General features: G+C 67.7%; 97 protein-coding genes and 1 tRNA gene (2 of these 98 only partly in view). 49 read left to right on the top strand and 49 right to left on the bottom strand.

The genetic code is table 11. From position 1 onward, the window contains the following. The 3 genes in view from PUN51_RS07945 to PUN51_RS07935 are tightly spaced (at most 8 nt apart) and all read left to right on the top strand, a layout consistent with a single transcriptional unit that may run on beyond the window. Positions 1 to 287, top strand: partial view of an AI-2E family transporter gene (locus PUN51_RS07945; RefSeq protein WP_275180420.1) — the end only. Its footprint begins 1,060 nt before the window's first position; only the last 287 of its 1,347 coding nucleotides appear in the window; the start codon falls outside the window, past its left edge; it ends in the stop codon at positions 285 to 287. A gap of 3 nt (positions 288 to 290) precedes the next feature. Further along, on the top strand, positions 291 to 1,529 hold the full coding sequence (gene ilvA, locus PUN51_RS07940) for a threonine ammonia-lyase (RefSeq protein ID WP_275180419.1): 1,239 nt from the start codon (positions 291 to 293) through the stop codon (positions 1,527 to 1,529). 8 nt (positions 1,530 to 1,537) lie between these two features. Then, entirely contained in the window at positions 1,538 to 2,167 is a 630-nt protein-coding gene (locus tag PUN51_RS07935; protein WP_159632539.1) for a rhomboid family intramembrane serine protease, read from the top strand. A 120-nt stretch (positions 2,168 to 2,287) separates the two neighbouring features. Here PUN51_RS07935 and greA read toward each other — a convergent pair whose 3' ends face one another. After that, positions 2,288 to 2,782: a transcription elongation factor GreA gene (gene greA / locus PUN51_RS07930; RefSeq protein WP_159632538.1), complete on the bottom strand. Its 495-nt coding sequence runs from the start codon at positions 2,780 to 2,782 to the stop codon at positions 2,288 to 2,290. A 151-nt stretch (positions 2,783 to 2,933) separates the two neighbouring features. Next, the gene (locus PUN51_RS07925) at positions 2,934 to 3,392 is read right to left on the bottom strand and encodes a DUF4307 domain-containing protein (protein WP_159632537.1); all 459 of its coding nucleotides are present in this window, start codon (positions 3,390 to 3,392) and stop codon (positions 2,934 to 2,936) included. Between the two features lie 132 nt (positions 3,393 to 3,524). Here PUN51_RS07925 and mca point away from each other — a divergent pair, with 132 nt between their 5' ends. Together mca and PUN51_RS07915 are read left to right on the top strand one after the other, a co-directional pair. Then, complete coding sequence (mca, locus tag PUN51_RS07920; RefSeq protein ID WP_275180418.1) at positions 3,525 to 4,430, top strand: mycothiol conjugate amidase Mca; 906 nt, start codon at positions 3,525 to 3,527, stop codon at positions 4,428 to 4,430. A gap of 97 nt (positions 4,431 to 4,527) precedes the next feature. After that, positions 4,528 to 4,869: a hypothetical protein gene (locus PUN51_RS07915; RefSeq protein WP_275180417.1), complete on the top strand. Its 342-nt coding sequence runs from the start codon at positions 4,528 to 4,530 to the stop codon at positions 4,867 to 4,869. 24 nt (positions 4,870 to 4,893) lie between these two features. Here PUN51_RS07915 and trhA read toward each other — a convergent pair whose 3' ends face one another. Further along, positions 4,894 to 5,637: a PAQR family membrane homeostasis protein TrhA gene (gene trhA / locus PUN51_RS07910; RefSeq protein ID WP_374114922.1), complete on the bottom strand. Its 744-nt coding sequence runs from the start codon at positions 5,635 to 5,637 to the stop codon at positions 4,894 to 4,896. 148 nt (positions 5,638 to 5,785) lie between these two features. Between trhA and PUN51_RS07905 the strand changes: the two genes are divergently transcribed. Both PUN51_RS07905 and PUN51_RS07900 read left to right on the top strand, forming a co-directional pair. Next, positions 5,786 to 6,547, top strand: a complete 762-nt coding sequence (locus PUN51_RS07905) for an isoprenyl transferase (protein ID WP_159635666.1) — start codon at positions 5,786 to 5,788, stop codon at positions 6,545 to 6,547. A 239-nt stretch (positions 6,548 to 6,786) separates the two neighbouring features. Next, positions 6,787 to 8,205 (top strand): PhoH family protein, encoded by a 1,419-nt coding sequence (locus PUN51_RS07900; RefSeq protein WP_159632534.1) that lies wholly within the window; start codon positions 6,787 to 6,789, stop codon positions 8,203 to 8,205. Positions 8,206 to 8,434: 229 nt separating this feature from the next. Here PUN51_RS07900 and PUN51_RS07895 read toward each other — a convergent pair whose 3' ends face one another. Next, positions 8,435 to 9,082 carry a GNAT family N-acetyltransferase gene (locus tag PUN51_RS07895; protein ID WP_275180416.1) on the bottom strand — a complete coding sequence of 216 codons (648 nt, stop codon included), beginning with the start codon at positions 9,080 to 9,082 and terminating at the stop codon, positions 8,435 to 8,437. 42 nt (positions 9,083 to 9,124) lie between these two features. Next, a complete protein-coding gene (locus PUN51_RS07890; RefSeq protein ID WP_275180415.1) occupies positions 9,125 to 9,919 on the bottom strand; it encodes a hypothetical protein in 795 nt (264 codons plus the stop codon). Positions 9,920 to 9,979: 60 nt separating this feature from the next. Between PUN51_RS07890 and PUN51_RS07885 the strand changes: the two genes are divergently transcribed. Both PUN51_RS07885 and PUN51_RS07880 read left to right on the top strand, forming a co-directional pair. Beyond that, complete coding sequence (locus tag PUN51_RS07885; RefSeq protein WP_275180414.1) at positions 9,980 to 10,525, top strand: prepilin peptidase; 546 nt, start codon at positions 9,980 to 9,982, stop codon at positions 10,523 to 10,525. 40 nt (positions 10,526 to 10,565) lie between these two features. Next, positions 10,566 to 11,036 carry an NUDIX hydrolase gene (locus tag PUN51_RS07880; RefSeq protein WP_159632530.1) on the top strand — a complete coding sequence of 157 codons (471 nt, stop codon included), beginning with the start codon at positions 10,566 to 10,568 and terminating at the stop codon, positions 11,034 to 11,036. A gap of 18 nt (positions 11,037 to 11,054) precedes the next feature. Here the strand turns inward: PUN51_RS07880 and PUN51_RS07875 are convergent, their stop codons facing one another. The 5 genes from PUN51_RS07875 to PUN51_RS07855 form a co-directional block, all read right to left on the bottom strand. After that, complete coding sequence (locus tag PUN51_RS07875) at positions 11,055 to 12,740, bottom strand: MDR family MFS transporter (RefSeq protein WP_275180413.1); 1,686 nt, start codon at positions 12,738 to 12,740, stop codon at positions 11,055 to 11,057. Further along, the gene (locus tag PUN51_RS07870; RefSeq protein ID WP_275180412.1) at positions 12,737 to 13,405 is read right to left on the bottom strand and encodes a TetR/AcrR family transcriptional regulator; all 669 of its coding nucleotides are present in this window, start codon (positions 13,403 to 13,405) and stop codon (positions 12,737 to 12,739) included. The genes PUN51_RS07875 and PUN51_RS07870 overlap by 4 nt, the downstream gene beginning before the upstream one ends. A 149-nt stretch (positions 13,406 to 13,554) precedes the next feature. Then, on the bottom strand, positions 13,555 to 14,982 hold the full coding sequence (locus PUN51_RS07865) for a class II fumarate hydratase (RefSeq protein WP_159632527.1): 1,428 nt from the start codon (positions 14,980 to 14,982) through the stop codon (positions 13,555 to 13,557). A gap of 87 nt (positions 14,983 to 15,069) precedes the next feature. Further along, on the bottom strand, positions 15,070 to 15,684 hold the full coding sequence (locus PUN51_RS07860) for a carbonic anhydrase (RefSeq protein WP_159632526.1): 615 nt from the start codon (positions 15,682 to 15,684) through the stop codon (positions 15,070 to 15,072). 10 nt (positions 15,685 to 15,694) lie between these two features. Next, entirely contained in the window at positions 15,695 to 16,375 is a 681-nt protein-coding gene (locus PUN51_RS07855) for a DUF4245 domain-containing protein (RefSeq protein ID WP_224027291.1), read from the bottom strand. 224 nt (positions 16,376 to 16,599) lie between these two features. Here PUN51_RS07855 and glpX point away from each other — a divergent pair, with 224 nt between their 5' ends. After that, the gene (gene glpX / locus PUN51_RS07850) at positions 16,600 to 17,622 is read left to right on the top strand and encodes a class II fructose-bisphosphatase (protein WP_200830737.1); all 1,023 of its coding nucleotides are present in this window, start codon (positions 16,600 to 16,602) and stop codon (positions 17,620 to 17,622) included. An 89-nt stretch (positions 17,623 to 17,711) separates the two neighbouring features. Next, positions 17,712 to 18,767 (top strand): lipid II:glycine glycyltransferase FemX, encoded by a 1,056-nt coding sequence (locus PUN51_RS07845; RefSeq protein ID WP_275180411.1) that lies wholly within the window; start codon positions 17,712 to 17,714, stop codon positions 18,765 to 18,767. 95 nt (positions 18,768 to 18,862) lie between these two features. Here the strand turns inward: PUN51_RS07845 and manA are convergent, their stop codons facing one another. The 4 genes from manA to PUN51_RS07825 are packed head-to-tail and all read right to left on the bottom strand — an operon-like array spanning position 18,863 to position 23,587. After that, a complete protein-coding gene (gene manA, locus PUN51_RS07840; RefSeq protein ID WP_275180410.1) occupies positions 18,863 to 20,107 on the bottom strand; it encodes a mannose-6-phosphate isomerase, class I in 1,245 nt (414 codons plus the stop codon). A gap of 42 nt (positions 20,108 to 20,149) precedes the next feature. Further along, positions 20,150 to 21,799, bottom strand: coding sequence for an LCP family protein (locus PUN51_RS07835; protein ID WP_275180409.1), 1,650 nt, complete (start codon positions 21,797 to 21,799; stop codon positions 20,150 to 20,152). Positions 21,800 to 21,809: 10 nt separating this feature from the next. Beyond that, positions 21,810 to 22,394, bottom strand: coding sequence for a 5-(carboxyamino)imidazole ribonucleotide mutase (purE, locus tag PUN51_RS07830; protein ID WP_159632521.1), 585 nt, complete (start codon positions 22,392 to 22,394; stop codon positions 21,810 to 21,812). Then, positions 22,391 to 23,587, bottom strand: coding sequence for a 5-(carboxyamino)imidazole ribonucleotide synthase (locus PUN51_RS07825; RefSeq protein WP_224025459.1), 1,197 nt, complete (start codon positions 23,585 to 23,587; stop codon positions 22,391 to 22,393). Before PUN51_RS07825 ends, purE begins: the two co-directional genes overlap by 4 nt. 174 nt (positions 23,588 to 23,761) lie before the next feature. Here PUN51_RS07825 and PUN51_RS07820 point away from each other — a divergent pair, with 174 nt between their 5' ends. After that, positions 23,762 to 24,322, top strand: a complete 561-nt coding sequence (locus PUN51_RS07820; RefSeq protein WP_159632519.1) for a GtrA family protein — start codon at positions 23,762 to 23,764, stop codon at positions 24,320 to 24,322. A 12-nt stretch (positions 24,323 to 24,334) separates the two neighbouring features. Here PUN51_RS07820 and PUN51_RS07815 read toward each other — a convergent pair whose 3' ends face one another. Beyond that, a complete protein-coding gene (locus PUN51_RS07815; RefSeq protein ID WP_159632518.1) occupies positions 24,335 to 25,036 on the bottom strand; it encodes a TIGR03089 family protein in 702 nt (233 codons plus the stop codon). Positions 25,037 to 25,425: 389 nt separating this feature from the next. Here PUN51_RS07815 and PUN51_RS07810 point away from each other — a divergent pair, with 389 nt between their 5' ends. The 3 genes from PUN51_RS07810 to PUN51_RS07800 are packed head-to-tail and all read left to right on the top strand — an operon-like array spanning position 25,426 to position 31,110. Further along, positions 25,426 to 25,959, top strand: coding sequence for a WhiB family transcriptional regulator (locus PUN51_RS07810; protein ID WP_275180408.1), 534 nt, complete (start codon positions 25,426 to 25,428; stop codon positions 25,957 to 25,959). A gap of 29 nt (positions 25,960 to 25,988) precedes the next feature. Continuing rightward, positions 25,989 to 29,354, top strand: a complete 3,366-nt coding sequence (locus PUN51_RS07805) for a glycosyltransferase family 2 protein (protein WP_374114921.1) — start codon at positions 25,989 to 25,991, stop codon at positions 29,352 to 29,354. Beyond that, on the top strand, positions 29,347 to 31,110 hold the full coding sequence (locus PUN51_RS07800; RefSeq protein WP_275180407.1) for a DUF5719 family protein: 1,764 nt from the start codon (positions 29,347 to 29,349) through the stop codon (positions 31,108 to 31,110). Before PUN51_RS07805 ends, PUN51_RS07800 begins: the two co-directional genes overlap by 8 nt. A gap of 55 nt (positions 31,111 to 31,165) precedes the next feature. Here PUN51_RS07800 and PUN51_RS07795 read toward each other — a convergent pair whose 3' ends face one another. Next, on the bottom strand, positions 31,166 to 31,678 hold the full coding sequence (locus PUN51_RS07795) for a metallopeptidase family protein (RefSeq protein ID WP_159632514.1): 513 nt from the start codon (positions 31,676 to 31,678) through the stop codon (positions 31,166 to 31,168). Between the two features lie 118 nt (positions 31,679 to 31,796). Here PUN51_RS07795 and PUN51_RS07790 point away from each other — a divergent pair, with 118 nt between their 5' ends. The 4 genes from PUN51_RS07790 to PUN51_RS07775 all read left to right on the top strand — a co-directional run bounded on the left by PUN51_RS07790 (position 31,797) and on the right by PUN51_RS07775 (position 35,335). Next, positions 31,797 to 32,183, top strand: a complete 387-nt coding sequence (locus PUN51_RS07790) for a DUF3499 domain-containing protein (RefSeq protein ID WP_159632513.1) — start codon at positions 31,797 to 31,799, stop codon at positions 32,181 to 32,183. A gap of 79 nt (positions 32,184 to 32,262) precedes the next feature. After that, complete coding sequence (locus PUN51_RS07785) at positions 32,263 to 32,490, top strand: Trm112 family protein (protein WP_159632512.1); 228 nt, start codon at positions 32,263 to 32,265, stop codon at positions 32,488 to 32,490. A 75-nt stretch (positions 32,491 to 32,565) separates the two neighbouring features. Further along, positions 32,566 to 34,032, top strand: a complete 1,467-nt coding sequence (gene ahcY / locus PUN51_RS07780; protein WP_159632511.1) for an adenosylhomocysteinase — start codon at positions 32,566 to 32,568, stop codon at positions 34,030 to 34,032. A 64-nt stretch (positions 34,033 to 34,096) separates the two neighbouring features. Further along, positions 34,097 to 35,335, top strand: a complete 1,239-nt coding sequence (locus PUN51_RS07775; RefSeq protein ID WP_159632510.1) for a L,D-transpeptidase — start codon at positions 34,097 to 34,099, stop codon at positions 35,333 to 35,335. A gap of 1 nt (position 35,336) precedes the next feature. Here the strand turns inward: PUN51_RS07775 and PUN51_RS07770 are convergent, their stop codons facing one another. Further along, positions 35,337 to 36,137, bottom strand: a complete 801-nt coding sequence (locus PUN51_RS07770) for an RDD family protein (protein ID WP_159632509.1) — start codon at positions 36,135 to 36,137, stop codon at positions 35,337 to 35,339. Positions 36,138 to 36,225: 88 nt separating this feature from the next. On the opposite strand from PUN51_RS07770, the gene PUN51_RS07765 reads away from it, so the two are divergent. Next, on the top strand, positions 36,226 to 37,218 hold the full coding sequence (locus tag PUN51_RS07765) for a stage II sporulation protein M (protein ID WP_275180406.1): 993 nt from the start codon (positions 36,226 to 36,228) through the stop codon (positions 37,216 to 37,218). A 124-nt stretch (positions 37,219 to 37,342) separates the two neighbouring features. Beyond that, positions 37,343 to 38,575 carry a TIGR01906 family membrane protein gene (locus PUN51_RS07760; protein WP_275180405.1) on the top strand — a complete coding sequence of 411 codons (1,233 nt, stop codon included), beginning with the start codon at positions 37,343 to 37,345 and terminating at the stop codon, positions 38,573 to 38,575. On the opposite strand, the gene PUN51_RS07755 is transcribed toward PUN51_RS07760, so the two are convergent. Together PUN51_RS07755 and PUN51_RS07750 are read right to left on the bottom strand one after the other, a co-directional pair. Continuing rightward, on the bottom strand, positions 38,566 to 40,395 hold the full coding sequence (locus PUN51_RS07755) for an AMP-dependent synthetase/ligase (protein ID WP_275180404.1): 1,830 nt from the start codon (positions 40,393 to 40,395) through the stop codon (positions 38,566 to 38,568). The two genes, PUN51_RS07760 and PUN51_RS07755, sit on opposite strands and share 10 nt — an antisense overlap. A 67-nt stretch (positions 40,396 to 40,462) precedes the next feature. Next, positions 40,463 to 42,190 (bottom strand): dolichyl-phosphate-mannose--protein mannosyltransferase, encoded by a 1,728-nt coding sequence (locus PUN51_RS07750; RefSeq protein WP_275180403.1) that lies wholly within the window; start codon positions 42,188 to 42,190, stop codon positions 40,463 to 40,465. A gap of 45 nt (positions 42,191 to 42,235) precedes the next feature. Between PUN51_RS07750 and rsmI the strand changes: the two genes are divergently transcribed. Together rsmI and PUN51_RS07740 are read left to right on the top strand one after the other, a co-directional pair. Continuing rightward, on the top strand, positions 42,236 to 43,111 hold the full coding sequence (rsmI, locus tag PUN51_RS07745) for a 16S rRNA (cytidine(1402)-2'-O)-methyltransferase (protein WP_159632505.1): 876 nt from the start codon (positions 42,236 to 42,238) through the stop codon (positions 43,109 to 43,111). Between the two features lie 193 nt (positions 43,112 to 43,304). Next, a complete protein-coding gene (locus tag PUN51_RS07740; protein WP_224025469.1) occupies positions 43,305 to 44,804 on the top strand; it encodes an NAD-dependent succinate-semialdehyde dehydrogenase in 1,500 nt (499 codons plus the stop codon). A gap of 61 nt (positions 44,805 to 44,865) precedes the next feature. Here the strand turns inward: PUN51_RS07740 and PUN51_RS07735 are convergent, their stop codons facing one another. From PUN51_RS07735 to PUN51_RS07725, 3 genes are read right to left on the bottom strand one after another with little or no spacing between them, the layout of a single operon-like run. Beyond that, positions 44,866 to 47,343, bottom strand: a complete 2,478-nt coding sequence (locus PUN51_RS07735; RefSeq protein WP_224025470.1) for a transglutaminase TgpA family protein — start codon at positions 47,341 to 47,343, stop codon at positions 44,866 to 44,868. Beyond that, positions 47,340 to 48,806 (bottom strand): DUF58 domain-containing protein, encoded by a 1,467-nt coding sequence (locus tag PUN51_RS07730; RefSeq protein ID WP_224025471.1) that lies wholly within the window; start codon positions 48,804 to 48,806, stop codon positions 47,340 to 47,342. The genes PUN51_RS07735 and PUN51_RS07730 overlap by 4 nt, the downstream gene beginning before the upstream one ends. A gap of 9 nt (positions 48,807 to 48,815) precedes the next feature. Beyond that, a complete protein-coding gene (locus tag PUN51_RS07725; protein ID WP_159632501.1) occupies positions 48,816 to 49,916 on the bottom strand; it encodes an AAA family ATPase in 1,101 nt (366 codons plus the stop codon). A 163-nt stretch (positions 49,917 to 50,079) separates the two neighbouring features. On the opposite strand from PUN51_RS07725, the gene PUN51_RS07720 reads away from it, so the two are divergent. From PUN51_RS07720 to PUN51_RS07700, 5 genes are all read left to right on the top strand, one after another. Further along, positions 50,080 to 50,985 (top strand): TatD family hydrolase, encoded by a 906-nt coding sequence (locus tag PUN51_RS07720; protein WP_224025472.1) that lies wholly within the window; start codon positions 50,080 to 50,082, stop codon positions 50,983 to 50,985. A 256-nt stretch (positions 50,986 to 51,241) separates the two neighbouring features. Continuing rightward, the gene (locus PUN51_RS07715; protein WP_224025473.1) at positions 51,242 to 52,432 is read left to right on the top strand and encodes a resuscitation-promoting factor; all 1,191 of its coding nucleotides are present in this window, start codon (positions 51,242 to 51,244) and stop codon (positions 52,430 to 52,432) included. Between the two features lie 111 nt (positions 52,433 to 52,543). After that, positions 52,544 to 53,416: a 16S rRNA (adenine(1518)-N(6)/adenine(1519)-N(6))-dimethyltransferase RsmA gene (gene rsmA, locus PUN51_RS07710; RefSeq protein WP_224025474.1), complete on the top strand. Its 873-nt coding sequence runs from the start codon at positions 52,544 to 52,546 to the stop codon at positions 53,414 to 53,416. Next, entirely contained in the window at positions 53,413 to 54,390 is a 978-nt protein-coding gene (locus PUN51_RS07705; protein WP_224025475.1) for a 4-(cytidine 5'-diphospho)-2-C-methyl-D-erythritol kinase, read from the top strand. Before rsmA ends, PUN51_RS07705 begins: the two co-directional genes overlap by 4 nt. Positions 54,391 to 54,423: 33 nt before the next feature. After that, on the top strand, positions 54,424 to 56,256 hold the full coding sequence (locus PUN51_RS07700) for an ABC-F family ATP-binding cassette domain-containing protein (protein ID WP_224025476.1): 1,833 nt from the start codon (positions 54,424 to 54,426) through the stop codon (positions 56,254 to 56,256). Between the two features lie 33 nt (positions 56,257 to 56,289). On the opposite strand, the gene PUN51_RS07695 is transcribed toward PUN51_RS07700, so the two are convergent. Beyond that, on the bottom strand, positions 56,290 to 56,916 hold the full coding sequence (locus PUN51_RS07695) for a TetR/AcrR family transcriptional regulator (RefSeq protein WP_159632496.1): 627 nt from the start codon (positions 56,914 to 56,916) through the stop codon (positions 56,290 to 56,292). Positions 56,917 to 57,050: 134 nt separating this feature from the next. Between PUN51_RS07695 and PUN51_RS07690 the strand changes: the two genes are divergently transcribed. The 9 genes from PUN51_RS07690 (at position 57,051) to sufU (ending at position 69,094) form a co-directional block, all read left to right on the top strand. After that, positions 57,051 to 57,122: transfer RNA gene (locus tag PUN51_RS07690), tRNA-Gln, on the top strand. Positions 57,123 to 57,225: 103 nt separating this feature from the next. Continuing rightward, entirely contained in the window at positions 57,226 to 58,704 is a 1,479-nt protein-coding gene (gene glmU / locus PUN51_RS07685; RefSeq protein ID WP_275180402.1) for a bifunctional UDP-N-acetylglucosamine diphosphorylase/glucosamine-1-phosphate N-acetyltransferase GlmU, read from the top strand. A 2-nt stretch (positions 58,705 to 58,706) separates the two neighbouring features. Then, entirely contained in the window at positions 58,707 to 59,687 is a 981-nt protein-coding gene (locus PUN51_RS07680; RefSeq protein ID WP_159632494.1) for a ribose-phosphate diphosphokinase, read from the top strand. A gap of 291 nt (positions 59,688 to 59,978) precedes the next feature. Next, entirely contained in the window at positions 59,979 to 60,602 is a 624-nt protein-coding gene (locus tag PUN51_RS07675; RefSeq protein WP_159632493.1) for a 50S ribosomal protein L25/general stress protein Ctc, read from the top strand. A gap of 119 nt (positions 60,603 to 60,721) precedes the next feature. Next, on the top strand, positions 60,722 to 61,327 hold the full coding sequence (gene pth, locus PUN51_RS07670; protein WP_275180401.1) for an aminoacyl-tRNA hydrolase: 606 nt from the start codon (positions 60,722 to 60,724) through the stop codon (positions 61,325 to 61,327). Between the two features lie 208 nt (positions 61,328 to 61,535). Continuing rightward, entirely contained in the window at positions 61,536 to 64,172 is a 2,637-nt protein-coding gene (locus PUN51_RS07665) for a helix-turn-helix transcriptional regulator (RefSeq protein ID WP_275180400.1), read from the top strand. 70 nt (positions 64,173 to 64,242) lie between these two features. Next, a complete protein-coding gene (locus PUN51_RS07660) occupies positions 64,243 to 66,813 on the top strand; it encodes a LuxR family transcriptional regulator (protein ID WP_275180399.1) in 2,571 nt (856 codons plus the stop codon). Positions 66,814 to 67,295: 482 nt separating this feature from the next. Beyond that, the gene (locus PUN51_RS07655) at positions 67,296 to 68,621 is read left to right on the top strand and encodes a SufS family cysteine desulfurase (protein ID WP_275180398.1); all 1,326 of its coding nucleotides are present in this window, start codon (positions 67,296 to 67,298) and stop codon (positions 68,619 to 68,621) included. A 23-nt stretch (positions 68,622 to 68,644) separates the two neighbouring features. Next, positions 68,645 to 69,094, top strand: a complete 450-nt coding sequence (gene sufU / locus PUN51_RS07650) for a Fe-S cluster assembly sulfur transfer protein SufU (RefSeq protein WP_159632488.1) — start codon at positions 68,645 to 68,647, stop codon at positions 69,092 to 69,094. A gap of 87 nt (positions 69,095 to 69,181) precedes the next feature. On the opposite strand, the gene PUN51_RS07645 is transcribed toward sufU, so the two are convergent. Genes PUN51_RS07645 through PUN51_RS07635 form a run of 3 tightly spaced genes read right to left on the bottom strand, consistent with a single transcriptional unit; the run spans position 69,182 to position 71,455 of the window. Next, positions 69,182 to 69,403, bottom strand: a complete 222-nt coding sequence (locus PUN51_RS07645) for an SCO4848 family membrane protein (protein WP_159632487.1) — start codon at positions 69,401 to 69,403, stop codon at positions 69,182 to 69,184. Between the two features lie 4 nt (positions 69,404 to 69,407). Further along, positions 69,408 to 69,905 (bottom strand): DUF2505 domain-containing protein, encoded by a 498-nt coding sequence (locus PUN51_RS07640; RefSeq protein ID WP_159632486.1) that lies wholly within the window; start codon positions 69,903 to 69,905, stop codon positions 69,408 to 69,410. A 44-nt stretch (positions 69,906 to 69,949) separates the two neighbouring features. Further along, entirely contained in the window at positions 69,950 to 71,455 is a 1,506-nt protein-coding gene (locus PUN51_RS07635) for an SDR family oxidoreductase (protein ID WP_275180397.1), read from the bottom strand. Positions 71,456 to 71,690: 235 nt separating this feature from the next. On the opposite strand from PUN51_RS07635, the gene mfd reads away from it, so the two are divergent. Beyond that, positions 71,691 to 75,377: a transcription-repair coupling factor gene (gene mfd / locus PUN51_RS07630; protein WP_275180396.1), complete on the top strand. Its 3,687-nt coding sequence runs from the start codon at positions 71,691 to 71,693 to the stop codon at positions 75,375 to 75,377. 6 nt (positions 75,378 to 75,383) lie between these two features. Further along, entirely contained in the window at positions 75,384 to 76,196 is an 813-nt protein-coding gene (locus PUN51_RS07625; RefSeq protein WP_275180395.1) for a metal-dependent hydrolase, read from the top strand. Positions 76,197 to 76,276: 80 nt separating this feature from the next. Here PUN51_RS07625 and PUN51_RS07620 read toward each other — a convergent pair whose 3' ends face one another. From PUN51_RS07620 to nirB, 6 genes are all read right to left on the bottom strand, one after another. Next, positions 76,277 to 76,540, bottom strand: coding sequence for a hypothetical protein (locus tag PUN51_RS07620; RefSeq protein ID WP_159632483.1), 264 nt, complete (start codon positions 76,538 to 76,540; stop codon positions 76,277 to 76,279). A gap of 52 nt (positions 76,541 to 76,592) precedes the next feature. Then, complete coding sequence (gene deoC / locus PUN51_RS07615; protein ID WP_275180394.1) at positions 76,593 to 77,312, bottom strand: deoxyribose-phosphate aldolase; 720 nt, start codon at positions 77,310 to 77,312, stop codon at positions 76,593 to 76,595. A gap of 148 nt (positions 77,313 to 77,460) precedes the next feature. Beyond that, a complete protein-coding gene (locus tag PUN51_RS07610) occupies positions 77,461 to 78,330 on the bottom strand; it encodes an FAD-dependent oxidoreductase (protein WP_275180393.1) in 870 nt (289 codons plus the stop codon). Between the two features lie 224 nt (positions 78,331 to 78,554). Next, positions 78,555 to 79,703: a uroporphyrinogen-III synthase gene (locus PUN51_RS07605; RefSeq protein ID WP_159632480.1), complete on the bottom strand. Its 1,149-nt coding sequence runs from the start codon at positions 79,701 to 79,703 to the stop codon at positions 78,555 to 78,557. A gap of 14 nt (positions 79,704 to 79,717) precedes the next feature. Continuing rightward, positions 79,718 to 80,749 carry a uroporphyrinogen-III C-methyltransferase gene (cobA, locus tag PUN51_RS07600; RefSeq protein WP_275180392.1) on the bottom strand — a complete coding sequence of 344 codons (1,032 nt, stop codon included), beginning with the start codon at positions 80,747 to 80,749 and terminating at the stop codon, positions 79,718 to 79,720. Between the two features lie 2 nt (positions 80,750 to 80,751). Continuing rightward, complete coding sequence (nirB, locus tag PUN51_RS07595) at positions 80,752 to 83,391, bottom strand: nitrite reductase large subunit NirB (protein ID WP_275180391.1); 2,640 nt, start codon at positions 83,389 to 83,391, stop codon at positions 80,752 to 80,754. Between the two features lie 259 nt (positions 83,392 to 83,650). Between nirB and nirD the strand changes: the two genes are divergently transcribed. After that, positions 83,651 to 84,031, top strand: a complete 381-nt coding sequence (nirD, locus tag PUN51_RS07590) for a nitrite reductase small subunit NirD (RefSeq protein ID WP_275180390.1) — start codon at positions 83,651 to 83,653, stop codon at positions 84,029 to 84,031. A gap of 49 nt (positions 84,032 to 84,080) precedes the next feature. Here the strand turns inward: nirD and PUN51_RS07585 are convergent, their stop codons facing one another. Both PUN51_RS07585 and PUN51_RS07580 read right to left on the bottom strand, forming a co-directional pair. Then, positions 84,081 to 85,829 (bottom strand): phospho-sugar mutase, encoded by a 1,749-nt coding sequence (locus PUN51_RS07585; protein WP_275180389.1) that lies wholly within the window; start codon positions 85,827 to 85,829, stop codon positions 84,081 to 84,083. Between the two features lie 57 nt (positions 85,830 to 85,886). Continuing rightward, entirely contained in the window at positions 85,887 to 86,705 is an 819-nt protein-coding gene (locus PUN51_RS07580) for a purine-nucleoside phosphorylase (RefSeq protein WP_224025490.1), read from the bottom strand. 104 nt (positions 86,706 to 86,809) lie between these two features. On the opposite strand from PUN51_RS07580, the gene PUN51_RS07575 reads away from it, so the two are divergent. Both PUN51_RS07575 and PUN51_RS07570 read left to right on the top strand, forming a co-directional pair. After that, a complete protein-coding gene (locus tag PUN51_RS07575; protein WP_224025491.1) occupies positions 86,810 to 88,225 on the top strand; it encodes an NAD(P)H-quinone dehydrogenase in 1,416 nt (471 codons plus the stop codon). A gap of 128 nt (positions 88,226 to 88,353) precedes the next feature. After that, the gene (locus PUN51_RS07570) at positions 88,354 to 88,602 is read left to right on the top strand and encodes a hypothetical protein (protein ID WP_224025492.1); all 249 of its coding nucleotides are present in this window, start codon (positions 88,354 to 88,356) and stop codon (positions 88,600 to 88,602) included. Positions 88,603 to 88,695: 93 nt separating this feature from the next. Here the strand turns inward: PUN51_RS07570 and PUN51_RS07565 are convergent, their stop codons facing one another. The 5 genes from PUN51_RS07565 to PUN51_RS07545 form a co-directional block, all read right to left on the bottom strand. Then, positions 88,696 to 90,153 (bottom strand): benzaldehyde dehydrogenase, encoded by a 1,458-nt coding sequence (locus PUN51_RS07565; protein ID WP_224025493.1) that lies wholly within the window; start codon positions 90,151 to 90,153, stop codon positions 88,696 to 88,698. 141 nt (positions 90,154 to 90,294) lie between these two features. Further along, positions 90,295 to 90,930 (bottom strand): hypothetical protein, encoded by a 636-nt coding sequence (locus tag PUN51_RS07560; protein WP_275180388.1) that lies wholly within the window; start codon positions 90,928 to 90,930, stop codon positions 90,295 to 90,297. An 84-nt stretch (positions 90,931 to 91,014) separates the two neighbouring features. After that, entirely contained in the window at positions 91,015 to 92,574 is a 1,560-nt protein-coding gene (locus tag PUN51_RS07555) for an FAD-dependent oxidoreductase (RefSeq protein WP_224025495.1), read from the bottom strand. Next, on the bottom strand, positions 92,571 to 94,790 hold the full coding sequence (locus PUN51_RS07550; protein ID WP_224025496.1) for a molybdopterin oxidoreductase family protein: 2,220 nt from the start codon (positions 94,788 to 94,790) through the stop codon (positions 92,571 to 92,573). Before PUN51_RS07550 ends, PUN51_RS07555 begins: the two co-directional genes overlap by 4 nt. Before the next feature lies 1 nt (position 94,791). Next, positions 94,792 to 96,213: an MFS transporter gene (locus PUN51_RS07545; protein ID WP_224025497.1), complete on the bottom strand. Its 1,422-nt coding sequence runs from the start codon at positions 96,211 to 96,213 to the stop codon at positions 94,792 to 94,794. Positions 96,214 to 96,490: 277 nt separating this feature from the next. Between PUN51_RS07545 and PUN51_RS07540 the strand changes: the two genes are divergently transcribed. Then, a complete protein-coding gene (locus PUN51_RS07540; RefSeq protein WP_159632465.1) occupies positions 96,491 to 97,900 on the top strand; it encodes an MFS transporter in 1,410 nt (469 codons plus the stop codon). 57 nt (positions 97,901 to 97,957) lie between these two features. Here PUN51_RS07540 and PUN51_RS07535 read toward each other — a convergent pair whose 3' ends face one another. The 6 genes from PUN51_RS07535 to PUN51_RS07510 all read right to left on the bottom strand — a co-directional run bounded on the left by PUN51_RS07535 (position 97,958) and on the right by PUN51_RS07510 (position 105,078). Continuing rightward, positions 97,958 to 98,689, bottom strand: coding sequence for a glutamine amidotransferase (locus PUN51_RS07535; RefSeq protein WP_224025498.1), 732 nt, complete (start codon positions 98,687 to 98,689; stop codon positions 97,958 to 97,960). Between the two features lie 106 nt (positions 98,690 to 98,795). Next, on the bottom strand, positions 98,796 to 99,233 hold the full coding sequence (locus PUN51_RS07530; protein ID WP_224025499.1) for a YybH family protein: 438 nt from the start codon (positions 99,231 to 99,233) through the stop codon (positions 98,796 to 98,798). 18 nt (positions 99,234 to 99,251) lie between these two features. Beyond that, positions 99,252 to 101,063: an acetyl/propionyl/methylcrotonyl-CoA carboxylase subunit alpha gene (locus PUN51_RS07525; RefSeq protein ID WP_374114920.1), complete on the bottom strand. Its 1,812-nt coding sequence runs from the start codon at positions 101,061 to 101,063 to the stop codon at positions 99,252 to 99,254. A gap of 130 nt (positions 101,064 to 101,193) precedes the next feature. Continuing rightward, the gene (locus PUN51_RS07520) at positions 101,194 to 101,838 is read right to left on the bottom strand and encodes a Maf family protein (protein WP_224025500.1); all 645 of its coding nucleotides are present in this window, start codon (positions 101,836 to 101,838) and stop codon (positions 101,194 to 101,196) included. A gap of 9 nt (positions 101,839 to 101,847) precedes the next feature. Further along, positions 101,848 to 104,370: an MMPL family transporter gene (locus tag PUN51_RS07515; protein WP_224025501.1), complete on the bottom strand. Its 2,523-nt coding sequence runs from the start codon at positions 104,368 to 104,370 to the stop codon at positions 101,848 to 101,850. 18 nt (positions 104,371 to 104,388) lie between these two features. Next, entirely contained in the window at positions 104,389 to 105,078 is a 690-nt protein-coding gene (locus PUN51_RS07510; RefSeq protein WP_224025502.1) for a TetR/AcrR family transcriptional regulator, read from the bottom strand. Positions 105,079 to 105,276: 198 nt separating this feature from the next. On the opposite strand from PUN51_RS07510, the gene PUN51_RS07505 reads away from it, so the two are divergent. Further along, complete coding sequence (locus PUN51_RS07505) at positions 105,277 to 105,840, top strand: hypothetical protein (protein ID WP_275180387.1); 564 nt, start codon at positions 105,277 to 105,279, stop codon at positions 105,838 to 105,840. A 96-nt stretch (positions 105,841 to 105,936) separates the two neighbouring features. On the opposite strand, the gene PUN51_RS07500 is transcribed toward PUN51_RS07505, so the two are convergent. The 4 genes from PUN51_RS07500 to PUN51_RS07485 form a co-directional block, all read right to left on the bottom strand. Further along, entirely contained in the window at positions 105,937 to 107,388 is a 1,452-nt protein-coding gene (locus PUN51_RS07500; protein WP_275180386.1) for a dicarboxylate/amino acid:cation symporter, read from the bottom strand. 272 nt (positions 107,389 to 107,660) lie between these two features. Next, positions 107,661 to 109,346, bottom strand: coding sequence for a DUF885 domain-containing protein (locus PUN51_RS07495; protein ID WP_275180385.1), 1,686 nt, complete (start codon positions 109,344 to 109,346; stop codon positions 107,661 to 107,663). 82 nt (positions 109,347 to 109,428) lie between these two features. After that, the gene (locus tag PUN51_RS07490) at positions 109,429 to 109,665 is read right to left on the bottom strand and encodes an acyl-CoA carboxylase subunit epsilon (RefSeq protein WP_275180384.1); all 237 of its coding nucleotides are present in this window, start codon (positions 109,663 to 109,665) and stop codon (positions 109,429 to 109,431) included. Next, positions 109,662 to 111,245 (bottom strand): acyl-CoA carboxylase subunit beta, encoded by a 1,584-nt coding sequence (locus PUN51_RS07485; protein WP_275180383.1) that lies wholly within the window; start codon positions 111,243 to 111,245, stop codon positions 109,662 to 109,664. Before PUN51_RS07485 ends, PUN51_RS07490 begins: the two co-directional genes overlap by 4 nt. A 215-nt stretch (positions 111,246 to 111,460) precedes the next feature. On the opposite strand from PUN51_RS07485, the gene PUN51_RS07480 reads away from it, so the two are divergent. The 5 genes from PUN51_RS07480 to PUN51_RS07460 all read left to right on the top strand — a co-directional run. Beyond that, positions 111,461 to 112,348, top strand: a complete 888-nt coding sequence (locus tag PUN51_RS07480; RefSeq protein WP_275180382.1) for an SDR family oxidoreductase — start codon at positions 111,461 to 111,463, stop codon at positions 112,346 to 112,348. An 84-nt stretch (positions 112,349 to 112,432) separates the two neighbouring features. Further along, the gene (locus tag PUN51_RS07475) at positions 112,433 to 113,341 is read left to right on the top strand and encodes a biotin--[acetyl-CoA-carboxylase] ligase (protein ID WP_224025508.1); all 909 of its coding nucleotides are present in this window, start codon (positions 112,433 to 112,435) and stop codon (positions 113,339 to 113,341) included. Then, positions 113,334 to 113,933: a PH domain-containing protein gene (locus PUN51_RS07470; RefSeq protein WP_275180381.1), complete on the top strand. Its 600-nt coding sequence runs from the start codon at positions 113,334 to 113,336 to the stop codon at positions 113,931 to 113,933. Before PUN51_RS07475 ends, PUN51_RS07470 begins: the two co-directional genes overlap by 8 nt. Continuing rightward, positions 113,923 to 115,137 carry an adenylate/guanylate cyclase domain-containing protein gene (locus PUN51_RS07465; RefSeq protein WP_275180380.1) on the top strand — a complete coding sequence of 405 codons (1,215 nt, stop codon included), beginning with the start codon at positions 113,923 to 113,925 and terminating at the stop codon, positions 115,135 to 115,137. Before PUN51_RS07470 ends, PUN51_RS07465 begins: the two co-directional genes overlap by 11 nt. Positions 115,138 to 115,268: 131 nt before the next feature. Beyond that, on the top strand, positions 115,269 to 115,343 hold the 5' portion of the coding sequence (locus PUN51_RS07460) for an Ig-like domain-containing protein (protein ID WP_275180379.1). 6,099 nt of this gene lie beyond the right edge of the window; the window shows 75 of its 6,174 coding nt (coding positions 1-75); its start codon is at positions 115,269 to 115,271; its stop codon lies off the right edge, out of view.

The raw sequence follows: 115,343 nt of genomic DNA, 5'->3' as shown, positions 1-115,343 counted from the left end.
CCTACCTCGCCGGCATCCCCGGGGCGCTGTTCTCGGTACCCATCCTGGCCGTAGCAAACTCGGCCGTTCGCTACATTGCGGCCAGAACGTGGGAACATGAACAGGTGCCGGTTATTGCCGGAAGGCCCATCACAGCCGGAGCGGGCGGGGACAACACCATCGAGGACGTTGAGCCGCCGTCTGCATCCGACGCCGGGAACGGCCGGGCGGCAGGCACTTCATCCGAACACCGTGATGCCCGCACCGCCTCTCCGGAGGGCGGCGGGGCAGAACCCAAAGGAGAGTAGTCCGTGAAGATCCTTGAAACCCTTCCCGTCACACTGGACGATGTCCTTGAGGCGCAGAAGCTGCTTGACGGGATCATTGCGCGCACGCCCGTGGAATCGTCCCGGGCGCTGGGGGGCATGGTGGGCGGCGACGTCCATTTCAAATGCGAAAACCTGCAGCGCGCCGGCTCGTTCAAGGTCCGCGGTGCCTACGTACGGATGGCCCGGCTCTCGCCGGAAGAGAAAAAGCGGGGCGTGGTGGCGGCGTCGGCCGGCAACCACGCACAGGGCGTTGCCGTTGCCGCCAAAAGCCTTGGCATCAAGGCCCGGATCTACATGCCGCTGGGCGTAGCACTGCCCAAGCTTGCCGCCACCCGCAGCCATGGTGCCGAAGTCATCCTGCACGGGCACAACGTGGACGAGGCGCTCGCTGAAGCCCAGCGCTACAGCGATGAAACCGGCATGGTCTTCGTCCATCCGTTCGACAATGTGGACGTTGTGGCGGGCCAGGGGACCGTAGGCCTGGAAATCCTTGAACAGGTCCCCAACGTCGACACCGTCCTCATGGGCGTGGGCGGCGGCGGGCTCCTGGCGGGAGTCGCCGTCGCCATCACGGCCCGCGCACGGGAACTCGGCCGGGAGATCCGCATCATCGGTGTCCAGGCGGAGAACGCCGCCGCGTACCCGCCCTCGCTTGCCGCTGACGCCCTGGTACCGCTGAAGCGGGTCTCCACCATGGCGGACGGCATTGCCGTGGGACGCCCCGGACAGCTGCCTTTCAGCATCATCCGCGAGCTGGTGGATGACGTGGTCACCGTCAGCGAGGACTCGCTGGCCCGCGCGCTGATCTTCCTGCTCGAGCGGGCCAAGATGGTGGTGGAACCCGCCGGCGCAGTGGGCGTGGCCGCCCTCATGGACGGCAAGATCGAGAACCCGGGCTCCACGGTGGTGGTCCTCTCCGGCGGAAACATCGACCCCATGCTGATGCTCAAGGTCATCCAGCGCGGCCTCTCCGCCGCAGGGCGCTACATGACCGTTCGGATGATGCTTGATGACCGCCCCGGCTCCCTGGCAACCATTGCCCGCATCATCGCCGAAAATGATGCCAACGTCACCGGCCTGGACCACACCCGGGTGGGTGGATCCATCAGCATGGGCGATGTCTCGATCACCGTGAACCTGGAGACCAAGGGCCACCAGCACGGTGAACAGGTCCTCAGCGCCCTCCGTGCCGAGGGCTTCCAGCCCATCGTTGTGCACTAGGAGCGGCCATGGCCGGACTGGGCAGCGGACTGACGGGTAACGGAGGCGGCCCGGCGCGGCAAACCATCGCCGCGCGCGCCAAGGGCGGCCTGGTGGTTCTGGGCGGCTTCGTGGCCCTGCTGTTCGCCATCGAGGTGGTCAACACGCTGATGATGGGCGCCCTCACGCGGACCTTCGGCCTGCGGCCCAGGAGCGCTGACGGGCTGCTGGACATCTTCACCTTCCCGCTCCTGCATGCCAACCTGAACCATCTGCTGTCCAACAGCCTGCCCCTGGTCATCTTCGGCTTCCTCGTGTTCCTCTCGGGGCTCCGCGTGTTCCTCACTGCGCTGGCCTTCAGTTGGCTCGGCAGCGGGGTCACCGTCTGGCTTATCGGCAACGGCGTCACGGTGGGCGCGTCCGGCCTGGTCTTCGGGCTCTTCGCGTTCCTTCTGGTGCGTGGCTTCTTCAACCGCAGCTGGCGGCAGATCCTGCTCGCGGTGGTCCTCTTCATGGGGTACGGGAGCATCCTGCTCGGTGCCTTGCCCTTCGTGGCAGGCTACGTCAGCTGGCAGGCGCACCTGGGCGGTGCCGCGGGCGGGGTAGTGGCGGCCCTGCTGCTTCGTCCGCGCCTCCCTGCGCTCCCGCGCCAGTCCTGACCGCCGGTCCTCCCCGGCGGCGCGCCCGGGCAGTCCTTGCGGCGCAGACAGAAAAGCGGCGGCCGTCCCCGTGGGGACGGCCGCCGCTTTGGCCGGACCGGCCTGCTGCTTGTCCTGGCGTTACCCGGCGTAGGGCTTGGCGGAGAGGATCTCCACCTTGATGTCCTTGCCGTTCGGCGCAACGTAGCTGAGGGTCTCGCCCTCCTTGTGCCCCAGGATGGCCGCACCAAGGGGCGACTTCTCGCTGAAGACATCCAGGTCCGAGTCGCCGGCGATTTCGCGCGATCCCAGCAGGAAGGTCTCCTCATCCCCGGCGATCCTGGCAACCACGAGCATGCCGGGCTCAACGATGCCGTCATCGGCAGGCGCTTCACCCACATGGGCGTCCCGGAGCAGGACGGTCAGCTGGCGGATGCGGGCTTCAATCTTGCCCTGCTCCTCCTTGGCCGCGTGGTAGCCCCCGTTTTCCTTGAGGTCCCCCTCTTGCCGCGCTGCTTCAATCTTCTGGACGATCTCCGCCCGGCCTGCGCCGGAAAGGTGGTCCAGCTCTGCCTTCAGGCGGTCAAAAGCTTCCTGGGTAAGCCAGGCTGCAGATGCGCTGTTGGTGGTAGACACGGACTTCTCCTCTAGTGGTCTTACATGCAAAAGACCCCGCCACGGTGGCCACTTGTGGAACAGTAACCAGCTCAGCGGGGTAAAGGTATCTCTCCATTGTAGTCAATCCCTTGGAGATAACCCAACAATCAAGCGTCGCGCATCACATCCCTTAGGACTCCCCGCCGGGAATCCAGCAGCTGTCCACCACTCCGGACACGGACGCCGACTCCGTGCGCAACGTGACGCGCTGGGCAACTGTCCTGCCGCCGTCGGGCGTTGAGTCCGCCGCCGACGGCGGGATGTCCACCACCTTCCAGCCCACCACGGCAAACTTGGCGTCCAGCGCCTTCACGGCGCACTTGACGGGCTTGGCCGGTTCCCGGGTCACCTGGAAATCGACCTCGGCGAGGGTGGCATCGGTGGTGCTGTACCCCACGTCCTTGAACGTCACCCCGGAGAGCGAATTGGACGTGGTCACCCAGGCCAGGAACCCGATCCCCACGGCCAGCGCGACGCCGATGGCCAGCCGGGCGGCCCTGGGGGAGAGCCGGCGCTTTTTAGCACCATACCGATTGGCTAGGCTAGTGTCTGCGGGCGCGGATTGGGCCGGCTGGTCCGGGGAAGTCACCAGACCAGTTTAGTGCCCTTTCCGCCGGCGCTTTCGCGGTGGCACCAGCTGCCGGCAAGGCGCTGCGCCCGCCGCACCACCCGTATGCTGCCCCAGAGCCGCGATAGACAAAATTAAGGAGCCGTCCCCTCCATGACAGCGCCCAGCAAATCCCAGGTGCCGCTCCGGCTGCTCGCGGTCCACGCCCACCCGGATGACGAATCCAGCAAGGGTGCTGCGACCATGGCCATGTATGCATCCACCGGCGTGGACGTCCTGGTGGCAACCTGCACGGACGGCTCCCGCGGCGACATCCAGAACCCGGCAGTTGAAGGTGAGCCGCATCCCAAGCGGGACATGGCCGGCGCGCGAAGGCTGGAGATGCAGCGGGCCGCCGCCATCCTGGGCATCCGCCAGCGCTGGCTGGGCTTTGTGGACTCCGGCCTCCCCGAGGGTGACCCGCTCCCGCCCCTTCCGGCCGGCTCCTTCGCCACCCTGCCCCTGCAGCAGGCGGCCGCGCCCCTGGTCCGGCTGGTCCGGTCCTTCAAGCCGCACGTCATCCTCAGTTATGACGAGAACGGCGGCTACCCCCACCCGGACCACATCATGGCCCACCGGGTAGCCGTGGAAGCGTTCGAGGCAGCGGGGGATCCGGAACGTTACCCGGACGCGGGGGAGGCCTGGGAGCCCAGCAAGCTCTATTACGACCGTGCCTTCAGCCCGGAGAGGTTCCGGGCACTGCACTTCGCGCTCGAAGAGGCGGGTCTGCAGTCCCCGTATGCCGAGCGCCTGGCTGCGTGGCTGGAGTCCGATGCGGAGGGGCACACGCCACCTCCTGCCGCGCACCCCACCACCACCCAGGTGGACTGCGGCGACTTCTTCGAAATGCGCGACGACGCACTGCGCGCCCACCGCACGCAGGTGGACCCGCTGGGGTTCTTCTTCGCGGTTTCCCCGGACATGCAGCGCCGGGTCTGGCCCTGGGAAGATTACTCCCTGATCCACTCCCGGGTGCCGTCCGAGCTCCCCGAGAAGGACCTGTTCGCCGGGCTAAGATAGACAGGCAGGCCATTTCTATCTTGCGTAGAAGACAGGTGCGGCGACGGGCCGTTCCGTCCGCATCCTGCTGCATCCGTTCCACCAGAAGGTATTAACCGTGCATTCTCTGCTCCTCAGCCTCACCACCACGCCGAGCCCGCTGCCCACTCCGACGCTCCGGGACGGAATATCCGAGGACCAGGTAACGCCGGGCCTTCTGGGGTTTATCATGACGGCCTTCTTCGTTGTGGCCACCGCCCTGCTCATTGTGGACATGGTGCGGCGGATCCGCAGGGTCCGCTACCGCGCCCAGGTGGAGGAGGAACGCCTGGCCGCCGCTGCCGCGGCAGACGTGGACGCCGCAGACGCCCAGGACGGGCTCGACGACGGCACCCGCCAGGCAGCGCCGGACGACAACGGAAACGGCCCGGCAGACGGGCTTCCGCGGCCCCGCGAATAAGAGGGTCCCGCCGCCGGGGCGGCTTTAGGCAAGGACCGCCAGCGCGATCGCCACGAAGTGGGCCGCGAAGGCAAACACGGTGAACGCGTGGAACAGTTCGTGGAAACCGAAGTGGTGGTAGCTGAAGTTGGGCTTCTTGAGGGCGTAGAAGACAGCGCCCGTGATGTAGAGGACGCCACCCACGCAGATCAGCACAGCTGCCGGAATGCTGGCCTGGAAGAACTGCGGCAGGTAGAACAGCGCGCCGCAGCCCAGCGCGATGTAGATCGGCACGTAGAGCCAGCGCGGCGCATCAGTCCAGAGCAGCCGGAACAGCACTCCGAGGATGGCCCCGGCCCAGATGACCCACAGGAGCACCACTGCCTGCTGTCGTTCCAACAGGGTCCATGCCAGCGGTGTGTACGTGCCGGCGATCACCAGCATGATGTTCGTATGGTCCAGCCGCTTCAGGACGAGCTTGACCCGCGGGGACCAGTTGCCGCGATGGTAGACGGCGCTGACACCGAACAGCAGAACGCCGGTGGCAGCGTAGATGGCAGAGGTGACCCGGCGGTCAAGCGTGGGTGCGAGGACAACCAGGATGATCCCTGCGGCAAGGGCCAGCGGGGCCGTGACGGTGTGGATCCAGCCGCGCCACTTGGGCTTGATCATCAGTAGTTCCGCCAGGCGGACCGCGGCATCATCCACCGCGCTGGACTCCGGATCCGGGCCGGGGTTTCGGTCCTCGGGCCGGGGTGCCGGGGAGGCCTGCGGGGAGTCGCTGTTCATGGCACCAGAATAACTTACGGGCCGGTAAGTTACCGCTCAGTAACATCCCTTTGGGTCCGGTCCTGAGGTCCTGCCCGTCCCGGGGCGTCCCGGGCGGTAGCCTAGGATGTGGATGTACGTACGGCAGGAAAGTCAGGTGAGTGGACGCGTGGAGTTGCCCGGGTTCCTCTATGGCTATTACGAGCGCCGGCTGCTCAAGGACCTCCCGCGCGACCGCATTCCCCGGCACATAGGTGTCATGGTGGACGGAAACCGGCGCTGGGCCAAGCAGTTCAATGCCCCCACTGCCCAGGGCCACCAGGCGGGAGCGGACAAGATCCACGAATTCCTGGGCTGGTGCCAGGAGCTCGGGGTCAAGGTGGTGACGCTGTACATGCTCTCCACGGACAACATGAACCGCTCCAGCGAGGAACTGGACCTCCTGATGGGGATCATCGCCAACACCCTGGACCGGCTGGATGAAGACGCGAACATCTCCGTGCATGCCATGGGTGCCCCTGAACTGCTTCCGGACTACCTGGCTGAGCGGCTGAACAAACTCACGGCCAGGACTCCTGTGCGGGAAAAGATCCACGTCAATGTGGCGGTGGGGTACGGGGGCCGCAGGGAGATTGTCGACGCCGTCCGTGAACTCCTGCATGACGCCGTCGCCAAGGGCATGGATATTTCCAAGCTTGCCGATGACCTGTGCGTCGACGACATCTCCCGGTACCTGTACACGCGGGGCCAGCCGGATCCGGACCTGGTAATCAGGACGTCGGGGGAGCAGCGCCTCTCCGGCTTCCTGATGTGGCAGAGCGCCTACAGCGAGTTCTACTTTTGCGAGGCCCTGTGGCCCGCCTTCCGGAAGGTCGACTTCCTCCGCGCCCTGCGGGACTACGCCGGGCGGCAGCGGCGCTTCGGCACCTGAAACCCGCGGTTCATCACGAGTTCATACGTCCGCCGGAGAAATCGCCGCCAAATAGTTGCGGAAATCACCCGGAGTGGATTTACGTTATATCCATCAGCAGGCAAAACCGCCGGCTGATCGGGGAGGCCAGTACATGGAGCGAAACATCGCACCGGGTGTATGGGAGGCCGGATCCGGCCTCGTGGCCGAGCCGCCTCACCACTAACAATTCCGGGCTGGCGCCCGGGGCTGGAGTCGATGTGGCTACTTCTGAACAACTGCCCGAGGTCCTGGTTGGACAGGGCGGAAAAGCTACCTCTCGCGCCGAGCGAGCCACCTCTGTGACCGGCGCAGCAACTGATGCTGCGGCCGGTTTTGCTGTCTCCGGAAGGGAAGCCGACATCCACACCTTCGTCATTGACACCTCCGTCCTGCTCTCCGACCCGCGGGCACTCCTGCGGTTCGCCGAACATGAGGTGGTGGTCCCCGTCGTGGTCATCACCGAACTCGAAGCCAAACGGCACGATCCGGAACTGGGTTATTTCGCCCGGAACGCCCTGCGGCTCCTGGACGACCTCCGGGTCAAGCATGGCGGCCTGAACCAGCCCCTTCCCATCGGGGATGAGGGCGGCACCCTCATGGTGGAACTGAACCACATCTCCGCAGAGGTGCTCCCGCTGGGCTTCCGCAGCGGGGACAATGACAGCCGCATCCTCGCCGTCGCCAAGAACCTGGCCAACGAGGGGCGCAACGTCACGGTGGTCTCCAAGGACCTGCCCATGCGCGTCAAAGCCTCCGCCATGGGGCTAACCGCCGACGAGTACCGCAACGAACTGGTCAAGGACTCCGGCTGGACCGGCGTTGCCGAAGTCGAGGCGGACGAACAGGACATCGCCACCCTCTACGGCCACGAACCCGTCTTCATCCCCGCCGCCGCGGAACTGCCCGTCAACACCGGGCTGGTGCTGCTCTCCAACCGTGGTTCCGCACTGGGCCGGGTGGGCGCCGACAAGCAGGTCCGCCTGGTCAAGGGCGACCGTGACGTGTTCGGCCTCCACGGCCGTTCCGCCGAACAGCGGCTGGCCATCGACATGCTGATGGACCCGGGCGTGGGCATCGTATCCATCGGCGGACGCGCCGGCACCGGCAAGTCGGCACTGGCCCTCTGCGCGGGCCTCGAGGCTGTGCTGGAACGCCGCGAACACCGCAAAGTGATCGTCTTCCGGCCCCTCTTCGCGGTGGGCGGCCAGGAACTCGGCTACCTGCCGGGGTCGGAGTCCGAGAAGATGAACCCCTGGGCGCAGGCAGTCTTTGACACCCTGGGCGCCCTGGTCAGCCAGGAAGTAGTGGAAGAGGTCATGGACCGGGGCATGCTCGAGGTCATGCCCCTCACCCACATCCGCGGACGTTCCCTCCACGATGCCTTCGTGATCGTCGACGAGGCCCAGTCCCTCGAAAAGAACGTCCTCCTCACCGTTATGAGCCGCATGGGCCAGAACTCCAAGATCGTGCTCACCCACGACGTCGCCCAGCGTGACAACCTCCGCGTGGGGCGCCACGACGGAATCGCCGCCGTCGTCGAAACCCTGAAAGGACACCCGCTCTTCGGCCACATCACGCTGACCCGCTCGGAACGTTCACCGATCGCGGCCCTGGTGACGGAACTCCTGGAGGGCTAACGGGGGTGCGTGGGGCACCCTTCCTCTGCGTGCTGGCTCGTTCCTCGCCTTTGACGCACGCTGCCGGAAGGCTGCCCTACGCACAAGCGGGGTTACGGGCCTTCTCGTAGGAGCGCATCGCGGCGCATCGGCAACCGTAGGTCGCCCAGCGACCGAAGGTAGCCCTATGCGCTGTGTCTAAGCGACGGAGAAGGACCGTGGCCCCGCGTACCCAGCCAAGGACAGGCACTCATCGCACATCGAGGAACTTTGCCACCGCCTCCTGGCCCTCGACCTGGAGGGACCACTCGGGGCGTTTGAACGTGTCCGGGGTGAGGCGGACGTGCTGGAGTGTTTCGACCTTGGTGCCCCAGGCTTTGCGGCTGGTGCCGTTCAGTTCGTAGCCCAGGGAACGGGAGACGCCCAGGGAGGCGCTGTTCCACGCGGCGGCCTCCGACTCCGCGACCTCCGCGCCGAGCCAGTCAAAGGCCCACAGGACGACGGCGGCACGCATCTCCGTGCCCAGTCCCCGGCCCTGGACTGACTTTTTGAGCCAGGAGCCGGTGGTGACAGTCTTCAGCACCGCGAAGTCCTTGGCACCAACGTCCTGGCACCCGATGAACTGGCCTTCGTGCCAGATGCCCAGGAGCAGCGTCCAGTGCTCCGGCGTGAACTCCCCGCGGCAGCGCCAGTACCAGCGGGCCATGTTGGGGCCCAGCTCGTCGCCGGGCAGCTCGGTCCACGGCGTGCTGAACGGGTTCCTGGCGGGCTCGTGGATTCCGCTGCGGGCGGCGTCGACAGCCGCCGGGATGTCCTGGTCGGTGATGGGCCGGAGCTCCAGCCGGGGCGTGCTCAGCCTGAGGTCGAACAGGGGCCAGATGGAGCTCATCGTCGTCATCCGCGAAGCCTAGCCGACCGGGACCGGGAGGACCTGTCACGTTCAGGCGGGAATGTCCCAGCTGATGTGCCGGCGGACGTCGGTGAGGTTCATGGACTGGGCCAGGAACAGGTCATCCAGCATGTACTCGTCCACGGCGATGATCCGGATCCAGTGGCCATACCCTTCCGTTTCCGGTTCCAGCGACTGGCTGGACACACAGACACCGGTCCCCACGTCTACGCGCAGCAGGGACCGGCCGGGCAGGCACAGGGGAGTGGCAGGATCGGCGGGGCGGTAGGCGGCGTTGGGGACTACCACCGCTTCAATGACGGGCCGGCCCTCGTGCCCGGAATACCGCGCCTCCCGGATGTCCAGCGCGTTGCTGCCGGGAAACTCGATGGGCACCGGGGCGTTGCCTGCGAGCTCCACGGGGTCCAGCGCAGCCGAGAAGCGGCCGTTGCCGAATCCGGGCTCGCCGTAGGCGGCCTCGGGGCGGCGGCGTACCAGCCCGGCGTCGTCATAGACTGGGGTGACCAGGTGCGGGGGGAGGAGCCAGGACTTGCGCGTGGCGCTGACATAGAAGACGTCGCGGGAATCATTGATGCCCGTGGTGCTGTGCAGGACAAGGCGCTCGGGGCTTTCCAGGCGGAGCGCGCCCGGACGGCGCAGCCAGGCGCGGACGAACGGGGCGCCCGGGGCGGGGGCCGACGCAAAGGCCTGGTCCCAGTACTCAAACCGCATTGACTGCCACTTCCAAGGGGAGGAGCGGCAGAGGTTCCGGAACATGGCGGCCAGGTCCGCCGGGGAGGCAGGTGATTCCGGAACCGGGCTGCGCCGGGAGTCCCAGGTCGACATATCCACATTTTACGCGGGGGCGCTACGGCGGGAATGGGTGGATCCAGTAGCATCCGAGGGGTGATCGGACGACTCGGTGAACTCTGGCAGCACACCCCGCTTGCCTTCTGGCTGGTGCTGGCGGCCTGCCTCTACTTTGCGGTGATGGCGGTGCGGCTGACCATCATCGACGTCCGGTACCACCTTTTGCCCAACCGGATCGTCTTTCCGTCCTATGCGGTGGCCGGCGTGCTTTTGCTGGCGGCAGCCGCCGTTGCCTGGGCCAGCCCACTTTCGGCGGCCGGTGACACCACTGGGATCCTGTCGGCCCCTGCCCTCCGCGTGGTGGCCGGAGCCGGGATCCTGTGGCTGTTCTACTTCGTCCTCCGCTTTGTGTACCCGCCGGGCATGGGGTTCGGCGACGTCAAACTCGCAGGAGTGCTGGGCATGTACCTCGGCTATCTCAGCTGGGGACACCTGTTCGCGGGGACCTTCCTGGCCTTCCTGCTGGGCGGCCTGTGGTCCGTAGCCCTTCTTGCAGCCCGGCGGGGGACTTTGAAATCGTCCATCCCGTTCGGGCCGTTCATGCTCGCCGGGGCCGCAGCCGCCATGCTGCTTCCCGCCTGAGCGGCGGGGCGTCCGCTTGGTGATTGGATAGGCTGGCGCTGTGCCTGCACCCGAATACGTCCTGAAGCTCCGCAAGAAGATCGGTAACGATCCCATCTGGGTTCCCGGTGTGCGGGGCGTGGTGGTGGATGACGCCGGCCGGATCCTGCTGGCCCAGCGGGCGGACAACGGCCAGTGGGCGCTGGTCAGCGGCATGCTGGACCCCGGCGAGCAGCCGGCCCGCGGGCTGATCCGTGAGATCTTCGAGGAAACGGCTGTGGTGGCCGAGGCAGAGCGCGTGGTGTCGGTTGGCGCTGTGGGGCCGGTCACGTATCCCAACGGTGACGTCTGCGAATTCCTGGACGTCGTGTTCCTGTGCCGCTACGTCTCCGGCGAAGCCAGGGTCAATGATGACGAATCCCTGGCTGTCGGCTGGTTTACCCTTGATGACCTTCCCGACCTGATGCCCGGGCACCTCACCAGCATCCGCCAGGCGCTGGCACCTTCCGCAGCCGTCCACTTCGAGCCCTAAAGGCTGCCGCGACGGCGGTCAGCGGCCCTGGGAAACCAGCTCGCCGTCGTCGTCCTTCACAACGTCCCCGTTACGTCCGGCTTCCGCGTCCTCGGCGGCGGCGGCGGGAAGCCCGGCGGCGAGCCGCTCTGCCTCCTCGCCGCCCACGGCCTCACCGCGGGCCACCATACCGGCGGTGTCGGACAACGGGATCTGCTTCAGCGTGAGGGCCAGCAGCAGGGCGACGGCTATGAAGGGGAGCAGGTACCAGAACACGGGCGCCAGGGAATCGGCATAGGCGTTCACGATGGCGTCGCGCAGCTGTTCCGGGAGTTGGCTGAGTGCCTGCGGATCCAGGGTCCGCGTGGACTGCCCGGCCTGCTCGGCGGAGGCGCCAGCGCCGGTAAAGGCGCTGGTGAGGGCCTCGGACAACCGGGTGGTAAAGATCGAGCCGAACACGGCCACGCCCATGGCGGCCCCCACTTCGCGGAAGTAGTTGTTGGTGCTGGTGGCGGTGCCGATCTGGTCGGCCGGTACGGAGTTCTGGACCACCAGGACCACCACCTGCATGATCAGGCCCAGGCCGGCGCCGAAGACGAACAGCTGCAGGCAGATGACCCAGATGGGGGTGCTGGCGGCAAGGGTGGTCATCCAGAGCATGGCGGCCATGGTGAAGACGGCGCCCAGGATGGGGAACATCTTGTACTTTCCGGTCTTGGAGATCCGGATGCCCGAGTAGATGGAGGTGCCCATGAGCCCGGCCATCATGGGGAGCATGAGGAGCCCGGACTCTGCGGCGGACGTGCCGGAGGACATCTGCAGGAACGTGGGGACGAACGCGATGGCGGAGAACATGCCCAGGCCAAGGGTGAAGCCGATGGCCGTGGCGTTGATGAAGATCCGGTTCCGGAACAGGCTCAGCGGGATGATGGGGTCCTCGGCGCGCCGCTCCACCATGATGAAGGCTGCCGCGGACACGAGCAGCCCCGCACCAAACGCCCAGGTGAGGGGCGAATCCCAGCCCTCGTCCTTCTTGCCGCCAAAGTCGGTGAAGAAGATCAGGCACGTGGTGGCGGCGGACAGCAGGACGACGCCCAGGACGTCGATCCGCTTTTCCGCCTTCTTGTTGGGCAGGGTCAGGGCGAACCAGGCGATGGCGAAGGCGGCCAGGCCAACCGGGATGTTGATGTAGAAGGCCCATTCCCAGGTGAGGTGGTCCACGAAAAAGCCGCCCAGCAGCGGGCCGGCCACGGCCGAGAGGCCGAAGATGGCACCGAGCGGGCCCATGTACTTGCCGCGCTCCTTGGCGGGAACGATGTCGGCGATGATCGCCTGGGAGAGGATCATGAGCCCGCCGCCGCCCAGGCCCTGAACGGCGCGGAAGATGACGAATCCCCAGAAATCGGTGGCCAGGGCGCAACCCACCGACGCGAGCGTGAAGAGCGCGATGGCCATCAGGAACAGGTTGCGGCGGCCCAGGATGTCACCGAACTTACCGTAGATCGGCATCACGATGGTGGTGGCCAGCAGGTAGGCGGTGGTGATCCAGGCCTGGTGCTCCACCCCGCCAAGCTTGCCCACGATGGTGGGCATGGCCGTGGAGACAATGGTCTGGTCCAGGCTTGACAGCAGCATTCCGGCGATCAGCGCGGAGAAGATGATCCAGATGCGTTTTTGCGTCAACAGCAGGGGCCCTGCCGGCGCCTTGGTGGTGGCGGTACTCATGATTGTCCTTCTGCTGCGGTGGTGTCAGTGGTGTTGAACGGTTGTGAAAACAGGATGCTGGCGGCGGAAATGTTCTCCAGCAGCAGGTCCGGGTAGCTGCGGGTGTTGCCGTCGGAGAAGTAGGCCATGCTGCTTTTGCGCGCGATGGTGCTGAGCAGGACCACGGCCATCTGCACCACCGGGTGGTCGGCGGCTACTCCTTCACGCCGGGCAACGTCCCGGGCGAACTGGGCCTCGCGCTGCTCCGTGACGCCGATGATCCTGAGGATGAGCTGCGGTTCCTTGCGGACCACCCCGATGAGCTGCCGGGTGTCTTCCTCCGAGGCCGACATGTCTTCGGCCAGGCGCAGGGAGAGTGTCACCAGGTCCCGGAAGAGGGTGGGGGAGATCTGTCCTGCCGGTGATCCGGCTCCGCCGGCAACGAACTCCTCGATGACGTCGGACGGGATGTCGTCGTCCGCGTGGCCGATGATGGCGTCTTCCTTGGTGGGGAAGTAGTTGAAGAAGGTCCGGCGGGAGATGCCCGCGGCCTCGCACACTTCCTCCACGGTATATCCGTTGAGTCCGCGTTCAGCCGTCAGGGTCCGGGCAGCCGAGGTGATGGAGCTGCGGGTGGCCGCGCGCTTGCGCTCACGCAGGCTGTCAGAAGTTGCACTATCAGTCACAAAGTAAATTTTTGCACTAAAACATCTGGAGTGCAAACTTCAGTTGCCGACCTGCAGTTGCCTTAAAGTACGACGGCGGCCGGCGCCTTTCGTGCGAAAGGTGCCGGCCGCCGTCGGACGTTTTGGCCTGTTGGGCCTTGTTTGGCTTGTCAGGCCTTGTGGGCCGGGGCCGTCATGGTGGTGACGTCCAAGGCTTTGTCGAGATCAGCTTCGGAGACCTTGCCGTCGCCCTCTCCGACGAAGCCGAGCTTCTCGGTGGCCTGGCGGATGGTCAGGCCCTCCTTGACGGCGGTCTTGGCGATCTTGGCGGCGTTCTCGTAGCCGATGTACTTGTTCAGCGGGGTGACGATGGACGGGGAAGCCTCGGCCAGGAAGCGGGCGCGCTCCACGTTGGCGGTGATGCCGTCAATCATCTTGTCCGCCATGACGCGGCTGGTGTTGGCCAGCAGGCGGATGGACTCCAGCAGGTTGGCGGCCATGACCGGGATGCCGACGTTAAGTTCGAAGGCGCCGTTGGTGCCGGACCAGGCGATGGCGGTGTCGTTGCCGATGACCTGGGCGGCCACCATGATGGAGGCCTCACAGATGACCGGGTTCACCTTGCCGGGCATGATCGAGGAGCCGGGCTGCAGGTCGGGGATGGCGATTTCGCCCAGGCCGGTGTTGGGGCCCGAACCCATCCAGCGAAGGTCGTTGTTGATCTTCATGAACGAGATGGCGATGTTGCGCAGCTGGCTGGACGCTTCGATCAGGCCGTCGCGGTTGGCCTGGGCCTCAAAGTGGTCGCGTGCTTCGGTCAGCGGCAGGCCGGTGTCCGTGGCGAGCAGCTCGATGACGCGCTCGGGGAAGCCGGCGGGGGTGTTGATGCCGGTGCCCACGGCGGTGCCGCCCAGGGGCACCTCAGCCACGCGGGGGAGCGAGGCGTTGATGCGCTCGATGCCGTAGCGGACCTGCGCCGCGTAGCCGCCGAACTCCTGGCCCAGGGTGACCGGGGTGGCGTCCATGAGGTGGGTGCGCCCGGACTTGACGACGTCCTTGAATTCAACGGCCTTGCGCTCCAGCGACTCTGCCAGGTAGCCCAGGGCGGGAATGAGGTCGTTGATCAGCGCGGACGTGGCGGCAACGTGCACGGACGTGGGGAACACGTCGTTGGAGGACTGCGAGGCGTTGACGTGGTCGTTGGGGTGGACCACCTTGTCGCTGCCTGCGGCCTTCAGCGCACGCGTGGCCAGCTCTGCCAGGACCTCGTTGGTGTTCATGTTCGAGGACGTGCCGGAGCCGGTCTGGAAAACGTCGATCGGGAAGTCGCCGTCGTACTTGCCGGCAGCCACCTCATCGGCAGCGTCTGCAATCGCCTTGGCCAGCTCGCCGTCGAGCACGCCCAGTTCAGCGTTGGCCTGGGCGGCAGCCTTCTTGACCCGTGCCAGCGCCTCGATGTGGGTGCGCTCCAGGGTCTTGCCGGAGATGGGGAAATTCTCTACTGCCCGCTGCGTCTGCGCGCGGTACAGTGCGTTCACGGGGACGCGGACTTCGCCCATCGTGTCATGTTCAATGCGGAACTCTTCAGTGGAAGTCATGGGGCTAGCTTATGGCTCCCGGGCGCCCCATCGAAAACCGTTAAGGGAGCATCGCCGGCGGCCCGCTGGGCCGCCGGCGCAGGGTTCCTAGAGCTCGCCGATTCCGGAAACAAGGTCGGCGCGGCCCTCTGCCAGACGGTACGACAGGCCGATGACCGCGGTCCGGCCCTCCTCGATTGCGGTGGAAATCACACGCGAGCTGTCCGCAAGGCGATGGGACATCTGCTTGACGTTCTCCACCACCATGTCGTTGACCTCGGGCTGGTTGTTCCGCAGGGACGTCAGGACGGAAGGCGTAATGCGTTCCACGAGGTCGCGGATGAAGCCTGCGGGCATTTCACCGGTCTCCACGGCGTCCCGGGTGGCGGTTACGGCGCCGCAGCTGTCGTGCCCAAGGACCACAATCAGCGGCACCCCCAGCACCGCGACGCTGTATTCCAGGGAGCCCAGGACAGCGTCGTCAATCACCTGTCCGGCGGTGCGGACCACGAAGACGTCGCCGAGGCCGACGTCGAAGATAATTTCGGCAGCGAGCCGGGAGTCGGAGCAGCCGAAGATAACGGCGAAGGGATTTTGCGTCTCGACCAGTTCCGAGCGCCGTGAAGCGTTCTGGTTGGGATGGGAGGATTCGCCGTTTACGAAACGTTCGTTGCCTTCGCGCAGGCGGCGCCAGGCCAGTGCAGGGGTCAGGTTAGTAGCCATGCTTACTACGTTAAGGCGCGGCAGTGGCGGAAGGGGAAACTGTGACGGCGGGGTTGGCGTCAAGAGAAGTGACGACGGCGGCCGCGAGGGTTGAGAATTCCTCCAGCTGCGCTGCGCCGGAGAGGACAACGGTGCTGCCGCGGTAGTTCAGGACCATAGACTTTTCGCCCTTGCCGGTGTCCCGCAGTTCCCAATCCCGGCCACCGGCATTCCGCGAGCCGGTAACGGGAGCGTTCTTGGTCTGCTGGAGCAGCCAGGTGGGGTTGGCCTGCGTGGTCTGCACCAAAGCGATGAAGGACGTCTTGGGAGTCACGTAGCCGACCTCCCAGGTAGGCACCCCGCTGCCCGTCCCCGCTTCCCACCGGGCGTAATTTGCCCGGAACGCGTTGCCGGTGTCCGGTGCCACGGGTGTGAATCCCGCCACATCTGCCGCGTTCCGGGCCACCGACGCCACATCGATGTCCGGGCGGTACCCCTCGCTCTTGGGCTGCGGATTCATGAGGACAACGGGCAGGAACGCCGCGATGCTGAGCACCAGGGCAATGATCATGCCGATCACCGAAGCATTGGCGCGCTTGGCCGCGGCCGCCGGAATGACGGGCTTCACCGGGGTGCCGGCACTGTTGCCCGCGGCGCCGGGACGGCCATCGGGCTGTGCCGGGCCGGAGCTGGGACTGGTGGCTTCCTGCATGTCATTCACCCCTCTATAGTCGCCCATCCCGGAGCCGGAGTTCCATTCGGGCTGGTCCGCGTGCCCCGGCCGGCGGCCAGGCACATTTCGGGGTTGCGTCACGGGCCACCCCCAGCGCGGCGCCACGACTATGATCGATAACAGAGGAATCACCGTTCTGCTGCACCGGCGGGCGGGTTCAATGATCGCCACTCGAAGAAGAGGTTCACGTGTCACCAGCGTCCATGACCCAGAAGTACTCCACAATTTCGCCGTCCCTTGCGGTGGGCCACGACGAGCCGGACCGCAACCTTGCCCTTGAACTTGTCCGCGTCACCGAAGCCGCGGCCATCGCCGGCGGCCACTGGGTTGGCTTCGGTGACAAGAACACCGCCGACGGCGCCGCCGTCGACGCCATGCGTTCCTTCCTGCAGACCGTCCACTTCAACGGCGTCGTGGTCATCGGCGAGGGCGAGAAGGACGAAGCACCCATGCTGTTCAACGGTGAGCGCGTTGGCGACGGCACCGGCCCCGAGGTGGACGTCGCCGTCGACCCGATCGACGGAACCCGCCTGACCGCCCTGGGCATCAACAACGCGCTGGCCGTCCTGGCTGTTGCCGAGCGTGGCTCCATGTTCGATCCCTCCGCCGTGTTCTACATGGAAAAGCTCGTCACCGGCCCCGAGGCCGCAGACATGGTGGACCTGCGCCTGCCGGTCAAGCAGAACCTGCACCTGATCGCCAAGGCCAAGGGCGTGAAAGTCAACCAGCTCAACGTCATGATCCTCGACCGCGACCGCCACCGCCCGCTGGTGGAGGAGATCCGCGAAGCCGGTGCCCGCACCAAATTCATCATGGACGGCGACGTCGCCGGCGCCATTGCCGCGGCCCGCTCCGGCACCGGCGTGGACGCGCTCATGGGCATCGGCGGCACCCCTGAGGGCATCGTGGCAGCCTGTGCCATCAAGTCCCTGGGCGGCGTCATCCAGGGCCGCCTGTGGCCCACCAGCGACGAAGAGAAGCAGAAGGCCATCGACGCCGGGCACGATCTCGAACGGGTGCTGTCCACCAACGACCTCGTTTCCAGCGACAACTGCTACTTCGCCGCCACCGGCATCACGGACGGCGACCTGCTCAAGGGCGTGCGCTACTCCAAGGACAAGGTCCTCACCCAGTCCATCGTGATGCGTTCCAAGTCCGGAACCATCCGCTTCGTGGAGGGCGAGCACCAGGCCAGCAAGTGGGAAGGCTACGCCCGCAAGAATTGACCGCCAGGTCCTGCTGACTGCAAAGCCCCCGGTGCGCCACACACGCGCCGGGGGCTTTGGCGTTAAGGCCTTGGTATAGGGTTTAAGCCATGATTCCTGCTGTTGTGCCCTGTACTGACCGCGCCCTCTGGGACGAGCACGTTGACCGGTTCCAGGGGCATCCGCAACAGCTGTGGGGCTGGGGCGAGACCAAGGCCGCCCACGGCTGGGCCGTTGACCGGGTCCTGGTCAAGGCCGGGGACGAAACCATCGGCTGTGCCCAGCTCCTGGTCCGCCGGCTGCCCGTCCCCTTCCGTGCCCTGGTCTACATTCCCCGGGGACCCATGTGCTCAGTGGAGAACGCGCAGGTGGTCCTGAACCGGCTGGCCGAGCACGCCGCCCTCCGTCACCGGGGCGTGGCCCTCAGCATCGAACCGGACTGGGACCGGGATTCCGCATTCACCGGTGCCGTGGCCGCCGCGGGCTTCCGCGAATCGACCAACACCGTCCTCATTCCGCGCACGCTCATCCTGGACCTCAGCCGCTCCGACGACGAGCTGATGGCCGAGATGTCCAAGTCCACGCGGGCCAACATCCGCAAGGCCATGCGCAGCGACGTTGAATTCCGCAAGGTCAAAAACGATTCCGAGCTGGACCAGGTGCTGGCCATCTACCACCAGACTGCCGAGCGGGCAGGCTTCGGCATCCACGAGGACCAGTACTACCGGGACATCTTCCGGAACCTCGGCGACTCCTCACCGATCATCGCCGCGTTCGATGGCGAGCAGATGCTTGCCTTCACCTGGCTTTCGCGCAGCGGCGCCACCGCCTTCGAGCTCTACGGCGGCGTCTCCGCCGAAGGCCAGAAACAGCGGGTGAACTACGGCGTGAAGTGGGCCGCGCTGCAGGCCATGCGGGAAGACGGTTGCAGCCGCTACGACTTCAACGGCCTCCTGAACGACGGCATTTCCGATTTCAAGAAGCAGTTCGCCAAGCACGAGAACATGCTCATGGGAACGTGGGAAAGGCCGCTGTCGCCGTTCTATCCCGCCTACTCGAAGGCCATGCCGCTCGCCCGCAAGGGCCTCCAGCAGGCGCGCCGGCTGCTGAAAGGCGCCGCCGGGCAGGTCGGCCCGTTGGTCCGGAAACTGCGTCCGGGCAGCTAGCCGCAGGGCTAACCCGGGCAACGCAAAAAAGGGCGGCTGCGGCACTTACGAAAGTGCCGCAGCCGCCCTTTTGCTGTTGCGGGCTGCCGGAAGTGCTAGAGGCCGGTGGTCACGGCGAAGGCCAGCGCAGGCCCGGTGCTGCCGGCTACCCGGTGGACGTTGACCGGTGCCTCGGCCGCGGCGATGAACGCGCTGCCGCCCTGTGCGAGTTCCAGGTCGCCCTTGGGGGAGTCGAGGTAGACGGCGCCGGCCACCACAATGACAACTGCCGCGCCTGCCTGCGCCAGCGGGACCGGAGCGGCGTCCTGCCCCAGTTCGATGCGCTGCAGCTGGAACTCCCCGAACGGCGGACGGAACAGTTCCTGGTCCATCACCGTCTTTTCCGCGCCGAGCATCGGAACAGCCACAGGATGGAAATCGATGGTGTTCAGGAGTTCCCGGACGTCCACGAATTTGGGCGTCAGGCCGCCGCGCAGGACGTTGTCGGAGGACGCCATGACCTCCACACCCAGCCCGTGCAGGTAGGCGTGCACGTTTCCGGCGGGAAGGTAGACCGCCTCACCGGGCTTCAGGGAGATCCGGTTCAGCAGCAGTGAGATCAGCACGCCGGGATCGCCGGGATACTTTTCGTTGAGGCTGATGACAGTGCCCAGCTCGGCCTGGTAGGGCTCAAGCGGTGCCCCGGACAGGAGGGCTGCCACCACCAGGGCGGTGTCCTCTGCCACGCCCTGGCCGCCGGCGATCAGCCGTTCAAAGGCCCGGCGCAGTCCTGCGCTTTCATCCGGGGCGGCAAGATCCTCGATCAGGGCCTGGACCAGCTCCGGGGACTGGCCGCCCGCGGGGAAGGCAGCCGCAACGTGCTGCAGGATCTTTCGGGTCTCGGCCGCCGGCCGGAATCCGCACAATGCCTCGAACGGCGTGAGCGCGAAGATCATCTCGGGCTTGTGGTTGTCATCCTTGTAGTTCCGGTTGGGGGCATGGGCATCCAGCCCGGCTGCGTTTTCCCGGGCGAATCCTTCCCGGGCCTGGTCCAGGCTCGGGTGGACCTGGAGGGAGAGCGGCTGCGCGGCCGCAAGGATCTTGGCCAGGAACGGCAGCCGGGGGCCGAAGGCCGCCACGGATTCCGCGCCCAGGAAATGTTCGGGGTCGGAGGAGATCAGGGAATCCAGCGGGCTCCGGGTCCCGTCCTCCGGCAGGTGCGCCACGGACGGCGAGTCAGGGTGCGCGCCGATCCACAGTTCGGCCTCCGGGCGCCCCGACTCGGGACGGCCCAGCAGCGACGCGATCGCCGTCGTCGAACCCCAGGCGTAGTCCCGCAGGACGTTGTCAATCTCGTACAAAACCGTTCCGTTCCTTGATGGGTGGGAGCTGATGGGTGGGCCCTAGAGCGGGGCGCACTGACCGTTGGTGGCTACGAGTTGGCGGATGGCCTCCTCGTTGCCCTCCAGCTTGAGCTGGGTCAGCATCTCTTCGGTGATCGGCTCGCCGTCGGGTGTGGTGGTCACCGGCGTGAAGTCCGACGGCGAGGGCTGCCGGGCAGCACTGCCCGCGGCGGGCAGGGTGGCGGGGACAGCCCCGGCCGCCTGGACGTGTCCGGCGCCTGCCTGCGGAACTGCCGTGCCGTCGTCGGGAATTCCTGCCGACTGTGCACCCTTGGCGGATGCGGATGCCAGCAGTTGGTCCACCCGTTCGTGGATCTGGTCGAAGTCGGGGTTCGTGGAGAACGACGCATCGAAGTCCGGAGGGCCGATGGTCAGCCGTTTGACGTCCTTGCCCCGCGCCTTGATCGCGAGGTCCAGGAAACTGCCCAGCTGGGCGGAAGAGATGTTTGACTCCACCACCTGGGTTCCCGCGCCGGCGATGTCCTCGAACTTGGACAGCAGGGTGGCTGGGTCAAGCTGTTTCAGCATTGCCTCCTGCACGCACTGCTGGCGCTGGATGCGGGAGTAGTCGTCCACGTACTCGCGCGAGCGTCCGTACCAGAGGGCCTGGGCGCCGTTGAGCGTCTGGTCTCCGGCCGGAATCCACCCGAGGGGCATCCCGTGGGTCTTGGTGGCCTCGTCGAAGTAGCCGCTCATGGGAACCCAGCCGCCGGCCTTGATCCGGATGCCGCCCATGGCGTCGATCAGGGTGGAGAACCCCTCCATGTCAACAAGCACGTAAGCCTGGATTTTCATGCCCAGCGTTCCGGAAACGGCTTCCATGGTTGCCTGCGCTCCGGGGTCCGCCACACCGGGATAGAGGTCCGCGTGCTCGTTGGTGACCTCGGTGTTGATGGCGTTGATCAGGCACTCGTCGCCGCAGTCGTAGCCGTCGGGATAGATGGCCCGCATGGGGGAGTCTTCGCTGAACTGCGCGTTCTGGAAGTTCCTGGGGACGGAAATAATGGCGGTCTGGCCCGTTTGGGCGTCCACGCTCAGGATGGACAGGCTGTCCGGCCGGCGGCCCGTGCGGTCATCGCCGGCGTCGCCGCCCATCATGAGGAAGTTGTAGCGCCCGTCCACCGGCTCGATGGCGGGACCGGACGAAAAGATGTTGCCGATGGCGTTGCGGCCTACGTTCAGCAGGTAGGCGGCATACCCCATGGAGCCACTGCCCAGGACCAGGGCCACCACCAGGGCTATGCCGACGGCGGGTCGGGCCCGCGGTGCCAGCAGGACAGGGCGGATGAGGCGCAGGGTATTCAGGAACAGGAGGGCCCAGCCGAGGGCCAGCGCGGACATCACCACCACCAGCAGCAGCGAGGTGACCGGGTTGGTGGCGATGCTGATGACCAGGCTCCGGTTGACCAGCAAGAGAACCACTGCCAGCAGCAGGAGTGCCCACACGCAGAGCGTTACGCGCAGGGCCGTCCGTCCCAGCTTCCTGTCGCCTGCCACGAGTTGGGCGCTGCCCGGTACCAGGAGGGTCAGCAGGACCAGGACGAAGGCACGCTTGGTCCTGACCGCGGGAGAAGCGCTGACCGGATAGCGGACCGGGTCCGTCAGTGACGGACCGGAGCCGGTATTGAGAACGCTGCTGCTGCTGGCCATGCCCGGCGCCCTAACGGCTGCCCCGAAGGGCGCTGGAGCCGCCGGGGAAGACTTCGCTGACTTTCTGCCGCAGGTTCGCGCCCTTGCGGGTGGCGACGGCGTTCAGGTCCGCGGCGAAGTCGAGGAGATCGGAGCGCAGGGACGCGGCAAGTTCATCAGTGCCGGACGCCAGCATCCGCACGGCCAGGAGCCCTGCGTTGCGGGCACCGGCGATGGAGACCGTGGCCACGGGCACGCCTGCCGGCATCTGGACGATGGAGAGCAGGGAGTCCATCCCGTCGAGGGTCTTCAGGGGAACGGGAACCCCGATCACCGGCAGGGGCGTGACACTGGCAAGCATGCCCGGCAGGTGGGCCGCGCCGCCGGCACCGGCGATGATGACGCGCAGCCCGCGCTCGTGCGCGGTTTGGCCGTACCGGATCATCTCGGTGGGCATCCGGTGGGCGGAGACGACGTCCGCTTCAAAGGGGATGCCGAATTCGGCCAGGGCGTCCGCCGCAGCCTCCATGACCGGCCAGTCAGAGTCGGAGCCCATGACCAGGCCCACCAGGGGGCCCGCGGCGGAACCGGCGGCGGGGGTGGCTTCGGCGCTCATGCGTTCTCCTCGAAAATTGCGGAAGGTTCTTCGGTGGTAACCCGCCCGTCGCGGATGATGCCCGCCACGGCCGTGGCCCGGCGGCGGACGGAGTCCACTTCCGTCGTCGAACTGCCCATCAGGTTGACGTGGCCGATCTTGCGCCCGGGCCGCACCGACTTGCCGTAGCAGTGCACCTTGGCAGCGGGTTCGGTGGCCAGCGCCATGGGGTAGGCGGAGTACAGGTCCTGGTTGTCTCCGCCCAGGAAGTTCTTCATCACGGTTACGGGTGCCAGCGCGTCGGTGGCACCCAACGGCAGGTTCAGGACTGCGCGGAGGTGCTGTTCGAACTGGCTGGTGATGGAACCGTCCTGGGTCCAGTGGCCGGTGTTGTGTGGGCGCATGGCCAGTTCGTTGATCAGGAAGCCGGCCCCCGTGCCCGGGGTTTCGAACAGTTCCACGGCAAGGACGCCGGTGACGTCAAGCTCGGCGGCGATGCGCAATGCTGCGTCCTCAGCTGCGGCAGCAACCTCCAGCGGGATGTCCAGCGCGGGTGCGATCACCTCGTCGCAGACGCCGTCCACCTGGATGGTGTGGACCACGGGCCAGGCGCGGGCCTCGCCATCGGGGGTGCGGGCCACGAGGGCGGAGAGTTCGCGGGTGAACTCGACCTTCGCCTCGGCCAGCAGGGGACTCATGGCGGCAAACCAGTCGGCGGCTTCCGCGGCCTCTTCCGCTGAGGCGACGATCCGCACACCCTTGCCGTCGTAGCCGCCGCGGGGGGTTTTCAGCACTACGGGCCAGCCTGTTTCGTCGCCGAAGCGGACCAGCGCGTCAACGTCCGCCACGGACGCCCACGCGGGATTGGGCAGTTCCAGCCGGTCGATGGCGGCCCGCATGACCAGCTTGTCCTGGGCATGGACCAGGGCATCCGGTCCGGGCTGGACGTTGACTCCGGCATCCTGCAGGGCGCGGAGGTGGTCCGTCGGCACGTGCTCGTGGTCGAACGTCATGACATCCAGGCCTTCTGCGAAGTCCAGGAGTGTCTGCAGGTCCTTGTAATCGCCCACCGGTGTGGCGGGGACGGCCGACACTGCCGAAACGTCCTCGCCTTCGGCGAGGACACGCAGTTCAAAGCCGAGTGCTGTAGCGGCAGGGGCCATCATTCGCGCGAGCTGGCCGCCGCCAACCACGCCTATCACTGGAAAAGTCACATCTGCCAGCCTACCGAAGACGGGCCCGATCCCGCTTTTACGTCCCGGCGGGTGAACGGTATTTTCCACGGGCAGGACATAGGTCACCTGCTTCTGCGGGGCGGCTCAAAGCTTTGGGGGCTAAAATGGACCTTTGGCCGAGTGGCCCACAGTTCGTCGCGGCCATGGAGGGTCATGTTTAGTGCACTTGCAGATCGTATCCGGGGGCTCGCCTCACTCTTCTGGCGCGAGGTGGCCAAGTTCGGTGCGGTGGGCGGTGTGGCGTTCGTCATTGACAACGGCCTGACCTATTACCTGATGCACGGCCCCATGTCGGACAGCGAGGCGAAGGCGCGATTCGTGGGCGCGACCGTTGCCACGGTCTTCTCGTGGGTGGCAAACCGCTTCTGGACCTTCCGGCACCGCCGGCAGGCCAACGTGCTCCGCGAGTTCATCATGTTCGTCATCATCAACGGCATTGGCATCGGCATCTCCACCGGATTTACGGCACTGGCCAAGTACTGGATGGGAATCGACGACAAGAACCTGCTGTTCCTGGCGGGCGTGGCCGGCATCCTGGTGGCCACGGTTGTCCGCTTCTTCGCGTACCGGTTCCTGGTCTTCAACCAGGAACTGGACCAGGAGCCGGAATTCTCCCACGACCACGAAATCATCGAAGCCCACCCGCACCGCGAGCCCGCACGCGCGGCGGAGCGTCCGGCGCCCACTTCCGCCGACGGCGGCCCGCAGGCCTAGCGTTCAGCACTGCTAGCTGCCGTGGATGCGTTCGTCCGCGCGCAGTTTGTCAGTGAGGGCCACCTCGGGATGGGTCAGCACCACCGACCCGTCCCGCAGCCAGGCACCCAGCGCACTGGACAACGCTGATTCGAGTCCCCGGTCTGCGGGGATATGAACCCTGGCGCCCTCCTCATGCTGCAGGGCAAAACCGGTCAACAAGTCCCGGTGGGGGATGGCATTCCCGTCGGCGGTCCGGAGGGCGCAGCCTGCCGGATCCGGATCGGTGTGCGGCATGAACACGTCCCCGTGGGAACGCACTTCGGCCGCGTAGTCGATCCAACCCGCGGGAAGACCGCCGGCCCACCGCATGGCGAGGGCGGGGAGCGCCACGGCGATGACAGCGTCATGCTGCCCGGTGGCCGCAGCGGGATCGTCTGTGGCGAGGAAGTCGGCCGGGCCGCCGTCGAATACTGTTTCCAGGCCAAGCTGCCAGCCGGCCAGCGCCCACACCATGGCTTTCCAGTGCGCCGGAAGGGCAAGCCGCAGCCGCATGCCCGGCTCCGCATCCAGTTCGTCCTGCAGCAGGTTGCTGGTCTTTGCCACCCAGTTGTCCAGGACCCGTCCGGACAATTCCACCCGCTCCGAGTCTGGGCCGTACCACGTGAGGCGTGGGGCCGTGGAGTTGCCCGAGCGAAGGGTGCCCATCAGGTCGATTGCGGGGGTTGTCGTCATGGGTTCATCCTGCCACTCCGGTTTGCCCCGGTCATCCGGCGGCAGCTGCCTTTTCTTCGCACGCAGCCTTAAGTGATGTTAATCACCATGGTTGCTAAGCGTGCTTGCTATTTCCGCGAAGACCGGGTATTTTCCCCGCCAGCCTTGTGTTTTTGAGGGGTTTTGGGCCCTGGAGGCCGGGCTGCCGTCCACGCCACGCCGGGGCCGGGAAAAATCCCGGGCGTGGCGTGCGCAAGCTTCTGAAGCGGGACTGTCTATTATCCCGGCAACGGCTTGACTAGCCCTAGTTACACACGTGTAATTAGGTAACTAAAGCAATTGCGTAAATACCGGCACACAACCGAGTGTCCACGTATCCAGGCAGTGGCTGAAACATCAGGAGGGTCGCCGTGGGGCAAGCAGAGCGTATCCAGGAAGATGCCGTCGTGGCCGGTCAGGCAACGGCAAAGTACCGTGCGCGGGGGGTGCCCAGCGATTGGTACGTGGATCCCGCCGATCCTGATGCTGCGGAGCGGTACAACAGGAATTCCACCAGCGTCCTCGAAGAGCAGGCTACGGCGTTCCTTGCAGCGCATGAAGCCCTCCTGGACGGCGGCGCGGAGCCGGAAGACGACCTCGATCCGCCCATGGAAATTGCTGCCGCCGGGACGGCCCAGCCGGTCTGGATCGGGCTGCCGCTCCAACAGGACTTCGACGACGAAGGCGAACTGGGCTGGCAGACGGACGCTCTGTGCGCACAGACGGATCCGGAAGCCTTCTTCCCCGAAAAGGGCGGCTCCACCCGCGATGCCAAGAAGGTTTGCGGCGCCTGCAACGTGAGGTCCCAGTGCCTTGAGTACGCGTTGGCCAATGACGAACGGTTCGGTATCTGGGGAGGCCTTTCCGAGCGTGAGCGCCGGCGGCTAAGGAAGCGAGCAATCTAATTCTTCAGGATGTCCATGTCACTGCCGTTGTGGTTGCCCACAACGGCAGTGCCTATCTGCCCAGAACCCTTTCAGCCCTGGCGGCCCAAACCCGCCCGGCTGACCGTGCCGTTGGCGTCGACGCCGGCTCCGGCGACGATTCCTGCAGCCTCCTCAGGGAGGCCCTGGGCGACGCCGCCGTTGTCAGCCAACCCCGGGGCAAAGGCGGCATGGGTGCCGCCGTCTCCGCCGCGCTTTCAGCGCTGGTGCCCTTCGACGGAAACGCTGACGGTGGCCGCACGGAGTGGATCTGGCTGCTGCACGACGACGCCGCGCCCGCGCCCGAAGCCCTCGCGGAACTTCTGGGCGCCGTGGAGCGCGCACCCTCGGTGACTGTTGCCGGCTGCAAGCAACTGGACTGGCATTCCCCGCGGAAACTCATGGACGTGGGCCTTTCCACCAGCAGGTGGGCCGAGCGGCTTACCCTCATCGACGCCGATGAGATGGACCAGGGCCAGTACGACGGACGCACCGACACCTTCGCCGTGAATTCCGCCGGCATGCTGGTCCGCCGCGACGTCTGGGAACACCTGGGCGGTTTCGATCCCGCCCTCCCGGGCAGCGGCGACGACGTCGACTTCTGCTGGCGGAACCGCCTGGCAGGACACCGCGTGGTGGTGGTGCCCGCCGCCAGAATGTTCCATGTGGCGCACCGGCCGCACGCCCTGGGCAACCCGTCCGCAGCCCGCAAGGCGCAGGTCCACCTGCGCCTGAAGCACAGTCCGCTGTGGATGGTTCCCATCCATGGCCTCGGCGCATTGCTCGGCAGCCTCTTCAAGCTGGTCCTGAGCATCGTGGTCAAAGACCCCGGCCACGGCATGTCCCAGCTTCTTGCCACGTCCGCCGCCCTGGGCCGGCCCAGGGCCGTGGCCAAGGCCCGGCGGGCAGCCAAACGTACGCGGCGCATCCGCCGCTCCGTCATCCGCAAACTCCAGACTCCGCGCCGTGAGGTGTGGAGCCACCGCCGGTCCTTGATGGAGGCGCTGGGATCCGACGGGTCGGGCGCCGACCACCTCGTGCAGGATCCGCTCGCGCACCAGCCCACCGGCGACGCCGCGGACGACTTCGCCGCCCTCGCCACCAGCAAGCGCGGCTGGGTGGGCAACGGTGCCCTGGCCGCCGTCATCATCGCATCAGTGGCCTCGCTGCTGGCGCTGGCAGGACTGTTCCGGGCCCGGGCTGTCACCGGCGGCGCCCTGATCCCCGTGTCTGCGGGGCTGGGGGACATCTGGCACAACGCCAACAGCTGGTGGATCAGCCTGGGTGCGGGCCTTCCCGGCCGCGGCGATCCCTTCGACTATGTCCTGTGGGTCATCGGCCTCGCCGGCGGAGGCGATGCCAACGCCGCCATGGCCTGGCTGCTTCTGCTCGGTGCCCCGCTGTCCGGACTCACCGCGTGGTTCGCCGCGGGCGGGGTGACCGAACGCCGCCGGCTCCGTTTCGCGGCCGCGATCTTCTGGGCCGCCGCACCGGCGCTCCAGGCCGCGCTGAACCAGGGCCGGGCAGGGGCGTTGATCGCGCACATCATGCTGCCGCTGGTGGTCCTGGGCCTGCTGCGCGCTACGGGATCGGCCATTGGACACGGACGGTTCAGCGCCACCGCGGCGTCCATCTATCCGGCTGGCGAGCAACTCCCGGCCAAGGCGGGCATCAACGGAGTGCCGTCGTGGACAGCGGCCGCAGCTGCCGGCCTGGCGCTGGCGGTCACCACCGCGTCGGCCCCCTCCCTGCTCATCCCCGCTACCGTGGTCATTGTGCTGTGCGGCCTCCTGCTGGGACGGCGCGGACGGACAGTGTGGTGGGCGCTGCTGCCCAGCGCAGCCCTGGTTGTCCCCTTTGCCCTGTCCACACTCGACAGGCCGCGTGCACTCCTGGCCGACCCGGGACTCCCACTGGGATTCGACGCCGCTCCGCTGTGGCAGCAGATCCTGGGCCAGCCCCTGTCATTCGACCCCGCCGGCGGCCTCCAGGGACTGGCGGTCTTCACGGGCGGGACCGTGCCCTGGGCCCTGCTGCTGGCCGTGCTCATTGCAGGGCCGGTGGTGCTCCTTGCCATTGTGGGACTCTTCAGCGCCGGACGCCGCGCCCGGACAGCCAGATGGTTCTGGACCGGCTCCATCGTCGCCCTGGCCGGTGGATGGCTGGCAGGCCACGTTGCCACAGGGCTGAGCGCTGATGTCATGGTGACGCCATTCCCCGGACCCTCAGTGTCCGCCGCATCCTTTGCCCTCCTGGCTGCCGCCCTCCTCGGTGCCGAACAACTGCTGTCCGCGGCCGACCGGGCCTCCGGCGATGGCGCGAAGACCGCGACGGCGGCCCGCACCGTCCTGGCGCTCGGCCTGGTGGTACTGCTGGCCGGGCCGCTGGCAGGCATGGCCGCCTGGTCCGCGCAGAACCTGCTGCGTCCGGCCACCACTGCCGCACCCGCAGCCCAGGCAGGCCCACCCGCTCCATCCGCGGCGGTGTCCGGGAACGGGGGAGCGCTGGGTGCTGCGCGACTGGTGGAGGCCGCGACCGGACGCTCCCTTCCCGCCACCGCCATCGACCGCGGAACCGGTCCGGAACAGACGCGCACCCTCCTGCTCAGCACCGGAGACGACGGCACCTTCAGCGCATCGCTGATGCGCGGGTCCGGCACCACGCTGGACAGCCTCTCCGCCATCGCCTCAGCCCGAAACATCGTCGGTGCCCCCGGTGCTGAAAAAGTGCGCGACGACGACGATGTCACCGCAGCCGTCCGACGCGTTGTCGCCACCATGGTTGCGGGGCAGGGCGTGGATCCCCGTTCCGACCTCGAACAGCTCGGTGTTGGCTTCGTGGTGCTCCGCTCCGCGGATACCGCAGCCCAGTTGACCGCAAGCCGGATGGACGCAGTCCCCGGCCTGGTGGCCGTGGGGCAGACCGACGTCGGCTGGCTGTGGCGGATCAGCCCGCTGAACCAGCGGAACCTCCAGGCTGCCGACGTGGCCCACCGTGTCCGTATTGTTGACGCCGGCGGTTCGGCCACAGCGCTGGTCGCTTCCGGCACCGACGACGTCGATGCAGCTGTCCCCGCGGGGCCCGAAGGCCGCCTGGCAGTGCTTGCCGAGCGGGCGGATCCCGGGTGGAGCGCCTGGCTCGACGGGCGCAAGCTGACCTCCACCACCTCCGGCTGGGCGCAGGCCTTCACCCTTCCCGCAACCGCCGGCCAGTTGACGGTCCGCTACGAGAACCCGTGGTCGTTCTGGGCTGCTGCCGGCCAAATCGTGGTGATAGGGCTCACCGTCATCCTCGCAATCCCCATGCCCGCCCGGCGGCCGCGGACCGGCCTCTCACGGGACGAGGGCTCCCTGCGTAAGGAACACCAACATGCATGAGCACACCCCACCGGCTGCCAAGGCGGGGGCAGGCGCCGGCGCACCGGATGCTGCCGAACCGTCGCTGCCCGCTGAACAGCCGGCACCGGCAGGGAAACCCGCTTCCGCCGTTGAGCCTGCCGTAGCGGAAACCGGAGCCGGGCAGGGCCGGAAACCGTCCGGCCGCGGCTCCACGCGCATGCCGGGCGGGAAGGGCCGTGCCGCTTCCGTCGCCGGAGTGGCGGCAGGCGTCCTGATTCTTGCCGGCGGCGGAGCTGTAGTGGCCGCCGGATCGCTGATGCCGGAGCCCGCCTCCAGCCGGACGGTACCGGCGGCCGAAGCCGCTGTTCCCGCGGGGGCCAGCCTCGGCGTGTGCCCGGGCCCTGCACGGCTGCTGGAGGGCACCGAGGCCGGCACCGATGCCCAGTTCCGGCCCGAGTCGGCCACTGCGGCAACCCGGGTCAGTGCGGCAGTGCTCAGCGCCGGAGGTGTGTTGCCGGGGAGCCGGCTGGCGCACCTGGATGGGACAGCCGCCGTCGACATCGCCAAGGACCCGGGTCCGGCGCCCACCCCCGGAGCCCCCCAGGAGCTCCGTGCCGCAGTGGTGGCGGACCGCACCGTGGACCAGGTGAACGTCCTGAGCGCCAACGCCGTGGCAAACCAGAATGCGTCCGCCGCGGGCGCCATGAAATACACGGCCACCGACGGCGACCTGCAGGGCAGTGCTGCGGCTACCTGCGTGCAACCCTCGAACGACCAATGGCTGGCGGGTGCCAGCACAACGGTTGGCCGCACCTCCATCCTCGCGCTGACCAACGCCTCCAGCACACCAGCCACGGTGAGCCTTGAACTGTTCGGTTCGGGCGGCCAAATCCAGGCGCCCGGCAGCCGGGGGCTGCTGGTGGCACCCGGCACCACACGCAGCGTAGTCCTCGCCGGCCTCGCCCCCAACGAGTCCCAGCTCAGCGTGCACGTCCGCAGCGCCGGTGGACCGGTTGCAGCCTCCATCCAGCAAAGCTTCCTGCGCGGCCTTACCCCGGGCGGGGTGGACTACATCAGCCCCGGGACTGCCCCCGCGGTCCGCCAGGTGATGACAGGAGTGGACATCCAGGACCCCGCCGGACTCGCTGCCCTGACGGCACAGCCCGGCTACCGTGACGCCGGGCCGGCCCTCGAACTGACCGTTCCCGGCGCCTCCGATGCTGTGGTGGAAATCAAGCTGTACGGACGGGACGGCCAGCACGCGCTTCCCTCCGGCGGGGTCATCACCGCAAAAGCCGGTTCAACCACCGAGGTGTCGCTGGCCGGGGTTCCCGCCGGGCAGTACACGGTTGCCGCCTCATCCGACGTCTCCTTCCTCGCCGCCGCACGGATGAGCCGCGGGCTCCAGGCGGGACAAGCCTCGGATGTGGCGTGGGCGGCATCGGCAGTGCGGCTCGGCAGCCAGCACGTGGTTCCCGTCCCCAAGGGCGGCCAGCGCCAGCTGGTGTTCGGGGTCCTGGATACCAGGGCCACCATTACCTATGCCCCCATCACGGCTGACGGAAAGGTGCGTGCCGCGGCCTCCGCCGACATAGCGGGCGGCACCACGGCCTCCATCAGCATTCCTGCCCAGGCCGAGGGCGCGGACGTCGTTGGCTATGTGGTCTCCGCCTCCGGTGACGCCGCCTATGGAGCGGTGCTCGTGGGGCAGGATGGCCGCAACGATGTTTCCTCCCTGGCCTTCCTGGCTGCTGCTGCCGGCCAGGAAACGGTGCCGGTCACACTGGGCTACTAAGGCGGCCCCGGCTGCTAAGGCCGGGGCAGAGGTCCGGGTTCTGCGTGGGGCCGGTTCAGTAGCGGCGGCGGTACACGGGATCCAGGGTCTCCGGTGCCACGCCAAGCATTTCCGCCGTGTGTTCGACCACCACGTCGTGGACCAGGTCCTGCAGCTCTTCGACGCTGGAGCACGCCTGTTCCACCACGCGCCGGTACACCGTAATCATGGGTCCGTCCTCGCCTGCGGCGGGGGTGTAGGAGCCCATAGGTGGCGTGGACGCATTCGCCGCCAGCTGCTCGAGGTCCGGCGGGATTTCATCCACGCCAAACCGTACGCCGTCCAGGGTCTTGCCCCAGATGTCGTGCAGCCGCTGGGCTGAGTCCAGCACCATGTCGTCGAAGCGGTCGGCGCGCGTGCGGTATCCGGGATGGGTGGGCAGCATCACCTCGCCGCGGAGGCCGCGGCCATGCCGGTTCCGGCGCCGCCTGGAGAAGCTCCTGCCGGCGGTTTCCACGCCCGATGCCGCGGGGGCATCCGGGTCAGCCAACCGGACCGAAAAACCTGATTCATGGTTCGATGACTGCATACATCGACTGTAAACCCGGGGGAGCATTTACGCGATACATCCCCTCTGCTCCGGGGGCGCGTCGGGCCCTGCCCGCAATGCACGGGTTTTGGGTGCCGAAGGGGTAGTCTGTGATGTCGTGGGAGCTATCCGTCAATGTTCAAGGTCTGCCTGCCGCCAGTCGGCGGTAGCCACCCTGACGTACGTGTACGCGGACTCCACCGCCGTCCTGGGTCCGCTCGCCACCTATGCCGAACCGCACTGCTACGACCTCTGCGAGCAGCACGCTGATTCTTTGACGGTGCCCCGCGGCTGGGAGGTGCTGCGCCTTGCCATGCCGTCCACCCCGCAGCAGCCTGGACCCGATGACCTGCTGGCGCTGGCCAACGCTGTTCGCGACGCCGCAGCCCTCCCTCCGGAGCCCCAGGCGCCTGCCCAGCGGGCACACCATTCCGCCCTGGAAGCTCCGGCCGGCACCGAAGGCGCACGTCGGGGGCACCTGCGGGTCCTCCGGGAACCTTCCTGAGCCCCATCTGGCGGTAGGCTGGAAGCTGCACATCTTTTCCGCTACCGGCGCGAGCGCGCCCGCCAGGGAGCATGAACAAATGCCAAAGATCAGTCCCGAGCTGTTGTCCGTCCTGCGTTGCCCCGTGACCGGCTCGCCCCTGGTCCAGGAGGGGGAGGAGCTGGTGGCCACCGCCGCCGGGGATACGGGCGTCAGGAACCGGTACGCCATCGAGGACGGGATCCCTTTGCTGCTGCCTCCGGAGCTGCTGGCTGCAGCAGCCTCGGCAGGTTCCGACCAGCACGATCCCGCTGCAGCAGGGCACTAGTTCACCTGCCTCCGCACGCACAGAAACAGCAGCACGGGGACTGGACCAGGACCCGGACCAAGCAAAGGACCACCCATGACTTTTGACTACAAAGTTGCCGACATCTCCCTGGCGGAAGCCGGCCGGCACCAGATCCGCCTGGCCGAGCACGAAATGCCCGGCCTGATGTCCCTCCGCGAGGAGTTCGGCCCCACCCAGCCGCTCAAGGGCGCCCGCATTGCCGGTTCCCTGCACATGACGGTGCAGACCGCCGTGCTGATCGAAACCCTCACGGCACTGGGCGCCGAGGTCCGCTGGGCCTCCTGCAACATCTTCTCCACCCAGGACGAAGCCGCCGCGGCTGTGGTGGTGGGCAAGGGCACCGTTGAGGATCCGCAGGGCGTGCCGGTGTTCGCCTGGAAGGGCGAAACCCTTGAGGAATACTGGTGGACCGCCGAGCAGATCCTCACCTGGCCCGGAGCTGAGACCAACCCCGAGCTCGGTCCCAACATGATCCTGGACGACGGCGGCGACGCCACCATGCTGGTGCACAAGGGTGTTGAGTTCGAAGCCGTTGGCAACGTTCCCTCCGCGGATCCCGAGGATTCGGAGGAATACGGCATCTTCCTCGACGTGCTGCGCCGTTCCCTGGCCGCGGACGCGAAGAAGTGGACCCGGACCGCTGCCACGATCAGGGGCGTCAGCGAGGAAACCACCACCGGCGTCCACCGCCTGTACCAGCTGGCCGACCAGGGCAAGCTGCTCTTCCCCGCCATCAACGTCAACGACTCCGTGACCAAGAGCAAGTTCGACAACAAGTACGGCATCCGCCACTCCCTGCCCGACGGCATCAACCGGGCCACGGATGTGCTCATGGGCGGCAAGGTAGCCGTCGTATGCGGCTATGGCGACGTGGGCAAGGGCGCCGCCGAGGCCCTCCGCGGCCAGGGTTCGCGCGTGATCGTCACCGAGATCGACCCCATCTGCGCGCTGCAGGCAGCCATGGACGGCTACCAGGTGGCCAAGCTGGAATCCGTCCTGGCGCAGGGCGACATCTTCATCACCACCACGGGCAACAAGGACGTCATCCTGGCCGAGCACATGGCCGGCATGAAGAACAAGGCCATCGTGGGCAACATCGGCCACTTCGACAACGAAATCGACATTGCCGGGCTGGGACGCATCCCGGGCGTCAAAAAGGTCGAAATCAAGCCGCAGGTCCACGAGTGGGTCTTCGACGAAGGCACTGCCACCGAACGGTCCATCATTGTCCTGTCCGAAGGCCGCCTGCTCAACCTCGGCAACGCCACGGGCCACCCGTCCTTCGTCATGAGCAACTCCTTCGCCAACCAGACCATTGCCCAGATCGAGCTGTGGACCAAACGGGACCAGCACGAGTATGAGAACAAGGTCTACGTCCTGCCCAAGGTCCTGGATGAAAAGGTGGCGCGGCTGCACCTGGACGCCCTGGGCGTGGAGCTCACCGAGCTGAGCAAGGACCAGGCGGAGTACCTGGACATCGATGTGGCCGGCCCTTACAAGCCGGAGCACTATCGTTACTGAGACGTAAGGGCCCGGGCGCGTTCAAGCGCCCGGGCCGTTATTTTCTGCACGTAGGATCGAAAACATGGAGCCTGATGTAAAGCCCCGCCGCAGGGGGAGCGCCAAGAAAGTCCTTGCCGTGGCCGCCGTGTGTGTCCTGGCTGCCGTTGGCGGGGTTTTCGCAGCCGTCGCTCCAGGCCTTGCGGGCGGACCCCTGGAATCCGAGGCAGGCTCCGCACTGCGGACATCGCCGGGCATTGCATCGCCCGTTGTGCCGCCGGTCAAGCTTGACGCGGCCCCGGCCAACGGTGCCAAGCAGGTCAATCCCGCCGCCCCAGTGTCGCTGAAGGTAGGCAACGGGATCATCCAGCGCGTCACCCTCGCCAGCACCGCCGGGAAGACCATTGACGGCAGCATTGACGCCAGTGGGACGTCGTGGTCCGCCACGGCTCCCTTGGAGTTCAACACCGAGTACAGCTACACGTACGTGGTCAAGGACTCTGCAGGGCGCGAAACCAGCACCACCCAGTCCTTCAATACCGTCTCCAGCTCGCATGAGGCGGACGCCGCCATCTATCCGCTGAACGGCATGAAGGTTGGCGTCGGCCAGCCCCTGCAGATCATCTTCAGTGAGCCCGTGACCAACCGTGCCGCCGTCGAAAAGGCCATCAAGGTCACCACCACGGCAGGACAGGCCGGGGCATTCCACTGGTACAGCGACACCATGGTTCGGTACCGGCCCGAAAACTTCTGGGCGGCGAACTCCACCATCACCATGGACATGCAGCTCTTCGGCGTCGACCTTGGAAACGGGCAGATCGCGAACTTCAATAAGAAGGTGAACGTCAACATTGGGGACAAGAAGGTGGCCATCGCGGACGCCACCGCCCACACGTTCACGCTGAGCGTCAACGACCAGCCCGTCAAGACGCTCCCCGTCAGCATGGGGGACAAGCGCTTCCCGTCCGCCAAGGGATACGCGGTGCTGATGGAGAAGAACCGGTTCGATCACTTCAGGGCTGCCAGCATCGGCCTGAAACCGGATGACCCCGCCTACTATGGTGAGGCCGACGTCGAATACACCATCCGCCTCACGCTGAGCGGCGCCTACATCCACCAGGCACTCGAGTCTGCCTATCCGTATATCGGGAACACCAATGTGTCCCACGGCTGCATCGGGTTCCTTCCGGACGGGGCAGCCTGGGTGTTCGACAACATGGGAACCGGCGACGTCGTCCAGATCATCAACACAGAGGGTGACTACGCGGCGAACACCGACGGGTATGGCGACTGGAACATTCCCTGGAGCGAGTACGACAACTAAGTCACTCGGCGAAGGGCAGGCGCTGCAGCCGCTGGCCGGTCTCCGTGTTCCGCCGGCGTGACTGCGTCAACCTGGTGTACTCCCTGTTCCGGCGTTCAGCGACGACGGCGGCCAGGTAGTCATCGGGACCGGTCCCGGGCGGCGGGGCGGGTGCCACATGGGCCGAGAGTTCCTCGGCGATCGCCTGGGCCATTCCTGCCCTGGAAAACGGAGCCATCCGCCCGGCCTGGCGGATAAACTGGGCGGCCCTGCGCGCCGTGGCGTCGGGGATGCGCCCAATGTCCGCCGCGGCAGCCCAGGACTGCAGGTACGGCGGCACGAAAACCCGGACGGCCGCGTCCGCTGGAACCCGGCTGCGCACAGCGTACGTGCCGGCGAGCAGGTCGCCGAGCCGCCGGGATTTGTCGTTGAAGAGCGCCACGGCGAGGGCAAGGCCGCCAAACGTCAGGTAAATCTCAAGGAATCCGGTCAGCCCGCGGATCACGGCGTGCCGGAACCGGATGGCGCCCCCGTCCTCCCGCACCACCCGCAGGCCGGTGGCCAGTTTGCCGAGCGACCGGCCCCGGCTGAGTGTTTCCACCCCCACCGGCACCACCACCAGGCAAAAAACGACGGCGGCCAGGCCCAGGGCGCGCGCGGCAGCATCGTCCAGGTCAGCGCCGGCGGCGGACAGGCCAATCATGATCAGCACGAGCAGGACCACATGGACGACGACGTCGATGACCAGGCCAAGGGCCCGGGCCGCGAAGCTCGCTGGCCGCAGCTCGAGTACTACTGCCTCGCCGGTGATTATCTGGCTCACACTGCGTCCCCGCCCTTCGCAGCTGCTGGTATGGACCGTCCGATGGTGCGGACGGTCAAAGTCTAATGCCGGGCGCTAGGCTGTAGCCGTGGACATGGATGCCTTCGCCGCCGTTAACGCTGACAAATGGGCGCGGCTGCAGGAGCTCGCGGGAAAAGGCAGGCTCACCGGCGCCGAGTCTGACGAGCTGCTGGCGCTGTACCAGTCGACGTCCGGCCACCTGTCGCTGGTCCGTTCCGTGGCCCCGGAAAGCGGGCTGTCGGCATCCCTCTCAGCCACGCTGGCCCAGGCGAGGACCCGTTTTACCGGTGCACGGTCCAATGCCATGGCTGACCTTGCCAGGTTCTTCGTGGTGGCACTGCCGGCTGCGCTGTACCGACTGACCTGGCTGACGCTGGCGTGTGGAGCAGCCTTCGTCCTCATCGCCGCGGCGTATGCGGCATGGATCGGGACGTCACCGGAGGCACTCCGGGCCGTAGCCTCCGAGACCGATGCCGCCCAGTATGTGGAGCAGGACTTCATCAACTACTACTCGGAGAACCCTGCAGCGTCCTTCGCCGGAGCCGTATGGACCAACAACGCGTGGATCAGTGCTCAGGCCGTGGCCCTGGGGATCACCGGGGTCTGGGTGCCGATGATCCTGTTCGGCAATGCCCAGGGAGTGGGCATTGCCGCCGGAATCTTCGCGTCCGCCGGCAAATCGGATGTTTTCTTCAGCTACATCCTGCCGCATGGGCTGATGGAGCTGACCGCCGTCTTTGTGGCCTCGGCCGCGGGACTGCGGATCTTCTGGGCCATGGTCTCGCCCGGGCCGCGGACCAGGGGGCGGGCGGTCGCGGAAGAAGGCCGGTCGTTGGTCACGGTGGCCCTGGGGCTGGTCCTCGTACTGTTCGTCTCGGGGCTGGTGGAAGGCTTTGTCACGCCCAGCCCGCTGCCTGCCTGGGCCAGGATCGGCATCGGCGCGGCAGTCCTCGCCGCGTACTGGATCTACGTCCTGGTGTGGGGCAGGCGCGCATTCCTCGCCGGGGAACGCGGGGACCTCCGCCGGGAAGACGCGGGCTACACGGAAATCGCTGCCTGAATCGTTGTAATCCTGCCGGGGTGGTTCCTCGCCCAGCGGAAGTCCCTGACGGTAGGCTCGACAGCAGAATCAATCGCACCGGCGGCATGGGGCCGGTGCGGAACCCAACGGAAGTGACGCTGCTGTGAATGACGAAACACCGGTCCGCGCCAAAAGCGCTGCGCCGCAGCCGGAACCTTTGCTGGATACGTCCAGGGATTCCGACGAGCCCGCGTTCTCCTGGCTGACGCCCACTGATGGCGGCACGTCCGACGGCGACAACACCGACGGCGACACGTCCGGCGGAGAGAAGCCCGGCGGCGACAAGACCGACGGGGCAGAACCGCTCGGGGACAGGCCTGCGCGGCAGGAGTCCGCGGCAGAAGGCAACGCCGCCCAGCCCGAAAGCCGTGCCCACCGCAGGGCTGCGGAAGCCGCCGTCGAATCCTCCGCCACGGGGAATCCCGCCGCCGGTCCGTCCGCTGCCGGCCGGCCCGGCTCCGGCCCGTCGACCGCCACCGCCTCCACGGACGGGCATGCCGGCAGCAGTGCCTCGCCGGTTTTCAAGGAGCCCCTTCCCACCTCCGCCCTGCACGTCCGACCCCCTGAGGAGGAAGTGGAGCGCCGCAACGCCCAGCGTGAAAGCGCCGCGAACGCCAAGCCTGTGGCACCCCGCGTCATGCAGGTCCTGCTGGCCATCATCTACCCGTTCATCCTCCTGATCCTTGCCGTCCGGGCGGTGACCACCCCGCTCTTCCTCTGGGTGGAGTACAACCGTCCCGGTTTCCCGGGCGATGGCTACGGCTTCAGCACCGACGACAGGATGACCTACGGCTCCTACGCCGTGGACTACCTCCTCAACTGGTCCGGCCCCAGGTACCTGGGCGATCTGGTGCAGCGCGGCGGCGATAAACTCTTCAAGGACGGCGAAGTCAGCCACATGGCCGACGTCAAGACGGTCATCCTGTCCACCTTCGGCGCCGGTGCGCTGCTGCTCCTCCTGGCGCTGATCGCAATCCTGTACCTGCGCAGGCGCAGCACCGGCGGAGTCCGGCGGGGCCTCTTCGCCGGCTCCATCATCACACTGGTCCTCATCCTGGGCCTGGGAGCACTGGCGGCACTGGGCTGGCAGCAGTTCTTCACCGAGTTCCACCGGATCTTCTTCGCTGACGGGTCCTGGACGTTCAGCCTGGACGACACCCTGATCAGGCTGTTCCCCAGCCAGTTCTGGATCGACGCGGGCATCGGCATCGGTGCCCTGGTGCTCCTGGCATCCATCGTGACGCTGGTGCTCACGTGGCCCACCCGCCGCCGCCGCGGTGTTGCGCCGCAGGAAAAGCGCGTGGACGGGGAGCAGGAAAAGGTGGATCAGCCGTAGATCTTGGCGATCTCCGCCTGGAACTCCTTGACGACGGCGGCCCGCTTCAGTTTCAGTGACGGCGTCAGGTGCCCGGACTCCACGCTGAATTCGGCGTCCAGGAGCCTGAACGTCCGTACCGACTCGGCTTTGGACACCATCTGGTTGGCAAGGTCCACTGCCTCCTGAAGGGCGGCCAGGACCTGGGGGTCGCCGGCAGCTTCACTGAGGGGGAGCGGAGGCAGGCCACGCTCGGACCGCCAGTCGGCAACGCCTTCCGGGTCCAGCGTCAGCAGGGCCGAGACGAACGGCTTGCCGTCGCCCACCACCACCGCATGGCCCACCAGCTGGTGGGCGCGGATCTTTTCCTCCAGCGGCCCCGGCGCCACGTTCTTGCCGCCCGCAGTGACCAGCAGGTCCTTCTTCCGGCCCGTGACGGTGAGGAAGCCGTCCTTGTCCAGGACGCCAAGGTCACCGGTGCGGAAGAAGCCATCCACGAATGCCTCGGCGTTCGCCGCCGGGTTGCCGTGGTAACCCCTGAAGACGCCGATTCCCTTCACCAGGATTTCGCCGTCTTCAGCAACGCGAATGGTGGTGCCCGGAATGGGGATCCCCACAGTTCCCACCTTGGTGCGGGACGGGGTGTTGGCGGTGCAGGGCGCCGTGGTCTCGGTCAGCCCGTAACCCTCCAGGACGGGAATGCCCACGCCACGGAAAAAGTGTGCATCCTCGGACGCCAGCGGGCTGGCCCCCGAAACGGTATATCCCACCTCTCCGCCCAGCGCCTGGCGCAGCCGCGGATAGACCAGGCGGTCATACACCGCATGCCGGGCCCGGACCAGCAGCCCGGGGCCCGGACCGTCGCCCCGGCTCTGCCGGTCCAGTTCCCGGGAGTACGCGATCGCGGCTGCTGCCGCGGCATCGAACAGCCTCCCCTTGCCTGCCGCGGCGGCCTTGTGCGCTGCCGTTGCCCGGACCTTTTCGAAGATGCGCGGCACCACCAGCAGGAAGGTGGGCCGGAACGTGCCGAGGTCTTCCAGGAGCTGCGCCGCGCCCGGAGTGTGTCCCAGGGTTGCCCCTGCAGCCAGGCAGACCACTTGGACGGCCCGGGCCAGCACGTGGGCCAGCGGCAGGAACATCAAGGTGCGGGCCTGGTCCTTTTGCAGGATTTCGGGCAGGAACGCAACGATGTTCCTGGCCACCAGGGCGAAGTTCCCATGCGTGATCTCGCAGCCCTTGGGCTTTCCCGTGGTGCCCGAGGTGTACACCAGCGAGGCGAGGTCGGCCAGCCCCGCGCGGCTGCGCTGCCGCTCCAGCTCGGCATCGCTGACTCCGGTGCCTGCAGCGGCGAGGCTGGCAAGGTCCGGGGCCTCGCCGTCGTAATCCATCCGCACCACGTTGACCAGGCGGTCGCTGAGCTCGGCGGAACCTGCCACCACGCCGGTGACCAGCTGCACCGTGGCGCGGTCGCCGGCGAAGACGCGGCGGACTCCTGCGTCCTGGATGATCCACTGCACCTGGCTTGCGGAGGACGTCTCGTAGATGGGTACCGTGACGCCGCCGGCGAACCAGATGGCAAAGTCCACCAGCGTCCACTCATAGGAGGTGCGGGACATGACGGCCACGGTGTCGCCGGGCTCCAGGCCGCCGGCGATGAGGCCTTTGGCCAGGGCGCTGACGTCCTGCAGGAACTTCTGCGCGGTGACATCCACCCAGCCGTTGGGGCCCTTCCGCCGGTACAGGGCGTGGGCCGGGTTGGCGGCGTGCTGCTCCAGCAGCAGGTCCGTTACGTTGCTGTCGGCGTCAAGCTCAACCAGCAGTTCGGTACTCGCTTCTCTCACAGCAGGTCTCCGTTTCCGCTGCCACGCCGCGGCAGCGGCTCCATCAGGTCTCTGTTGCCATCCTGCCCTAGATCCAGGATGGCATCCACATCCGGACTTTCCAGTCGACGTACGGGATCACTTCGGCTGTCCAGATCGGGTAGAAGAATGCCGACAGCAGCACTACCGCGGCAAGGAACAGGACCACCAGGTACAGTCCGGAGCGACGGCGCCACGGCGGATCCGAGGACCTTCCCAGCACCAGCCCCAGGCAGTACACCAGGGCCAGGACAAGGAACGGTTCAAAGGAGACCGCGTAGAAGTAGAACATGGTCCGCTCCGGATACATGAACCACGGCAGGTAGCCCGCAGCCACGCCGGCCAGCACGGCCCCGGCGCGCCAGTCCCGGCGTCCCGCCCACCAGAACAGCAGGACCACCAGCGCGATGGCCGCCGGCCACCAGATCAGCGGGTTCCCGACCGACAGGATGGCGGAGGTGCACTTCTCCACGTCACAGCCCGGGGTGCCCTGGGGCGGGGACTCATAGAAGAACGACGTGGGCCGCCCCATCACCAGCCAGCTCCAGGCGCTGGCCTGGTAGGGGTGCTCCGAACTCAGGCCCTGATGGAAGTTGTACGCCTCCAGGTGGTAGTGGACCAGGGACCTGACGGAGTCGGGGAGCCACCCCCATTCCGCCGAGGGGTTGCTTTCCGCCCAATGGCGGAAGTAGGCGTTGTCCGACAGGAACCAGCCTGTCCAGGTCGCCGAGTAGACGATCCCTGCCACGGGGACCATGCCGAGGAACGCCGGGATGCCGTCCCGGATGGCTCCGCCGCTGATCCAGCCCCGAATGCCCGCCACCCGCCGGGCATTGAGGTCCCAGAGCACGGTGAGGAGGCCAAAACCGGCAAGGAAGAACAGACCCGACCATTTGGTGCCCACCGCCAGGCCCATGCAGACCCCGGCGGCAACCCGCCACCAGCGCACCCCCAGCCACGGGCCGGTCAGCAGCGTGCTGGCCGGTGGCTGTCCGCCGTTCGCGGCAGCGGCGCGTGCCAGCCGTGCGGCCAGGCGGCGGCGCCCGTCGTCGCGGTCCATCAGCAGGGCGCCGAAGGCGGCAAGGATCCAGAACGTGAGGAAGATGTCCAGCAGCGACGTCCGGGACATCACCAGGTGGTGGCCGTCGACGGCGAGGAGCAGCCCCGCCGCGCCCGCCAGGGGAAGCGAGCGGAACAGTTTCAGGGCGATCAGGGAGACCAGCAGCACGGTGAGCGTGCCCGTAAGTGCTGCCGCGAAGCGCCAGCCAAAGGGGTTCTCCGGCCCGAACAGCCACATGCCCGCCGCAATCATCCATTTGCCGACCGGCGGATGGACCACATATTCCGGAGTGTTCAGCAGGACGTCGGGATTCCCGGCGTCGAAGGAATCATTGGCTTTGTCCGGCCAGCTGCGTTCGTAGCCGCTGATCAGGTAGGAGTAGGCATCCTTGACGTAGTACGTCTCGTCGAACACCAGCTTGTGCGGCACTTCGAGGCGGATGAACCGGAGGAGGCCGCCGGCCACCGCCGTGAGCACCGGGACCAGGATGTACCAGAGCCGGAGCGACGGCGGGTAGTCGCGCCAGGATAGTCCGGTACCGATCAGCTGGGTCGTCAGCGCCTCGGCGGTGAACGCTTCGTCCGGCCGGCTGATCCAGGGCCGGACTGCTTTCCCCCCGGGTTCCCCTGCAGTGGCGCCGGTGCCGGCTGGGGATGCCGCCGGGCTGGGTTTCCCGGCCCCGGCGGGCCGCGTCGAGGTCTGCGTCACGAGCCCCATGCTACCTTTTGCGGCTGGAAGACCCGGCAGCAGTAGGCTTGGTGGGTGGACCCGAACCCCAGCCCCCTTCCCGAGCCCGCCCCTTCGACGGCGGGGCGGATTGTCCTTGCCGCCACTCCGATCGGGAACACCGGCGATGCCTCCGCCCGGCTGGTGGAACTGCTGGGCACCGCGGACATCGTGGCGGCAGAGGACACCCGGCGGCTGCACCGCCTGGTCCAAAGCCTAGGTGTCGCCGTTGCGGGCCGCGTCATCAGCTACCACGAACACAATGAGGCCACCCGGACGGCCGAGCTCCTGGACCAGGTCCGTGCAGGCAGCACCCTTCTCATGGTTACGGACGCCGGGATGCCCGCGGTGTCCGACCCCGGTTTCCGCCTGGTGGAGGGGGCCATCGCCGCGGGACTTCCCGTGACCGCTGTCCCCGGGCCGTCCGCGGTCCTCACGGCGCTGGCATTGTCCGGCCTGCCCACTGACCGGTTCTGCTTTGAAGGATTCCTGCCCCGCAAGGCCGGTGAGAGGGCCTCGCGCCTCGCGGACCTTGCAGGGGAGCGGCGCACCATGGTGTTCTTCGAGGCACCGCACCGGCTTGAAGCCATGCTGCGGGCCCTGCGGGAGAGGTTCGGCCCGGACCGGCCCATCGCAGTGTGCCGGGAACTGACCAAGACGTATGAGGAAGTCATCCGCGGCACCGTGGGCGAGCTCCTGCAGTGGGCTGAGGACAACGAGGTCCGCGGCGAGATTGCCGTGGTGCTTGGCGGCGCCCCCGAACAGGCAGCCGGCACCCCGGAGGACCACGTTGCGGCCGTCAATGAACTGGTGGCCCAGGGCATCCGGCTGAAGGAGGCCGTAGCCGCCGTCGCCGAAGATGCCCGGGTCAGCAAGCGGGAGCTCTACTCGGCGGTCCTGGCCGCACGGTAGCGGGCAGCGAAGCCGTTCGTGACGCGCTGCGCCCGTGCTGTGCAGCTGCACAGCACGGCGGCGATTCCGCAGTGCGCAACGGCGTAGACCATGGGGGTGGCCCGCAGTAGTCTGGCAGTTAATCAGCCCCATGATCCCGGTCACTCCGGCCGCGGCGACGGGCTGCCACAACCCTACCGACGAGGGAGTCATCGTGACTGTCACTGCACAGCCGGCCGTTACCGCCGAGCGCGAAACCCGGCTTTTGGCCTCCGTTCCCACTGGGCTGCTCATCAACGGTGAGTGGCGCGACGCCGCGTCCGGCAAGACGTTCGACGTCGAGGATCCCGCCACCGGGAAGGTGCTGCTGAGCATTGCCGACGCCGGCCCCGAAGATGGTGCGGCGGCCCTGGACGCTGCCGCGGCAGCCCAGGAGTCCTGGGCGAAGGTACCGCCCCGCGAACGGGGGGAAATCCTCCGCCGGGCCTTCGACCTGGTGACGGAACGGGCTGAAGACTTCGCCCTCCTGATGACCCTGGAAATGGGAAAGCCGCTGGCCGAAGCCCGCGGCGAAGTGACGTACGGGGCGGAGTTCCTGCGCTGGTTCTCTGAGGAAGCAGTACGTGCCTTCGGGCGTTACTCGGTGTCTCCGGACGGCAAATCCCGCCTCCTGGTGGCCAAGAAGCCGGTAGGCCCCTGCCTGCTGATCACCCCGTGGAACTTCCCGCTGGCCATGGCCACCCGCAAGATCGCGCCCGCCGTCGCTGCCGGCTGCACCATGGTGCTGAAGTCCGCGAACCTCACGCCGCTGACGTCCCAGCTGTTCGCCGCCGTCATGCAGGAGGCCGGCCTGCCCGCCGGTGTCCTCAACGTCATCCCCACCTCCACGGCCGGGGCCACCACGGGACCGCTGATCAAGGATTCCCGCCTCCGCAAGCTGTCCTTCACCGGCTCCACCGAGGTGGGCCGCCGCCTGCTGGCCGACGCCTCCGAAAACGTGCTGCGCACTTCCATGGAGCTGGGCGGCAATGCCCCGTTCCTGGTCTTCGAGGACGCCGACCTGGATGCTGCCGTCACCGGCGCGATGGCCGCAAAGCTCCGCAACATGGGCGAGGCCTGCACCGCTGCCAACCGGTTCATCGTCCATGAGTCGGTGGCGGCCGAATTCGCCGAGAAGTTCGCCGCGAAGATGAAGGAAATGACCACCGCCCGGGGCACCGAACCCGAATCCAAGGTGGGCCCGCTGATCGACGGCAAGAGCCGGGACAAGGTGCACGAGCTGGTCTCCGACGCCCTGGCCTCCGGTGCCAAGGCAGTCCTGGGCGGCGCTCCCGTGGAGGGGCCGGGCTACTTCTACCAGCCCACCATCCTGTCCGGCGTTTCCGAGGGGACCCGGATCCTGTCCGAGGAAATCTTCGGCCCGGTTGCCCCGATCATCACCTTCAGCAGCGAGGACGAGGCCGTCCGGCTGGCCAACAACACCGAATACGGCCTGGTGGCGTACGTCTTCACCAAGGACATCAACCGCGGTATCCGGATGGGTGAGCGGCTGGAAACCGGCATGCTGGGCCTGAACGCCGGGGTCATCTCCAACGCTGCGGCACCTTTCGGTGGCGTGAAGCAGTCGGGCCTGGGCCGCGAAGGCGGCCTGGAAGGCATCGAGGAGTACCTCTACACGCAGTACATCGGCATCGCCGACCCCTACGCCGGCTAGCCCCGGCAGTCCGCAAGACCACACGTGCCGGCCGGGACTTCCCCGGCCGGTACCTGTGTGTTCAGCCCCCGCCTGCCCTGCCGCCGCCGTCGTCCGGCGCTGACCTGAAGCGTGCCCGGGCGTGCGGCACCCGGCGGATGGCACGGCCGGCAGCGCTGAACGGCATCCTGAGCAGCCGGCCCAGCCGCAGGGTGACCGACGGCGGGACCCACGAAGCAGCCCAACGCCTTGGCAGCGGGGCATTGGCGCGCAGTGACGCCTCCACGGCGGCAATGCCGGCTGCAAGGTCCTGGACTGCTGCATCGGCGGAACTGGCGGCGCCCGGACGTCCATACCTGTGGTGCTCAAAGGCTGAAGTGAGGGAGGCCACCGCCCCGTGGGCGTCCTGGTCCATACCGCCGGGCTCGCCCAGCAGGGTGCTGCGGAACCGGGCCGCGTAGGCCCGCGGCGTCTCGCTGTTCCCCGCGGGGAGCCCGTAGTCGGTGCCGAGGTCCCGGAGCTCGCTCCACGCCAGCGGGACGGCCAGGTCAGGGCGCTTCGGGTGCAGCCGCCGGGACCGGGCGCCGGCGCGCACCAGGTGCGGCGCGGCGGCCAGGAGTACCAGGCCCACCGCCCCGGCCGTCCCAAGGAGCCAAGGCATCAGGGGCACGCCGTCGCCGGAGCCGCTTCCGCCTGCGCCCGGGAGGGCCTGTGCCGTTGCGCTGGGGGACGGTGCTGGTACCGGGACGGTGTCGGGAATGAGTCCGTCGTTGTTGCCCAGCGATTCCGCCACTGATGGTGCTGAGGTCTCCGTGGCGTAGTCAGGGACCACTCCCCGCGAAGGGGTCGGTTCGAAGGGCACCCAGCCCAGGCCCTGGAAGTACAGTTCCGGCCACGCGTGGGCGTCGCGGGCATCGGCCTCGTACTCAGGGAGGGACCCCTGGCCGGCCACCGTTATGGTGGCCCCTGTCAGCCTGCCGGGGGCGTAACCCACGGCAATCCTGCTCGGAATGCCCTCCAGCCTGGCCATCACGGCCATCGCCGAGGCGTAGTGGATGCAGTAGCCGCTCTTCTGCTGCAGGAAATCTGCCAGGACGGAGAGCCCGTTGCCGTCGTAGCCGCCCTGCACCGGTGACTGCAGCGAGTAGGTGAACTCGGACGAGCGCAGGTACTTCTGGATGGCCATGGCTTTCTGGTACGGCGTCCCGGCGGATCCGGCCACAGTCTGTGCAGTGGTTTTGACGATGTCCGGCACATTGCCCGGAATGCTGGTGAAGACGTCGGGGATGCCGCGCGCCGGGGCCGAGGACTGGGCCAGCAGGGCTGCGGAGAGCTTGGGCACGGCAGAGGTCACCAGGTATTCCTGCCGCCGGGTGGTGGTGTCCGTGCCCTTGATGCTCAGCGTGGCCGGATCCCAGGTCCACTGGCCGCCCAGGCCACGGACGGTTTCAGGGGCATAGGGGACCGGCAGGTAGGGGCTGGTGAAGGAACCGGCGTCGACGGCGGTGACCAGGCGCACCTGCTCGTCGGTGAGGACTTGATAGCCGGGGTCGATCCGGCCGTCAAGGGGGACCCGGGATACGTTGCGGTCGTCGGGGCCCCAGGAGTCGCCGTCGAAATTGTCCACGGTCACCGAGCGCAGGTAGAGGGGCGTCGGTGAATTGGTGGCGTACGTGATCCTGCCGCTTCCGTCGGGCGTGCGCAGGCTGTTGCCCAGCGTGATCATCGGGTTGAGGCCGGTGGAAGCGCCCCACGGATTCAGCCTGGACCCCTGGGGGAAGGTGCCGCGGTCGAAGCCCGGAATGGCCAGTGGCAGCACCAGGGTGGCGGCCAGGGCCACGGCCCCGGTCAGCGCGGCGCGGCGCAGCAGTCCGGGACTGCGTGCCGGTCCGCCCTGCAGCCTGCCGTCCGGGGCGAACCACTGGCTGACGGCAAGGATCAGCAGGTATCCCGCCGCGGTGGCAAGGAAACTCCCCACTCCCACGCTTTGGGGTTTGATCATGGCCGGGACCACCAGCAGGGCCAGCAGGCCGGTGCCGGAGGCGGCCGGCATCCCCAGAGGCACCGCGAGGGCATCGACCAGAATGACCGCCAGGCCGAGCACGGCACAGACCACCATGACAATTCCGGCGTTGGGCGCCACGGGCGCTGTCTCCGCCAGCACGGTTTCGCTGGCGCGCTGGATCAGCCGGTCCAGCTCAGGCAGCGTGGCACCGGTGGGGACCACCCACAGGAAGCTGGAACCGCGGAAGAAGGTCATGGTCAGGACGCCGCCCAGCGCCACGAACCCTCCGGCGGTGACCAGCAGCGGCTGGGCGCGGACGGAACGGAGCGCGGCAAGCGTGAGGGCCACCGCCAGCACGGTGGTCATGGCGGGCCAGTACCAGTTCCAGCCGCGAAGGACACCGTTCAGGGACAGGGCCGCCCCGCAGACCGCCAAGGAGATTGCAGCCGCCATGGCCCAGGGATAGGCGCCCGCACCGGTGCGCCCCGCAGGAACCCGCCGATTGTCCCGGGCCTGGTCTCCGGAGCTCCTCGTCCGGGCCGGTGCGATGGTCATTTCGCCACCCCCGCTCCCCGGCGGACCTCCGCTGCGGGCGCGACGGGCAGGGCGGGGTCCTGGGCAAACTGGCCCCAGGCAGCAGCAAGCCGGGTCTTCGGCGCCGCGGCTACGGCCCGCCAGCCGCCCTGCCGCAGCACATCGAGGACATCCTGAAACTCCGCGGGCCGTTCCACGGCGAGGAGTGCGAACGCATCGGTCCCGTACGCGGCAGCCGGCGCCAGGGCTGCTGCCTCCTCCTTGGTAATCCGGCCCAACACTGCGATCAGCGGCCCCCGCATGCGGTGCGCGGACAGCTTGTCCATCAAGCGGTCATCAAATGCCGGCGGCCCCTGGTCGCTGCCCACGTGCGTCCGCGCCCCGGCAGCAGCCCGCCGCTCTATGTTCCTGCCGGGCAGCTCCGGGTGCGCTCCGTCCCGCCGCGGGTGGAGCGTGCCGGAGAGATGGATGGCCGCCAGGCTCTCGGCGATCGACTGCAGGCCGGATGCGCCGCTGTACTCCTCCGCCCCAGGCTCCGGAGAGGAGGGCGAGTGCAGGAATGCCGGGTCGCCGGCGGCATCCAGCAGCCGAAGGCTGTAATTGCGTTCAGCCAGGTGGGCGCCGGCGGACATGGCGGCAACCACGGACCACTCGAAGGTGTCGCTGGTGGCGGGCGCATGCCCATCGTGGCCGGGAAGCCCCGGCATGGATGTTCCAAGGCCGCCGGCGAACGCGCTGGAACGGTGGTCAAGGATGATGGTCGCTTCCGGCGTGGTGACCGATTCCTCCTGCCGGACCATCAGGGCCCCGTGCCTGGCCGTCGCCGCCCAATGGACCCTCCGCATTGGGTCCCCATGGCGGTATTCGCGGGTCATGACATCGTCGTCGCTGGGATTCGCGCGCACGCGGGTGGCGGTGACGCCGTCGTTGCCCCGCGCTCCGCCCAGTCCGGTGGCAGGCAGAGCGACGGCGGCCGGCGTCACGGTGAGGACGTCGCCGTCGTCAATGGGCCGCCGGTGCAGAGAGAGGCCGAAGGGGTCGGTGAACTCTGCCGTTACCGGCCCAATCCTGAACTGCCCGCGATACCTGGACGTCAGGTGGTATTCGTAACGGCTGGTGCCGCCGGTGGCGGAACGGGACGGGAACCGGAACGCGGGTGCCTGGCCAAACTGTCCCGGCAGCCGCTCCTCCATGACCACCCGCCCGCTGCCCGGGCCGGTCCTGGCCACCGCAAGGTTGACCGTGGCCGGTGCCGACGTTTCCACCGGGGAGGGGTTGAATTCCCGGTAGACCCGGAAGCGGGGTTTCACCAGGCGGACGCCTGCGAGGGAGACGAGCGGAAGCACCAGCAGCAGCAGGGCCAGCGTCAGGAGGTCGCGGCGGCCCATGACCTGGGCCGCAGCCAGCGTGAAGGCACCGGCCGCCAGCATGCCCCATCCGCGCCTGGTGAACAGGTGCTTCGGGAGCTTGTGCAGGAAGGCCATGGTGTGCGCCTAGCGGTTCCTGCTGCCGGCGGCCGCCGCTGCCCGGTTGGGCTGCCCCGGGGCCGCCTGGGGCACGGGCAGCCGGGACAGGATGCTGCGCAGGATGCTGTGCGGGGTCTCGCCTGCGCCGGCAGCTTTCCGGTCAAGGATGATCCGGTGCGCCAGGACGGCTTCGGCCACATCACCGACGTCGTCCGGAAGCACAAAATCGCGCCCGTCCAAGGCGGCGGTGGCCTTGGCGGCGCGCAGCAGCTGCAGCATGGACCGGGGGCTCGCGCCCAGCCGCAGCAGCGGGCTTTCCCTCGTGGCCCTCCCTATCGAGACCGTGTATTCCTTCACGGGATCCGAGACGTAGACCTGCTGGACGGTGGCGATCATGGCGGCAACATCGGAAGCTGTGACCACGGGGGTGACGGTGGCCAGCGGCGAGACTGCCTGGTGCGTCTCCAGCATCTCGATCTCTGCGTCCTTGTCCGGGTAGCCCATGGAAATCCGGGCCATGAACCTGTCCCGCTGCGCCTCCGGCAGCGGATATGTCCCTTCCATTTCGATGGGGTTCTGGGTGGCCACCACCATGAACGGCTCATCGAGTTTGTAGGACGTACCGTCCACCGTGACCTGGTGCTCCTCCATGCATTCCAGGAGGGCCGACTGGGTCTTGGCGGACGCGCGGTTGATTTCGTCGCCGATGACGATGTTGGCGAACACCGCGCCCGGCCGGAATTCGAAGAGCCTGGAGGCCTGGTTGTAGATGGACACCCCGGTCACGTCGGAAGGGAGGAGATCGGGGGTGAACTGGATGCGGTTGACGGTGCAGTCAATGGTCCGCGCGAGGGTTTTTGCCAGCAAGGTCTTTCCGACGCCGGGCACGTCCTCCACCAACAGGTGGCCCTGGGCGAGGAGGACGGTGAGCGCCAGCTTGGCGGCATCGGACTTGCCGTCGATGACGGTATTGACCGTGGTCAGGATGCGTTGCGCTGCTGCGTGGAAGGCACCGGAATCCATGGCTGCAGGCCGGTGGCCGTTCAGGTGGCTGACGGAATCGGCGACGCCGGCCAGGTTCAGGTTCGGTGCGCCTGCGTTGTTGGCAGTGCGTCGGTGGGGTTCCATCGGCAACCTTTCAGCCCGGGTTTCACCTGGACGTGACAGCAAGCCTGCCTTCGCCCCTCGGTGGGCGTGCGCGTGTCTTCGTTCCAGACTACTAACACAACTGCCGTGCCTGACAGAGAGTTCCGGCAAATATAGGGGAGCCTTGGGCCGCTAGGCTGGTTGGATGTGCAATTCGTCGATTCCCGCCGCCTACCGGGTACCCGCCGCAGACGCGGAACCGGAAGCGGACGCCGGGCGCCGGAAGGATTTCCCGCCTGCGCCGGAGCCCCTGCCAGTACCGGTCATGGACAACCACACCCACCTGGACTTCCCGGAAGGAAAGGGACCCGTCGGGATCAAGGCTGCACTGGATGCGGCAGAGGCCGTGGGCGTGCAGGGTGCGGTGCAGGTGGGCTGCGACCTGGAGTCCTCGCGGTTCACGGTGGAGGCGGTGGACCAGGACCAACGGCTCCTGGGAGCTGTGGCACTGCATCCCAACGATGCTCCGCACTACGCCGCCCGGGGCGCACTGGAAGCGGCCCTTGCCGAGATCGAACAGCTGGCCGCGCATCCCCGCATCCGGGCCATCGGCGAAACCGGGCTGGACTTCTACCGCACGGAGGGCGAGGGGCTGCGGCACCAGGAGTACTCCTTCAGGCGGCACATCGACATCGCCAAGCGCCTCGGCCTCACACTGCAGATCCATGACCGGGACGCTCACAGTGACGTGGTCCGTGTGCTCCGGGAGGAGGGTGCACCGCAAAGGGTGGTGTTCCACTGCTTCTCCGGTGACGAGGACCTGGCACGGACGTGTAACGAACAGGGCTGGTGGATGTCTTTTGCCGGCACCCTGACGTTCAGGAATGCCGCCAACCTCCGTGCCGCGCTCGCGGTCGCGGACCGGGAGCTGGTCATGGTGGAAACGGACGCTCCCTTCCTGACGCCGCACCCACACAGGGGGCGGCCGAACGCGAGCTATATGGTCCCGTACACCGTGCGGGCCATGGCAGAATTGACAGGCTCCGACCTCGCCGCACTTTGCACCTCCATCAGCGAAAATACCCTGCGGGCATACGGATCCTGGGCTTAATCCCACCCTCCTGCGGCACCCTCTATCGCATACCTGGTATGCAAAAATGTTGGCTGCTTTATAACGCTACGGTTACAGTGGGAAACTATTAGCCGGGGTCGGGGAAGGCCAACGGGTAATTTCACTCCACGTGCAGCCGGGCCGGCCTGTCCAACATCAGGCCTCGCCGCTGCGCGGAGTGTGGCGGCGCACTGGTGCCCGGACTCTCCTTTTTGAGGTTGCTCCGGGCATTTTATTGCGCATTCCCCGTGCCCGGATGGACCGAGAGTTACGGGCAATCGTGATCAAGTTCTTCACATCGGACGGCAAGTTCAGCTTTATAAAGGTTGGCGCCCAGCTGCTGGTGCTTTGCGGCCTGGTCGCAGGCCTCGTAGCCTTCGTGGGCAATAACAAAACAATCACGCTCAACGTGGACGGCCAAGCGTCGTCCGTGCAGTCCTTTGGTGGAACAGTGGAACAGGTGGTCAAGAGCGCCAACCTGGACCTGAAGCCCGGCGACCGCGTTTCCCCCTCCCTTGACGCCACCGTCCAGAACGGCACCGTCATCAACATCAACCAGGCCAAAGAAGTCAAGGTCAGCCTTGACGGGGCCGAAAAGACGGTCAACACCACGGCGCAGGACGTCGAAGACCTGGTGACTGAACTCGGTGTGGCCAGTGCCTCGTCCGTTTCGGCGCCCAAGGATGCCACCCTTTCGCTGGCCGGTTCCTACGTCTCCATCTCCACGCCCAAGACCGTCAGCATCGTGGCCGACGGCAAGGTGAACACCGCCACCACCACCGCCCCCACGGTCGGCAAGGTCCTCGAAGACTCCGGCGTAACCCTCGGGGCCAACGACCGCACCTCCCAGCCGGCCAACGCCAACGTGGTGAACAACATGGTCATCAAGGTTTCCCGGGTTGACACCGGCCAGACCGCCGTCACCAGCGAAGACGTTCCCTTTGACACCGTCACCGCCGAAAGCGCGGACATGCTCAAGGGTGAGAAGGAAGTGACCCAGGCCGGGGCCGCCGGAAAGATCGAGCGCACCTTCAAGCTGGTGCTCGTGGACGGCCGGGAGGCTTCCCGCACCCTGGTTTCGGAAAACGTAGCGGTCCAGCCGGTCACCGAGAAGGTCACCGTGGGCACCAAAGCCAAGCCTGCACCCCAGGCCGCCGCAGCCCCCGCGGCCGCCAACACCGGCGCAGCAGCACCGGCCATGATGAACGAAGCCATGTGGGACAAGATTGCCCAGTGTGAGTCCACCGGAAACTGGAGCATCAACAGCGGCAACGGCTACTACGGCGGCCTGCAGTTCGACATCCAGACCTGGATCGGCGCCGGCGGCGGCGCCTATGCGCCCAACGCCAGCCTGGCCACCAAGGCGCAGCAGATCGACATCGCCAACCGCGTCTACGCACAGCGTGGCCTGTCACCGTGGGGCTGCGGCTGGGCCGCCAGCCGCTGATCGGCCGGCATCAACGCGCAAAAAACGGCTGTGGCCGGCCCCGGGTACTCCGGGGCCGGCCACAGCCGTTAACGGGGGAGGGCCAAGTGCCGCGCGGGATAGGATACCTAGGTGACTGAACCGATCCCCGCCGTTCCCGCACCGTTGTTCGGTGCCTCCGACATACGCCGGATGGCAGAGGAAATTGGGGTCAGGCCCACCAAGACCCTGGGCCAAAACTTTGTCATTGACGGCAATACCATCCGCCGGATTGTGGCCGCGGCAGGCGTGGGGCCGGATGAAACAGTGCTCGAGGTCGGTCCGGGGCTGGGCTCCCTGACGCTGGGGCTGCTCGACGCGGCAGCGGCGGTCGTCGCCGTCGAAATCGATCCGGTCCTTGCCGCAAAGCTCCCCGAAACCGTGAACGAATGGCGCCCGGCCGCTGCAAACGCGTTTCACCTGGTGCACGCCGATGCCATGAAGGTCACCGAACTGCCGGTGCAACCCACGGCGCTCGTAGCCAACCTGCCCTACAACGTGGCAGTTCCCGTGGTGCTGCACCTCCTGCAGCATTTCCCCAGCCTGCAGCACGGCCTGGTGATGGTGCAGGACGAGGTGGCAGACCGGTTGGCAGCCGGACCCGGATCCAAAACCTACGGTGTTCCCTCCGTCAAGGCCGCCTGGTACAGCCAGATGCGCAAGGCCGGCGTGATCGGCATGAACGTCTTTTGGCCGGCCCCCAAAATCCATTCCGGGCTTGTGGCCTTCACCCGCCGCGAACCCCCCGCCACCACCGCCACCCGCGAACAGGTGTTTGCCGTCGTGGACGCCGCGTTTGCGCAGCGGCGCAAAACGCTCCGGGCCGCCCTGGCAGGCTGGGCCGGGGGAGCGCCGGAAGCTGAGCGTTGCCTGCTGGCAGCCGGCGTCGACCCCACCGCACGCGGCGAGGTCATCGACATCGCCGCATTCGCCAGGATCGCCGAAGCCAGGGAAAACCGCCCGTGAACGCGGGACTTGAGAGGGCGGCCAGGGGGCGGTTCGCGGCCAGGACGGTGCGCGTCAAGGCGCCCGGCAAGGTCAACGTGTCCCTCGCCGTTGGGCCGCTGCGGCCTGACGGCTACCACTCGGTGGCCAGCGTCTACCTCGCAGTGTCCCTCTATGAGGAAGTGGCAGCGACCAGCACCGCCGCCCCGGGAATCACCATCAGCCTCAGCCCCGAAAGCACCCTGGACCTCGACGCCGTCGACATCCCCCTGGACAGCAGCAACCTGGCCTACAAGGCGGCCGCCATCATGGCCGACGTCTCCGAACACGCCACCGGCGTGCACCTGGAGATCACCAAGCGGGTCCCGGTGGCCGGCGGCATGGGCGGCGGATCGGCCGACGCCGCTGCCACGCTCCTGGCCTGCGACGCCCTCTGGAACAGCGGGCTGTCCCGCGAGGAACTGGCACACCTTGCAGCGGAACTGGGTGCCGACGTCCCCTTCTCTCTCCTGGGTGGAACCGCCGTCGGACTTGGCCTGGGCGACGAACTCTCTCCGGCCCTGGCCAAGGCGCAGACCCACTGGGTCCTGGTGGTGGCCGACTACGGCCTCTCCACTCCCGAGGTCTACCGGACGCTGGACCGGTTGCGCGACGCCGAGGGAATCGACGCCGGGGAACCCACCGGTGTTGACCCGAAGATCCTGGCGGCGCTGCGGGGCGGCGACGCGGAATCCCTGAGCCGCGTGCTGGTCAACGACCTGCAAAGGGCGTCCATTGAACTCTCGCCTGCGCTGCGCGATACGCTGGGAATCGGCGAGTCCCACGGCGCCATGGCGGGCATGGTCTCCGGATCCGGCCCCACCGTGGCTTTGCTGGCCGAGGATTCCGTGGCAGCCGCTGCCCTCGCAGAGGACCTGCAGCGCTACGGCCTGACAGCACTCGCCGTCCACGGCCCGGTCCCGGGCGCGCGCATCATCTCCGACACCCTCCTTTAATACTTCCAGTCCGGCAGCAGAAAGCAGTTCCCTTTGGCACACCTTCTTGGCGGCGAAAACCTCACGGTTTCCTACGCAACCCGCACCGTCCTGGACGGCATCACCCTGGGACTGGAGGAGGGGGACCGGATCGGCATGGTGGGCCGCAACGGTGACGGCAAGTCCACCCTGATGCGCCTGCTGTCCCTGCGCTCCACCCCGGACTCCGGCCGTGTCACCAAACGCGGCGACGTCAACGTGGGATACCTGGACCAGAGCGACGTACTCGACGGCGACCTCACGGTGGGTGCTGCGATCGTAGGGGACCAGGCGGACTACGAATGGGCCCGCAACCCCCGCATCCGGGAAATCATGGGCGGCCTGGTGTCCGACGTCGACTGGCACGCCAATGTCCACGCCCTCTCCGGCGGCCAGAAGCGGCGGGTGGCCCTGGCCAAGCTGCTCATCGAGGACCACGACGTCATCATGCTCGACGAACCCACCAACCACCTCGACGTCGAGGGCGTTGCCTGGCTGGCCCGGCACCTGAAGACGCGCTGGCGGCCCAACCAGGGCGCCTTCCTGGTGGTTACCCACGACCGTTGGTTCCTCGACGAAGTCTGCACCAAGACCTGGGAGGTCCACGACGGGATCGTGGACCCCTTTGAAGGCGGTTACGCCGCCTACGTCCTGGCCCGGGCCGAACGGGACCGGATGGCATCCGTGGTGGAGGGCAAGCGCCAGCAACTGGTCAAGAAAGAACTCGCCTGGCTGCGCCGGGGTGCCCCTGCCCGGACCGCCAAGCCGAAGTTCCGGATCGAGGCAGCCAACGCGCTCATCGCCGACGTGCCGGCTCCGCGTGACTCCATGGCGCTGAGCAAGATGGCCACCGCCCGCCAGGGCAAGGACGTCCTGGACCTTGAGAACGTGTCCCTGAACTTCCAGGGCGGCGACGACGGCAGGAAGCTCTTCGACAACATCACCCTCCGGCTGGCCCCGGGGGAGCGGCTGGGCCTGGTGGGCGTCAACGGCGCCGGCAAGACCACCCTCCTGAAACTGCTCAACGGCGAGATCGCGCCCGACGCCGGGAAGCTGAAGCGCGGCAAAACAGTGGTCACCGCGGTCCTCACCCAGGAGGTCAAGGAGCTCGACGACGTCGCTGACCTGCGTGTCATTGAGGTCATTGAGCGGGAAAAGCGTTCCTTCAACGTGGGCGGCAAGGAATTCACGGCCGGCCAGCTGGTGGAGCAGCTCGGGTTCACCAACCAGAAGCAGTGGACGCCGGTGAAGGACCTCTCCGGCGGTGAGCGCCGCCGCCTGCAGCTCCTCCGGCTGCTGGTGGGCGAACCCAACGTGCTGATGCTCGACGAGCCCACCAACGACCTCGACACCGATACCCTCGCCGCCGTCGAGGACGTCCTGGACGGCTGGCCGGGCACCCTGGTGGTGGTCAGCCACGACCGCTACCTGCTTGAACGGGTGACCGACCACCAGATGGCACTGCTCGGCGACGGCAAGCTGCGCGGCCTGCCGGGGGGCGTGGACCAGTACCTTGAACTGCGCGAGTCAGCCTTGGCCGGCTCAACCGTGACCGGCGGCGGAAACCCCGTCACCAGCGCCGGGCAGGCGCAGGCTGCCGGGGGGACCGGTGCGGGTCCCTCCGAGGCCGAGAAGCGCGACGCCCGCAAAGCCCTCAACAGGATCGAGCGCCAGCTCAAGAAGCTCGACCAGGAGGAAAAGAAGCTTCACGACGCCATGGTGAAGACCACCGAGGCCGGCGACTTCGACAAGCTCGCCGACCAGAACAAGCAGCTTAAAGACCTCACGGACGAAAAGGACGCCCTGGAACTGGAGTGGCTGGAGTCCTCGGAACTCCTGGGCGACTGACCCCCTTCGCCGCGGACGGAACCACGGCAAGGCTTAGGGTTCAGACTGCAGCTCAGGGTCCTTCTTGAGGCCGGTCAGGCCGTTCCAGGCGAGGTTGACCAGGTGCGCGGCAACGGTCTGCTTGTCGGGCTGGCGGCTGTCCTGCCACCATTGCCCCGTCATCGCCACCATGCCCACGAGCATCTGGGCGTACATGGCGCCGTCTTCGCCGCTGAGGCCGCGGCGGGAGAATTCGTCGGAGAGGATGTGTTCCACCCGGGCGGTGACGTGGGACAGCAGGGTGGAGAAGGCGCCCTCGGGCTGTGAGGGCGGAGCGTCGCGCATCAGGATCCGGAAGCCCTCCGTGCGTTCCTCGATGTAGGTAAGCAGGGCCAGGGCGGCGCGTTCCACGAGGACGCGGGGCTTGGCTTCCTCGGTGAGGGCAGCGTTGACCGCGTCCAGCAGGATGTGGAATTCGCAGTCCACTACTTCGGTGTAGAGGCCTTCTTTGGAACCGAAGTGTTCATAGATGACCGGTTTGGACACTCCCGCGCAGGCTGCAATCTCCTCGATGGTGGTCCCGTCCAGCCCGCGGACGGCGAAAAGGCCGCGGCCGACGTCGATCAGCTGGCTCCGGCGCTGCAGGCCGGTCATCCGCATCCGCGGAAGGTTGTTGCTCACCTTCCCATCATGCCCCACCGCCGGCGGCGGTATTCAGCGGGGCGGGCGGGAGCTGAGCGCCCCGTGTCGCGCGGGGCCCTGAACACGTGGCAAAATAGGGACTTGTGCCCCGGGCCTTGAGTCCTCCGGCACGGTCCGCTCTGGTGTAACGGCAGCACCCCGGCCTTTGGAGCCGTGGAGTATAGGTTCGAATCCTATGGGCGGAACTGCTGCGCGGGGCGCGATCATGAGGATGGCACCCGGTGCCCGGCGGCCTGGCCCGCCGGACGCCGTCAAGCGCCAGCACAATCAAGCAAGGAGAGCCCGTACGTGATCCCCGAGAATGCCGGCCCGGCCGCTGTAATCGTTCTGGCAGCAGGCGCCGGTACCCGGATGAAGTCGCGTACCCCCAAGATCCTGCATGAGATCGGCGGCCTCTCCATGGTGGGCCACGCCCTCCGTGCGGCCCGCAGCATCGCCCCGCAAAGGCTTGCGATTGTGGTGCGGCACGAACGCGACCTGGTGGCCGGCCACGTATCGGCCCTCGACCCCGACGCCGTCATTGTGGACCAGGACGACGTGCCCGGCACCGGCCGCGCCGTGGAAGCCGCCCTGCATGCCCTGCACGCGGATGAGGACCTGGCTGGAACCGTGGTGGTCACTTACGGTGACGTGCCCCTGCTGTCCGGCGAACTGCTGAAGGAACTCGTTGCCACCCACGAACGCGAAGGCAACGCCGTCACGGTCCTCACGGCGGTCCTGGACGACGCCGCCGGCTACGGCCGCATCCTCCGCGGTGAGGACGGCTCCGTCACCGGCATCCGCGAACACAAGGACGCATCCGAGGCCGAAAAGCTGATCCGGGAAGTCAATTCCGGGATCTACGCCTTCGACGCCGCCGTGCTCCGCGAGGCGCTGGCCAAGGTGACCACCGACAACGCCCAGGGCGAGAAATACCTCACCGACGTGCTGGGACTCGCGCGCGAGGCAGGCGGCCGCGTTGCCGCTGTCGTCACGGCTGACCGCTGGCAGGTGGAAGGCGCCAACGACCGCGTCCAGCTCGCAGCACTCGGCGCCGAACTGAACCGCCGCACCGTGGAAACCTGGATGCGTGCCGGCGTCACTGTCGTGGACCCCTCCACCACCTGGATCGATTCCTCCGTCACCCTGGACGAGGACGTCCGGCTCCTGCCCAACACCCAGCTGCACGGCACCACCACGGTGGCCAGGGACGCCGTCGTGGGCCCCGACACCACCCTGACCGACGTCGAGGTCGGCGAGGGCGCCACGGTGGTCCGCACCCATGGCTCCGGCTCGGTGATCGGCCCGCGCGCCGCCGTCGGCCCCTTCACCTACCTTCGCCCCGGCACCGTCCTGGGCGAAAAGGGAAAGATCGGCGCCTTTTACGAAACCAAGAACGTCACCATCGGCCGTGGCTCCAAGCTGTCCCACCTGGGGTATGCCGGGGACGCCGAAATCGGCGAGGACACCAACATCGGCTGTGGCAACATCACGGCCAATTACGACGGCGAGAAGAAGCACCGCACGGTGATCGGCTCGGGCGTCCGGACAGGCTCCAACACGGTCTTTGTTGCCCCGGTCACCGTGGGGGACGGCGCCTACAGCGGCGCCGGCGCGGTGATCCGCAAAGACGTACCGGCCGGTGCCCTGGCGCTGAGCATCGCTGCACAGCGCAACACCGAAGGCTGGGTTCCGGCGCACCGCCCCGGAACCCGCTCCGCCGAACTGGCCCAGGCGGCCACCAATGACTCCTCAAGTACCCCGGCATCTACAGAAGAGGGCAAGTAACAATGAGCGAAATTACGGCGCACGGCGAGAAGAAGCTGGTGCTTGCCTCCGGGCGGGCCCATCCGGAGCTGGCCCGGGAAATCGCCAAGGAGCTCGGCACCGAACTCCTCCCGCTGGATGCCTACGACTTCGCGAACGGCGAGATCTACGTCCGCGCCGGCGAGAGTGTCCGCGGCACCGACGCCTTCGTGATCCAGGCGCACCCCGCCCCGCTGAACAACCACCTGATGGAACAGCTGATCATGATCGATTCGCTGAAGCGGGCCTCCGCCAAGCGGATCACCGTGGTTTCGCCGTTCTATCCGTATGCCCGCCAGGACAAGAAGGGCCGCGGCCGCGAACCCATCTCCGCGCGGCTGGTGGCGGATCTCTACAAGACCGCCGGCGCCGACCGCATCATGAGCGTGGACCTGCACACCTCCCAGATCCAGGGCTTCTTCGACGGCCCGGTTGACCACCTGATGGCCATTCCGCTGCTGGCCGACTACATCCGGACCCGCGTGGGCTCGGACAACATCACCGTTGTGTCCCCGGACACCGGCCGCGTCCGCGTAGCCGAGCAGTGGGCCGAACGCCTGGGCGGTGCACCCCTTGCCTTCGTCCACAAGAGCCGCGACCTCACCGTCCCCAACCAGGCCGTCTCCAAGACCGTGGTGGGCCAGATCGAGGGGCGCACCTGCGTCCTGATCGACGACATGATCGATACCGGCGGAACCATCTCCGGCGCCGTCACCGTCCTGAAGAACGCCGGCGCCAAGGATGTCATCATCGCGGCCACCCACGCCGTCTTCTCCGACCCCGCTGCCCGCCGCCTCTCGGAGTCAGGCGCGCGCGAAGTGGTGGTCACCAACACGCTCCCGCTCGGTTCGTCCCAGCGCTTCCCGCAGCTCACGGTCCTTTCGATCGCGCCACTGATCGCCAGGGCCATCCGCGAGGTGTTCGACGACGGTTCGGTCACCAGCCTCTTCGACGGCAAGGCCTAGGACAGTACTTGACGAAACCCCGCCGGCAGGAGCCGGCGGGGTTTCGGCCCACACCGCCCCCTGAGCTTGCGAGCCCAGGGGGCGGTGCGGATTAAAGGAAATGGTCCCCGCACTGGTAGGCTTTTAGGCGACACCTTGGCGAGGGAGGGCATAACCTCCGTTATCGACTGGGTCTGCGTCCCTCCTACGGGGACTGCCTTCTTGAAGGGCCGCCTTCCGGCCGCCCGGCGTTGAAGGTCACACCAGACCTCCGCCCTTGCTGAACCTCGTTTAGTCTTCAAGGAGATTTCCATGTCTGAGCAGAAGCTCGCAGCAGAACTGCGCACCGAATTCGGCAAGGGCTACGCCCGCCGCGCCCGGATGGCCAACCTGATCCCCGCCGTCATCTACGGCCACGGCGCAGACCCCATCCACGTGACCCTGCCTGCGAAGGCCACCACCCTGGCCGTCCGCACCCCCAACGCCCTGCTGTCCCTGGACATCAACGGCGAAGGCCACCTGGCCCTGGTCAAGGACGTCCAGCGCGATCCCGTAAAGCAGATCATCGAGCACATCGACCTCCTGACCGTCCGCCAGGGCGAGAAGGTCACGGTTGACGTTCCGGTCCACGTTGAAGGCGAATCGGCCCCCGGCACCGTCCACAACCTGGAACTGACGGTCGTCTCCCTCGAGGCCGAGGCCACCCACCTGCCCACCGCCATCGAGGTCAGCATCGAAGGCCGCGCCGCCGGCGAGCACATCCACGCCTCCGACCTGGTCCTGCCCAAGGGCACCGTCCTCCTGACCGACGCCGAGGCACTCGTGGTGAACATTTCCGAGGCCGTCGAAATCGCCGAGGAAGGCGAAGAAACCGAAGCTGCCGCAGAAGGCGCAGCAGAGGAAGCTCCCGCAGCCGAAGAAGAAGCAGCCGAGTAACCACTCCGCCGTTTCCCGCAGTGGCCGGACCTCCAGGGGTCCGGCCACTGCCATGTCCGCAGGCCGCGTCCTTCTATGCGCTGCCATCCTGTCCACGCCGTCCCCCTAGGATTGAACCCATGACAGACACCTGGCTGATCGTCGGCCTCGGCAACCCCGGCGCGCAGTACCAAGGCAACAGGCACAACGTAGGCCAGATGGTGCTCGATGAAATTGCGGGCCGCATCGGGGCCGGCTTCAAGACCCATAAGGCCCGGGCCCAGGTCCTTGAAGGCCGGCTGGGCATTGGTGGGCCCAGGGTGGTCCTGGCGAAGCCGATGAGCTACATGAACGTTTCCGGTGGGCCGGTCTCCGCCCTCGCCAACTTCTATGGCATCGCCGCAGACCATGTGGTCGCGGTACACGACGAGATCGACATCCCGTTCAACACGGTCAAACTCAAGCTCGGCGGCGGGGAAGGCGGCCACAACGGTTTGCGGGACATCTCCAAGGCGCTCGGCACCAAGGACTACCTGCGGGTCCGTGTAGGGGTGGGCCGTCCGCCCGGCAGGATGGACACCGCCGACTACGTATTGCGAGACTTTGGCACCGCGGAGCTCAAGGAACTGCCCTTCCTGCTGGACGACGCAGCCGATGCCGTAGAGTCCCTCCTCCGTGACGGGCTCACCGCCGCCCAGCAGAAATTCCACCCTGCCAAAGCGGCCTCACCACAGACAGAAAAGTAAAAGTTCCCTCCGGCCCTGTTTCCGTGTCTGTGGCACAGGGTACTCTTCTTCCTATGCGGGGGAGCAATGGGGCTACATCCCGCTATTGCAGGATGTAGGGGAAAAGTTCATGTCGATCGAGCCACTCAGCTGGGGACGTGGGTCAACGCCGCAAGGTGACGGGCTGCCCACGCCGACCTCCGGGGCCCCGGAGGGCCAGCAATGGTCCATGCCTGCACGAAGCGCCAACCTCGACGCCGTCCGCACCGCCCTGACCAGCGAAAACTCCCTGGGTGTTGTGATCACCGGTGCCAGGGGAGTGGGTAAGTCCTCCTTGGCCCGCGCAGCAGTTGCGGACCTCGGTCCGGACGTCTGGTCATTGCAGCTCCGGAGCGGGCCTTCGGGCTCCACCACCCCGTACGGCTGCCTGTCGTTCCTGCTGGCCCGGCTGCCGCAGGCCTACATGGGGTCGCCCACCGCCATCCTGCGCGGCATCACCTCGCTTATCCGCAGCGACGCCGCCGGAAGGCCCTGCGTCATCACGCTGGACACCTCCACCAGCATCGACGACATGAGCGCCGGCGTGCTGCTGAACGTCCTGCTGACCGGTACGGCCAAAATTGTTGCAGTTGCCCCCAATTCCAGTGACTTGCCGGCGGATTTCCACTGGCTGCTCACGGAACGGAAGCTGACCGAAGTACGGCTCAGCAACCTCAACGAGCTGCAGACCAGGCAGGTCCTGCTGTCCCTGCTGGGCCACCGCGTCGCTTCCTCACTGGTCAGCACCTACCACCAGATGGTGGGTGGAAATCCCTTGCTGCTCAAAGCCCTGGTCACCGAACAGCAGCTCTCCGGAAACCTTGTCCTGTCTGATTCCGTCTGGACGCTGCGGGACAAGGTGGTTCTCGACGGCGCTGCCAGCCTTGATGACATCGTCCGTTCCCGGTGGTCGCGGGAAACACCCGGAACCCGCGAGGTCATCGAGATGCTCTCCTGCGCCCGGCGGGTGGAGCTCTCCAGCCTCACCGCCATTTACGGCGCGGACGTGGTCGCTGACATGGAAGACGGCGGGCTGCTGGAGATTGATGACTCCGAGCACCGCTGGGTGTCGCTGCGGGAGAAATACATCGGGGACGTCGTGAGGACCTGGCTGAGCATTTCCCGGCGGCGGGAGCTTCGCAACGTTTTGCTGGGCGGCCGGGAGCCGGATCCGGCAGCCATGACGGTGGAGGAACTGATGTCCTTTGCCGCCTGGACCCACGAGTGCGAGGCCGAGCTGGCTCCGGCGCTGGCGCTGGCGGCGGCCCAGGCCGCGGTCCAGCTCTTCGATCCCCGTTTTGCTTTGACCTACGCGGATATGGTGCAGAGGACCGACGCCGGGTGGGCGTCCGCGCAGCGGCAAAAGGCCGCGGCGTACCTTCAGTTGGACCTGCCGGTCCAGGCCCTCTCCGCCCTGGAGGATATTTCCCAGCCAGAACTTGAGGCCCTGGACTTTGAGGAATATGCCCAGGTAGTTGCCGCCAAAGCGCGGGTCATGCGCTCCCTTCCGGAGCAGGCGGCCAAGGTCCCGGAACTGCTCGCCTTCGCCCGGGAATGGCTGGACCGGACGGCCCAGGGGTCTTCCTGGCCCGCGCCGGCAGCAGTGGCGGCGAACCGCATCTCCTTGAGTGAATTCGAATACCAGGCCCATGCCGGTGAGTACGCTGCCATGATCCCCGCGCTCGAACGTGCGGCCGATCCCGCCGTCAACCCGGACACCGAGTTCCGGCTCCAGTCCGCGATCACCCTGATGAGCGCCCTCGCGCTGACCGGTCGCGAGATGGACGCCCTGGGCCTTATGCGGCAGCTCGGCGGCCAGCTCACCGACGCCTCGCACATCGTCGGCCTGCGTGAGCGCTACATCAGGGAGGCCTACTTCGTCCTGCTGGTGGCGGGGCAGTGGCGGCGCTGCATCGATCTCCTCACCCCCTTCAGCGCCGGCCAGCCCCACCGGCTGCCGTACCGCAGCGCCGCCACCGAGCTCGCTGCCGGGGTGGCCTTTGCTTTTTCCGGCCGCGGCGAAGCCGCCCTGGAGCCCTTGATCTCCGCTGCAGCCCAGCTGGAGCTGCAACCGGTCCAGGCGGCGCTGCGAACCGCGTACGCGGCCACGGCCCTGGCTTATGCGCAGACCGGCAACGCTGCGTTCGCCCGCAAGTACCTCACCAAGCTGCAACGGACGTCCGGCAAGGCAGGATTCGCCACGGAGAGCATCATCGAATTCTGTGCGCTGGTCGCCGGCCGGTGGCTGGGAGACTCGGAAGCGGTGGCCGGCCTCAAGCAGGGTGCCCGCCGTAACCTGGAGGCGGGCAGGCACACCATCGCCGGCCTCTACCTGCTGGCAGCAACCGTGAACGGCAGCGATACCGACTTCCGTCTTCTGGAGGACATCGCCGGTCACCGGCAGGGCCCGCTGGCGGAAGTGTCACGGCTGATCGCCGTCGGAAGCAGGACAAAGGATGCCAAGGCCCTGCTCGCTGGCGGCGAACTCGCGGCCACGCTCGAACTCGACGCCGTGGAAGCCCGATGCATGGCACTTGCGGTGGATTTCGCCCGCCAGGAGGGGGACGCCCTCTCTGCACGGACGGCGCAGGCACGGCTGGACATCCTGGCCGCCACAGTCTCCAACCTGCCGATCGTGCCCAGCAGCGGGAGCCCGCTGCTGACCAGCCGGGAACGGCAAATTGCCCGCATGGCCGGCCGCGGCGCCTCAAACCGTGACATCGCCATGGAAATGGGTGTGTCAGTCCGCACCGTTGAAGGCCATCTGTACCAGGTCTTCACTAAGCTGGGCGTGACTTCAAGGGGTGATCTGACTGGACTCGTCTAATGGCCACAAGCCGCCGGCTGCGCACCGGCTCCTGACCGGCCGCCGGGAGCCGGTGGACCGGATCTGCAACATGGTGCGGAACGGCACCCACCAGGCCGTCTTCATCATGGCCGGCGCGGGCATTGGAAAGTCGGCAGTGACTGACGCCGTGACGGAGCGCCTCGCCGGGAGCATGAGTATCCTGCGCATCCACGCCAGCTCGGCCCTGGCAGGGGTGCCGTTCGGGGTCCTGACTCCCTATACGGGGGAGCTCACGGCGGAGGAGTCCGTCTCACCCGTCGCGGTGCTCCGTTCCATGTGGTCATACTTCGAGAAGCTGAAGGGCGGCAACGGAGCTCCTGTCCTGCTTGCCGTGGACGATGCCCACCACCTGGACGACGCATCGGCAGGCGTGCTGGCCGAGGTGATCTCGGCCGGCTGGGCCACCGTGGTGGCGGCCGCCCGTCCCCGGCCCGGCCTGCCGCAGCCGTTGGACCAGCTGTGGTACGACGGTCTTGCCGAGCGCGTGGACCTCCGTCCCCTCAACCGCGAACAGATTGAAGAGGTCCTGGCCCACGCCCTTGACGGGACAGTCCCTGGAGCGACTGTGGACGCCATTTGGAATGCGTCGGGAGGCAACCCCCGGATACTCGATGCCCTGCTCCATGACTCTGCTGAGGCCGGCGTCCTCGCTAAACGCAACGGAATCTGGATGCTGCTGGGCTCCCTGCCCGCGGACGGGCCACGCCTCGCAGCGGTGGTGGCCAAGGACCACCTCCGGCGCGGGCCCGAGGAACAGGAAGCCCTGAAGCTCATCGCCCTCGCAGGGCCGGTGGGCAGGAAAGTCATCGAAGACATCAGCGGGGCTGCGGTGGTCCGTTCACTGCTGGACCAGCAAATGATCGTTGAAGCGCCCGGCATCCCGGCCGAGCTTGCCATCTGGAACGGGCTCTTTGCCGGCGCCATCAGGAATACTGTCTCCGTCTCCCGCAGCCTCCAGCTGCTGGAGAAGGTCAAGGCCCACCAGGACCCCACCCTGCTGCAGGGGGAGGGCCGGCTGCGATCCGTGGAGTGGGCCCTGGAGTGCGGACTCCGGGTCAGTGACGACGAGCTGCTGTCGGCAGCCAAAGAGGCCCTGCTGAGGTTCCGCAACCACAGTGCGCGTTCCATCGCGGCACGCATCCACCATCCTCCGCTGGTTCCGATGGCCCAGGCCATCCAGGCGCGGGCACTGTACAACGAAGGCTCCTATTCGGAGGCCGCGGCCCTCCTGGACGCCTGCTGGCTCCCGCTGGCGGGGGACACCGAGGGTCCGGCGGTTCTGCTGCTCCGGGTTTCGGCACACCAGGCCCTCGGCCACCCCCTTGGCGTGGTGGCGGAGGACGTCGAAAAGCACGCCGCACCTTCCGGCGGCGAAAAGAGCTGGCAGGAAGAACTCCTGCACCTGCTGCAGCTGGCTGCCGAGGTCAACGTCCAGGCGTTGAACGACTACGTGGACGCCATGCGGAAGCGCCGCGCAGGCTCCGGCGGCGAACCCCTCCGTGCCATGGCCGAGGGGCTGCTGGCCCATGCCCTGGCTTCCGCCGGACGCCCCGTACAGGGCCTGGAGGCTGCCCTGCTGGCAGCCTCGGAGCTTCCCCCGTTGCAGGGCAGCCTTTTTTTCTTCCCGGAGTTCGTGCTGGGGCGGCTGGTCTCCGACTACCTGGCCATGGGTGAATGGGAGTCGGCTGAGCGGGAACTCAACCACTACGCCGCCGGAAATGCACCCGGGGCCGCCACCTTCAACGGAAGCCTTGAGCTGCTCCAGGGCTACTCGCTGCTGCGGCAGGGGAGAATGGAGCGCGCCTACCAGGTGCTGCTGCCCGCCGTCGAGGCGCTGAGGCTCAATGACCCGCTGCAGCTGTACCGGTTCGGCACCGCACTGGGCTTCTACGCTGCCGCCAGGCTGGGGGACTCGGAACAGGCAAAGCGCCTGGAACAGGATCACAAAGATGCCGGTGCCGGCTGGCCCGCGCATGATCTCCTTGCTGAAGCCTACGTGTCCGCGGCTGCCGAATACCTTGCCCGGGACGGCAAGGGCCTGGCCGCCTTACAGACGCTGATGACCACCACGGAGGCGTCCGCCCGGACCGGAAACCTCCTTGAAGTCTTCGCCATGTGCTGGGACCTCGGTGACCCCTCGGTTGTCCCCATGGTGCAGACGGCCGCCCGCGGGGTGGAAGGCCGCTGGGCGGAAGCCCTGCTGACCCTGGCCACCGCTTGGGAAAACGCCGACGGGGATACCCTCATGGCAACGGCTGCCTCGCTGGAGGAGGCAGGCTTTGTCAACCTGGCCCGGGAAGCGTATGCCCGCGCCAGTACGGTACTGGAACAGGCCGGCGAACGCCGCCGGTCCCGGCAGGCCGTTGCCCAGCGCGAGAAGTGCGACCACGAACTCGGGGAACGGTTCCGGGAAGGCCGCTTCATTGCAGCGGCGCCGGCCGTCCGCCTCACCCGGCGGGAACAGGACATCGTGGAGCTGGCAGTGCAGGGGCTGACCGACCGGGAGATTGCGCAGCGGCTGATGGTCTCCGTACGGACGGTGGAGGGCCACCTCTACCGCACCTACGTCAAGCTTGGGGTCCGAAGCCGCGATGAGCTGGAGTCCGCCCTCCCCAAGTAGGTCCCGGCCGCCGCGCGCGCTGTTTTCCGCATAGCTGTCCGTTCCCAGGTCCTGTGCGCCCTCGTGCGGGTAGCCGCTGCCCGCCGGACGCAGGTTCCCGCTGCCCACGGGTCGCCGGCCGCGTAGGAGGGCCGCGCCCCGGTAGTTCTCCCCGGGGGATTCGAGTACTTCCTACTCGTGTACGGGAGGCCGCCGCAGGCTTTACTTAAGGAGGCAAAGCAAAGCGGCCGGCTGGAAGCCGCGGAGCAGGCCGAACAGGACATTGAGGCCCTCTCAACTTCCGGTCCCCACGGGGCCGGGCATAGACGGGGCCGGCGACGTCAGAGTCTTCTGAGACCGAGACTCTCCCCCCAGCCGTCGCCGGCCCTCTGCTCCCTCGGCTGAAGCCCGGGGCAGCGGTGGCGGCTGCCCCTCCCGGGCGGCCGCCACAGCCGTGTGTGGGACAATTGGGTGTCAGACATTGGCAGCCCAAGGAGTTCGTTTTGGCCGTAGTATCAACGCCAGCCACACTGGAACATGCCGTCCCTGTCATGGACAACGCCGAGGTGCTGCGCATCCGCAATGACTTCCCGGTCCTTAACCAGCTGGTCAACGGGCAGCCGCTGGTCTACCTCGACTCCGGGGCCACGTCGCAGAATCCCTTGAGCGTCATCGAAGCGGAGCAGGAGTTCTACGAGCAGCGCAATGCTGCGGTGCACCGCGGGGCCCACCATCTTGCGGTGGAGGCCACGGAGGTCTTCGAAGACGCCCGGCAGACCATTGCCGACTTCATTGGTGCCGACTACGCCGAAACCATCTGGACGTCCAACGCCACAGAAGGACTGAACCTCCTGTCCTATGCGCTCTCCAATGCCGGGCTGTGGGCTGCCCAGGGGCGCGGCGACCAAGCCCTCAGGGGGCTGGCCCTGAAGCCCGGAGACGAAATCGTGGTGACGGAAATGGAGCACCACGCCAACCTGATTCCGTGGCAGGAGCTGGCATTCCGCACGGGGGCCACGCTCCGCTACATCCCCATTGGGGATGACGGCAGCCTCCGCATGGAGCAGGCGGAAAGCATCATCGGCCCGCGCACCAAAGTCCTGGCTTTCACCCACGCTTCGAACGTCCTGGGAATCATCAACCCCGTACGGGAACTGACGGCCCTGGGACATGCCGTGGGCGCCTTGGTTGTCCTGGATGCCTGCCAGTCCGCGCCGCACCTGCCCTTGGATGTCAAGGAGCTGGACGTGGATTTCGCGGTCTTCTCCGGCCACAAGATGCTTGCCCCCACCGGGATCGGAGTGCTCTACGGGCGCCAGGAGCTCCTGGACATCCTGCCGCCGTTCCTGACGGGCGGATCCATGATCACCACTGTCACCATGGAACGGGCCGAGTACCTTCCGGCGCCGCAGCGTTTCGAGGCCGGGACGCAGCGCATCTCCCAGGCAGTTGCCCTGGCCGCTGCCGCCAACTACCTCACCGAGACGGGGCTGGACCGCATCCACCGGTGGGAGGCAGAGTTGGGCCAGCGCATGGTGGCGGGACTGGAGGGCATTCCCGGTATCAGGGTCTTGGGTCCGGCCGCCGGGCGGGAGCGGATCGGCCTTGCCGCGTTCGACGTCGAAGGTGTCCACGCCCACGACGTCGGCCAGTTCCTGGACTCACGGGGAATTGCCGTCCGCGTGGGGCACCACTGCGCCCAGCCGCTGCACCGAAGGCTTGGCCTGACCGCCACCACCCGCGCCAGCGCCTACCTCTACAACACCACTGACGACGTGGACCGCTTCCTCGAAGCCGTCGCGGGCGTCCGGGCCTACTTCCGCGCCTAGCGGAGAAGACGAAAGGTGACACCATGAGCCTTGACCAGCTGTACCAGCAGATCATCCTGGATCATTCCAAGGCCCGCCACGGCAGCGGGCTTGCCGCCACGGAAGCGCCCGAAGGCACGTCCACGGGGCAGTCCCACCAGCTCAACCCGGTGTGCGGAGACGAAGTGACCCTTCGGCTCGCCGTCCAGGAGGGAAAGGTGGCCCAGATTGCGTGGGACGGGGCCGGGTGCTCCATCTCCATGGCCTCCGCATCCGTCCTCACCGACCTCGCCGAGGGCATGACAGTGGCCGAGTTGCATGAAGTCATCGACAGCTTCCGGGAGGTGCTGCGCTCCCGGGGGAAGGTCCACGCCGATCCCGAACTGCTGGGGGACGCCGCTGCGTTCGAAGGAGTGGCCCGCTACGCAGCCCGGGTGAAGTGCGCCATGATTTCCTGGGTGGCGGCCGAGGACGCGCTCAACCAGGCTGCCTGAGCCGGACAGCAAACAGCCCGGGCCTTCTCCAGCAGGAGGAAGGCCTGGGCTGTTTCGCGCAGACGGCGCCTGGCGTGGTCCGGCAGCCTAGCCGAGCAGGCCGAGGACGCCGATTACGGCGGTGGCCAGTCCGAGCACCATGGAGATGCTTACCAGCACCACGTGCACGGTCAGGAACCTGGTTGCCTTGCCGGCGGCATCCCGGGCGCGCGGATCCTTCATGACCCGGCGAAGGAACTGCGGCCAGACCACCAGGGACCAGACGCCGGCGATGATCAGGACCAGCGCGGCGAAGACGGGAAGCTGCATGGGGCTAGTGGCTTTCCAGCCAGGCCTGCGCCTGGGCAGCCTGGAGGTTCAGTGCCTTGGCCACCATGGGCTCGGCGGCGTCGGCGATCTTTCCGCCGAGGAACGGTACGGAAGACTTCACGGCGCCTTCCAGCTCAACGCGGGTTCCGCCGGCGTCGGCCACCAGGCGCTGGACAGCGGTGACGTCCACCGGGGCGCCGGCGATCTTCAGCGAGATGTTGCTCTGGCGGGAGCCGTCCGCCGCGGGGGCTTCCCAGTTCTCCACCTGGGTCACCTTGAGGTGCTCGCCCACGAATTTGCGGGCGATTTCGGGCAGCCGGGTGGTGGGGAGGGTGCGTACGGAGGTGGCGTTGAAGGCCCCTGCGATGTCGCCGTCCACGGTGAATGATTCCAGGGTGCCGCCCACCAGCTGGCTGACGTGGCGCTGGAAATCCTCGTTCACCAGCACAGCGGCAACGCTGTCAACGGAGTGCGGAAGGGTGGTGGTTGCGCTCAGCGCCATGGGTCCTCCTGGGACGTCGGGAAAGGATTTACGCCTCCAACATCCTACGGGGTCAGCTGGGCGCCGTCCGCATCGGCCAGTTTCTGCGCGGCCGTGGTGATGTTCCGTGCCATGGCCGGGAAGATCAGGCTGTGGAAGGGGAGAACGGCGAGCCAGTAGAGCCGTCCGCTCAGGCCCTTGGGAAAGAAAATGGCGCGCTGCCGGTAGCGGCTGCCACCGCCGTCGGGCTCAACAGACAGCTCCAGCCAGGCCCGTCCCGGCGCGCGCATTTCCGCCCGCAGCCGCAGGAGGCTGCCGTGTTCGATCTTCTCCACCCGCCACCAGTCCACTACTTCCCCCGCCACCAGCGTGTGCGGGTGCCGGCGGCCGCGGAGCAGGCCTGCGCCGCCGGTGAGTTTGTCCAGCCAGCCCCGGACCTGCCAGGCCAGGGGCAGCGAGTACCAGCCGTTGCGTCCGCCGATGCCTTCGATGATGGTCCAGACATGGGCGGGATCCACGTCGCCGTGGAACGTCCGCTCGTCGATGTACACCTTGTGCCCGGCCCAGTCGGGGTCGCTGGGCAACGGATCGGAGTCGGCGCCGGCATTGGCCCACGTGGTTTCCACCTGGCCGTCCCGCTCCTTGCCCAGTGCCAGCGCCACCGCTGTCCGGTAAGGGGTCAGGCCGCCGTCGGGCTGGGGAATGTACTGGTCGACGTCGTGCTCGTTGGACACCGCGTCATGCTGCAGCGACTGGACCAGCGGGACCGCCATGGACCACGGGATGGGCGTGGTCAGCGCCACCCAGATGCCTGCCAGCTTGGGCGCAGGGATGGGCAGCGCCAGCACCACCCGGTAGGGCAGGCCTGCTTCCGCAGAGTATTCCTGCATCATCCTGGCGTAGGTCAGCACCTGCCGGCAGCCGATATCAAACGTCCTGTTGATGGTGCCCTCCAGGGACGCGGCAGCCACCAGGTAGTACAGGACATCGCGGACGGCGATGGCTTCGATCCGGTTGCGCACCCAGCTGGGCGCCGGCATCAGCGGCAGCGTTTCGGAGAGATGGCGGATCATTTCGAAGGACGCGGAGCCGGAACCGATCACCACGCCTGCCTGGAACACCACGGCGTCCACGGGGCTGTCCAGGAACACCTTGCCCACCGCCTCCCGGGACCGCATGTGGGTGGATAGCTCGACCCCTTGCGGGTGCAGGCCGCCCAGGTACACGATCCTGTGCACTCCCGCGTCGGCGGCAGCGTCCGCGGCGGTCCTGGCCATGGCCTTTTCCTTCGCTTCGAACCCGGCCCCGGCAGCCATGGAATGGACCAGGTAGTAGAAGACGTCGACGCCGGCCAGGGCTTCGCGGAGGGCGTCGCCGTCGTCGAGGCTGCTTTGGACGACGTCCACGTTGTCCCGCCACGGGACCCCGGCGATTTTCTCCGGGGAGCGGACCAGCACCTTCACGGTGTGGCCTGCCTCGAGCAGCCTGGGCACCAGCCGCCCGCCGATGTAGCCGGTAGCACCGGTCACGAGGACGGTCTTAGGTGTTGGCTGGGCACTCATTGCAGTCATGCTGGCTCCTGTTCGTCCCAAGCAATTCGCAGCGGCCGCCCATGAGGACGGCTGCCCGGCGAAAAGGCTGCGGAAATAGATCGGCATTGCCAGCGTAGATCCATTCCCGCGGTGATAGGCGCCGTGCCGCCATGTCGTTCCTGCGCGGTAGGCTGGGAGAACCCGGGATTCGCAGCGAATTTCGGGTTTTCGCGTTGCCTGCTTGTTTTCGATGAACACCACAGGAGCTTCTGCCATGAGTCTTCCCGGCCAGTCCGCCGCCGGCACATCCAGCACGGGCAAGTCCGCCGCGCTCCCGACGCTGGACGGACTCCGCCGCGCCCTTGAACCGGACCAGACGTTCGCCCGGGTCCAGGCCGCGGCCGCCCGTGGCTTTGCCGTCCGCGGCCAGGATTACCAGATCAGTGCCCCCGCGGGCCTGCGCCCCGTGCTGCTGGCGGAGATGGCGGACGGCCTCGCCGCGGCCGCGGCAGCACAGTCCGCCGAGCCGGGCGTCGTGCTTGCCGTCACCGCCACCGGCCGTGAGGCGGAGGACCTGTCTGCAGCCCTGCGCGCCTACCTGCTCGCGGATTCGGTGGCCGAGTTCCCCAGCTGGGAGACCCTCCCGCACGAGCGGCTTTCGCCGCGTTCGGACACGGTGGGCCGCCGGCTGTCCGTGCTGCGCCGCCTGGCACATCCGGAAAGCTCGACGGCGGCCCGGCTGCGCGTCGTCGTCGCGCCCGTCCGCGCCGTGGTCCAGCCCGTGGTGGCCGGCCTCGGCGACCTGGTCCCCGTCACCCTCAAGGTTGGCCAGGACGTTCCGTTCAGCAGCGTGGTGAAGAGCCTGGCCGACGCCGCCTACGCCAGGGTGGACATGGTGACGCACCGCGGCGAGTTCGCTGTCCGCGGCGGCATCATCGACGTCTTCCCGCCCACGGAGGACCATCCCATCCGCGTGGAGTTCTTCGGCGACGAGGTGGACCAGATGCGCTGGTTCGCGGTGGCTGACCAGCGCTCGCTGTCCGCCCCCGGCATCCACCACCCCACCGAACTGCACGCCCCGCCGTGCCGTGAAATCCTAATCACCCCCTCGGTGATGTCCCGCGCGGCCACGCTGAAATCCCAGCTTCCGGCCGCCGCCGACATGCTGGAGAAGATCGCCGGCGGCATCGCGGTGGAAGGCATGGAATCGCTGGCACCTGTCCTGGTGGACGCGATGGTTCCCTTCGTGGACCAGCTGCCGGCCGATTCCATCGCCGTGGTGATCGAACCCGAGAAGGTGCGCACCCGTGCGCACGACCTCGCTGCCACCAACGAGGAGTTCCTTGAGGCGGCGTGGTCCACCGCGTCCGACGGCGGGGCGGCACCCCTGGACCTCAGCTCACAGGCGTCGGCCGCGCTGCATTCGGCGAGCTTCCGGTCGCTGGCCGAAACCCGCGGCTCAGCCCTGGCGCACGGTGTCTCCTGGTGGTCCATCACCTCGCTGGCCCAGGATGCGGAGCTGCTGCCTGAGATCGACGTCCTGAACCTGCACGCCCGGGAACCCCGCGGCTACCAGGGCGACGTTGCGGAGATGATGGACTTCATCGGCTCGCACGTCCGCGACCAGTGGCGGATCGTGGTGGCCACCGAGGGCCCGGGGCCCGCGCAGCGCCTGGCGGAACTCTTCCACGAAAACGACATCCCCTGCGCCCGGGTGGACAGCCTGGACCACGAGCCCCAGGCCGGCATCATCGAAGTGACCACCGCCGCCGTCGGCCGCGGTTTTGTCCTGGACGGGCTCAAACTTGGCCTGCTCACCGAGGCCGACCTGCTGGGCCGTACCTCTGCCGGGTCCACCAAGGACATGCGGCGGATGCCCTCCAAGCGGCGCAACGCCGTCGACCCCCTGCAGCTGGTGGCGGGGGACCACGTGGTCCACGAACAGCACGGCATCGGCCGGTTCGTGGAACTCATCCAGCGCAAGGTGGCCGGCGGCGGCGACGGCGTCCGGGAATACCTGGTGCTGGAATACGCGCCCGCCAAGCGCGGCGCCCCCGGCGACCGTTTGTTCGTCCCCACGGACCAGCTGGACCAGGTGACCCGCTACGTTGGCGGCGACGCCCCGGTCCTGAGCAAGATGGGCGGCGCGGACTGGGCCAGCACCAAGTCCAAGGCCCGCAAGGCCGTCAAGGAGATCGCCGGTGAACTGATCCGGCTGTACTCGGCCCGCATGGCCTCCCGTGGGCACGCCTTCGCCCCCGACACCCCCTGGCAGCGCGAGCTCGAGGAAGCCTTCCCCTACGTGGAGACGCCGGACCAGCTGACCACCATCAACGAGGTCAAGGCGGACATGGAGCGGGAAATCCCCATGGACCGGCTGGTGTCCGGCGACGTGGGCTACGGAAAGACCGAAATTGCGGTGCGCGCTGCGTTCAAGGCCGTGCAGGACGGCAAGCAGGTGGCGGTGCTGGTGCCCACCACCCTGCTGGCCCAGCAGCACTACGAGACCTTCACCGAGCGGTTCTCCGGTTTCCCCCTGCGCGTCAAGCCGCTGTCCCGGTTCCAGTCCGCCAAGGAGTCCAAGGAAACCGCCGAGGGCGTCAAGAGCGGCGCCGTGGACGTGGTGATCGGCACCCACCGGCTGCTGTCCAAGGACTTCGAGTTCAAGGACCTCGGCCTGGTGATCGTTGATGAGGAACAGCGGTTCGGCGTGGAACACAAGGAAGCGCTGAAGAAGATGCGCACCAACGTGGACGTTCTGGCCATGAGCGCCACCCCGATTCCCCGCACCTTGGAAATGTCCCTCACCGGCATCCGGGAAACCTCCACGCTGGCCACCCCGCCGGAGGAGCGGCACCCGGTGCTGACCTACGTTGGCCCGTACACGGACAAGCAGACCTCTGCCGCCATCCGCCGCGAGCTGATGCGCGAAGGGCAGGTGTTCCTGGTCCACAACCGGGTGTCCACCATCGAGCGGACCGCGGCGAAGATCCGCGAACTGGTCCCGGAAGCACGGGTTGAGGTGGCGCACGGCAAGATGTCCGAAAGCCGTCTGGAACAGATCATCGTGGACTTCTGGGAACGGCGCTTCGACGTCCTGGTGTGCACCACCATCATCGAGACCGGCCTGGACATCTCCAACGCCAACACGCTGATCGTGGACGGGGCGGACAAGTACGGCCTGTCCCAGCTGCACCAGCTCCGCGGCCGTGTGGGCCGTGGCCGGGAACGTGCCTACGCGTACTTCCTGTATCCCTCAGAGAAGCCCCTGGGCGAGGTGGCGCTGGAACGGCTCAAAGCCGTCGCCGCACACAACGAGCTCGGTGCCGGCATGCAGCTGGCCATGAAGGACCTGGAGATCCGCGGTGCCGGCAACCTGCTGGGCGGGGAACAGTCCGGCCACATCCAGGGGGTGGGTTTCGACCTGTACATCCGCCTGGTGGGCGAGGCCGTGGCGGACTTCCGCGGCGAAGCCGAAGAGAAGGCCGCGGAGATGAAGATCGAGCTGCCGGTCAACGCGCACCTGCCGCATGACTACGTTCCCGGCGAACGGCTGCGCCTGGAGGCCTACCGCAAGCTCGCCGCAGCCCTCACCAACGAGGCCATCGACGAGGTCCAGGCCGAGCTGGTGGACCGCTATGGCGAGCTGCCGCTGCCCGCGCAGAACCTGGTGGAGGTGGCGCGGTTCCGTGTCGCCGCCCGTGAGGCCGGCCTGTCCGACGTAGCGCTGCAGGGCAACTTCATCAAGTTCTCCCCGGCATCGCTCCCGGAGTCCAAGACCATGCGGCTGAACCGGATGTACCCCGGGTCGCAGTCCAAGCCGGCCCTGGACGCCATCCTCATTCCCAAGCCCAAGACGGCACGGATCGGCGGCCGGGACCTCCAGGACGCCGAGATCCTGGAATGGGCCAACGGCGTCATCCGGAACATCTTTTCCGACGCCCCGCTGGCGGTGAGTTAGGACTTGATGGGAGGACACCACGCCGCGTCGGGAGCCGCGGCGTGGGTAGCTGTTGCGTCCACCGGTCCGTACACGCTGGGCTGGTATCCGCTGGATCCCACCGGCATCCTGATCGGCGGCATGGCCACCGCGGGCACCGCACTGGTGTGCGACTGGGACCACCGGTCCAGCACGGTGGCCCATTCGCTGCCGCCGCTGTCCAACGTGATTGCGCGCGGCATTGAGAATGCCAGCGGCGGCCACCGGCAGGGCACGCACTCCATCCTCGGGGCGGCGTTCTTCGTCTTCCTGGCCGGCCTGGCATCGCAGGTCCACATGGACACGGGATGGGGGCGCCTCTCCGTCGGCGCCGGGCTGCTGTGCATGTTCCTGATCAACATCGCGGCGAAGGCACTGAAACTCTTTCCCAAGAGCGGCTTCATCTCCAACTGGATCTTCGCGCTGGTCATGGCCGGCCTGGTCACGGCCTACGCGCCGGAACAGTGGACCTGGCTGCCCACGTCGATGCTGATCGGGGTGGTGGTGCACATCGTCGGAGACCTCATCACCACCGGGGGAGTACCGCTGCTGTGGCCGCTGGTGGTCCGGCCGCCGAAAATGCTCCGCCGGCTGCCCCTGCTGCGGAACATCTGGCGCTCCAACGGCGCCCTGTCCGTGCCCCTGCTGGGCCGGGCAGGTTCCAAGCGGGAATGGCTGGTGCTGATCCCGGTGAGCGCCTACGCCATGGTGGGGATGACCATGGCCGGCTGGGCCATTGCCCAGCACCACTGGGGCCGCGTGGCGGCGGCCGCAGGCGCGTGGATCAGGCTCTGGTTCTAGCCGGTGGCACCGTTATCAACAGACGAAGAAGGGACCCCGGACTATGTCCGGGGTCCCTTCTTGTGCTGCTGTTCAGGCCTTTAGTGCTCGCCGGCCGAGTCGGAGCGGCCAAAGATGGTCTGCGGAAGCCAGAACGCCAGGGCGAAGAGGCCCAGGCAGACGGCCATGGGCCACGGGTTGCCCAGGGTGAGGAAGGACAGCGAGTAGATGGCACCCAGGAACAGGGCGAAGCAGATCACGAACAGGACCACGCTGGTGGCGAGGTTGTTTTCGTTCTGCGGGGTCCGGACGGTTTCCTTGTTGGACGCCGTGTCCCTGCTGGACGCGTTGATCTGGCTGGACATGTGTTCCTCCTCGGCCCCGCGGGGCTTGATCTGTGGCGGCTTCCGGCCAGGGTCAGTAAGCGGCTGAACCCTGTTCACCCTTGACGATGGCAATTCCGGAGCTGGCACCAATTCGTGTTGCACCTGCTGCAATCATAGCCTGCGCATCGGCAAGGGACCGTACGCCACCGGAGGCCTTGACCCCCACCTCCGGGCCCACGGTCCTGCGCATCAGGGCCACGTCCTCGACGGTGGCGCCCCCGCCGTTGAACCCCGTGGAAGTCTTCACGAAGTCGGCTCCGGCCTCCACGGCAGCCTGGCACGCCAGCACCTTCTGCTCATCCGTCAGGAGGGCTGTTTCGATGATGACTTTCAGGATGGCGCCGCCCGCGTGGACCGTCTCGGCTACCGCGGCGATGTCCTCGACGAGGGCGCCCTTGTCGTTGGCCCGGGCGGCAGCAATGTTGATCACCATGTCTACCTCCGCCGCGCCGTCCAGGACCGCGCCGCGGGCTTCGAACGACTTCACGTCCGTGGGAGTGGCCCCCAGGGGGAAGCCCACCACGGAGCAGGTGAGGACGCCCGAGCCCCTGAGGGCGGTGGTGACGGTCTTGACCCAGAGGGGATTGACGCAGACCGACTTGAACCGGTACTCGGCCGCCTCGGAGCAGACCTTCAGCACTTCAGCTTCCGAGGCCTCGGGCTTGAGCAGCGTGTGGTCAATGTAGGAGGCGATGTCCGCGGGGCCGGCCGGGTGGGCGGTGCCTGCGTGAACGGTGGCTTCGTTGCTCATGATGGTCCTCTCGGAGGGCCTTGTGGGCCCGGCGTTGACTCGGTTTCGGGAACCATCTTGTCACAGCGGGCCGCACCGCAGCAGGCCCCACGCGGAGGCACCGGGAGCACCGGAAGCGCCCGGCACGCCCGCAGCGGGGTACAGCCGCTCAGGCCGCCTGCAGGGCCGGCGCCTCCGCTGCCGCCGTCAGCAGCTGGGTGGCGCAGGCGCCTGCCGCCGAAGCTGCTGCCACCAGCAGCCCCAGCCGCACGCCGTCGAACGCTGCCGCGTCCCCGATGGCCCAGATCCCCGGAACAGACGTGCGGTAGTCCCGGCTGATCACGATGCCACCCCCGGCTGCGGTCTGCAGGCCCGCGCTGGCGGCCAGGCCATCGCGGGAGACCCGTTCCTCAGCCAGGACAACCAGGTCACCGGTCATGCTGCTGCCATCCTCGAAGACCACGGCGGACGCGGCAACCCGGGAGGCGGATGCACCGGATACGACCGCAGGGATGACGGCGGCGGGGCGGGCAGTGGTGCGGATGGGCCGCACACCCTTGGCCCGCAGAACCGCTTCGGCCTGTCCCGCCGCTGCTCCGGTGCCCACCAGGATCCCCACCGGGCGCCGCCCCAGCTCCCGAGCCACCTTCTGCACGCCCTTCGCGATGCGCGGTGCGTCATCGATGGTGGCATAGCTCAGGCACTGCGCGGCCCCGTCGACCGGGTTCGCCACGGGGGCGGAGCCGGTGGCGATGACCAGCTGGTCGTAGGCGAACTCCATGCCGTCAGCCGTTGCCACCGTGCGGTTGAACGCGTCGATGTGGCTGGCAGGCTGGCCAAAGCGTACGGAAACCTGGGGGAGCAGAGCCAGCTCCAGCAGTTCGCCGGGGGTGTCATCGCGGTTGCTCAGCACGGTGATGGTGCCGGTGAACCGGGCACGGTCCAGTTGCGCCACCAGGGCCTGCGCAGCGGGGCCGGCGCCGGCAATGACGATGCGGGTTGCGGTGGAGGTGGACGGTGAGGGTGCCGGAGCGGACATGTGCTGGCCCTTTCGCTGGCGGCCGGTAAGCGGCCGGAACTTCGTGATGGAAAACAGCGTAGGCGCGCGTCTTTTCCGGGGTGTTTCCCCTCAGTTGCTGTTTAACGGGCCCGTGTTCGCCAGTATTTACCGGCCGGTAACAGAACCCGTGACGCACCTCTCATTCGTCCGTCCGTCGACACAAAAGCCGCCGCGCCGGGCGCTGGGCGCCCGGCCGCGACCACTTAGACGCGGATCCGGTACCCGCGCTTGACCACGGTTTCGATCAGCTTGCCGTCCGGCAGCGAGGACCGCAGGCGGCTCACGGTCATGTCCAGCGCGTGGACGGAGCCGCGCAGTTCCAGCAGGTCGGACAGCGATTCGCGGGACAGGACCGCGCCGCCGGCGCCGAGCAGGGCACGCAGGAGCAGCAGGGGAGCCGGTGCCAGTTCCACCTGCTGGCCGTCGATGCGCAGGCTCCGGCCCCGAAGCTCAATGCTCCCGGAGCGGGTCTCCAGCCGCCGGACGTGGTTCAGTGCCAGGTGCTCGCACACCAGCCGGATGAGGGCGCCCATCCGGAACCGCTCCGGGATGAGCGGCGTGATGCCGGCGTCCAGGAGGGGCTGGGCCGTGACGGGACCCACCACGGCCGTGGTGACGTTCAGTTTCAGGCTCTCCACCAGCTGCTTGTAGAGCCCCATCTCATGGGCCGTGCTCCACATGGCGTCCACGGCGGGGGCGCTGGTGAAGGTCAGGACGTCCAGGTTGCCGGTGCAGGCGGCGTCGATCAGCCGCGGAAGCCTGTCCTCGCCGTCGGGCTTGACCCAGCGGTAGGGCGTGACTGTCAGGACCGTGGCGCCGGACATGCGCAGGCGCTCGATTTGCCGCACATCGGTGTAGCCGTGCAGCTGCATGGCAACGGTTTTGCCGCGGACGCCCTCGGTGAGCAGCATGTCCACCAGGGTGGAGGTGGTTTCGTCGCTGCTGATGCCGACGTCGGCAAGGCCCGCCGCGCGCACCGCACCGCGGGCTTTCGGTCCCCGGACGAACATGCGGCAGCTGCCCAGCGTCTCCAGCAGCTCGTCGCCGATCCCGAAGGAATCCGCTGCCTCGCACCAGCGGCGCATGCCATACGCGGTGGTGGCGATGCAGAGGTCGGGCTTGGCCGCGATGATGGCCCGGGTGTCCTCGATGAGGCGCATGTCCTCCTGGACGGGGGCGATCTTCAGTGCGGGGGCGTGCAGCACTTCAGCGCCGCGCCGTTCCAGGGCCTCGATCAGGTCGCGGGACCGCCGGTCCGAGGTGACGCCAATGCGGAATCCCTCCAGCGGCGACTCCGCGGCGTCGGTGGATTCTTCAGCCTGCGGTGATTCGGCCGGTGCAAGTGCAGTCATGGGGGTCAATCCTTTCATGATCCCAGCAGCGAGGCCGCCAACCGGTCCAGGTCGGCGGCGGCAGCGGCGTGCTGCTGGTTGGCTTCAGCCACCCGCACTACCTCGCCGATCACCAGCACGGCCGGGTTGCTGCAGCCGGCCGCGGCAGAGGTGATGGTGCCCAGGTCGGCGATGGTGGTGCGCTGGCCCGGCCGGTATCCGCGTTCCACCACTGCCATGGGCATGTCCGGGCGCATCCCGGCACGGCGGAGGCCGGCGGCGAGCTGGTGGAGGGTGCCGATGCCCATGAGCACCACGATGGTGCCGCCCAGGCCGGCCAAATGGTGGTGCTCTTTTTCGGTGAGCGGGGCGTGCCCGGAAACCACCGTGAACATGTGGCTGACTTCCCGGTGGGTGACCGGGATGCCTGCAGCGGCGGGCACCGAGATGGCGCTGGTCACGCCGGACACCACCTGGACCTGGACGCCGGCGGCCACGCAAGCGGCTACTTCCTCGCCTCCGCGGCCGAATACGTAGGGGTCCCCGCCCTTGAGGCGGACCACATTGTTCCCGGCCAGTGCACTTTCCACCATCAGCTTTTCGATATCCGACTGGCTGACCTTGTGGTGCCCCGGCCTCTTCCCCACATCCACGAGTTCCGCGGACGTCAGCAGCGGCAGTTCCTGGTACGGAGCGAGGCGGTCATAAAACACCACGTCCGCATCGCGCAGCGCCTTGACGGCGGCCACGGTGAGGAGGTCGCTGGTGCCCGGCCCGCCCCCTACCAGGGTGGCGTGCCCGGCGGCACCGGCAGCAGGTTCGGCAGCGACCGGGATGCCTGCGTCCCGGCAGCGGTCCAGGAGTCCGGCCCAGCCGGGCTGCCCGTCCTCGACGGCGGCCACCAGGAACAGTCCTTTCGGCAGCGGGGCGCCCTGGGCGTCGTGCGGGCTGGTGAGGCGGTGGACGACGGCGCCCGCGGCTTTGTACCGCCGCACCGCCTGCCGCGCGGCAGCAGGGGTGCCGGTCACCAGGACGTCCCGGCCGGTGAGGTCGATACTGAGCTGCATGGTTATGCCTCGTTTCCAGGGGTGGTCGTGGCGGTGCGGACCGGGATGGAGGACCCGATCAGGACCTTTCCCTTTTCTTCGGGAGTGGCGGGGCGCATCTGGCCGCGCTCGTCCGGGACGAAGGTGATGGAATCGTCCTTTTGGTCGGGGGCGTTGACGAAGGAGCGGAACCGGCGCAGGCGCTCGGGGTCCTTCAGGGTGTCGGCCCATTCGTCGACGTAGGTGTCCACGTGCTTGGCCATGGCAGCCTCGAGCTCTGCGGCGATGCCCAGCGTGTCCTTGACCACCACGTCCTCCACGTGCTTGATGCCGCCGTCGAGCTCTTCCTGCCACCGGGCGGTGCGCTGCAGGCGGTCGGCGGTGCGGATGTAGTACATGAAGTAGCGGTCGATGTACTTGATCAGGGTCTCGTCGTCCAGGTCCTTGGCCAGCAGCTGTGCGTGCGCCGGCGTGGCACCGCCATTGCCGCCCACGTAGAGGTTCCAGCCGTCGGCGGTGGCGATCACGCCCACGTCCTTGCCGCGCGCCTCGGCGCATTCGCGGGCGCAGCCGGAGACGCCCATCTTGAGTTTGTGCGGGCTCCGCAGGCCGCGGTACCGCAGCTCCAGCTGGATGGCCATGGCCACGGAGTCCTGGACGCCGAACCGGCACCAGGTGGAACCGACGCAGGACTTCACCGTGCGCAGGCTCTTGCCGTACGCCTGGCCGGACTCGAAGCCGGCGTCCACCAGTTCCTTCCAGATCTCCGGGAGCTGTTCGAGCCGGGCGCCGAACATGTCGATCCGCTGGCCGCCGGTGATCTTGGTGTACAGGCCGTACTTTTCGGCGACGGCGGCTATTACTCCGAGCTTCTTCGGGGTGATCTCGCCACCGGCGATGCGGGGGACCACCGAGTAGGTGCCGTCCTTTTGCATGTTGGCCAGGGCGCGGTCGTTGGTGTCCTGCAGGGTTCCGCGGCCGGCGTCCAGCACGTAGGCGCTGTTCTGGCTGGCCAGGATGTTGGCAATGGTGGGCTTGCAGATGTCGCAGCCCGCGCCGGTGCCGTACTTGGCCATGATCTCCTCGAAGGAGGTCAGCCCCAGGACACGGATGGCGTCGAAGAGTTCCTGCCGGGACAGTTCGATGTGCTCGCACAGGGCCTTGGAGACCTCGACGCCGGACTTGGTCAGCTCAGTTTCCAGCAGCTTCTTCAACATCGGCACGCAGGAACCGCACTGGGTGCCGGCACGGGTGCAGCCCTTCAGCTCGCCCAGCTCCTGGACGGGGGCGTTGCCCTCGCAGGCGCCGCAGCCGTTGATGGTGTCCCTGATGGTTCCCGCGGTGACGTTGTTGCAGGAGCAGAGGGTGGCGTCGTCCGGCAGTTCGGTTTCCGGAGCGTCCCCGCCGCCGGCCGCGCTGAGGAACGCGCCGGGCTCGGCGGGAAGTTCGCGGCCCAGGAGCGGGCGCAGGCTCATGTACGGGGAGGCGTCGCCCACGAAGATGCCGCCCAGGAGGGTCTTCGCGTCGTCGGTGGTCACGATCTTCTGGTACACGCCGCGGGCGGGGTCGGCGTAGACGATTTCGAGGGCATGTTCGGTGCGGGCGAAGGCATCGCCGAAGCTGGCAACGTCCACGCCTGAGAGCTTGAGTTTGGTGGCGGTGTCGAAACCCGGGAAGGTGGCGTCGCCGCCGTGGAGCCGGTCGGCCACAATCTCGGCCATGGTGTTGGCGGGCGCCACCAGGCCCAGGCACATGCCGCCGAAGTTGGCCACTTCGCCAATGGCCCAGATGCCCGGTACTTCGGTGGCGCAGTAATCGTTGATGACCACCCCGCCGCGGGGGCCCAGGCTGAAGAGCTGGTCTTCGCCCTCGGCGGCGCGGAAGAGTTCGTCGCGGGGTTTGACGCCGACGGCGACAATCACCAGGTCTGCCGGGATGACGCGTTCGTCAGCCATGAGCACTCCGGTGACCTGGCCGTCGTCGTCCGCCAAAATTTCGGAAGGGAAGACACCGCCGTGGACCTCGAAGCCTTTCGCCTCGATGAGCCGGCCCAGGGCCTGGCCCGCACCCTCGTCCAGCTGGGTGTTCATCAGCCAGGGGGCCCCGTTGATGACGACGGGGGTGGCGCCGAGCTGCTCGGTGCCGGCGGCCGACTCAAGGCCCAGGAGTCCGCCGCCGATGGTCACCGCGTTGATCTTGCGGCCGAGCTTTGCGGTGAGTTCGGCGATGGCCTTGTTGATGGCCCACACGTCCTCAAGCGTCCGGTACACGTGGGCGTGCTCAGCACCGGGGATGGGCAGGCGTACGGCGTCCGAGCCCGTGGCCACCACCAGCTGGTCGTACTCGTAGCTGTGGCCGGCGGCGGTTTCCACGCTCTTTGTTTCCGGATTGATCTTCACCACGCGCTCGCCGGTCTTCAGGACCAGCGAGCCGTGGTCCCACATGGAGGCGGTGCCCAGGGTGAGGTCCACCCCGGCATCGGTGAGGGCCTTGGAAAGTGCCACCCGGTCGTAGGGGAGGTGGGCTTCCTCGGTGAGGACCGTGACATGCCAGCCGTCGAGGCCGCGGGCATGCATGGCGTCCGCAAAACGGTGGGCCGCTGGGCCGCCGCCGGCGACGACGATGCGGCGCGGAGTCTCTGTGCTTGAAGTCTGTTCGGTCACTGTGGGCCTTTCGCATGGGCCGCAGACGGTGCTCTGCAGCTTGTGCATCCAGCCTAGGAAGGGGCAGTTTCGCCTCAGTTTCCCAATTGTTTCGTCAACTTAACTTCTGCATCACGAACGCATTTCCGCCCGCGTTAGGTCTCTTTTACGCGCCGGACACATTCACCGCACCCCTTTGAAACACCCGGACCCTAGCGTGGGACACGGCCGCAAAAGCTGCCAATGCAAGGGACAACAGGCACAGGGAAAGGAGCCGGACATGACGGCAACACTTGAACTTGGGGCGCTCGCCGCCGAATCAGACACCGCCGGGTTCGGGACCGGCTGGCACCGTGTCTGCATGGTGGATGACCTCGAACCGGCATGGGGCGAGGCCGCCCTGGTGGCAGGCCGCCAGGTGGCACTGTTCCGCACCGGCCCCAGCGAAGTCTTCGCCGTGGCGCATGAGGACCCCGCCACCGGAGCCCACGTCATGGCCCGCGGTATCCTCGGCTCCAAGGGCACCCGCCCCACGATCGCCTCGCCGCTGCACAAGGAGGTCTACGATCTGGAGACCGGTGAATGCTTCACCACTCCGGGCCTGCGGCTGACAGCGTTCAGCACCCGTGTCAGGGACGGCTTCGTCGAGGTGGAGCTCTAGGATTTTCCGCAGGGTAAGGGCGCGCCGAAGAGGCACGCCCTTTCCCCGGTTAAAGTCCCAGCGCCTCGCTCACGTCGTGGAGGACTTCATCGAGGGAGGCGCGTGCCGCCTGGCGTGCCGCCGGCAGTTCCGCGGCGGAGCCCACCTGGTGGATGACTTCCAGGTAGCACTTGAGTTTGGGCTCGGTGCCGCTGGGCCGGATGATCACGCGGGTCAGGTTCCGGGTGATGTAAAGCAGGCCATCCGTGGGCGGCAACTGCGCGCTGCCTTCGGCCAGGTCCGTGAACACCTCCACCGCTGACTGCCCGAACGACTCCGGCGGGGAAACCCTGAGGCGGTTCATCATGGCGTCCAGCAGTCCCAGGTCCGCAACCCTGATGCTCAGCTGGTCACTGGCATGCAGGCCGTGCTGGAGGTACAGCTCGTCCAGGGTGTCGAAGACCGTCTTGCCCGCGGCCTTGGCGGTGGCAGCGAGTTCGGCAATCAGGACTGCGGCGGAAATGCCGTCCTTGTCCTTCACCTGCTCCGGCGCCACGCAGTAGCCCAGCGCCTCCTCATACCCGTAGACCAGCCCGGGCACCCGCGAAATCCACTTGAATCCGGTCAGCGTTTCCTCATGGTCGAGTCCGGCGGCGGCGGCGATGCGGGCCAGCAGGCGGGAGGACACAATCGAATTGGCGAACACACGGCGGCCGTCAGCCTCCGCAAGGGAGTCGCCGTCCGCGAGCCGGGCCACCATGTGGGCGCCCAGCAGGGACCCCACTTCGTCCCCGCGGAGCATGCGCCACGCGCCGGTGTCGGGGTCCTTGGCCGCCACGGCAGCCCTGTCGGCGTCGGGGTCATTGGCGATGACCAGGTCGGCGTCCAGCCGCGCCGCTGCCTCCAGGGCAAGGTCCAGTGCGCCGGGTTCCTCCGGGTTGGGGAAACTGACGGTGGGGAAATCGGGGTCCGGATCGGCCTGCTCGGCCACCACGGTGACATCCGTGAAACCTGCCGCCTTGAGCACTTCCAGCGCCGTCCCGCCTCCGACGCCGTGCAGCGGCGTCAGGACAATCCGAAGATCGCGGGCCGGAAAGCGCTCCGGCATGGCGAGTGCCGCCGTCGCCCGCTGGTACTCGGCGGCGATGGAGCCGTCCAGGACGGTCCATCCGTCCCCTGCCAGCGCTATTGACTCCAGCGGCCCCACGGCGCTTATGCGCGCGGCGATTTCGGCATCGTACGGCGCCACGATCTGGGCGCCGTCGCCCTCTGCCGTTACCGCGTGCCGCCCCAGGTACACCTTGTACCCGTTGTCCTGCGGCGGGTTGTGGCTGGCGGTGACCATGACGCCGCCGTCGCACTCCAGGGCGCGGACAGCGTAGGCCAGCAGGGGAGTGGGGAGGGCTGCCGGCAGCAGGAAGGTCTCGATGCCGGCCGCGGTGAAGATCGCCGCCGTTTCCGCGGCGAAAATATCCGAGTTGTAGCGGGCGTCATAGCCGACGACGGCGCGCGGCCGGGTGCCGGCCGCCGCCTTGGCCACGGCCTCCACCAGGAACGCCGCGAGTCCCGCTGCAGCCCGGCGGACCACCACCCGGTTCATCCGGTTTGGGCCGGGGCCCAGCGCGGCCCGCAGTCCCGCAGTGCCGAACTGCAGTGTGCCGCGGAAGCTGTCTTCCAGTTCCTGCCGGGCCGCGGGATCGCCATCCTCCACGAGGCGGACCAGCTCCAGGAGCGACGCCTCCGTTGCGGGATCCGGGTCTTGGGCAGCCCATTCGCGGGCTTCGGTGAGCAGGCGAAGTTCGGCATCGGAAGACGTCATGGGCATAACGCTATCGTCATTGCCCGCCCACGTGGCGCACCCCGGGCGCCTGACCCGTTAGAGCCGGGCGATGATGTCAGCCAGCAGCCTGGAAATGCGCGGTCCCGCTGCCTGGCCGGACTCGATGACTTCCTGGTGGCTGAGCGGCTGGGGGCTGATGCCTGCCGCAAGGTTGGTGACCAGCGAAATGCCGAATACCTCCATGCCGGCATGACGCCCAGCGATGGCCTCAAGCGCCGTCGACATCCCGATGAGGTCCGCGCCGATCCGCTTGGCATACTGCACCTCCGCCGGGGTCTCATAGTGCGGGCCGGGGAACTGTGCGTACACGCCCTCGTCCAGGGTGGGGTCCACTTCCCGGGCCAGCCCGCGGATCCGCGGCGAATACAGGTCCGTCAGGTCCACGAACGTAGCGCCTTCCAGCGGGGAGGCGGCGGTGAGGTTGATGTGGTCCCGGATCAGCACCGGGGTGCCGGGGGCCCAGTCCTCGTTGAGGCCGCCGCAGCCGTTGGTGAGGACGAGGGTGCTGCATCCGGCAGCCGCAGCGGTCCGGATGCCGTGCACCACGGCGCGGACGCCCCTGCCCTCGTAGTAGTGGGTGCGCGCGCCCAGGACCAGGGCGCGCTTGCCGGACGTGGTCAGCACGGAACGGATGGTGCCAACGTGGCCTTCCACGGCGGGGGCGTGGAAGCCGGGAACCTCCTCGGCGGACAGCGTGGCGGTGGTCTCGCCGATCAGGTCTGCGGCCTCGCCCCACCCGGAACCGAGAACCAGGGCGGTGTCATGGCGGTCCACTCCGGTTTCTTCCGCAATGTAGTCCGCGGCGGCGCGGGCGGCGGCGAACGGGTCCGTGTTCAGGAAGTCTGTTGTACTCACCAGTACAAGTTATCCTGCCGCCCATGTTGCCCCGGTCACGGCAGGCCCGGAAAGCACCCTGATTTCTTGGTGGTCGGGCCGTAAATGGGAGAGAATGGATGACTGTGACTACGCATCCAGATTTCAGTTCCCCCCGGATCGCAATCCTGGGAGGTGGTCCCGGCGGATACGAAGCTGCCATGGTGGCCGCCTCTTTGGGGGCGACCGTTACCGTCATCGAACGTGCCGGGCTCGGTGGATCCGCGGTGCTGACCGACGTAGTCCCCTCCAAGACCCTCATTGCCACGGCCGACCTCATGACCCGCGTCGCGGAAGCCGGCGAGCTGGGAGTGAAGTTCGACGTCGACGGCGGCGACTTCGTCCCGGTCATGCGCGCCGACCTCAAGCACATCAACGACCGCCTCCTTAACCTGGCCCGCAACCAGTCCCGGGACATCCGCGACGGCCTGGAGAAACAGGGCGTGCGCATCATCGAAGGCTCCGGCCGGCTCCTGGACAGCCACCGGATCGAAGTCCTGACCGTGGACGGCACCGAAACCGTCGAAGCCGACACCATCCTGCTGGCGGTAGGCGCGCACCCCCGCGAGCTGGAAACGGCCCGCCCGGACGGCGAACGGATCCTGAACTGGACGCAGATCTACAACCTCGACGAGCTGCCCGAGGAGCTCATTGTGGTGGGGTCCGGCGTCACCGGCGCCGAATTCGCGTCCGCCTACAACGGCCTGGGTTCCAAGGTCACCCTGGTCTCCAGCCGTGACCGCGTGCTGCCCGGCTCAGACGTTGACGCCGCAGTGGTCCTGGAGGAAGTCTTTGAACGCCGCGGTGTGCGGGTCCTGTCCCGCTCCCGTGCCCAGACCGTGGAACGCACGGACGACGGCGTGGTGGTCACGCTTTCCGACGGCACCAAGGTGACGGGCAGCCACTGCCTCCTGTGCCTTGGCTCCATCCCCAACACTGCGGGGATTGGCCTTGAGGAGGCCGGCGTGGCCGTGAGCGAAAGCGGCCACATCAAGGTCGACGGCGTCTCCCGGACCACGGCCCCGAACATTTACGCCGCCGGTGACTGCACCGGCGTCCTGCCGCTGGCCTCCGTGGCCGCCATGCAGGGCCGGATCGCGGTGGCGCACTTCATGGGCGACGGCGTCACCCCGCTCAAGCTCCACCAGGTGGCCTCCAACATCTTCACCTCACCGGAAATCGCGAACGTGGGCGTCTCCGAAGCCGAGATCGAGTCCGGCAAGTACCAGGCCGACGTCATCAAGCTCTCCCTGCGCAGCAACGCCCGCGCCAAGATGCGCAACGCCAAGGACGGGTTCGTGAAGATCTTCGCCCGGAAGGGCTCCGGCACGGTGATCGGCGGCGTGGTGGTCGGACCCAATGCCTCGGAGCTGATCTTCCCCATTTCCATCGCGGTCAAGCAGAAGCTGCACGTGGACGACGTCGCCAGCACGTTTACGGTGTACCCGTCGCTCACCGGATCCATCTCCGAGGCAGCCCGCCGCCTGCACGTCCACATGTAAGGCTTTCCCCGGGCAAGCGCGGGCTGGACCCCTCCGGGGCCCCTGCCTAGACTCGAACCAGGCGCGGCCGGGAATTTCCTTGAAGTTCCCGGCCGTTCCTGTACCAGCGTCGACGCAAGGAGAAGCTTATGGAACTGCAGGACATCAAGTGGAACGAGCAGGCGCGGGAAAAGATCCTGCTGGATGCTGACAAGGCACTGCAGGAGGCGGTCCGCGAGGCGGCGTCGTCCCTGTCCGGCTCGGGGAAGGACAAGGTGTACGAGTTCCTGTTTGAGAAGCTGAAAGACCAGTTCGTGGACTTCCAGCCCGGCCCGGACCTTACCAAGTATGCCGAGGCCGTAGCCGGCGGGGAGTTTGATTCAGCGGCAACGGCGTAGAAGCCGCTGCCGGCCCTGCTTACGTTGCGGGGCCGGCAGCGTCCTGCTTTCCCACGTGCGGTGTGAAAGCCCTGGCCAGGGTCGGTTGGGTTCCTAGAACGGGTACGGGGCGATGTCCGGGCGCATCGTGAGCCACTGGATCTCGGTGAACGACTCCATGTTGGCGTGGTGGCCGCCGATCCGCGAGCCGTTGCCGGAGTTCTTCGTTCCGCCGAACGGGGAGTTCGCTTCATCGGAGACGGTCTGTTCGTTGATGTGGACCTTCCCGGAGTCGAGCCGGTCGGCGATGGTCATGGCCAGCCCGACGTCGCCCAGGATCCCGATGGACAGGCCGTACTCATTGTCGTTGGCCAGCGCCACAGCCTCATCCACGGTGGAGAACTTCATCACCGGGGCCACCGGGCCGAAGATTTCGTCCTTCCAGGCAGGACTGTCAGTGTTCAGGTCAACCAGCACGGCGGGCTGGTAGAAGCGGCCGTCGTGGGTTCCCCCGGCGGCGAGCCGGGCGCCCGCCTGGACCGCGTCCTGGACGATCCCGTCCACCCGCTGCAGCTGGCGCTCGTCGATCACTGGACCCAGCGCCACGGTGCCGCTCTTGGGATCGCCAACGGGCAGGTGGGCCGCCTTCTCCGACAAGGCGGCAACGTAGTCGTCGTAGATGTCCTCATGCACGATGTGGCGTCCGGCAGCCATGCAGATCTGGCCCTGGTGCATGAACGAGCCGAACGCCGCCGCGGAGGCCGCCTTGGCCAGGTCGGCGCCGGGGAGCACGATGAGCGCATTGTTGCCGCCGAGTTCAAGGTGGGCGCGCTTGAGCAGCCGGCCCGCCGTTTCACCGATCTTCCGGCCGGCCGCCGTCGATCCCGTGAAGGCGATCACGCGGACCTCGGGGGCTTCGACGACGGCGGCTCCGATGTCCGCGCCGCCGGGCAGCAGGGAGAGCAGGCCCTGCGGAAGCCCGGCCTCCTCGAAGATGCGCACCACGGTCACGCCGCCGCAGACCGCGGTCCGCGGGTCCGGCTTGAGCAGCACGGCGTTACCCAATGCCAGGGCAGGGGCCACGGCGCGGATGGAAAGGATCAGCGGGAAGTTGAACGGCGCGATGACGGAGACGACGCCCACAGGACGGCGCCGGGCAAAGGACCAGCGGTTTTCGTTGGACGTGAGGACGTCCCCGGCTGGGAGTGAGGGCAGCGCCGAGGCGTCGTAGCATTCGTTGGCGGCGATATGCGTTTCCAGCCCTGCCTTGGGCGGAATTCCACCTGATTCGCGCACGATCCAGTCCTGGACCTCGGCTGCGTGCTCCTCCCAGAGCTGCCCGGCGCGGCGCAGTACCGCGGCCCTGTCCTCGGGGTTGCGGGCGGCCCATTCCTTCTGTGCCTTCGCGGCGGCGGTTGCTGCTTCGCGGACGTCCGTCACGGAAGCCACGCCGTAGCTGCCCAGCTGCTCACCGGTGGCCGGTTCCATGCTGGTGCCGGTACCGCCGCCGCCCGCCCGCCAGCCGTTGAGGTAGATCTTGCCTTCCCAGAGGGCGGAGTCGAGCAGGGACATAGGGTGGTCCTTTCGTTGGTCCGGACATCAGGCGTCCGGCCCGGAAGATGGGAGCGCGGGTCAGTCCCGTCCATCACATGCTGTGCGGACGCCGCCGTCAAGGGCATGGACAGGAAAAGGCAGCGGTATCCGTGCGGAAGCTTATGCCGAGGCCGGGAGCCTATTCCGGGCGGCCGGGTCCCGCCGTGCCAGCCGCGAGGCCACCAGGTAGGTAATGCCGGTTATCAGCGGAACCGCGCTGGCGGAGGCCAAGGAGGCCGCAGGCCCCGACCGGCCAAGAACCGTGATCAGCAGCGGCAGCGTGCCAATGGCAAACAGCAGCCAGCCGGCCGCGCCTGACCGTTTAAGTCCCAGGACAGCGGCCGGGAACGCCAGGGCGACGACGCCGATGGCCACCACCGGCCCGTTCGAATCCTGGAGGCTGCGGGCCGTCGCGGGATCGAGGGCGAACCACACGCAGACCGCGACGAGTAGCACGGCCAGCGCCGCCAGGAGGGGAGATGCTCCGGCCGGCCGGAACCAGGCGAGGGCCGCAAGGACCACCATGGGAGCAAACCAGGACAAGGTCATCATCAGCCCCGTCATGCCGCCGGGCTGATCCATGGCGTAGCCGCCAATGAAGGTCACGGCCGCCGCAGTGAAGACCGTCATGACCACCGCGCCCATCTTCACCAGTGCACGGGCCCGGCGCTGCGGATCCTTCTCCCGGACAAGGAGTACTCCGGCCACGGCGGCGAGCACCACCGCGGCGAAGGCCAGTACGAGAGGGAAGGACATGGGTGCCTCCTGCGGCCAGTGGAATCCTGTGACCATTCAAGCCCTGGGGAATCCCGGTGCCAAGGGGCCAAAGCCCCGCAGCTGCTATGCGGCGGCTGCCTGGAAGTGCCGTTCGATGAGACCCTTGATGTCCTCATGGCAGCCGCCGCACCCGGTTCCGGCGCGGGTGGCCCTGGAAACCTCGGCCACCGTGGAGCAGCCGTCAGAGGCCGCCGCCGTGATGGCCGCCCCGCTGACCCCCGCACACCGGCACACGGTGCCCGCGGGGTCGGCAGCCCCGGCCCCGGGCAGCTGGTCCGGTCCATCCAGGCGCAGGAGCAGCGACCGGTCGGCGGGCAGCTCGGCCCCCCGTTCAAAAAGTCCCACGAGTTCGGCCGCGGTCCGGGGCATGCCCACCGCCACCAGGCCTTCCAGCACACCGCCCCGGGTGGTCATCTTGACGTACCGGCCGTGCTCGGGATCGGCCCACTGCGACACCTGCAGGCGCGGCCTTCCGTTGACGGCCCCGGCCGTGAGGGCTTCCTCGTCCCACGGCTCGGCAGCGTTGTCCCCGGCCACGGCCATGTTCATGCCCCGGGCTTTCAGGACCACGACGCCGGGCTGTTCCGGCGGCAGCGCGGGCAGCACTTCGGCGTCCGCTTCTGCCCCTTCAGCTAACAGGGTGAGGTAACCGGCCAGCCATTCGGCCTGCCGCCAGCCCGGACCCACCAGCCCGGACGGTCCGGAGGCGTTCCGGCACGTGGCGCAGCCCGGGTCCGGGCAGCGGACTTCGGCGCAGTCGCCAATGGCAAAGATGTGCGGCTCGTGGTGCGCCCGCAGCCGGTGGTCCACCAGGATGCCGGTGCCGGTGGAGAGGCCGCAGCCTTCGGCCAGCTCCGTCCGGGGACGCACGCCGCAGGAGATGACCAGGAGGTCGCCGTCGATCGCTGATCCGTCGTCCAGCAGCAAAGCCGAAAACCCGCCGTCGGGCGCGTTGTGCTCAACGCCGGTGGACCGGGCGTTGCCGGCCACCCGGACGCCGCAGCGGCGCAGTCCGGCAGCCAGGACCGCCCCGCCGCCGCGGTCGATGCTGCGGCCCAGCGGGTGCGGGCCGTTGTGGACCACGGTGACCGTGGCGCCTTCCTCCGCGGCCGCCAGCGCCGTCTCCAGGCCCAGGACGCCGCCGCCCAGGACCACCACGCGCTTGCCGCCGTCCACCGCCTGCCGCAGGACTTCCGCGTCGCGCAGGTCCCGCAATGCCGTGACTCCGGCAGGCAGCACGGGGGAAGACGGGTCCGGATTGATGCCGGTGAGGTTGGGAATCACCGGCCGGGATCCCGTGGCAAACACCAGCCGGTCGTAGTGCACGGACGCGCCGTCGGACAGGGCCACCTGCTGCCGCGCCCGGTCCACGCGCTTAACCCGTACGCCCAGCCGGACATCCACTCCCTCGGCAACCAGCTCGGCGCTGTCGGCGAGGGCAAGGGCGTCAGCGGTGGTCCGGCCGACGCCGAGATCGGCCACCAGGACGCGGTTGTAGGCGGCCTCGGCTTCCTGGCCCACCACTGTGAGCCTGGCGTGTCCGCTGCGCACGGCGGGCAGGAGCTCGTCCACCAGCCGGGCGGCCACGGGGCCGAATCCCACAATGACAATCTGCTCGCTCATGAGGCCTCCGTCGTTTGAAGCATGCGGGCGGATTCGGGCGCGGCCACGGGCCGGACCCAAACGGTGTTGAACTTGAACTCGGGCATCCCGGAGACCGGATCCGTCGCCGCTTCCGTCAGCCGGTTGGCGCTCTCAGCCCCGGGAAAGTGGAAGGGCAGGAACACCGTTTCCGGGCGGATGGCGGTGCTGTGCTCGGCCCGGCACACCACTTCGCCGCGCCCGTTGGACACCGATACCAGCGTTCCGGCGGCGATGCCCATGGCGTCGGCCGCCGCCGGGTGGATCTGCATCTTGGCCTCCGGCTGGGCGGCGGCGAGCTCGGCGACCCGGCGGGTCTGGGCGCCGGACTGGTAGTGCTCCAGGAGGCGGCCGGTGATGAGGGTCATGGGTGTGCCGGCGGGGCCTGTTGCGTGCCCGGCGGCTTCAGCCGCGGGAGTCCGGCGGCGGCGCGGCGCCACCGGGACCATGACCGCCTTGCCGTCGGGGTGGGCGAAGCCGTCCCGGAACAGCCGGGGCGTTCCGGTGCTGCCGGCCGGGTACGGCCAGTGGGCGGCCTCGCCGCGGTCCAGCATGGCGTAGTCGATGCCGGAGTAGTCGGCCAGGCCGCCCGCGGAAGCCAGGCGGAGTTCCTCGAAGACGGTTTCCGGATCGTCGCTGTAGGTGGACGGGGCGTCCAGGCGCTCGGCCAGGCGGGCCATGATCCAGAGTTCGCTGCGGGCGCCGGCGGGAGGGGAGATGGCACGGCGGCGGCGCAGGACGCGGCCTTCCAGGTTGGTCAGGGTGCCTTCCTCCTCCGCCCACTGGAGCACGGGAAGGATCAGGTCCGCCTCCGCAGCGGTCTCGGACAGGAAGAAGTCGCAGACCACCAGGAAGTCCAGGCTCCGCAGCCCCTCGATCACGGCGTTGGCGTCAGGTGCCGCCACCGCGATGTTGGAGGCGTGGACAAAAAGGCACCGGACGCCGTCGGGCTGTCCCAGTGACTTCAGCAGCTGGACGGCGGGCAGGCCGGGGCCGGGGATGAGTTCCTCGGGGATGCCCCAGACCGCGGCGACGTGCGCGCGGGCGGCGGGGTCGGTGATCTTGCGGTAGCCGGGCAGCTGGTCGGCCTTCTGGCCGTGCTCGCGGCCGCCCTGGCCGTTGCCTTGGCCGGTGAGGGTGCCGTAGCCGCTGCGGGCGGAGCCGGGCAGGCCCAGCATGAGGCTGAGGTTGATGGCCGCGGTGGCGGTGTCCGTGCCGTCCACGTGCTGTTCCACGCCGCGGCCGGTGAGGATGTAGCTGCCGCCCCTGCGGGCACCTGCGGCAAGCATCCTGGCGGTTTCGCGGATCAGGTCCGCGGGGACGCCGGTGATGGACTGGACGCGTTCAGGCCAGAAGGCGTTCACGCTGCGGACGACGGCGTTGTAGCCCGAGGTGCGCTCCTGGAGGTAGGCGGTGTCCACCAGGTCCTCGTGGATGACCACGTGCGAAAGGCCCAGCAGCAGGGTGAGGTCGGTGCCGGGAAGGGGCTGGAGGTGGAGGCCGGCGCCGTCGGCCGTGAAGGCCGCGGTGGCGGAGCGGCGGGGATCCACCACAACCAGCCCGCCGGCGTCGCGGGCTCCCTGCAGGTGCTGGACGAACGGCGGCATGGTCTCGGCAACGTTGGATCCGAGCATCAGGATGGTGCTGGCGGTGTCCAGGGCCTCGAGCGGGAACGGCAGCCCGCGGTCCACGCCGAAGGCGCGCATCCCCGCTGCGGCAGCGGAGGACATGCAGAACCTGCCGTTGTAGTCGATCCGGGAGGTGCCCAGCGCCAGCCGGGCAAACTTGCCCAGCTGGTAGGCCTTTTCATTGGTGAGGCCGCCGCCGCCGAAGACGCCGACGGCGTCCGCACCGTACCGGGCGCGGGCGTCCTTGACTGCCGCAGCGGCGAGGTCCAGGGCCTGGTCCCAGCCGATGGGACGGTGGATCCCGTCAGCACCTCTGAGCAGGGGCTCGGTGATCCTGCCCGCGTGGTTCAGGAGCGTGGCCGAGGTCCAGCCCTTGCGGCACAGGCCGCCGCGGTTGGTGGGGAAGTCCCGGCCGGCCACGTCCAGGACGGGGGATGCCTTGGAGCCGGCAGGTGCAGGAGCGGGGCCTGGCCCCGGCTGCGAAGCCGGGGGCAGGTCCGCCGGGGACGTGAGCGTCATGGCGCACTGCAGGGCGCAGTAAGGGCAGTGCGTGTCGGCGCTTTTGGTCATGTTAGACGTTTCCCATCGCGTTCCGGCCGGCGTTGCGGATGTAGCAGGTCCAGCAGACCACCAGCATCAGGACGTAGGCGCCGACGAATCCGTAGAAGGCCGGGGTGTAGGAGCCGCTGGCGGTGCTGGAGGCATTGAGCACCTGGGGGATCACGAAGCCGCCGTAAGCGCCGATCGCGGAGATCAGGCCGAGGGCCGAGGACGCGAGCCGCTGGGTGGCCACCGGGTTTGCACCGTTCCGGGCAGCCCGGCTGGAGGTGGCGAAGATGACCGGAATCATCCGGTACGTGGCCCCGTTGCCGAAGCCGCTGGCAGTGAACAGCATCAGGAAGAGGACCAGGAAGAGCAGGAAGTTCTTCAGCGGCAGGGTCCAGATCATGGTCAGCGTGATCACGGCCATCGCGGCGAAGGCGGACACGGTCATCCGGGCCCCGCCCATGCGGTCCGCCATGCGGCCGCCGTAGGGACGGGCCAGCGAACCCACCAGGGGGCCGAGGAAGGCCAGGGACAGGGCCACGGTTCCCACTCCAATGGAGGAGAACGCGGGGAAGTAGTCCTTGATCAGCTTGGGGAATACACCGGCGAAGCCGATGAAGGAGCCGAAGGTGCCGATGTACAGCAGCGCCATGATCCACAGGTGCGGTTCCTTCAGTGCAGCGACCGAGCCGGCCACGTCACCCTTGGCGCTGGTGAGGTTGTTCATGTACTTGAAGGCGCCGAATGCGGCCAGCAGGATGAAGGGGACCCACATCCAGCCCGCCAGGGGAAGGTTGACGGTGCCCGCGGCAAGCAGGGTGATGACGATGGGAACGGCAAGCTGTGCGACGGCGGCCCCCAGGTTTCCGCCCGCGGCGTTCAGTCCCAGCGCCCAGCCTTTTTCCCTGGCCGGGTAGAAGAACGTGATGTTGGCCATCGAGCTGGCGAAGTTGCCGCCGCCGAAGCCGGCGAGGGCAGCCACCAGGAGCATGACACCGAACGGTGTGTCCGGGTTGGAGACGCAGAGGGCCAGCCCGGTGGAGGGGATCAGGAGCAGCAGGGCGGAGACGATGGTCCAGTTGCGGCCGCCGAAGCGGGGGACCATGAAGGTGTAGGGGATGCGGAGGGTGGCACCCACCAGGCTTGGCATGGAGATGAGCCAGAAGATTTCCGAGGTGGAGAAGGTGAAGCCTGCGGCGGGAAGCTGGACCACGACGATGGACCACAGCTGCCAGACGACGAAGCCGAGGAACTCGGCGAAGATGGACCAGTTCAGGTTGCGGCGGGCGATGGCCCGGCCTGCGGCCTCCCACTGTTCCTTGTTCTCGGCATCCCAGTTGGCGATCCAGCGGCCGGGGCGGAATTCAAGGGCGGGGGCGTCAGTAGTGCGGGTAGGGCCGGGCTGTGCGCTGGCGGATACGGCATCAACGGTGCGGTCAACAGTCACGGGTTACCTCCTTCGGGGGATGTTGTTCCTCCAAGGTAGGGACGGCGCGTTTCGCGGACAGTCGATGTTTGTTAACGCGCTGTGACTTTTGCCTATCCGGGCCCGCCATGCGGCGTGAGGCGGTGCCAGGGCCCGGAATATGAGATGCACAACACAGGTCCGCATTGTGGACGTTTCGTCCATTGACTGGACGCGGCGAAGTAAGATCGAACTCTAACTATTCGCGCCGGGAGGCAGCACTGCCTGCGCCCGGCCGATCTCACGAAAGCGTTTACCCATGTCATCCACCGATACCACCAAGGTGCCTGGTTCGCACCAGCCGGTGAACTCCCGCGGCCGCGTTATCGTGGCCAGCCTGATCGGCACCACTGTGGAGTTCTACGACTTCTACGTCTATGCCACGGCCGCCGTGCTCGTGTTCCCGAAGCTCTTCTTCCCGGGCGCGAACGAAACCACCCAGCTGCTGAGCTCCTTCGCCGTCTTCGGCGTGGCCTTCGTTGCCCGCCCCCTCGGCTCGATCGTCTTCGGGCACTTCGGCGACAAGTTCGGCCGCAAGGGAACCCTTGTGGCGTCGCTGCTGACCATGGGCATCGCAACCTTCCTCATCGGCTGCCTGCCCACGGCGCTGGTTCCGGGCTGGGAGTTCTGGGCGCCGGCCATGCTGGTGGTCCTGCGGTTCGCCCAGGGCCTGGCCCTCGGCGGCGAGTGGAGCGGCGCGGCACTGCTGGCCACGGAGAATGCCCCCGCCAACAAGCGCGCCATCTACGGCACCTTCCCGCAGCTCGGTGCCCCCATCGGCTTCATCATTGCCAACGTCATCTTCCTGGTGGCCAGCTACACCCTGACCCCGGAAGCTTTCCAGGCCTGGGGCTGGCGCGTCCCGTTCCTGCTCAGCGCCGTCATGGTGATCCTGGGCCTCTACGTCCGGCTCAAGCTGATCGAAACCCCGGCCTTCACCAAGGTGGTGGAATCGAACGAGGTAGCCAAGCTTCCGCTGGGCCGGGTCTTCAAGTCCAGCTGGCGCCAGCTGATCCTGGGCACCTTCATCATGCTGGCCACGTATGTGCTGTTCTACCTGATGACCACGTTCACGCTGACCTACGGCACCAAGCCCACTTTGGAGGGCGCCAAGGCCGCAGCCGAAAAGGCCGGCAAGCCCATGTCCGAAGCCGCTGCCGCCGCGTTCGTTCCGGGCCTTGGCTACAGCCGCAACGATTTCCTCTGGATGCTGATTGCCGGCGTCGTATTCTTTGGCATTTTCACCCTGGTCTCCGGACCGCTGGCCGAGAAGTACGGCCGCCGCAAGATGCTCATGGCCGTCACCGCCGGCATTTTCGTCTTCGGCCTGCTGTTTGTCCCGCTGTTCAGCGGCGGCTTCGTGGGCACCATGGGCCTGCTGATCCTCGGGTTCTCCCTCATGGGCCTCACCTTCGGCCCCATGGGTGCGCTGCTGCCGGAACTGTTCCCCACGAACGTCCGGTACACCGGCTCAGCCATCAGCTACAACTTCTCCAGCATCCTGGGTGCCGCGGTGGCCCCGTTCATCGCCGTCGCCCTGTGGGAAGCCGCCAAGGGCAGCCCGCTGCTGGTAGGCATCTACCTGACATCCATGGCTGTGCTGACCCTGATCGCGCTGTTCCTCACCCGTGAGACCCGCGACCTGGACTACGAGAACAACGTCGCCTGACGCTTCGTTTGCCCCAATGCCCGGCGCTGCCTTTCGGCACGCCGGGCATTGCCGTTTTCACCGCGCGTAGCGGGCCACGAAGTTCTTCAGCACGGCCATGGGCTCGGTGACGGTGAACCGCCGTGCAGCAGCCATGAGCTCCTCGGCGGATTCCGGTGGAAAGTACCCGGCGTCCCGGTAGATATCGATTCGCGTCACCAGCCCGTCTGCGTCCAGTTCGGGGTGGAACTGGGTGGCGTACAGGTTGGTCCTGATCCGGAACATGTGGACCGGGCAGGTGGCGGCCCGTGCCAGGAGGACGGCGTGCGGGGGCAGCGAGCTGACGGCCTCCTTGTGTCCGGTCAGCGCCGTGAACCGTTGGGGCATTCCCTGCAGGATGGGGTCCTGCAGGCCTTCGCGGGTCAGCTCCACTTCCACCGCGCCGAGGGGCTCGCCATAGGTCCGGTCGATCACGGCGCCCTGGTGGCTCCCGAGGGTGCCCACCCCGTAACAGGCGCCAAGGAACGGGAAGTCGCGGGCCACCAGCTGGTCCAGCAGTGCGGCCAGCTCCTGCTCTACCCGGTGCTGGACCGTGCTCTTGTGCTCCGGCGGGTCGCTGGACGTGAACGGGCTGCCGCCCACGATGACACCGGAGTACCTGGAGAGGTCCAGCGGGGGCAGGGGAGCGGCTTCGAGCCGGATCCGGTGCAGCTCCCGCTCCTCCAGCCCGCCGTACCTTAGGTATGCGGCGTACTCGTCCTCAGCGGCGGCGTCTTCCGCGCGGGAGGCCAGGAGCAGGAAAGGCAGCATGTGCTAAGTCTGCATCCTGCCGGCGCCGCCTGCCAGCATTCGAGCAGCGGTCACCGTGCCGGCAACGGGCCCCCGGGCACCCGCAGGCGCCCGCGGGGCAGCCGGCTCAGGTCGGAGGCTGCGTGAGCGAGCGGCGGGACTGTGGCCGGGCGGCGGGGTCCGCGTGCCGGTGCACCAGCTTCCAGTAGCCCTCCTCGCGGCGGAAGATGCTGGTCACGCGGAGCGCGAACTCCTCCGTGGCGGCGGCGCTGTCCAGCCGTGCCCGGAAGTGTTCGGTCTCCACCAGGTATGCGGTGTCGCGGGCCGTGTAGGAGGTGACGGTGTCGAAGCCCAGCATCTCGCCGTCGCGGAACTGCCGCGCGGCCTGGTCCAGCCGCGCCTCCACATGCGCCCAGCCGCGGGCTATGCCGCCGAACGGGTTGGCCAGGGTGACGTCATCCAGCCGGGAATACAGGTCCTTGATCGGCGCCGGGTTTCCCCGGGTGATTTCAGGGACCGCCTGGTGGTAGCGGTCCACTTCTTCCTGGAAACTTGGTGCGAGCATGGCTGCGTGTGCCGCTTTCTAGTCTTCGATGGTGGCGATAATGGCGCCCGCGGACACCGTTTCGCCCGCCGTTGCCGTCAGGCCCGTGATGGTGCCGGACCGGTGCGCGGTGAGGGGCTGTTCCATCTTCATGGCCTCGAGGACCACCACCAGGTCGCCTTCGGTGACCACGTCCCCGTGCGCCACGGCCACCTTCACGATGGTGCCCTGCATGGGGGAGGTCAGCGCGTTGCCGGTGGCCGCAGCCGGACCGGCGGAGCGGGAGCGCTTCTTGGACTTGCCCGGCTTGCCTGTGGCGGCCGAGGCCGTTCCCGGGGTGCCCAGGGATGCGGGGAGGACCACCTCGAGGCGCTTGCCGCCCACTTCCACCACCACGCGCTGGCGCTCCTCGGCGGAGCCCTCGCCGTCAACGGCAGTGTCCGGGGTCCAGGCCGGCAGGTTGTTGGTGAACTCGGTTTCGATCCAGCGCGTGTGGACCGTGAAGGGCCCCTCTGCGGGTGCGAAGGCTGGGTCCGTGACCACTGCGAGGTCGAACGGGATGACGGTGGGGATGCCCTCCACCACCATTTCCTCCAGCGCGCGGCGGGCGCGCTGCAGGGCCTGCGGGCGGCTGGCGCCGGTGATGATGAGCTTGGACAGCATGGAGTCGAAGTTCCCGCTGATGACGTCGCCCTGTTCCACGCCGGAATCGACGCGGACGCCGGGACCGGTGGGGTTCTTCAGGACGCGGAGCGTGCCGGGGGCAGGCAGGAAGTTGCGGCCCGGGTCCTCGCCGGTGATGCGGAACTCGATGGAGTGTCCGCGCACCTCGGGATCGCCGTAGCCCAGTTCCTCGCCGCGGGCCAGCCGGAACTGCTCGCGGACCAGGTCGATCCCGGTGACTTCCTCGGAGACGCAGTGCTCCACCTGCAGGCGGGTGTTGACCTCGAGGAAGGAAATGGTCCCGTCCTGGCCCACCAGGAATTCGCAGGTGCCGGCGCCCAGGTAGCCGGCCTCCTTCAGGATCGCCTTGGAGGATTCGTAGAGACGGCGGTTCTGGTCTTCGGTGAGGAAGGGTGCCGGAGCCTCCTCGACGAGTTTCTGGTTGCGCCGCTGGAGGGAGCAGTCGCGGGTGGACACCACCACCACGTTGCCGTGGGCGTCGGCCAGGCACTGGGTTTCCACGTGCCGGGGAGCGTCCAGGAAGCGCTCGATGAAGCATTCGCCGCGGCCGAAGGCGGCGGTTGCTTCGCGGACGGCGGATTCGTAGAGTTCGGGGATTTCCTCGCGGGTGCGGGCTACCTTGATGCCGCGGCCGCCGCCGCCGAAGGCCGCCTTGATGGCGACCGGCAGGCCGTGCCGGTCCACGAACTCCAGGACTTCCCCGGCGGATTCGACGGGGTCGGCGGTGCCGGGGACCAGGGGAGCGCCCACCTTTTCGGCGATGTGCCGGGCGCGGACCTTGTCGCCCAGGGCGGAGATGGCCTCGGGGGAAGGGCCGATCCAGGTGATGCCCGCGGCAATCACCTTGGCGGCGAACTCGGCATTCTCGGCCAGGAAGCCGTAGCCGGGGTGGATGGCGTCGGCGCCGGACTGGCGGGCGGCGTCAATGATCTTGTCCATGACCAGGTACGACTCGGCAGCGGTGGTCCCGCCCAGGGCGTAGGCCTCGTCAGCGAGCCGGACGTGCAGCGCATCGCGGTCCGGGTCAGCGTAGACGGCCACGGAGGCGATGCCTTCATCCCGGGCCGCCCGGATGATCCGCACGGCGATTTCGCCGCGGTTGGCGATCAGCACCTTTGTGAGGCTGGGCTGCGTGGTTCCTGCGGACTGCTCCAAATTTGCTGACAAGGCGTCTCCTTCTTTCCTTCAGGGAGCCTAGCGCGGTTTTGGAGGTTCCGCCGATATTACTTGCGGAATCCGCGTGTAAACCGGCCCGCCTTTGTAGGGAAGCTACAAGTGGTGCAGAAAAGGGAGTGCTTTACCGCGGCGGCCAGAGGTCCGTGATGCGAACGTTGGCAGCCGCGAGCAGGCCGCGCAGGGTGGAGATGGAGAGGCCGACGACGGCGTGCGGGTCGCCGTCCACCTTCCGGATGAAGGCCCCGCCCAGGCCGTCGATCGTGAAGGAGCCGGCGCAGTGCAGCGGCTCGCCGGTGGCGATATAGGCGTCGATTTCCTCCGGTGCCATGTCCAGGAAGGACACCTCGGCGGAGGCGACCGCCCCGAGCGTGGCGCCCGAACCGCGGGCGGCGCCGTCGTCGTCGTCCGTGTCCCTGCAGTCCACCAGCCAGTGCCCCGTGTGCAGCACCCCCGCGCTGCCGCTCATGCGGAGCATCCGTTCCCGCGCGACGTCGGCGGTGTACGGCTTGCCGTGCGCCTCGCCGTCGAACTCGAAAACGGAGTCACAGCCAAGGACCAGCGCGCCCTCCGCTTCCGGCAGCGCGGCGACGGCTTCGGCCTTGGCACGTGCCAGCAGCAGCGCGGTGTCGTGCGGGTCCGTGACGCCGTACTGCGCCTGGACGGCCGCTTCGTCGACGTCGGAGACCAGCACGGTATGCCGGATGCCGGCCTCCGCCAGGAGCTTGGTGCGGGCGGGGGACTGGGAGGCGAGGATCAGATGGAGCACGGTTTCAGCCTAGTGGACCAGCTCGCCCGGAGCCGGTGCGGCCTGGCCGCGGTTGAGCTTGGCGCCCTCCACGTCCACGTCCGGCAGGATCCGGTCCAGCCAGCGCGGCAGCCACCAGGACTTGGCGCCCAGCAGGTACATCACAGCCGGGACGATGGTCATCCGGACCACGAACGCGTCGAACAGGACGCCGAAGGCCATCGCGAAGCCCAGCGGCCGGACCATGGTGAGGTGGCTGAAGATGAAGCCGGAGAACACGCTGACCATGATGATCGCGGCGGCGGTGACCACGGCGGCCGCGTGCCGGAAGCCCACCCGCACCGCTTCCTTGGCGGACGATCCGTGCATGTAGGCCTCGCGCATGCCGGAGGCGATGAACACCTGGTAATCCATGGCCAGGCCGAACAGCACGCCGATCAGGATGATGGGCAGGAAGCTCAGCACGGCGCCCGGATTGGCAACATCGAAGACGTTCCCCAGCCAGCCCCACTGGTAGACGGCAACCACGGCGCCGAAGGCGGCCGACAGGGACAGCAGGAATCCGCCCGTGGCCAGCAGCGGGACCACGATGGAGCGGAACACCAGCAGGAGCAGGATCAGGGAAAGTCCGACGACGATCGCCAGGTAGGGCGGCAGGGCGTCACCGAGCTTGGTGGAGACGTCCACGTTGCCGGCGGTTTGGCCGGTCAGGCCCATGGCAACGTCGTAGTCGGCCTTGATCCCGGCGTTCAGGCCCCGGAGTTCGGAGACCACCTTGACCGTGCTGGCGCTGGCCGGGCCTTCCTTGGGGATGACCTGGAAGACGGCGGTCCGGCGGTCCTCGCTGAGCGCCACCGGCACAGCGGCCACCACATTGTCCACGGCCCGGAGCTTGTCCGCGATGTCGAACTGCAGCTTCTGCGCCTGGGCCGCGTCAAGGTTCGCGGGGAACTCGCCCACGGCCACGATCGGCCCGGTGACGCCTTCGCCGAAGCTGCGGGCGGTCAGGTCGTAGGCCTGGTAGGCTTCGGACTCCACAGGCTCGGAGCCACCATCGGGCAGGGCCAGCTGGAGCTGGGTGGCGGGCAGGGCCAGGGTGCCCAGCAGGACGATGCCGGCGGTCAGGGCAACCCAGGGGTGCTTGGTGACCAGGCCGCCCCACCCGTGGGTGCTTCGTTCGCGGTCGACGGCGATATCTGCGGCTTCGTGGCCCGGCTCGGCGTTGTGCGCCTCGGACTTGGCCCAGGCCCGCCTGGAGATGATGCGGCGGCCAATCAGGGACAGCATGGCGGGGGTCAGGGTGATGGCGACCAGTACCGCCACTGCGACGGTTCCCGCGGCGGCCAGGCCCATGACGGTGAGGAACGGCAGTCCCGGGACCACCAGGGCGGCAAGGGCGATGATCACGGTCAGGCCGGCGAAGACTACCGCGTTGCCGGAGGTTCCGTTGGCCCGGGCCACGGACTCCTCAGGGTCCATTCCGGCCAGGAGCTGCGTCCGGTGCCGGTTGACGATGAACAGCGAATAGTCGATGCCGACGGCGAGGCCCAGCATGAGGGCCAGCATGGGGGAGATGGAGCTCATGTCGAACAGGCCGGAGAGGGCGAAGGTGATGCCTACGCCCACGCCGACGCCGATGATGGCCATCAGCAGCGGCAGTCCGGCCGCGATCAGCGTCCCCAGCATGAGGATCAGGACCAGCGCCGCGACGGCGATGCCGACAATTTCCGCCGTGCCGAACAGGGCCGAGATGTCCTCGGTGATTTCCTTGCTGGCAAAGGCCTGGACGCCGGCGGAGGACGTCTCGTGGGCGATCTCCTGGACCTGCTTGCGCACCGCCGGGGCGAGCCCGTTGATGGAGGTGTTGAACTGCACCTGTGCCACCGCGGCCTTGTTGTCCTCCGAGACGAAGCGGATGGCGGAGGCCGCCTGGGCCTGGCGCTTGCCAAGTTCCAGCTTCGCCTTGTTGGCCTCCAGTTCCTGGGCGCCGGCGTCGAGCTTGGCCTGGCCGGCAGCCAGCGCTGCCTTTTGCTGGCCCAGCTGGGCCTCGACCACGGCTGCGGGCGCGCCGGCGGCGGTGAGTTGCTGCTCGGCTGCCGCCAGCTGTGCCTTGCCGGCCTCCAGCTGCGCCCGGGAGGCGTCCAGCTGTGCCTGGCCGGCCGCCAGTTGCTTTTCGCCGTCGGTGATGGCCTTGCCGGCCTGGTCCACCTGGGCCTGGGTGGCGAACGGATCCACCGTGCCGCGGACCTCGGGGATGGTCTGGAGTTTCTTCAGCGCATCCGTGACGGCCGCGCGGCTCTCAGCCGTGAACCCGCCGTCGGGGGCTTCGAAGACGATCGTGGCGCTTCCGCCCGAGGCTGCCGGCAAATCCTGCTTGAGCTTGTCCGCGATCCGCTGGGTCTCGGTACCCGGGATCTGGAAGTTGTTGGACAGCGTGCCATGGAAGGCCGCGGCGGAACCGCCAACGGCCACCAGCACGGCAAGCCAGAGGGAGATGACAAGCCAGCGCCGGCGGTAGGAGAACTTGCCGAGGCGGTAGAGGAGGAGTGCCATGCGGGAGGACCGATCTGATCAGGAGGAACGGGTGGCGGATGGGAAAGCAGTGGTGGTGAAGCCGGCGCCCAGCAGGGCCATGGCATCGATCAGCAGTTGGCGGAGTTCCGCCAGGGAGGCGGGTGACAGGTCCGGGCCGCGCCGGCTGAACCAGACCTCCATGGCGGCCTTTCCGCAGGAGATGATGGAGCCGGCGAGGGCGTGGACATACAGCTCGTCCCGCTCGCCGGGGGTGCCGGCGAGGCGTTCGCGGGCCACGGTGAAGACCTGGGCCCGGCAGTGGTCCCACGCCTCCAGTTCCGTGTGGGACATCAGCGGGCTCTGCTGGGTCAGCGTGAACAGTTCAGCCAGGGGCGCGATGGCCTTGGGGTCGGCCAGGGCCACCAGGGCGGCCTGGGCCGACTCAAGCATGGGCTCGTCCGCCGGGCGGAGGCGCAGTTGCTGGATGGCGTTGTCCAGGAAGCCGTGGACGATGGACGCCAGGGCGGCGTCGGTGCTGCTGAAGTAGTTGAAGAAAGTGCGCCGCGAAATGCCTGCGGCGTCGGCGATGTCCTCCACCGTGAAGTTGCCGGGGCCCTGGGAACGAAGGAGTCCCAGGGCGGCATCGGTGATGGCCTGGCGGGTGGCGGCCTTGTTCAGCTCGCGCCGGGAAGGGGCGGCGGATCCGGCGTCCTGCGACGCGTCGGGCGGTGAAAAGGGGCTGGGCACGGCCTTACACTACGTGCAAGTTTGCACTGCATGCAAGTTATCTGCGCGGGGGCTCGGGTGCGGGGGTGTCTCCGGATTCACAGGAGAACGAAAGGTTCCCAACAGCCTTTGCTGAACCTGGTCGCGGATGCTTGGAATGTCCCGCCACCAGGCGTATCACCAGCAGCCGTCAGGCGACGGCGAATCAGGAGACAAGAAATGACACGCACGAAGAAGATGACCCTGGGCCTGTCAGCCGCGGCGCTGGCGCTCGGTGCAGGAATCGGCGTGGCCGGCATGGCCTCTGCCACCACCACAACTCCCGCTCCCACGCCGAGTGCAAGTTCCAGCGCCTCCGCTGACGGCAGCACCGGCACCGGCCACGACGGCATGGGCAGGCATGGCGGCCGCGGCGGCCACGGCATGGAGCAGGCCTCCGCGCTGGCAGCGAAACTCGGTGTGGACGAAGCCAAGGTGACTGACGCGCTGAAGACCTTCCGCGACGCCAACAAGCCCGCCACTCCGCCCGCCGACGGCCAGAAGCCGGACCCCGCCGCGCGCGAGGCCGCGCTCGCCAAGTCACTGGCTGAGTCGTTGGGCATCGATGAGGCGAAGGTGACGGCCGCCCTCCAGGAGATCCGCAGCGAGGAGCAGTCCGAGCACGCCGCCGCGCTCAAGACGCGCCTGGACAAGGCCGTGGCCGATGGAAAGCTGACGCAGGCGGAAGCCGATGCCGTGACCAAGGCGGTCCAGAGCGGGGTGATTGGCGGGGGCGGCCGCTGACTGATGCCGGCCGGTGAATGGCCGGAGGCGCAGCCCATGAAACAAAAAGACGTCCCCGGGAGGTTTCCCGGGGACGTCTTTCATTGCTGCTGCGCGTTATGCCTTTGCATCCTGCAGTTCGCGGGGTGCGGTGTCGGCGCTGGTGCCGTCCGTGGCGGGGCCACCGGCGGCGGCATCGCTGCCTGTTTCTTCCTCAACAAAGGGCGTGCCGTTGCGCGGCGCGTTGTAGAGCGACTCGTCCAGGATTCCCTGGCGCTTGGCCACGATGGTGGGGACCAGGGCCTGGCCCGCAACGTTCACCGCCGTGCGGCCCATGTCCAGGATGGGGTCGATGGCCAGCAGGAGTCCGACGCCGGCCAGCGGCAGTCCCAGCGTGGAGAGCGTCAGGGTGAGCATCACCACGGCGCCGGTGGTTCCCGCGGTGGCCGCGGAGCCGAGGACGGAGACCAGGGCGATCAGCAGGTACTGGCTGAAGTCCAGGTGGATGCCGAAGAACTGGGCCACGAAGATTGCCGACACGGCGGGGTAGATCGCGGCGCAGCCGTCCATCTTGGTGGTGGCGCCCAGCGGGACGGCGAAGGACGCGTAGGCCCGGGGGACGCCCAGGCTGCGTTCGGTCACGCGCTGGGTCAGCGGCAGGGTGCCCACGGAGGAGCGGGAGACGAAGGCCAGCTGGACGGCCGGCCATACGCCGGAGAAGTACTGCTTGATGGACAGGCCGTGGCTGCGGATCAGGATGGGGTAGACAACGAACAGCACCAGCACCAGGCCTGCGTAGATGGCCACGGTGAACTTGCCCAGCGAGCCGATGGTGTCCCAGCCGTAGACGGCGACGGCGTTGCCGATCAGGCCGACGGTGCCCAGCGGGGCGATGCGGATGATCCACCACAGGACCTTCTGGATCACGGCAAGGGCCGAGGCGTTGAGGTTGAGGAAGGGCTCCGCGGCCTTGCCCACCTTGAGCGCGGCGACGCCGACGGCGATGGCGATCACGAGGATCTGCAGGACGTTGAAGCTGATCGAGGTGGTGACGGCGCCGGAGTCGCCGACGGTGGAGCTGGCACCCAGGCCCAGGAAGTTCTTGGGGAAGAGGCCCACGAGGAAGGCCCACCAGTCACCGGACTTGCCGGTGTACTTGGCTTCCCCGCTGATGCCGGTGTTGGCGCCGGGCTGCAGCAGCACGCCCAGGCCCATACCGATCAGCACGGCAATCAGAGACGTGATGGCGAACCACAGGAGCGTGTTCCATGCCAGCCTGGCGGCGTTTGACACCTGGCGCAGGTTGGAGATGGAGCTGACCACGGCGGTGAAGATCAGCGGCACCACGGCCGTCTGCAGGAGGGACACATAGCTGGACCCGATGGTCTGCAGCGTGGCGCCGAGTCCGTTGGGGTTGGCCTTGGTGCTGCCGGTGTACTTGGCCAGCAGGCCGAGGCCGAGGCCCACGATGAGGGCGGCGATGATCTGGAAGCCGAAGGAGCCGGCCCACTTGGGCAGCTGGAATCCGGTCTTCCCCGCGGGGGATGGGGTGCTTGTCTGAGTGCTCACCAGAACAAGCTAGACCCCCACACATACCACGTCGAAAGAATATTGAGAAATATTACGCGCCTGCAATAGCCGCAGGCCGCCGAAAAACCCGTAAGTACAAGGCAGGCAGCGGCTTGTGTTACTTATTCCCGGCAATGGTGTGCTTAATGTCTCGCCGCGGCGGGCCAAGCGCGCCCCGACGTGGCTGGCTTCCGGCAGCGCGCGTCAAAGCGACGAAGGAGCAGCGCGCAGAGGAAGGCAGCCATGCCGGGGCACCCGGCCATGGGGGAGGGTCAGGACAAGAGCGCCCTGCGGAGGGTGTCCAGCCCTACGGAGCCGATGTTGAGGGCCTTGGTGTGGAACTCCTTGAGGTCGAAGCCGGGCCGGGACTCGAGTTCGGCGCGGATCTGTTCCCAGAGCCGCTGGCCCACTTTGTAGGAGGGTGCCTGGCCCGGCCAGCCGAGGTAGCGGGTGAATTCGAAGTTGAGCTGCCCTTCGCTGATGGGAAGGTTTTCCTGAAGGAAGCCGTAGCCCTTGTCAGCGGTCCAGGGGCCGGAACCCCAGCGTCGGGGCATCTCAAGTTCCAGGTGAACGCCGATATCGAAGACAACGCGGGCGGCGCGCATGCGTTGCATGTCCAGCATGCCCATGTGGTCGCCGGGGTCGTTGAGGTAGCCCAGTTCCTGCATGAGTTTTTCCGCGTAGAGGGCCCAGCCTTCGCCGTGGCCGGAGGTCCAGCAGACGTTCCGGCGCCATTTGTTCAGCAGTTCGCGCCGGTAGGTTGCCGTGGCCACCTGGAGGTGGTGGCCGGGAACGCCCTCGTGGTACACGGTGGTGGTTTCGGCCCAGGTGGTGAAGGCGTCTTCGCCTGCCGGGACGGACCACCACATGCGGCCCGGGCGGCTGAAGTCGTCGGACGGGCCGGTGTAATAGATGCCGCCTTCGTCCGTGGGGGCGATGCGGCATTCAAGGGTTTTCATGACGTCGGGGATGTCGAAGTGCACCCCGGCCAGTTCGGCAACGGCTTTGTCGGAGAGGCCCTGCATCCATTCCCGCAGCGCCTCCGTGCCTTTCAGCTGCCGGGCGGGGTCGTTGTTGAGGATGTCCTTGGCCTCGGCGATGGATGCCCCTGCCTTGATGGCGTGTGCCACCTTCTCCTGTTCGGCGATGAGGCGGTCGAGTTCCTGGACGCCCCAGGCGTATGTCTCTTCAAGGTCCACCTCGGCGCCGAGGAAGGACCTCGATGCCAGTGCGTAGCGTGCCCTGCCCACGGCGTCCTTTTCCGGCGCGGCGGGAAGCAGCTCGGTGCGCAGGAACTCTGCCAGGCCGGCGTAGGCGCGGCGGGCGGCGTCAGCGCCGGCGTCGAGCTTGTTCTGCAAGGCCGCGGGCAGCGGCCCTTCGCCGGTGGCGGCATCGGCTGCCAGTTTGGCGAAGAAGCCGTCCGGCGCGGCGTACTTGGTCACCTGCTCGATGACGGTCCGCACCTGCCGGGCGGCGGCCACCCTGCCGGCGTCCCTGGCCATGCGGAGGGACTCGGTGTAGCCGCTGATGGCTGCCGGGACGTTGTGTGCACGCCCGGCGATGTGGTCCCAGTCCTGTTCGCTTGCCGTGGGCATGAGGTCGAAGATGGCCCTGATGTCCTGGGCAGGGGAGGCGATGTTGTTCAGTTCCGCGTATTCCCAGCCGGAGGCATGGATCAGCAGCTGCAGGCCCAGGCGTTCCTGCATGGCGTCCAGGGTGACGGCGTCCACGTCGTCTTCCGGTTCCAGGCCCTCGAGGGCGGCGAGGGCGTCCCGGGCGGCTTCGGCGAAGCCGGCGATGCCGGCCGGAGAGAAGTCCTGGTACTCCGTTTCGTGTCCGGGCAGGCCAAGGGTGGTGGCGAACGTCGGGTTGAGCCTTACCAGGGTGTCCGTGTAGTTGTCCGCGACGGCGTCGATGCGGGTGTGCGGGCGCGTGGCGGGTGCAGTGTCTGTAGTCACAGTCCGAGACTACCCGGGTGCCTGGGTGACGTAACCAAGCCCCGCCGGTGGGTGGGCCCACGCCGCCGGCGGGTGGCGAGGATCAGCCCTGGCTGCGCTTCCAGGCGCCCGGGCCCGGCGTGGGCGCGAGCCTTAGCTGCTGGCGGCGCACCCAATGCCGCACGGTTGGCGTCTTGGCTGGGGCCGGGCTTTCCCCGCCCAGGGAAAGGACGACGGCGGTCAGCGCGGCCAGTTCCTCGGCGTTCGGCTGCCCTTTGACAACAGAGAGCAGCGGAGCGGCTTCGGCGGGCGCGGAGGCGGGATTGTGGTCGGCGGTCACAGCGGGATGTTCCCGTGCTTCTTAGCGGGAAGGCTGGCGCGCTTGTCCCGGAGGGCCCGGAGGCCCTTGATGATCTGGATGCGGGTGTCCGAGGGGGCGATCACGGCGTCCACGTACCCGAGCTCGGCTGCCTGGTAGGGGTTGAGGAGCTCTTCTTCGTACTGCCGGATCACCTCGGCGCGGCGGGCTTCGACGTCGCCGCCGTCCTGGGCGACGGCTGCGAGGTCGCGGCGGTAGAGGATGTTCACGGCCCCCTGTGCGCCCATGACGCCGATCTGCGCGGTGGGCCAAGCGAGGTTCAGGTCGGCGCCCAGCTTCTTGGAGCCCATGACGATGTAGGCTCCGCCGTAGGCCTTGCGGGTGATGACCGTCAGCTTGGGAACGGTGGCCTCGGCGTAGGCGTAGAGAAGCTTCGCGCCGCGGCGGATGATGCCCTGGAACTCCTGGTCCTTGCCGGGCAGGAAGCCGGGGACATCCACCAGGGTGATGATGGGGATGTTGAAGGCGTCGCAGTGGCGCACGAAGCGGGCCGCCTTTTCCGATGCGGCAATGTCCAGGGTGCCGGCGAACTGGAGGGGCTGGTTGGCCACGATGCCTACCGTGTGGCCCTCTACCCGGCCATAGCCGATCATCACGTTGGGCGCGTACAGGGCCTGCATCTCCAGGAAGTGCCCGTCGTCCACGATCTGCTCCACCACTGCGCGCATGTCGTAGGGCTGGTTGGCTGAATCCGGAACCAGCGTGTCCAGGGCGAGGTCGTCGTCGTCGATCTCCAACTCCTGCTGGTGCCCCAGGACGGGTGCCTCTGCCAGGTTGTTCGAGGGGAGGAAGTCCAGCAGTTCGCGGACGAACTCGATGGCATCTGTCTCGTCCGAGGCCAGGTAGGTGGAGGTTCCGGTGGTGGCGTTGTGCTGCCGGGCGCCGCCGAGGGTTTCCATGTCCACGTCCTCGCCGGTGACGGTCTTGATGACGTCCGGGCCGGTGATGAACATGTGTGAGGTCTTGTCCACCATCACCACGTAGTCGGTGAGTGCGGGGGAGTAGGCCGCGCCGCCGGCGGACGGGCCCATGATGAGCGAAATCTGCGGCACCACGCCGGATGCGTGGACGTTGTTGCGGAAGATGTCCGCGAACATGGCCAGCGAGGCCACGCCTTCCTGGATGCGGGCGCCGCCGCCGTCCAGGATGCCGACGACGGGGCAGCCGTTGCGGAGCGCGAACTCCTGGACCTTGACGATCTTTTCGCCGTTGACCTGGCTCAGCGATCCGCCGTAGACGGTGAAGTCCTGGCTGTAGACCGCCACCAGGCGTCCGTCCACGGTGCCGTAGCCGGAGACCAGGCCATCGCCCAGCGGCTTCTTCTTTTCCATGCCAAAGGCGGTGGAGCGGTGCACGGCCAGGGCGTCAAACTCAACAAACGAGTCCTCGTCCAGCAGCAGCGCGATGCGCTCGCGGGCAGTATTCTTGCCGCGGGCGTGCTGCTTTTCGATGGCTTCGGGGCCGGAAGGCTGTTCGGCGCGCGCCTGGCGGTCGCGGAAATCGGCAATCTTTCCCGCTGTCGTTGTCAGATCGTGGCTCATCAAGTGTCTCCGGCTCTGTAGCAGGTCAGTTCTGTCGGCTGGCGGCCCGTGTTGTCCGGCGCTTTAAGTAGCATCCACACAAAAGACCAACCCTGCTGGCAAGTCTAGTGACGGTTTGGGCGCCGACGGCTGTAGGGAACCTACAATTTTCTGCGGGTCGAGCAGCCCCTTCGCAATGTTACTCACCGGTAACATAGTTGGGCTACAGTGTTCCCATGACTTCAAGCGACGATGCTTTGCATGCCTCCGAAAGCCCGTACCGGGCCGCCGGCTCCCTGGCGGGCCGGACCATCCTGCTGTCCGGCGGCAGCCGCGGGATCGGCCTGGCCATCGCCCTGAGGGCGGCCCGGGACGGCGCCAATATCGTCCTCCTTGCCAAGACGGGGGAGCCGCACCCCAAGCTTGCCGGAACGGTCCACACCGCAGCCCGGGAGCTGGAGGCGGCGGGGGGCCAGGCGTTGCCCCTGGTGGGCGACGTGCGCAGGGACGAGGACGTGGCGGGCGCCGTGGCCGCAGCCGTGGACCGGTTCGGCGGCATCGACGTCGTCATCAACAATGCCTCCGCCATTGACCTTTCCACCACGGACGCCGTGGACATGAAGAAGTACGACCTCATGCAGGACATCAACGTCCGTGGCACTTTCCTGCTGTCCAAGTTGGCGCTCCCGGCGCTGCGTGCCTCCGAGCAGGGGCACATCCTGACGCTCTCGCCGCCGCTGAACCTTCACCCCTCCTGGGCTGGAAAGCACCTTGCGTACACCATGGCCAAATACGGGATGAGCCTGACCACCCTGGGCCTGGCCGAGGAACTGAAGGCTGACGGGATCAGGGTCAACTCACTGTGGCCATGCACGCTGATCGACACGGCGGCCATCCGCAACATGCCCCACGGCGACACCATGGTGCTGGCCGCGCGCGGCCCGCAGATCATGGCCGACGCCGCCCACGCCGTCCTGACCGGAAGCAACCTCGCCGCGGGCGCGCCGCCGTCGGGCAACTTCTACACGGATGAGCAGGTCCTCGCCGCCGCGGGCGTGACCGACTTCCGCCCCTACAGCCTGGGGGCACCGGAAGACCGGCTGGTTCCCGACATCTTCCTCTAGCAGGCCCCCGGCGGTGCCCTGACGGTCTGTTCCGGGACGGCAGGTGGCTGGGAGGGACCCGGCGCGGCTCGGTAGGATCTAGCTATGGATGACGCACATGCACCGGGTTCCCCCCTGAACCGAGGGGACCTGGCCGACCAGCGTTTCCTCGCCGCCACGGGGATCCCCCGGATCGACGTCGTGGACTCCACCGGCTCCACCAACGCCGACCTCCTGCGCGGTGTCACGGTGGACCCCGGGGCCTGGCCGGACCTCTCCGTCCTGACGGCGGAGTACCAGACAGCCGCACGGGGACGCCTGGACAGGCGGTGGGAGGCGCCCCCGCTGAGCTCGGTGTCGGTCTCCGTGGTGCTGCGTCCGGTCAACGCGGAGGGCAGGCCCCTCCCCACCCAGAGCTACTCCTGGCTGTCCCTCATCGCAGCCCTGGCGCTGCGTGAAACACTGCTGGAAACGGCGGGCCTCCCGGCCGAGCTCAAATGGCCCAACGACGTCCTGGTGCGCGGCAGGAAGATCGCCGGCATCCTGGCCCAGCTGGGCCCCATGGTGGACGGCAGCGTGCCCCCCGTGATCCTGGGCACCGGGCTGAACGTCACCTTGCGCGAAAGCGAACTTCCGGTTCCCACTGCCACGTCCGTGGCCATCGAAGGTGCCCGCACCACCGACCGCACCGCGCTGCTGAAGAGCTACCTGTCCCACTTCGCGGTCCTGTACCGCAGTTTCTGCAACGCCGACGGCGACCCGACGGCCGGCATGGCGGGGGGCCCTTCGCTGCACAAAAGGGTGGAGGCCGTCATGGTCACCCTGGGAAAGCAGGTACGCGCGCAGCTGCCCGGCGACCACGAAATCATTGGGCATGCATCCCGGCTGGATGACTACGGCTCCCTGCTGGTGGTGGACCGGGACTCGCACGAGCACGTGGTCACCGCCGGTGACGTGGTGCACCTGCGGCCCTGGACTTCCCCGGACGCGCCAAACCAGGGTGGGTATGCGTAAAACCCTCGTGCCAGGGGAGCAGGTCATCGTCACCACGCGTCCGCAGCCGAGGAAGCTCACCGGAGCCGCCGTGGCCTTTGTCCTGGCGCCGGCACTTGCCGCCTTCGCCAGCGCCTGGGTCATCCGCGGCGGGGCCGCCCGCTTGGTGCCCACCCTGGGCCGGCAGTGGACGCCTTGGCTCGTGACCGCCTGCGTCCTCGCCGCCGCAGCCGTATGGCTGGGCTACTGCCTGCCCCGCCTGCTGCGCTGGCAAGGCACCCGCTACACCCTGACCAGCCAGCGGATGGTGGCCCGGTATGGCCTGCTGAACCGGCGGGACCAGCAGGTGAACCTGGCGTCGGTGCGCAACCTGACGGTCCATGAATCGCTGCTGCAGCGACTGGTGCGCTCAGGGAATATATCCTTGGAAACCGGGCACCAGGGCATGGTGACCTTTCGCGACGTGCCCGAGGTTGCCCGGTTCCGCGACTTTATCCTCGACGCCATCGGGGAACTGCCGGAGGACAGCGGGACCCAGCCGGGTGGCGCGGCGCATTACCCCGCCGGGGCTTTTCCGGAGGACATGAGAGAAGGTGGACGGGATGACCGATGAGGACCAGCAGGAACGCGTGGGCAGCATCGCACCTGCAGCCACCGCCGCACTCGACCCCGCCGCCGGAACCGGTGACGTGAACGCCGTCCCTGCGGCGACACCGGAACCCGGCCCGGCTGACGGAGCGCCGGGGACCGACCGGCACCCGCCTACCGGCGCCATGTCCGCCGAACGCCTGGCCATGAAGGCCCTCGAAGCCCGCCTCCTGGGCGGGGAACGCAAGCTCCGCCGTCGTGAAGTTGCCGCGGGCGCGGGAGTCTCGCTGCTTTCTGCCCGTAAACTCTGGCGTGCCCTCGGCTTCCCGAATTTCGGTGACGAGGATGTCGCGTTCACGGAACGCGATCAGGCCGCCCTGTCCACCATTGTGGATCTGGTCCGCGCCGGCAAGCTTACCGAGGAAGCCGCTATCTCGGTGACCCGCTCCATCGGGCAGATGACGGACCGCATGGTGGTCTGGCAGATCGAGGCCTTGGTGGAGGATATGGTCCACGAGCAGGGGGTCACGGACGCCGTGGCCCGCAAGCGCCTGGTCAACGAACTTCCCGCCCTGGTGGACGCGCTCGAAGAGGTGCTGGTGTACTCCTGGCGCCGCCAGCTCAACGCCGGCGTCCAGCGGCTGGCCGTGCGCGCCGAGGCCGGACTGCAGGCCAGCGAGGAAGGCCGGGAAGGCGACGAGGACGACGCGCCGCTGCCCCTGGCCCGCGCGGTTGGCTTCGCGGACCTGGTCTCCTACACCAGCCTGTCCCGCCGGATGAACGAAAAGACACTGGCCCGGCTGGTCCAGCGCTTCGAAAACAAGTGCGCCGAGATCATCTCGGTGGGTGGCGGCCGGCTGGTCAAGACCGTGGGCGATGAAGTCCTCTACATCGCCGAAACCCCGGCGGCCGGTGCCGAGATTTCCCTGGCGCTCGCCGAGGCCTTCACCGAAGACGAGATCCTCCCCGAAGCCCGGGTGGCCATGGTGTGGGGCAGGATCCTGTCCCGCCTGGGCGACATCTACGGCCCCACCGTCAACCTCGCCGCCCGCCTCACCACGCTTGCCGATCCCGGAACGGTCCTGGTGGATTCCATGACCGCCTCGGCGCTGGAACATGACGAGCGGTTCGTCATGATCCCGCAGGAGCCCCAGAACGTGCGCGGCTTCGGCGAGATCAACCCGGTCCGCCTCACACGCGGCCGCGGCAAGGGCCTGATCCTGGACTGAGCACGGGCGGTATGCAGAGTTGCCGCGGGGATTCATCCACTCGTTGGTGAAATAACGTATTCTTGTTCTGCCCGGCCGCTGCGGAGGCCGGCAGCTGGCCATCAGGCAAAAATTCTTGGGGGATTCACGGAATGAAACGTCGCGGACAGACGCGCGCCCATAGCGCTGTTGCCGGACCACCCCGACCCCGCCGCCTTCCTCGATCC

Origin of the sequence: Arthrobacter sp. NQ4, assembly GCF_029077345.1 — a bacterium.
Lineage (GTDB): Bacteria > Actinomycetota > Actinomycetes > Actinomycetales > Micrococcaceae > Arthrobacter.
This window is presented reverse-complemented; position numbering and strand designations above follow the sequence as displayed.

Excerpts from the sequence above, each read along its gene's own strand:
- mca (WP_275180418.1), top strand. The coding sequence starts at position 3,525 with ATGACAGCGCCCAGCAAATCCCAGGTGCCGCTCCGGCTGCTCGCGGTC.
- PUN51_RS07935 (WP_159632539.1), top strand. The coding sequence starts at position 1,538 with ATGGCCGGACTGGGCAGCGGACTGACGGGTAACGGAGGCGGCCCGGCG.
- PUN51_RS07665 (WP_275180400.1), top strand. The coding sequence starts at position 61,536 with ATGCCTGCACGAAGCGCCAACCTCGACGCCGTCCGCACCGCCCTGACC.
- PUN51_RS07890 (WP_275180415.1), bottom strand. The coding sequence starts at position 9,919 with ATGTCGACCTGGGACTCCCGGCGCAGCCCGGTTCCGGAATCACCTGCC.
- mfd (WP_275180396.1), top strand. The coding sequence starts at position 71,691 with ATGAGTCTTCCCGGCCAGTCCGCCGCCGGCACATCCAGCACGGGCAAG.
- cobA (WP_275180392.1), bottom strand. The coding sequence starts at position 80,749 with ATGCAGCTCAGTATCGACCTCACCGGCCGGGACGTCCTGGTGACCGGC.
- glpX (WP_200830737.1), top strand. The coding sequence starts at position 16,600 with ATGACCCAGAAGTACTCCACAATTTCGCCGTCCCTTGCGGTGGGCCAC.
- PUN51_RS07585 (WP_275180389.1), bottom strand. The coding sequence starts at position 85,829 with ATGACGTCTTCCGATGCCGAACTTCGCCTGCTCACCGAAGCCCGCGAA.
- PUN51_RS07860 (WP_159632526.1), bottom strand. The coding sequence starts at position 15,684 with ATGGCTACTAACCTGACCCCTGCACTGGCCTGGCGCCGCCTGCGCGAA.
- purE (WP_159632521.1), bottom strand. The coding sequence starts at position 22,394 with ATGAGCGCCGAAGCCACCCCCGCCGCCGGTTCCGCCGCGGGCCCCCTG.
- PUN51_RS07505 (WP_275180387.1), top strand. The coding sequence starts at position 105,277 with ATGACACGCACGAAGAAGATGACCCTGGGCCTGTCAGCCGCGGCGCTG.
- PUN51_RS07680 (WP_159632494.1), top strand. The coding sequence starts at position 58,707 with ATGAGCGAAATTACGGCGCACGGCGAGAAGAAGCTGGTGCTTGCCTCC.
- PUN51_RS07715 (WP_224025473.1), top strand. The coding sequence starts at position 51,242 with ATGGACCGAGAGTTACGGGCAATCGTGATCAAGTTCTTCACATCGGAC.
- PUN51_RS07865 (WP_159632527.1), bottom strand. The coding sequence starts at position 14,982 with ATGACTTCCACTGAAGAGTTCCGCATTGAACATGACACGATGGGCGAA.
- PUN51_RS07800 (WP_275180407.1), top strand. The coding sequence starts at position 29,347 with ATGCATGAGCACACCCCACCGGCTGCCAAGGCGGGGGCAGGCGCCGGC.
- PUN51_RS07465 (WP_275180380.1), top strand. The coding sequence starts at position 113,923 with ATGACCGATGAGGACCAGCAGGAACGCGTGGGCAGCATCGCACCTGCA.
- PUN51_RS07475 (WP_224025508.1), top strand. The coding sequence starts at position 112,433 with ATGGATGACGCACATGCACCGGGTTCCCCCCTGAACCGAGGGGACCTG.
- PUN51_RS07470 (WP_275180381.1), top strand. The coding sequence starts at position 113,334 with ATGCGTAAAACCCTCGTGCCAGGGGAGCAGGTCATCGTCACCACGCGT.
- PUN51_RS07785 (WP_159632512.1), top strand. The coding sequence starts at position 32,263 with ATGCCAAAGATCAGTCCCGAGCTGTTGTCCGTCCTGCGTTGCCCCGTG.
- PUN51_RS07625 (WP_275180395.1), top strand. The coding sequence starts at position 75,384 with ATGGGAGGACACCACGCCGCGTCGGGAGCCGCGGCGTGGGTAGCTGTT.
- PUN51_RS07720 (WP_224025472.1), top strand. The coding sequence starts at position 50,080 with ATGTGCAATTCGTCGATTCCCGCCGCCTACCGGGTACCCGCCGCAGAC.
- PUN51_RS07675 (WP_159632493.1), top strand. The coding sequence starts at position 59,979 with ATGTCTGAGCAGAAGCTCGCAGCAGAACTGCGCACCGAATTCGGCAAG.
- PUN51_RS07725 (WP_159632501.1), bottom strand. The coding sequence starts at position 49,916 with ATGGAACCCCACCGACGCACTGCCAACAACGCAGGCGCACCGAACCTG.
- PUN51_RS07620 (WP_159632483.1), bottom strand. The coding sequence starts at position 76,540 with ATGTCCAGCCAGATCAACGCGTCCAGCAGGGACACGGCGTCCAACAAG.
- PUN51_RS07775 (WP_159632510.1), top strand. The coding sequence starts at position 34,097 with ATGGAGCCTGATGTAAAGCCCCGCCGCAGGGGGAGCGCCAAGAAAGTC.
- PUN51_RS07565 (WP_224025493.1), bottom strand. The coding sequence starts at position 90,153 with ATGTCCCTGCTCGACTCCGCCCTCTGGGAAGGCAAGATCTACCTCAAC.
- PUN51_RS07560 (WP_275180388.1), bottom strand. The coding sequence starts at position 90,930 with ATGTCCTTCCCTCTCGTACTGGCCTTCGCCGCGGTGGTGCTCGCCGCC.
- PUN51_RS07570 (WP_224025492.1), top strand. The coding sequence starts at position 88,354 with ATGGAACTGCAGGACATCAAGTGGAACGAGCAGGCGCGGGAAAAGATC.
- PUN51_RS07555 (WP_224025495.1), bottom strand. The coding sequence starts at position 92,574 with ATGAGCGAGCAGATTGTCATTGTGGGATTCGGCCCCGTGGCCGCCCGG.
- PUN51_RS07845 (WP_275180411.1), top strand. The coding sequence starts at position 17,712 with ATGATTCCTGCTGTTGTGCCCTGTACTGACCGCGCCCTCTGGGACGAG.
- PUN51_RS07530 (WP_224025499.1), bottom strand. The coding sequence starts at position 99,233 with ATGCTCGCACCAAGTTTCCAGGAAGAAGTGGACCGCTACCACCAGGCG.
- PUN51_RS07730 (WP_224025471.1), bottom strand. The coding sequence starts at position 48,806 with ATGGCCTTCCTGCACAAGCTCCCGAAGCACCTGTTCACCAGGCGCGGA.
- PUN51_RS07605 (WP_159632480.1), bottom strand. The coding sequence starts at position 79,703 with ATGACTGCACTTGCACCGGCCGAATCACCGCAGGCTGAAGAATCCACC.
- PUN51_RS07640 (WP_159632486.1), bottom strand. The coding sequence starts at position 69,905 with ATGGCGCTGAGCGCAACCACCACCCTTCCGCACTCCGTTGACAGCGTT.
- nirD (WP_275180390.1), top strand. The coding sequence starts at position 83,651 with ATGACGGCAACACTTGAACTTGGGGCGCTCGCCGCCGAATCAGACACC.
- ahcY (WP_159632511.1), top strand. The coding sequence starts at position 32,566 with ATGACTTTTGACTACAAAGTTGCCGACATCTCCCTGGCGGAAGCCGGC.
- PUN51_RS07535 (WP_224025498.1), bottom strand. The coding sequence starts at position 98,689 with ATGCTGCCTTTCCTGCTCCTGGCCTCCCGCGCGGAAGACGCCGCCGCT.
- PUN51_RS07645 (WP_159632487.1), bottom strand. The coding sequence starts at position 69,403 with ATGCAGCTTCCCGTCTTCGCCGCGCTGGTCCTGATCATCGCCGGCGTC.
- PUN51_RS07635 (WP_275180397.1), bottom strand. The coding sequence starts at position 71,455 with ATGACTGCAATGAGTGCCCAGCCAACACCTAAGACCGTCCTCGTGACC.
- PUN51_RS07835 (WP_275180409.1), bottom strand. The coding sequence starts at position 21,799 with ATGGCCAGCAGCAGCAGCGTTCTCAATACCGGCTCCGGTCCGTCACTG.
- pth (WP_275180401.1), top strand. The coding sequence starts at position 60,722 with ATGACAGACACCTGGCTGATCGTCGGCCTCGGCAACCCCGGCGCGCAG.
- trhA (WP_374114922.1), bottom strand. The coding sequence starts at position 5,637 with ATGAACAGCGACTCCCCGCAGGCCTCCCCGGCACCCCGGCCCGAGGAC.
- PUN51_RS07515 (WP_224025501.1), bottom strand. The coding sequence starts at position 104,370 with ATGGCACTCCTCCTCTACCGCCTCGGCAAGTTCTCCTACCGCCGGCGC.
- PUN51_RS07480 (WP_275180382.1), top strand. The coding sequence starts at position 111,461 with ATGACTTCAAGCGACGATGCTTTGCATGCCTCCGAAAGCCCGTACCGG.
- PUN51_RS07485 (WP_275180383.1), bottom strand. The coding sequence starts at position 111,245 with ATGAGCCACGATCTGACAACGACAGCGGGAAAGATTGCCGATTTCCGC.
- PUN51_RS07795 (WP_159632514.1), bottom strand. The coding sequence starts at position 31,678 with ATGCAGTCATCGAACCATGAATCAGGTTTTTCGGTCCGGTTGGCTGAC.
- PUN51_RS07660 (WP_275180399.1), top strand. The coding sequence starts at position 64,243 with ATGGTGCGGAACGGCACCCACCAGGCCGTCTTCATCATGGCCGGCGCG.
- sufU (WP_159632488.1), top strand. The coding sequence starts at position 68,645 with ATGAGCCTTGACCAGCTGTACCAGCAGATCATCCTGGATCATTCCAAG.
- PUN51_RS07610 (WP_275180393.1), bottom strand. The coding sequence starts at position 78,330 with ATGTCCGCTCCGGCACCCTCACCGTCCACCTCCACCGCAACCCGCATC.
- PUN51_RS07855 (WP_224027291.1), bottom strand. The coding sequence starts at position 16,375 with ATGCAGGAAGCCACCAGTCCCAGCTCCGGCCCGGCACAGCCCGATGGC.
- PUN51_RS07820 (WP_159632519.1), top strand. The coding sequence starts at position 23,762 with ATGTTTAGTGCACTTGCAGATCGTATCCGGGGGCTCGCCTCACTCTTC.
- PUN51_RS07735 (WP_224025470.1), bottom strand. The coding sequence starts at position 47,343 with ATGACCATCGCACCGGCCCGGACGAGGAGCTCCGGAGACCAGGCCCGG.
- PUN51_RS07875 (WP_275180413.1), bottom strand. The coding sequence starts at position 12,740 with ATGAGTACCGCCACCACCAAGGCGCCGGCAGGGCCCCTGCTGTTGACG.
- PUN51_RS07540 (WP_159632465.1), top strand. The coding sequence starts at position 96,491 with ATGTCATCCACCGATACCACCAAGGTGCCTGGTTCGCACCAGCCGGTG.
- PUN51_RS07815 (WP_159632518.1), bottom strand. The coding sequence starts at position 25,036 with ATGACGACAACCCCCGCAATCGACCTGATGGGCACCCTTCGCTCGGGC.
- PUN51_RS07750 (WP_275180403.1), bottom strand. The coding sequence starts at position 42,190 with ATGGGGCTCGTGACGCAGACCTCGACGCGGCCCGCCGGGGCCGGGAAA.
- PUN51_RS07895 (WP_275180416.1), bottom strand. The coding sequence starts at position 9,082 with ATGACGACGATGAGCTCCATCTGGCCCCTGTTCGACCTCAGGCTGAGC.
- deoC (WP_275180394.1), bottom strand. The coding sequence starts at position 77,312 with ATGAGCAACGAAGCCACCGTTCACGCAGGCACCGCCCACCCGGCCGGC.
- PUN51_RS07550 (WP_224025496.1), bottom strand. The coding sequence starts at position 94,790 with ATGACCAAAAGCGCCGACACGCACTGCCCTTACTGCGCCCTGCAGTGC.